Below are 113,985 nucleotides of genomic sequence, written 5' to 3' on the forward strand. Positions count from 1 at the left end.
CCCCGGGGGTCTGCGCGGGCGCTGTGGGGGGGGGGGTTGGGGGGGGTGTTCTATCCCCCCCCGCGGGGGGGGGTGGGGGCGGGGGGGCGGGGGGCGCCCCGTTTTCAGCTTCCGCGGTATCGGCCGATTTCGCTGCCGCTTCCCCCTCAGTCGCTTCGCGACAGCTCCCCCTCCAGGGGGAGCATCTGAAAATGTCCCCCGGTGTCATCTTGTAATGTTAGCGCTCCCATGAGTTGATGCCCGCAAAGCGCCGGACACAGGCGCGCGCCTTTGGGAAGGGACTACGCCCCATGCAGCTGAACCGACGCCATGCCCTGCTGGGCGGCTCCGCGACCGCGATCCTGGCCAGCGAGGCTCTCGCCGCACCCTTGCCGCCCGCTCCCGCCGGCGACCTGAAATTGTGGTACCGCCAGCCGGCCAAGGAATGGGTCGAGGCCCTGCCGGTCGGGTCCGGAGGCCTGGGCGGCATGGTGTTCGGCGGCGTGGCCAGGGAGCGCATCCAGCTCAACGAAAACACCCTGTGGGGCGGCGGGCCCTATGACCCGGTCAATCCGGAGGCGGCCGGCGCCCTGCCCGAAATCCGGCGCCTGATTGAGGCCGGCGACTACGCGGCCGCCACGGACCTGGCCAACGCCAAGTTCATGGCCACGCCCGTGCGCCAGCAGCCCTACAACACGCTCGGCGACCTCGTTTTGACATTCCCTGGCCTGCCGGAGACGGCCGAGGCCTATCTGCGCGACCTCGATCTCGACGCCGCCACCGCCCGCACCCGCTTCGCCCACGACGGCGTCGCCTACGGCCGCGAGGTGATCGCCAGCGCGCCCGACCGGGTGATCGCCATTCGCCTGACCGCCGACAGGCGCGGCGCGATCGGGCTGGACCTATCCTTCGACAGCCCGCTGAAGCCCGCCGTCACCGTCGAGGGCGGCGACACCCTGGTTCTCAGCGGCCGCAACGGCACGCACTTCGGCATCCAGGGCGCGCTGAAGGTCGATTGCCGGGTCAAGGTGATCGCCAGGGGCGGCAAGGTCTCGGCGGCCGACAAGGCCGTGTCGGTGCGCGGGGCCGACGAGGTTCTGCTGCTGGTCGCCGCGGCCACCAGCTATCGCCGCTTCGACGACGTCTCGGGCGATCCGGTCGCCACCAACAAGGCGGTGCTGGCCAAGGCCGCCCGCAAGCCGTGGGCGGCGCTGCTGGCCGACCATCGCGCCGACCACCGCCGGCTGTTCCGCGCCGTGTCGGTCGATTTCGGGACCACGGCCGCCGCCGCACGACCGACCGACGAGCGCATCCGCCTCTCGCCGACCACGGACGATCCGGCCCTGGCGGCGCTCTATTACCAGTACGGCCGCTACCTGCTGATCGCCTGCTCGCGCCCCGGCGGCCAGCCGGCCAACCTGCAGGGCATCTGGAACGACAAGATGAGCCCGCCCTGGGGCGGCAAATACACGATCAACATCAATACCGAGATGAACTACTGGCCGGCCGAGCCCACGGCGCTATCGGAATGCGTCGCGCCCCTGGTGGCCATGGTGCAGGAGATGGCGATCACCGGCGCCCGCACGGCCAAGGGCATGTACGGCGCGCGTGGCTGGGTGGCCCACCACAACACCGATCTCTGGCGGGCGACGGCCCCGATCGACGGCGCCAAGTTCGGCGTCTGGCCCACCGGCGGCGCCTGGCTGTGCAAGCACCTGTGGGACCACTACGACTACGGCCGCGACGCCGCCTATCTGGCCCGCGTCTATCCGACGATGAAGGGCGCGGCGCTGTTCTTCGTCGATGCCCTGGTGGTCGATCCCAAGTCCGGAAAGCTGGTGACCAGCCCGTCGATCTCGCCGGAGAACGACCACGGCCACGGCTCGTCGATCGTCGCCGGGCCGACCATGGACCAGGCCATCGTCCGCGACCTGTTCAACGCCTGCATCGACGCGGCCAAGGTCCTGGGCGTCGACGCCGAGCAGGCCGCCGAGTTCGCCGCCGCCCGTGATCGCCTGGCGCCCTACAGGATCGGCAAGGACGGCCAGCTGCAGGAGTGGCAGGAGGACTGGGACGCCGACGCCAAGGACATCCACCACCGGCACGTCTCGCACCTCTACGGCCTGTTCCCGTCGGACCAGATCGGCCTCGACACCACGCCGGACCTGGCGGCCGCCTGCCGCCAGACGCTGGAGACGCGCGGCGACCTGTCGACCGGCTGGGCCATCGCCTGGCGGCTGAACCTGTGGGCGCGGCTGGGCCAGGGCGACCACGCCCACGGCATCCTCAAGCTGCTGCTGGGGCCTGAGCGCACCTATCCCAACCTGTTCGACGCCCACCCGCCGTTCCAGATCGACGGCAATTTCGGTGGGACCTCGGGCATGACCGAGATGGTCCTGCAAAGCCGCAACGGCGCCCTCCACCTGCTGCCCGCCCTGCCCTCGGCCTGGCCGACGGGGCACATCACCGGGCTGAAGGCGCGCGGCGCTGTGGGCGTGGACGTGCGCTGGCGCGAGGGTCGGCTGGAGAGCGCGCGGCTCACGGCGGCGAAAGCCGGCCGGCACGTGGTCAAGCTGGGTGGAGAGAGCGTGACGCTGTCACTGCGGGCCGGAGAGACGGCGACACTGGGGCTGAAGGATGGGCGGCTGGCGCGCACCTGATCCTTCTCCCAGAGGGAGAAGGTGGCGCGAAGCGCCGGATGAGGGGTTAGGGACCGAAGACAGCGTGCCGGCACGACGGTTGGCGGCGTAACCCCTCACCCTCCCAGGCTATCGCCTGGCCCCCCTCTCCCTTTGGGAGAGGGTAGGCAAGCTTAAAGCCAAGCTCAAACGCCTGTTCAGAATTTTTGACTCTTTTGTCGAAAATGGAAACCAGGGCCCAGATACACCAAGACCCGCCGCGGGGGATAATCGCGACGGGTCCGGCTATTTCTTGATCATTCGATCTAGGCGGGCGTTTCCTCCCCGAAACGCCGAAGAGAGGGGGTTCTCTGTGGACCCGTTTCTCTCTTGCCCAGTCAGAAAACGGCAAAACCGAGATCGTGTCAACGGCAACGATCTGGATTCTGTAAGGGGTTGGACGTTTTTTTGACGTCAACCGGGTAGTTTGGACGTTCCAGTCAAACTAAGCACCGTTCGGTTGGCCTATTTTTGACAGAACGGTCAAATGTCGGTGCGCAAACGCTTCGCAAGAGCTTCCAGCACCGCCGATCGGGATTCGAAAACGTAGTCGGGACGCGACACGGTTACCGGCTCGACTCCCGCTTGCGCGAGGGCCGCGGCGGCGGCGAACAGGTCGCCGGTCGCCAGCAGGGCCCCGTTGGCGCGGCGCGAACCGCCGGCCTCGACGAACGGCGCGACGGCGGCTTGGCCGGCGACGTCCTGCTCGGCGGGCCAGACCAGGGTGGCGAGCGTGCGCGCCCGGCCCTTCGCCTCGACCACCGACAGCAGGCGCGACAGCGAGTCGAGCTGGCTGTCCGTCCACGGCGTGACCAGGGAGGCGGTCAGCTGGGCCTGGCTCTTGAGAATGACGCCGTCGGACAGCACCTTCAGGCCATTGGCCGCCAGGGTGGCGCCGGTGGTGGTGATGTCGACCACCAGCTCGGCCGCGCCGGCGGCGGGCGCCCCCTCGGTGGCGCCGCTGCTCTCGACGATGCGGTAGTCGGCGACGCCGTGGCGGGCGAAGAAGGCCCGGGTCTGGGTGACGTACTTGGTGGCCACCCGCAGGCGGCGGCCGGTCTTGGCCAGGTGCAGGTGCCCGACCTCGTCGATGTCGGCCATGGTGTCGACGTCGAGCCAGCTCTTGGGCGCGGTCACCACCAGGTCGGCGCGGCCAAAGCCCAGGGCGCGCAGCAGCATCACCCGGCTATCCATGTCGTCGCCGCGCTCGCGCAGCAGGTCCTCGCCGGTTACCCCTAAGTGCAGGTCGCCGCTGTCGAGGCCGGCGGCGATGTCGCCCGCCGACAGCAGCCGCACCGAGACGCCGGGCAGGCCCGACAACTCGGCCGAATAGCCGCGCGCGCCGCCGGTCATCTCGACGCGGAAGCCGCAGTCGGCCAGCCAGGCCTCGACCTGTTCCTTCAGGCGGCCCTTGGAGGGGATGGCGAAGATCATCGGGGTGTCCGCGGTCATTCGCCGCCTCCGGCATAGGCGCGGGCCGGGCGCACCATGCAGCCCACGGCCCCGGTCTTGGTCTCGGCGCCCAAGCGAGCGGGCAAGCTGTCGTAGCGGCCGCCGGCGGCGACCGGGCGTTCCTCGCCGAGGGCGGCGCTGCGCACCTCGAACAGGTAGCCGTCGTAATAGCCGAAGGCCCGGCCGAAGGCGGCGTTCAGGCGGATGCGCTCGGCGGGCACGCCGCCGGCGACCATGCCGGCCAGGCGCTTGCGCCAGCCCTCGATGGCGGCGTCCAGGGGAGCGCGGTTCGGGCCGGCCAGGGCCGCGATGGCGTCGAGCGCGGCGTCCGGCGCATCGCTGACGGCCAGGAAGGCGCGGACCTTGTCGGCTTCCTTCGGCGACAGGCGGCCGGCCTTCACCACCTCGGCCTTCTCGACCAGGCGATGGGCGATCTCGGCGGGGCGGCGACCACCGACCGGCTCGATGCCGGCCAGGGACCACAGCTCCTGCAACACGGCGGCGGCCTCGGCTTCCGGCAGGCCGGCCAGCAGGGCGGCGATGCGGCTGCGCTCGCTGGCGGGCGCGGGAGCGGCCTCGCCCTCGAGCTCGGCCTTCAGCTGGCGCGGACGCGAGAAGGTGCGCTTCAGGCGCGCGCCCAGCGGCGGGGTCAGGTCCAGGCTGTCGACGAAGGCGGCGAACAGGCCGACGTCGCCCAGCAGCAGGGTCAGGTCGTCGCGACCGCCGGCCGCGGCGCCGGCCCAGGCCAGGGCGGCGATCTCGGCGTCGGCGGCTACCGGATCGGCGGCCTCGAAGGCCTCGACGCCGATCTGCAGGAATTCCTCGGCCCGGTCGCTGCCGCGCGGGGCGACGCGGAAGGCCTTGCCTTCATAGAGGTAGCGGCCGGCTTCGACGCCGGACGCCAGATGCTGGCGAGCCACGGCGACGGTGAAGTCCGGGCGCAGGCAGGCCTCGTCGCCGCCGTCGCCGGAGACGACGAACAGCCGCGAGCGCATGGCCTCGCCGGCCAGGTCCAGCAGCAGGCCCAGGGGCTGCAGCACCGGGGCGTCGGTCGGGACGGCGCCGGCCGACAGGAACGGAGCGCGGATGGCGTCGAGCGCCTCCGCCGGGATGGAACGCTCTAGCCTCAACGGATCAGCCCCCGATGATCTTGCGGACGGCGGCGATCAGGTCGCCGCGCGGAATGGTCTGCTGGCCGGGCCGCTCGGCCTTCCAGGCGGCGTTGTCGGCGACGCCCGAGGCCAGCTCGCGGCCCAGGTCCAGGTCCTTGATCGTCACCGTGCCGGCGGCGATCTCGTCGCCGCCCAGCATGATGGCGGCCGGCGACAGGCGGCGGTCGGCATATTTCATCTGCGGACGCATGCCCGAGGTCCCGAGATAGACCTCGGCCGGAATGCCCGCCGCGCGCAGCTGGCCGGCGACGGCGAAATACTCGCCCATGTGGGCCTGGTCGAAATTGATGATCACGACGGGACCGCGCGCCGCCGAGGCCGGCTCGCGACCGGCCGCCCGCAGGGCCGCCGCCAGACGCGAGACGCCGAACGAGAAGCCGGTGGCCGGCACCGACTTGCCGGTGAAGCGAGCCACCAGGTCGTCGTAGCGACCGCCGCCGCCGATCGAGCCGAACGAGATCTTGTTACCCTTCTCGTCGGTGGTGCTGAGCAGCAGCTCGGCCTCGAACACCGCGCCGGTGTAGTATTCCAGGCCGCGCACGATCGACGGGTCGATGATCGCCTGGTCGTCGGCGACGCCCAGGCTGGTCAGGGCCGCGTCGATCTTGGCCAGTTCTTCCAGACCCTCGTCGCCTTCGGCCGAGCCGGCGACGACCTTGGCGATGTTGTTCAGCGTCGCCGAACGGCCGCCGACGCCCGCCTGGACGAAGTCCAGCACCGAGTCGATGGCCTTGCCGGCCAGGCCCGCGCCCTTGGTGAAGTCGCCGCTGTCGTCCAGGCGGCCTTCGCCGAGCAGCAGGCGCACGCCCTCGACGCCCAAGCGGTCGAGCTTGTCGACCGCGCGCAGCACGGCCAGCTTCTGGCCTTCGCTGGTCGCGCCGGCGCCGGTCAGCAGGCCGTTGAGGAGCTTGCGGTTGTTGATCTTCAGAACCGCCGCGCCGCGCGGCAGGCCGGCGGCCTCCAGGCCCTCGACGGCCATGGCGATGATCTCGGCGTCAGCCTCGGGGCGGGCCGAGCCCACGGTGTCGGCGTCGCACTGGATGAACTGGCGGAAGCGGCCGGGACCCGGCTTCTCGTTGCGCCACACCGGACCGAAGGCGTAGCGGCGGAAGGGCTTGGGCAGGGTTTCCCAGTTCTGGGCGGCGAACCGGGCCAGCGGCGCGGTCAGGTCGTAGCGCAGCGCCATCCACTGGTCGTCGTCGTCCTGCAGGGCGAAGACGCCTTCGTTGGGACGGTCGCTGTCGGGCAGGAACTTGCCCAGGGCGTCGGCATATTCGAAGGCCCCGGTGTCGAGCGCCTCGAAGCCGTAGCGCTCATAGACGGCCGAGACGGCCTCGAGGATCGCCTTCTCGGCGCGCAGGTCGCGGGCGCGCTTGTCGGCGAAGCCGCGCGGGGCGCGGGCCTCGGGGCGGAAGTCTTGGTTCTTGGCGTCGTCGGAAGCGTCGGTCATCGTCGGTCCTTAGAAATCTCTAGGCTTCGACGGATGGCGCTTGCACTTAAGCCCCATCCGCTAGGCGGGGCTCTGGCAGGGCGTTCGCTTCAGAGCGAGCAGACCCGGCCGATCCCGCGAGGCGAGGTCGGATGGTGGTGGTGGCCGTGGTGGTGCGGCGTGCGGGTCATCGCGGCGGCGTATAGCGCAGGCTCGCGGCGGTGACCAGCGCGCATCGACTCAGTTCAAAAATCTCGAAATGTGGGATGAGGTTCGGAATTGTGAGATCGACTTGACACGCGAACGGCGGTCAAGCCACATCTGCACCCAACGATAAATTGGCCTGACCAATACTGATCGACTTGGGAGAGGTTCATGCGGCGCCCACTGACTCATTCGCTGGTCCCTCTGGGCCTCGTTGGCTTGCTGAGCACCGCGCAAGCCCTGGCCCAGCGGCTGGACGCCCCGTTCAACGACGGCTGGCGGATGGCGACCGGCGACGTTCAGGGCGCGCAAGCCCCGGCCTTCGACGACGCCGCCTGGAAGCCGGTCACCCTGCCCCGCGCCTTCAACGAGGACGAGGCCTTCGCCGGCGACATCCACGATCAGTCGACCGGGATCACCTGGTATCGCAAGCGCTTCGTGCTGCCGACCCACAAAGGTCCGGCGGCGGGCGGCCGGGCGATCCTCGACTTCGAGGGCGTGCGCCAGGCCGGCGACGTCTACGTCAACGGCGTGCTGGCCGGCGGACATGAGAACGGGGTCACCGCCTTCGGGGTCGACGCCACCAAGTTGCTAAAGCCCGCGCCGTTCGTGAACGTCATCGCCGTACGGGTCGACAACGACTGGAAGTACAAGGAACGCGCCACCGGCAGCGGCTTCCAGTGGAACAACAACAACTTCAATGTGAACTACGGCGGCATCCACCGGGCGGTGCGGCTGCACCTGACCGGCGACCTGCACCAGACCCTGCCGCTCTATTCCAGCCTGGGCACGACCGGCGTCTATGTCTGGGCCGACGGCTTCGACATCAAGGGCCGCGCCGCCACCGTCCACGCCGAGAGCCAAGTGCGCAACGACGGCGCCCGCCCCCGCACCTTCGCCTATCGCGTTACGCTGAAGGACGTCGACGGCAAGCCGGCCGGCCAGTTCACCGCCCCGGCCGTGACCATCGCGCCGGGCGAAACGAAGATGGTCTCGGCCAGCAAGCGGCTGTCGGACCTGCACTTCTGGAGCTGGGGCTACGGCTATCTCTACGCGGTGACCACCGAGCTGGTGGAGAACGGCAAGGTGGTGGACAGCGCCCTGACCCGCACCGGCTTCCGCAAGACCGAGTTCAGGAACGGAACCGTCTTCCTCAACGACCGCGCCCTCCAGGTGCACGGCTACGCCCAGCGCACCAGCAACGAGTGGCCGGCGCTCGGCACCGACATCCCGCCGTGGATCAGCGACTTCTCCAACGGCCTGATGGTGGAAAGCGGCGGCAATCTGGTGCGCTGGATGCACATCGCCCCGGCCCGCCAGGACGTGGAGTCGTCCGACCGCGTGGGCCTGCTGCAGGCCATGCCGGCCGGCGACGCCGAGAGCGATGTTTCCGGCCGCCGCTGGGAACAGCGGGTGGAGGCCATGCGCGACGCCATCATCGCCTTCCGCAACAACCCCTCGATCGTGTTCTACGAGGGCGGCAACGAGAACATCAGCGAAGACCACATGGCGCAGCTTAAGGTGGTGCGCGATCAGTTCGACCCGCACGGCGGCCGGGCCATCGGCTCGCGCGAGATGCAGGGCAGCAAGGTCGCCGAGTACGGCGGCGAGATGCTCTACATCAACAAGAGCGCCAAAAAGCCGGTGTGGGCGATGGAATATTCCCGCGACGAGTCCGCCCGGAAGTTCCAGGACGCCTTCACCCCGCCGTTCCACAAGGACAGCCCCGACTACAACCGCAACCAGGACAGCATGGTCGCCGAGACCGTGCGCCGCTGGTTCGACTACTGGCGCGAACGTCCGGGCGGCGGCGACCGGGTCAGCTCGGGCGGGGTCAACATCATCTTCTCCGACAGCAACACCCACTTCCGCGGCGACAACAACTACCGCCGCAGCGGCGAGGTGGACGCCATGCGGATCCCCAAGGAGGGCTTCTTCACCCATCAGGTGATGTGGGACGGCTGGGTCGATGTCGAAAAGCCCCGCGCCCATCTGGTCGGTCATTGGAACTACGCGGCCGGCGTCGTGAAGGACGTCACCGTCGTGTCCAGCGCCGACAGCGTCGAGCTGGTGCTGAACGGCAAGTCGCTGGGCCAGGGCGTGAAGTCGGACGGCTTCCTCTTCACCTTCAAGGGCGTGGCCTATGCGCCGGGCGCGCTGGTCGCGATCGCCCGCGACGCCAAGGGCCAGGAGACGGCGCGCGACGAGCGGGTCACGACGGGACCGGCAGTGGCCCTGCGCCTGACGCCGCGCACCGGCCCGGGCGGCTGGAAGGCCGACGCGGCCGACGTGGCGCTGGTCGATGTCGAGGCCGTGGACGCCGAAGGCCGCCGCGTGCCGACGGCGCTGGATCTGGTTTCCTTCGACGTCGCCGGCCCGGCCGAATGGCGCGGCGGCATCGCTCAGGGCGATTCCAAGGGCGGCGCCAAGCCGACCGAGGCGCCCGTCTCGGCCTCGGGCGAGCCGGTGACCAAGGGTCCGGCCGGCGTGGACGCCGTCACCCAATATGCCGGCGCCAACCGCAAGGACGACAACTACATCCTGGCCAAGACCCTGCCGGTCGAGGGCGGCGTCAATCGCGTGGCGCTGCGGTCGACCCTGGCGGCCGGCAAGGTGACGGTGACCGCCACGGCCGAGGGCCTGAAGCCCGCGACGATCACGCTGGACGCCGTCGCGCCGACGGCGGACGCGCAGCTGCTCCCCGTAAGCCTAGAGCGCGGCCCGACGCCGACGACGCCGGCGTTCAAGGTCCGCCGCGACACGCTGGGGCCGGCGAAGATCCTGGCCGGCTCCAACGCCGACACGGCCGGCGCGACCGCCGACGACGACGAGACCACCCACTGGGCCAGCGATGGCCAGCTGGCCAACGCCTGGATCGAGTACGACCTCGGCAAGCCCCAGGTCGCCGACGAGATGGTGCTGAAGCTGATCGGCTGGCGCCTGCGGTCCTATCCGCTGCGCATCACGATGGACGGCCAAGTGGTCTACGAGGGCGAGGCGCCCAAGAGCCTGGGCTACGTCACCCTGCCGCTGAAGCCGGTGAAGGGCCAACGCCTGCGCATCGCCCTGACCGGGGCCACGGCCGACCGCGACGGCTTCGGCAAGATCGTCGAGATCACCGGCGCCAAGGCCGGCTTCGACACCGGCGCCGAGAAGGTCAAGGCCGGCGGGGCCCTGGGGATCATCGAGGCGGAGATCTATCGGAAGCGGTGAGGATGCTGACCCTTCCCCTGCATCCCGTCATTCCCGCCCTTGTGGCGGGAAACCCTGGTTCCGCCGCACGTGAGGCGCCAGCGGACTGCTTGGCAGTCCGCCTCTTCCGCCCTTGCCGCTGACAGAGGGGTTCCCGCCACAAGGGCGGGAATGACGGGAGTTAGGGAGATACCCAACCTGTACTTCCCGTAATGATTTCCTATATTTAATCCACATTTCAGCCGTTTAATTTGAGATCGACGCCTCCAAGCGGCAAGACCTTCCCCGGGATTGAGGGGAAGTTAGATGTCCAAGTCCGCGTTGTTCGCCACCGCCGCCGCCCTGCTGTTCGCCGCCGGCGCGGCCCAGGCCGCCGATACGGCGCAGGCCGCCCAGGCGCCGGTTCCGACCGGCCCGGTCAGCCAGGCGCCGCTGGACGACGCCGCCCAGAAGGGCGTGCTGGTGTTCGTGCCGGACTTCTTCTCGACCCTTCGCCCCAACACCGCCCTCGACATGGTCGAGCGCCTGCCCGGCTTCGTGGTCAATGACGGGGCCGGCACGCGCGGCTTCGAGGGCTCGGTCGGCAACATCCTGATCAACAACAACCGTCCGGCCTCGAAGAACGACACCGGCTCCAACGTGCTGTCGCGCACCCCGGCCAACCAGGTCGAGCGCATCGAGCTGATCCGCGGCGGCGCCCCGGGCATCGACATGCAGGGCTATGGCGTCGTGGCCAACGTGATCCTCAAGAAGGGCGTCAGCCGCCAGTCGATCCTGACCCACAACAGCGCCATCTTCGACGGCGGCAAGGACCTCTACGGCGGCTCCTACCAGTTCACCGCCCGCGACGGCGAGAAGAGCTGGGGCGTCACCCTGTCGGACGGCATCAGCTCCAGCGACTCCAACGGCGACGGCCGCCTGACCCGCCGCAGCGCCGCCGGCGCCCTGCTGCGCGACGAGAGCTTCCTGAACGACGGCTACGGCGGCAGCACCGGCATCCGCGGCAACTATTCGGGCCCGGTCGCCGGCGGCAAGCTGGAGGCCACCGCCAAGTACGGGATCAGCAACTGGGACGAATGGCAGGAAACCGCCTCGCCCACCGCCTTCCGCCGCAGTGCCTACGAAGAGGACAACAAGTCCGGCGAGTTGGGTCTGACCTACACCCGCCCGCTGGCCCCGCGCTGGTCGCTGGAGACCCGGGCGATCCACGAGTTCAGCAGCTATGACGAGGTGGCGACCTACGGCCAGACCGTCGGCGGCGTGGCGGGCGGCGAGGAGCGCTTCACCGCCGAGGGCAAGACCCAGGAATCGATCCTGCGCGCCCTGGTGCGCCACGAGCGTTCGGCGGGCCTGACCCTCGAGGCCGGCGGCGAGGTCGCCTACAACATGCTCGACGTCGACCAGGCCTATTCGGTGGGCGGCACGCCGATCGTGCTGCCCTCGGCCTCGGTCAAGGTCGAGGAACTGCGCGGCGAACTGTTCACCAAGGGCACCTGGCGGGTGAACCCCAAGCTGACCCTGGAGGGCGGCCTGCGGCTGGAGACCTCGACCATCAGCCAGTCGGGCGACGCCGACCAGGAGAAGAGCTTCTTCTACGCCAAGCCCCGCTTCCAGGCGACCTGGACGCCCAAGGCCGGCCACCAGGTCCGCTTCCGCTTCGAGCGCGAACTGGGCCAGCTGGACTTCGGCGACTTCGCCGCCTCGGCCGAGTTCAGCGAGGGCAACGTCTATGCCGGCAACGTCGACCTGGTGCCCGAGCAGCGCTGGATCTCGGAACTGAGCTACGAGCGGCGCTTCTGGGGCCAGGGCGTGGTGGCCCTGACCCTGCGCCACGACGAGATCATCGGTGTCATCGACCGCCTGCCGATCGGCGCGAACCAGTCGGCGACCGGCAACATCGGCGACGGCACGCTGGACAAGCTGGCGCTCAACATCGTGGTGCCGACCGACAAGCTGGGGATCAAGGGCGGCCGCTTCACCTTCAAGAACGACTGGAACCAGACCAAGGTCGTCGATCCGACCACGGGCAAGGAACGGCCGATCTCGCAGGTCCGCCCGACCCAGGCCAATCTCGGCTTCGAGCAGGACATCGTCAGCTGGAAGACCCAGTGGGGGATCAACTGGCTGCCGCTGCTGGGTCAGGGCACCTACGGCCCCGACCAGACCAGCAAGTGGCGCGGCACGAACTATTACGAGGCCTTCGTCGAGTACAAGCCGACCACGACCCTGGCCATCCGCGCCCAGCTGAACCTGTGGGACGACTTCGTCATCACCCGCACGGTCTACGCCAGCCGCAGCCCGCGCACGATCGACTATGTCGAGGTCCGCGACATCGACCCGCGGACGTTCGTGCAGCTGAGGGTGCGGAAAACGTTTTAACGCTCTGGGTCCCTCTCCCCTTGCGGGAGAGGGTGGCCCGCGAAGCGGGTCGGGTGAGGGGTCGCACCAACAGCAACGCCGCGACGGCCGATCAGCTGTCGCGGCGTCTTGCTTTTGAGAGACCCCTCATCCGTCGCCTACGGCGACACCTTCTCCCGCAAGGGGAGAAGGATCGGGACCTTATTTCTTCAACCGCCCGATCAGCGCCGAGGTCGACGGATCGTGCGCGCCCACGGCGCCGGCTTCCAGTTCCGGCAGGATGCGGCCGGCCATCACCTTGCCGAGCTCCACGCCCCACTGGTCGAAGCTGTTGATCCCCCAGATCACGCCCTCGACGAAGGTCTTGTGCTCATAGAGGGCGATAAGGGCGCCGAAGGTTTGCGGCGTCAGGCGGTCGAGCAGGACGAGCGTCGATGGACGGTTGCCGGCGAAGGTGCGCTGCGGGGCCAGGGTGGCGATTTCGGCTTCCGGGACGCCCTTGGCCTGCAGCTCGGCGACCACGTCTTCCGTCGTGCGGCCGACCATGAAGGCCTCGGCCTGGGCCAGCAGGTTCGACAGCAGCTTCTCGTGCATGCCGGCCGGACCTTCATCCGACTTGGCCAGGCCGATCAGCTCCATCGGCGTGATGTCGGTCCCCTGGTGCATGCACTGGAAATAAGCGTGCTGGACGTTGGTGCCCTCGTCGCCGAACACGACGGTGGCCGTGCCGCGCGCGGCCGGCTGGCCGTTGGGGCCGACCGACTTGCCGTTGCTCTCCATCTCCAGCTGCTGGAGGAACGAGGCCAGGCGCCGCAGGCGGTGCGAGTACGGCACGACCGAGCGGGCGCGGCGGTCCAGGCCGTTGCGGTTGAAGATCTGGGCCAGGGCCACCAGCACCGGGGCGTTCTTCTCCAGCGGGGCCGAAGCGAAGTGGGCGTCCATCTCGGCCGCCCCGTCGAGGAAGCCCTGGAACACGTCCCAGCCGGCGGCGACGGCCACCGACAGGCTGACCGCCGACCACAGCGAATAGCGGCCGCCGACCCAGTCCCAGAAACCGAACACCCGCTCGTCGGCGACGCCGAAGGCCGAGGTCTTGTCGAGCGCGGTGGAAACGGCGGCCAGGTGGGCGTTGGCGCCCTGCTCGCCCACGGCTTCGACCAGCCAGGCGCGGGCGGCGGCGGCGTTGGACATGGTCTCCTGGGTGGTGAAGGTCTTGGAGACCACCACCACCAGGGTCTCTTCCGGATCCAGGTCGGCCGTGGTCAGCAGGAACTCGGCGCCGTCCACGTTGGCCACGAAGCGCAGGTCGATCTCCGGCTTCACCGGACGCAGGGCGTCCCACAGCAGGCGGGGACCCAGGTCGCTGCCGCCGATGCCGATGTGCAGGATCGCCTTGAACGGCTTGCCGGTGGCGCCCTTGATCGCGCCCGAGCGGACGGCCTCGGCGAAGGCCTTCATCCGGCCACGGACGGCCTCGACATCGGCCATCACCGAGACGCCCTGGGCCTTGATGTCGGCGTCGGCCTTGGCGCGCAGGGCCACGTGCAGCACGGCGCGGCCTTCGGACGAATTGATCGCCTCACCGCCCAGCATGCGGGCGCGGGCGCCTTCGACGTCGGCGGCGTGGGCCAGGTCGAGCGCGGCTTCCAGGCCGGCCTCGTCCCAGGCCTGCTTGGAGAGGTCGAGATGCAGGCCGGCGACGTCGAGGGTCAGGTTTTCCAGGCGCTGCGGCTCGGCGTCGAAGAACTCGACGATGCGCTTCTCCCCGGCGGCCTTGGCGGCGGTTTCCAGGCGGGTCCAGGCGGCGTCGAGATCGGCCACAAGCGTCTCCTAATGTAGTAAAACGGTGTTTACGGAAGCGGGCTTACCAAAGGTCCGTCTCGACGTCATGAAGACCAATGACGTTTTTCGCCCGGAGCGTGCGATGTCCTGCGATGCGATCGCCTTTTCCGCCATGCTTTGGCTGGCCTCGACCGGTTCGGCGGCGCCTGTCGACCAGGCTCCGGCCGTGGTGCAGCAGGGTCAGGCCCCGGCTTCGGTGGCGAGCGAGCCCCTCTTTGCCGATATCGTGAAAAGGGCTGGGGCGCTGAAGCACCAGGTCGAGGGCTATCGTGAGGCCCTGCCGAAGGATCCGGCCGCCGCCGCCGTGCCGCTGGCCGGCTTCACCGCCTTCAAGGCCGAGATCGAGGCCCTGTCGGCGCTCGACATGAAGGGCCACGTCACGCTGAAGGAGCGCGGCGCGGTCGACGACCTGAAATGCATCCTGCGCGGCATCAGCCAGGACCTGCCCGAGAAGCTGACGGCGATGGCCGAGGCCAAGACCGTCAAGACCCAGGACCAGGCCCTGCGCGACATGGTCTACCTGCTGAACGACAACGTCGAGGTCATCACGGCGCCGCCGCAGCCGGCGGCCTAATTTTCCCTCTCCCAGGGGGAGAGGGTCGCTGCTTAAGCATCCTTGTACTTCACCGCGCAGCCATACGGCTGGCTGGCCGGCACAGCGACCTTGCGGCCGGCCTTGAGGTCCGACAGCGCGGCGGCGACGTAGTTCTTGGCGCCGGCGATGTCCTCGACCTTGTTGCTGGGCCTGTCGTCGATGGCGCCCTGGTAGACGACCTGCCCGGCCGGATCGATGACGAACATGTGCGGGGTGGTCTTGGCCTTGTAGGCGGTGGCGACCACGCCTTCGGAGTCGAGCAGCAGGGTGGTCGGCTTGGCGCCCTTGGCGTTGATCCAGGTCCGGGCCTGGCCGCCGTCGGCGAAATAGCCCTGCTTGCCGGGGGCCGAGGAGGCGACGCTGAGCCAGACGACGCCGTCGGCGGTGGCGGCCTGCTGCAGGCCCTGCATGTTCCCCGAATAGTGCTTCTTCACATAGGGGCAGCCCTCGTTGACCCATTCGAGCACGACGGTCTTGCCCTTGAACTCGGCCAGCGAGCGGGTCTTGCCGTCGATGTCCTTGGCGGTGAAGGCCGGAGCCGGCCCGGCGAGCGCGAGGCTGGGAGCGAGCACAACCAGCGGGGCGCTGGCGACGATCAGGCGACGGGTGATCATGGGAAAATCTCCGAGGGGCGACAGTCGGCTTTGCGAGACATTCTCACAGATCGTCCTGCGGTGGAACAGCGCACCGGGCGCGCAATTCTTTGTAATCGACGGCCAAGCTTCACCATGACCGCTTGATCCGCCGCATTTCGGCCGCCAGAAGACGGCATCGCTCGCCCGTTCCTCCCAATCCCGCCAGACCATGACCCTGCGCTCCAAGCTTTCGCTCGCCGCCTCTATCGCTATGGGCCTGGCTCTCGCCGCCTGCACGACGACCACGAACACCACGGTGTTCGTGCCCGTGGTCGCGCCGACGCCGCCGAGCTCGCTGACGCCGCAGCCGGTGATGCTGTTCAACCAGTCGAAGGAGGGCCGCAAGCTCTTCACCCTGGAGGCGGAGTTCCCCTATTGCGACGTCGAGACCGGCAAGGTCATCGTCGTGCCGCGCTGGTACGTCACCGACTTCGCCAGCGTGCCCTGGTACGGCCAGGGCTTCATCGACCCGCAGGGGCCGACGGCGCGGGCCGCCATCGTCCATGACTGGCTCTACGCCGTGGGCGAGCCGGGCAAGCGGGGCGAGGCCGACCTGATCTTCCTGCGGGCGATGCTGAAATACGGGGTGAAGCCCTTCCAGGCCAACCTCGCCTACCAGGCCGTCAAGACCGGCGGCGAGAAGGGCTACGCCCTGCCCGGCGACTGGACCTTCATCGATCCGCGCCGCCAGGAGGTGCGCCAGCCGCCGCCCTTCGCCCGCCCCAGGACCGGCGCGGTGCGGATCCTGCCGCGCTGCCAGGGCTTCGAGGCCCTGATCCAGACCGGATGGCGGGCCTATCCCCTGCCCAAGCCGGTGATCGCCGCGCCGCCGCCGGTGACCGTGACCAAGACGCCGATGGACGGGGTCAAGGCGCGCCTGCCCTGGGGCGGCGACAAGAAGAAGTAGGGGAAAAGGCGACGTCAGCCGTCTGAACGAGCCGCTCCCCTTAGGAAGTCATCGCCCGCTTTATGCGGGCGACCCAAGCTGGCTTGGCCATATCCTGACGCCTCGCTTGGGTCGCCCGGACGAGCCGGGCGATGACTTCTGTGGGTAATTCCGCGCCTAGCCCTTCGCCGCCTTCTCCACCGCCTCGATGACCAGGCCCTCGGTCAGCAGCTGGGGCAGGATCACCGGCGCGCTGGAGCCCTTCGGATAGACCAGATACAGCGGCACGCCGGCCCGGCCGTGCTCGGCCAGGGCCGCGGCGATGGCCGCGTCGCGCTTGGTCCAGTCAGCCTTGAGCAGGACGGCGTTCTGGGCCTTGAAGGCTTCGGCGAGGCGGGCGCCGCCCAGGGCGGTCTTCTCATTGACCTTGCAGGTCACGCACCAGTCGGCGGTGAAGTCGACCATCACCACCTTGCCCTCGGCCTGGAGGGCGGCGACGCGCTCGGGGCTCCAGGGCTCGGAGGCCAGGCCCGAGCCGGCCTCGGCGGTCTGAGAGCCGGAGGCGGCGGGGGTCGGAACCTTCAGCGCGCCGACGGTCAGGGCCACGCCGCTGACCAGGCCCGCCAGGGCGAAGCCGAAGGCGACCAGCGGGGTCTTGCCGGCGAACCGGCGGGTCTCGCCCAGGCCGTAGGCCCAGGCGGCGAAGGCGACCAGCACGGCCGCCGCCAGCAGCAGGGCCAGGGCGACGCCGCCCGCCTGCTGGCTGAACACCCAGACCAGCCAGGCGGCCGCGCCGTACATCGGGAAGGCCAGGGCGTGCTTGAGCACGTCCATCCACGGGCCCGGCCGGGGCAGCTTGCGCAGCAGGCCGGGCACGAAGGCCAGGATGACGAAGGGCGCGGCGAAGCCCAGGGCCAGGGCCAGGAACACCGCCAGGGCGAAGACCGGCGGCTGGGTCAGGGCGAAACCCAAGGCGCCGGCCATGAACGGCGCGGTGCAGGGGGCGGCGACGATCACCGCCAGGGCCCCGGTCAGGAAGGCCCCGGCCAGGCCCGAGCCGCCCGAGACGCGGCCGGCCGCGCCTTGGGCGGCGGCGCCGACCTCGAACACGCCCGACAGATTCAGGGCCACCAGCAGCATCAGCAGCGACAGCACCGCCACCACGGCCGGCGATTGCAGCTGGAAGCCCCAGCCCACGGCCGCCCCGCCGGCCCGGACGGCGATCAGCAGGCCGGCCAGGGCCAGGAAGGTCGCCACCACCCCGACCAGGAAAGCCAGGCCCTGGACGCGGGTCTTGCCGGCGTCGTGGGCGTGGGCGGCCAGGCTCGCGGCCTTCATCGACAGCACCGGGAAGACGCAGGGCATCAGGTTGAGGATCAGGCCGCCGAGAAAGGCGAACAGCAGGGCCACCGGCAGGCCGCCCGCGAGGCCGGAAGCGGCCGCGCCGCCGCTCGACGACGAGGCGCCGCCGGTCGAACCGGCGCCGGCCGCGGGCAGCGAGCCTAGCCCTACGGAGCCCGGAAGGGGCGCTCCCTCGACGGCGGTGATCTCGTAGTCGCCGCCCTTGGTGGCCACGACGCCGACCAGTTCCTTCACCGGTTCGGTCGCTTCCGGTCCGAAAGCGAAGCCAGAGGTGAGGGTCAGGGTCAGGCCGTCGGGGCCGCGCTCGATGGCCTGAGGCGCGGCGTGGTCGATGACCTGGCCCGAGTAAGGGAAGAAATAGGCGCCCGCGAAATCGCCGCCCTTCAGGGCCGCGCCGGTCACCGACAGCTTCACGGCCTGGCCGTCGCGCGTCCACACGGCCTTGAGGCCGGCGGGCTTGGGGGCCTTGGCCAGGACGGTGGCGACGGTCTCGCCCCACTTCGGATCGGGCTTGGCCGGGCCGGCGACGATCGGCAGGGTCAGGGTGACCACCGCGTCCTCGGGAACGCAGATCTCCTCGCAGACCAGGAAGGCCGCGGCGGCCTTCAGGGTAACGCTTTCGCCCGGCCTGGCGGTGGCCGGCACGGTGATCGGCACGGGCAGCAGCACCTCGCCGTTGTAGGCGTAGTCCTGCAGCGGCCCGACCCGGACCCGTTCGGGCGTCGGCCAGACGATGTCGCCGGCGGTCCAGCCGGGCGGCAGGGTCCAGACGATCTTGGTGGCGTCGCCGGCGTCGCCGGGATTGCGCCAGTAGGTGTGCCAATGGGTCTGGATTTTCTGGCGCAGGGCCACGAACACCGTCGAGCCGGGAACGGCGGCGGCCTCCTGGGCGACCAGCTCGACCTCGATGTGGCCGGTCTTGACCACCTCGGCGCGGGCGGGCGCGCCGACGGCGAGAAGAGCCAGCGGGGCCAGGACGGCGGCGAACAACCTGCGCAACAGCATCGGCGACCTTGCTAAGAAAACTCGCGAAGACACATGGCCCGCCCGCGCGCTCTCGACAACCGTCAAGGCGGCGTGGTCAGGTCGGGGCCTGCTTCGAACCAGGAAATCCAATGCCCGCATCCTTCGACGACATCGAGATCGGCCAGGTGGTGACGCTGGGAACCACGGTGGTGGACGAGCGAGGCCTGACGGCCTTCATCGCCGCCTTCCAGCCGGGCTGGGACCCGTCGCTGGGCGCGCCCGACGCCATGGTCTTCGCTATCTGGAGCCGGCTCGACAGCGAGGCCACGGCCGACTGGCCGCAGACCAAGCGGGTGGGTGTCGACGCCCTGCGCTGGCTGCGCAACCCGCCCGCCGGCGAGCTGCTGCGCGGCCGCATGACCGTGATGGGCAAGGACCCGGTCGGCGAGGGCAAGGGCATCATCATCGCCCAGCAGGACCTGCTCGACGAGGCCGGCCGACTGGTGTTCTCGTGCCTGACGCGGAGCATCTTCGCCCGCTAGGGCGGTCAGGCCGCCGTCGAGGTCGCTTCGCGGGCCAGCAGCACGTGCACGGCGTCGGCCGAGCGGGCCTGGCGCAGCTGTTCGCGCAGGTCGGGCTGGCGCAGCAGGCGCGACACGCGGGCCAGGGCGCGCAGGTGCTGGGTGTTGGCCTCGGGCGGGGCGAACAGGGCCAGGAACAGGTCGACGGGCTTGTCGTCGAGGGCGTCGAAGGCGACGGGGGTTTCCAGGCGCACGAAGACGGCGCGCACGCGGTCCAGGCCCGGCAGGCGGGCGTGCGGCAGGGCCACGCCCTGGCCGACGCCGGTCGAGCCGGAGGCTTCGCGCTCGATCAGCCCATCCAGGGCCAAATCGGAATCGACACCCAGCACGCGGCCAGCGACGTCGGCGATGACGCCGAGCACCTGGCGCTTGTCCTTGGCGCTGACCCGCAGGGTCACGGCCCCCGGGTCAAGAAGATCGCCGATCGTCATGGACTTAACTAGCTCGCTCTATGCCGGCCGCCGAAGCATGGCCGCCGCGGTCCCGGAAACGCGCCGGGACCGCTTAGGCTCCAGCTAGCTCAAGGTCGAGCCATTTCCATTCAGCGGCTTGGTGCGCTCGGGGTCGATCCAGCCGATATTTCCGTCCGTTCGGCGGTAGACCACCGACAATCCGCCATGGGCGGCGTTCCTAAACACGATTGCCTGGGACTCGGTCAAGTCCAGTTCCATGACAGCCATCGAAACGGTCATCGTCTTGAGGGCGGCCTGGGTTTCGGCGATGACCATGGCCGACGGAGCGCCGGCGGGGTGGTCGTCCTCGGCCGCCCAGTCGTCGGTCTCGCCGTCTTCGACTTCGGGCGCGCGCAGCACGTAGAAGGCCGCGTTTTCCGCCTGCTTGGCGGTGGCGGCGATCGAGTGGCTCTTAAGGCGCTGCTTGTACCGCCTTATGCGCGTCTCGATCTTGGCCAGGGCCTGGTCGAACGCCATGTGGGCGTCGCCGCCGGAGCCGTGGCTCATGAGCTGCTGGCCCGAAGCCAGCTTGACCGAACAATCGACACGGAAGGCGTAACCCTCCTTGCTGATCACGACGTCGGCGTCACCGCCGCGGTCGAAATACTTGCCGATGCTCAGGGCGATTTCGTCGGAGACTCGCGCTCGCAGAGCCTCACCAACGTCGACATGCTTGCCGGAGATTTGGACTTGCATGCCCTATCAACGCGCCCGTCCGGGGGCGGTGTCAAGCGGGAGCAAAACCGCCTCAGAAGAGTCCCGAAAAGACCCCGATCAGCGTCTTGACGGCGGCCGTCACGACCCCTGCGCTGACGAACAGCAGGGCCGCGCTGCCGGCCGCCATCAGATAGCCGAGCAGGGCCAGCAGGCCGTCGCGTTGCAGCAGGGCCAGCGCCAGAACCGCGACCGTGGCTCCCGGCGCCAGGTTGCCCAGCGGGATCGGCAGGATCAGCACCAGGGCCAGCAGGGTGCAGACGACGCCGATGAAACGCTCGCCGCCAGCCACGAACAGGAAACCGAAGCGGGGCCTGGTCACCACCTCCAGCCGCCGCAGGACGGGGGTGATCTTGCGGAACAGGCCGCGCAGGTCGTCGCGCTTCAAGGGTTTTTCGACCAGTCCCTCGGGCAGCCACGGCGCATTGGCGCCCAGGGCGATCTGCGGCGCCAGCAGCAGGATCGGCAGCGACAGGATCGTCGAGGAGCCCGGCGGCAGCGGCAGGCAGTTGAGCAGGCCGAACACCAGCAGCGTCGCGCCGAAGGCCCGGCTGTCGAACGCTTCCAGCATCTGGCCGACCGTCAGGACGGGGCGGGGATCGTCGCCGAAGCCCGCGATCACGTCGGACAGTTTCTCTTGGTTCATGCGCGATCCTGTTTCGCCCCTTCCCTATAACGCGGGAACAGGCTCGTGCGCTTGCGCGAAAGCGTCGCAGATCGTCACTCGTGCGTTCACGACGAAAAAGCTTTCACATGGCCTTGATCGGGCCACCTTATTAAATCTTATTGCAGTAAGATTTAATTGAAAGCTCGATCTATCCTGCCCGTTGAATCATGGACCGCACCGCTCTCAGCCACCGTATCCGCGAAACCCTGGTGCGGCTGCCGCCGCCCCACGAGCACGCCTATGCGGTCAGACCTCCGGCGCCGCCGCGCGGCCACGTGCCGCTGGTGACGATCAGCCAGCGCGTACGCCGCGCCGACCAGGCCCTGGCCGAGGTGGCGGCCTATGCGCTGACGCTGAAGGACCCGTTCGTGGTCAGCCGCATTCTCACCCGCCAGGAGGCCGTGAGCAGCTCGGCCATTGAAGGCACGCAGAGCACGCTCGACGAAATCCTGGCTTCGGAAGAAACGCAGGACGGCGAGACCCGCGCCGCGGTGAAATCGGTCCGCCGATACGCCCGGGCCCTGGACTACTACGTCAAGCGCGCGGGCAAGATCGGCCCCGCCGTGTTCGAGGCCAAGACCCTTCGCCACCTTCACATGCAGGTGATGCGCGAGGAGGAAAACTATCGCGACCCGCCGGGCGAGCCGCGCACGGTGACGGTCTGGATCGGCCAGGGCGACATCAACTACTCGGTCTTCAACCCGCCTCCGGCGGCCCTGGTCGCCGAGCATCTGGCCGACACCCTGGCCTATATGCGCGACAGCGAGGTGGTCGGCCTGGGACAGAGCCTGGTCGCGCGCATGGCCATCGCCCACGCCCACTTCGAGGCCGTTCATCCCTTTCGCGACGGCAACGGCCGGGTGGGCCGCCTGCTCCTGCCGATGATGATGGCGGCCGACGGGGCGACGCCGCTCTATCTCTCGTCCTATATCGAGGCCAACAAGGCCGACTACTACGAGGCCCTGAAGGCCGCCCAGCAGCGCGAAGACTGGCCTGCGATCATCGGCTTCATGGCCGACGCCGTGACCGGGTCGGCGGCCGAGGTGATGCGCACCCGCGACGCCCTGCTGGCGCTACGCGCCCTGTGGTCGGGCCGGCGGAAATTCCGGAAGGGCTCTTCGGCCCTGCGGGCGATAGAGATCTTGGCGACCCATCCGGTGGTCACCATCGGACGCCTGGCGGGCCTGCTCGACGTCAGCTTTCCCGCCGCTAGCAAGGCGGTGGGCCAGTTGGTCGACGCCGGCGTGCTGCATGAGCGCACCGGCTACGAGCGCAACCGCATCTTCGCGGCCAGCGAAGCCCTGGCGATCATGAACCGTCCATTCGGACGCGATCCGATCCTGCCCGAGGCCCAGGGCGCTCTAGGGTAGGCTTACGCGGCCGACCGGCTCGGGCGCTCCGGGCGTTCTGTTTCCAGGGCCTCAGCAGGCTTCCTTGATCAGCCGGCGGCGCTCGACCGACGACGGGATGCGCATGGCCTCGCGGTACTTGGCGACGGTGCGGCGGGCGATGTCGACGCCGGCGGCCTTGAGGATCTCGACGATGCGGTCGTCGGAGTGGACCTCGGCCTCGCTGCGTTCGGCCTCGACCAGGCCCTTGATCTTGTGGCGGACGCTGGCGGCGGAGTGGGCCTCGCCGCCTTCCGACGACTGGATGGCCGAGGTGAAGAAGAACTTCAGCTCGAACACCCCGCGCGGGGTGGCGACGTACTTGTTGGAGGTCACCCGGCTGACCGTGCTCTCGTGCATGCCGATGGCGTCGGCGACGGTCTTTAGGTTCAGCGGCCGCAGGTGCTCGACGCCATAGGCCAGGAAGCCGTCCTGCTGGCGCACGATCTCGCTGGCCACCTTGAGGATGGTCTTGGCCCGCTGGTCGAGGCTTTTGACCAGCCAGTTGGCGCTGGCGAAGCTGTCGGAGACGAAGGTCTTTTCCTGGTCGCTGCGCGCGCCCTTGGAGACGCGGGCGTGGTAGCGCTGGTCGACCAGCACGCGCGGCAGGGTGTCGGTGTTCAGCTCGACATGCCACATGCCGCCCAGGCCTTCGCGCACATGCACGTCGGGCACCAGGGTCTGGGGCGGATCGCTGTGGAAGGCCGCGCCGGGACGCGGAGTCAGGCCGCGGACCTCGGCGATCATCTCGCGCAGGTCCTCGTCGTCGACGCCGCAGATCTTGCGCAGCGCGACCAGGTCGCGGCGGGCCAGCAGGTCGAGATTGTCGAGCAGGGCGGCGATGGCCGGGTCGTAGCGGTTGGCGTCGCGCAGTTGCAATTCCAGGCATTCGCGCACGTCGCGGGCGGCCACGCCGCTGGGCTCGAAGCCCTGCACGACCTTCAGCACGCGCTCGATGCGCTCCAGCTCGCAGCCCAGGCGCTCGGCGATCTCCCACAGATCGGCGCGCAGGTAGCCGGCGGCGTCGACGCCGTCGATCAGGATGGCGGCGATGGCCTCGTCGGCCGGCGACAGGCCGGCCAGGACCAACTGGCCGTTCAGATATTCGGAAAGGGTCTCGGGGCGGTTCAGGGCGCCTTCGAAATTGTCGTCGCCCTCGAAGCTGCCGCCGCCGCCGGCGCGGGACCAGTCGATCTGGCCGCCGGCGTGCTCGGCGCCGAAGCTCTCGCCGTCGCCGGTGGCGCGCTCGCCGGGGGAGACGTCGTCGCCGGGCGTGTCCATCTCGCGGTTGGCCGCGGAGTCGGAGACGCTTTCCATGCCGAGGTTCTCGACGGCGCGCTCGGGCTCGCCGTCGCGTTCGACCTCGCGCTCGCTGTCGTCGCGTTGCAGCAGGGGATTACGCTCGAGCTCGGCCTCGACGAAGGCGTCGAGCTCGATGTTCGACAGTTGCAGAAGCTTGATGGCCTGCTGCAGCTGCGGCGTGATGACAAGGCCTTGGCCCTGCCGGATGTCGAGTCTTGGGCTGAGCGCCAACGCGCCCTCCTGGCAAATCGAACGGAACTTACGATCGCCATTGAAGGGCAGTCTGGTTAACGGGCCGCGAACACCAGCAAATATCGGGCCAGTGCGACCATCCGTCCGCAGAAAAGAAAAAAGGCCTTGCTGGGCAAGGCCTTTTTGAAGGTCGATGCGGCAGGTCGCCCCGCCTCAATCGCGTCCGAACCCTTAAGCCCGGTCGGCGAAGCTGTCGCCCAGGTAAACCCGACGCACTTCCGGATTGTCGACGATCTCCTTCGGAGAGCCCTCGAACAGCACCTCGCCGGCGGCGATGATCGAGGCCCGATCGACCATGTCCAGCGTCTCGCGGACGTTGTGGTCGGTGATCAGGATGCCGATGCCGCGGTTCTTGAGGTAGTTCACCACCTCGCGGATGTCGGAGATCGCTAGCGGGTCGATGCCGGCGAACGGCTCGTCGAGCAGCATGAACGACGGCTCGCTGGCCAGGGCCCGGGCGATTTCCACGCGGCGACGCTCGCCGCCCGACAGGGCCACGGCCGGCGACTTGCGGATATGGGTGATCCGCAGTTCCTCGAGGATGTTGGTCACAGTCTCGCGCGCCTTGCGGGCGTTCTTCTCGCGCATCTCGACCACGGCCATGACGTTCTGCTCGACCGTCATGCCGCGGAAGATCGAGGCTTCCTGCGGCAGGTAGCCGACGCCGAGGCGGGCGCGCTGGAACATCGGCTGGGCGGTGATGTCCTCGCCGTCGAGATAGATCGAGCCGTAGTCGGCGGCGATCAGGCCGGTGACCATGTAGAAGGTCGTGGTCTTGCCCGCGCCGTTGGGGCCCAGCAGGCCGACGACTTCGCCGCGCTTCAGGCGCAGCGAGACGTTCTTGACCACCGGCCGGTCGCCGAAGGTCTTGCCGACGCCGTCGACATAGAGACCGTCCTCGGTCGCGCCGCCGCCCAGGGTTTGAAACTGCATCAGGGCTCTCAGGGCTTGCTGGCGGCGGGCTTCTTGGAATCGTCCGACGTGCTCGGATAGACCACGGCGCGCACGCGGTTCTTCTTGCCCGCGCCCTTGACGCTGGATTCCATGCGCACGTCGTTGGTCTTGGTGTTGACCACCATGCGGTCGCCCCGGGCCACGTCCTGGCCCTGGATGGCGATGACGTTGCCGGTCACCACGATGGTGTCGCTGGCATAGTCGTAGGTCGCCCGGTCGCCGCGCACGGTCTGCTTGGGGGTGACGTAGAACACCTCGCCCTCGGCCTCGACGCGATCGACGTTGCCGCAGCCGTTGCCGCCGCCGCCCGGCTTCTTCTGATTGTAGAGGGTCATCTTGGCCGCGCGCAGACGCGAGGTCTCCTGCAGCACCTCGACGGCGCCGCGGAAGATGGTCTTGCACTGGCTGGAGATGGTCTCCTGCTCGTCGGCCGAGATGTCGACCGGCGCGCTGGAGCCGGTCTGCGCCAGGGCCGCGCCGGCCATCGGCCCGCCCAGCAGGCTCGCGGCGACGCCAGCGACCGCCATTGCTCGTTTCATCGACCTCGCCCTCATCTGTCGCATCGTCCTCATGGTCCCGTCAGTTTTCGTCGCCGCCGACGCGATCGAGACGCGTGCGGACTCCACCGCGGAAAACGATGCGGTCGCCCTTGTCATATACGGAATAGGCGTTGGATTTCACCTGTCCTGTGGGGCCTTCGCCCTGCAGCACGGATTCGCCGGTGATCACGCCGGTCTTGGTGTCGACGAAAGCCTCGTCCGACGCGAAGCGATAGCCGCCGCCGTCGTCCATGCGCACGTCGCCGCGCAGCACGAGCTTGAGGTTGTCCTCGCGATAGACGCCGCTCTTGGACGTCACCCGGCTGGGCTTGGGCTCGTCGATGCCCAGGGTCATGGTCGGGTCGTCCAGCAGCACGCGCTTGAGGTCGGCGTCGTCGCGCACTGCCGACCGCGCCGTGATCAGGAAGGCGCGCCCGTCGTTCGACTGGCCGTAGAAGCGCGGATTGAGCATGCGGATCTGGGACTGGGGCTTTTCGGGCCCGCGCTCGGCCGCCGTCATCGTGCGCCAGACCACCTGGCCGATGGCCGAGCCCAGCAGGGCGACCACGGCGACGGGCAGGGCCAGGCGCGCGGCGCGAACCAGGCGCGAGCGTCGACGCCAGCGCCGCAGATCGCGCTTGAAGCCCCCCCTCATCGCCACATCGGCCACGTCCGTCGTCCCTCTTAAGCGTGCGCGAAGATGTCGACGTCTTCCCAACCGGCCAGGTCGAGCGCGGCGCGGTGGGGCAGATAGTCGAAGGCCGCCTGAGCCAGGGCCATGCGGCCCTCGCGCACCAGCATGGTGTTCAAACGCTCGCGCAGGCCATGCAGGTGCAGCACGTCCGAGGCGGCGTAGGCCACCTGCTCGGGGGTCAGCGCCGCCGCGCCCCAATCCGAGCTCTGCTGGGCCTTGGACAGCTCCACGCCCATCAGTTCGCGCGTCACGTCCTTGAGGCCGTGGCGGTCGGTATAGGTGCGGGCCAGCTTGGAGGCGATCTTCGTGCAGTACACGGGAGCCGTCATGACGCCCAGATGCAGCAGGAACATGGCGATGTCGAAACGACCGAAGTGGAAAAGCTTCAGCACGCCGGGATCGGTCAGCAGCGCCTTCAGGTTCGGCGCGTGATAGGTCGAGCGGTCCAGGCGCACCACGTGGGCGTCGCCGTCGCCGGACGACAGCTGCACCACGCACAGCGGATCGCGCCCCAGGCGCAGGCCCATGGTTTCCGAATCGATGGCGATCGCCGTCGCCCCGGCGAACACGCCGTCGGGCAGGTCGCCTTCATGAACAAAGCTGGCCAAGTGTCTTTCGTCTCCACGCGTCGGCGTCGTCGCGACCGGCGCCGCTCCGACGCCTTATAGTGGAGCGTCGGCGATGCACGCCAGATGAACCGAATATCTATTGCATGGAAAGCTTGGAACCACCCCGCACCTCGCATCCGCGAGGGTTGGTAAGGGGTGGTGCCCAGGAGAGGACTCGAACCTCCACGACCTTTCGGTCACTGGCACCTGAAGCCAGCGCGTCTACCAATTCCGCCACCTGGGCCCGCGGCGCAACCCGTTGGGCCGCTGCGAGGGCCGGACGTTTATGCAAAGGTTCTGACGGCGTCAATCGCATTTCTCACTTTTCTTGCGAACATCCCCAGGCTCGTCTAATCCCCCATTCATCGCAGCGACGAGGAATGAAGATGCAGGGTCTGGTCACGGTGTTCGGCGGCTCCGGCTTCGTAGGAAGCCAGGTGGTGCGCGCCCTCGCCAAGGCGGGCTATCGCGTACGCGTAGCCGTGCGTCAGCCCAATCTCGCCTACCGCATGCGGATGCTGGGCGATGTCGGTCAGATCGAGGTCTTCCAGGCCAATGTGCGCAATGAGGCCTCGGTGGCCCGCGCGCTGGACGGCGCCGAGGCGGCCGTCAACCTGGTGGGCGTGCTGTGGGAAAGCGGCCGCCAGCAGTTCCAGTCGCTGCACGCCATGGGCGCCAAGATCGTGGCCGAACAGGCCGCCGCCGCCGGCCTCAAGCGCCTGGTGCAGGTCTCGGCCATCGGCGCGAACGCCGAGTCGGACAGCAAGTACGCGCGCACCAAGGCCGAGGGCGAAGCCGCCGTCCGCGCCGCCTTCCCGACCGCCACGATCGTGCGTCCCTCGATCGTGTTCGGCCAGGACGACAAGTTCTTCAACAAGTTCGGCCAGATGGCCGCGCTCGCCCCGGCCCTGCCGCTGGTCGGCGGCGGCCACACCAAGTTCCAGCCGGTGTTCGTCGGCGACGTCGCCGCGGCGATCGCCAAGATCGTCGTCGATCCGGCCACCGCGGGCGAGACCTTCGAGCTGGGCGGCCCGACCGTCTACAGCTTCAAGGAGCTGCTGCAGTTTGTGCTGACCGAAACCGGCCGCGCCCGCGTGCTGGCGCCCCTGCCCTGGCCGCTCGCCGGCCTGGTGGGCAAGCTGGGCGACCTGCAGGCCGCGGTCTTGCCGCTGGCCCCGCCGATCACCACCGACCAGGTGGCCCTGCTGAAGGCCGGCGACAATGTCGTCACGCCGGGCGCCAAGGGCCTGGCCGACCTCGGCGTGATCCCCACCGCCGTCGAGGCCGTGGTTCCGTCCTACCTCTACCGCTACCGCAAGGGCGGCCAGTACGCCCCGACCCCGGCCGGCGCGTTCTAACCCTTATCCCTCTCCCCTTGCGGGAGAGGGTGGCCTCCCGGAGGGAGGTCGGGTGAGGGGGCGCACCTACAGAAACGCCGCGACAGCTGATCGGCTGTCGCGGCGTTTTGCGTCTGAAAGACCCCTCATCCGTCGGCTATCGCCGACACCTTCTCCCGCAAGGGGAGAAGGACGATGAATCAGCGCGGGAAGTAGATCAGCGCCAGGCCGGCGACCCCGGCGACGATGCGCCACCAGGCGAACGGGGCGAAGCCGCGCTTGCCGATGAAGTCGATCATGTACTTCACCACCACCAGGCCCGACAGGAACGAGACCACGAAGCCGATGGCGATGATGCCGAACTGGCTGGCGTCGATGTCCTTGTAGCTCTTGATCAGGTCCAGGCCGAAGGCGCCGACCATGATCGGGATGGCCATGAAGAACGAGAACTCGGCGGCCGCCTTGCGCTCGACGCCCAGCAGCATCGAGCCGACGATGGTCGAGCCCGAGCGCGATACGCCCGGCAGCAGCGACAGGCACTGGAAGAGACCGATGAGGAAGGCGGTCTTGAGAGACAGCTTCATGCCGTCGTGCTCGCGGGCCGGCGGGGCCTTCTTGTCGACGATCAGCAGCAGGATCCCGCCGATGATCAGCGAGACGCAGATCACCTGCGGCAGGAACGGGTTCTCGAAGAAGTGCTTGATGACGCCGTGCAGGGCCAGGCCCGCGGCGAAGGCCGGGATGCAGCCGATGACGACGCTGAGCGCGAAGCGGCGCGCCTCGGGCTTGGTCGGCAGGCCGACGACGACGCCCCACAGGCGCTGGAAGTAGAGCGCGACCACGGCCAGCACGGCGCCCAGCTGGATCAGCACGACGAAGGTGTCCCACGGCGTCGCCGGAAGGCTCATGGCCTTGGCCGCCAGCAGCAGATGCCCGGTCGACGAGACGGGAATGAACTCCGTCAGCCCCTCGATCAGGCCCAGCACGATCGCGATCAGCCACTCCGGCATGTCATTCCCTTGTGAAACAAGCTCTTGCGAGCGGAAACGGGCGTGCGCCCGACACGGTAAAAAAAGGGTTTATCCACAAAGTGGACCATTTGACGGTATAGATGAGAGTCGCTCGCAATGACCCTGTCGTCATCACGGATATATTTGTCCAAATATTTGACCACCGCATTCTTATTGCCCGGGAGAGTCCGTATGAGGCCCTCGAAAGCAAATTTTTCCCCGGCTTCGGGGGCGAGGGAAGCGCATGGCCGAGCGCATGTTGAAATTCACGACCGTCGCGCGTCGCACGCCTGAAAAGCGGGCGGCCGAAGAGCGTAACGGCGACTTTCACGAGATCTACGCCGACTTCATCGACGCGAAAGCCAACGAGCAGGCCTCGCGCTGCTCGCAATGCGGCGTGCCCTACTGCCAGACCCACTGCCCGCTGCACAACAACATCCCCGACTGGCTGCGGATGACCGCCGAGGGCCGGCTGGAGGAAGCCTACGCCCTGTCGCAGGCCACCAATTCCATGCCCGAGGTCTGCGGACGGATCTGCCCGCAGGACCGCCTCTGCGAAGGCAACTGCGTCATAGAGCAGTCGGGTCACGGCACCGTGACGATCGGCTCGGTCGAACGCTACCTGACCGACAAGGCCTGGGAGATGGGCTGGGTCAAGCCGCTGGCCGCCAAGGCCGACCGCGGCCAGTCGGTCGGCATCGTCGGCGCCGGCCCCGCGGGCCTGGCCGCCGCCGAGAAGCTGCGCGAGGAAGGCTACGCCGTCACCGTCTACGATCGCCACGACCGGGCCGGCGGCCTGCTGATCTACGGCATCCCCGGCTTCAAGCTGGAGAAGGACGTCGTCGAGCGCCGCACGAAGCGCCTGGCCGACGGCGGCGTGACCTTCAAGCTCGGCTTCGAGGTCGGCAAGGACGCCAGCCTGGAAGACCTGCGCGCCGAGCATGACGCGGTGCTGATCGCGGTGGGCGTCTACGCCGCCCGCGACCTGACCGTGCCCGGCGGCGGCGACAAGGGCGTGGTGCCCGCGCTCGACTATCTGATCGCCTCCAACAAGAAGACCCTCGGCGACGAGGTTCCGGCCTATGACAGCGGCGAGCTGAACGCCGACGGCAAGGACGTGGTCGTGGTCGGCGGCGGCGACACCGCCATGGACTGCGTGCGCACGGCCATCCGCCAGGGCGCCACCTCGGTCACCTGCCTCTATCGCCGCGACAAGGCCAACATGCCCGGCTCGCTGCGCGAAGTGGCCAATGCCGAGGAGGAAGGCGTGACCTTCGAATGGCTGGCCGCCCCGCGCGCCCTGTCGGGCGACGCACAAGCCGTGACCGGCGTGCGCGCCATCCGCATGCGCCTGGGCGCGCCCGACGCCTCGGGCCGCCGCAGCCCCGAGGAGATCCCCGGCGGCGACTTCGACCGTCCGGCCCAGCTGGTGGTCAAGGCCCTGGGCTTCGAGCCCGAGAACCTGCCGGAACTGTGGGACGCCCCCGACCTGAAGACCACCCGCTGGGGCACGGTCAAGGCGGACGTGCGCCACCAGATGACCAATCTCGACGGCGTGTTCGCCGCCGGCGACATCGTTCGCGGCGCCTCGCTGGTGGTGTGGGCGATCAAGGACGGCCGCGACGCCGCCGCCGCCATGCACCGCTACCTGAAGGCCAAGGCGGCCGCGACTTTGATCGCGGCTGAGTAAGAGGAAAGAGATCAGACCATGAGCCAGATCGACCTCTATCTGAAGAACCGCCAGGCCCTCATCGACGGCCACGCCTATGACCCGACCACCGAGCGTGACGCCTGCGGCGTCGGCCTGGTCTGCGCCATCGACGGCAAGCCGCGCCGCGAAGTCGTCGAGCTGGCGATCAAGGCCCTCAAGGCCCTGTGGCACCGCGGGGCGGTGGACGCCGACGGCAAGACCGGCGACGGCGCCGGCGTGCTGGTCTCGGTCCCGCAGGACTTCTTCATCGACCAGGTGCGCCGCACCGGCCACGCCCTGCGTCCGGGCCCGATCGGCGTCGGCCAAGTGTTCCTGCCGCGCACGGATCTCGGCGCCCAGGAAGCCTGCCGCACGATCGTCGAGGCCGAAGCCCTGCGTTTCGGCTTCTACATCTACGGCTGGCGCCAGGTGCCGGTGAACACCGCCGTGATCGGCGAGAAGGCCAACGCCACCCGCCCGGAAATCGAGCAGATCATGCTGGCCCCGCCGGCCGGCCTCGAAGGCGAGGCGCTGGAGCGCGCCCTGTTCCTGTGCCGCAAGCGCATCGAAAAGCGCGTCCACGCCCAGAACATCACCGACTTCTACATCTGCTCGTTCTCGGCCCGCTCGCTGATCTACAAGGGCATGTTCCTGGCCGAGTCGATAGACGAGTTCTATCCGGACCTTAAGGACGAGCGCTTCGCCGCCGCCGTGGCGATCTTCCACCAGCGCTACTCGACCAACACCTTCCCGCAGTGGCGCCTGGCCCAGCCCTTCCGGATGCTCGCCCACAACGGCGAGATCAACACGATCAAGGGCAACATCAACTGGATGAAGTCCCACGAGATCAAGATGGCGGCCGACGCCTTCGGTGAGTTCGGGGACGACGTCAAACCGGTGATCCAGCCGGGCGGTTCGGACTCGGCCAGCCTGGACAACACCTTCGAGGTGCTGGTCCGCGCCGGCCGCGACGCGCCGATGGCCAAGGCCCTGCTGGTGCCGGAAGCCAGCAACCCCAACCAGAGCGACGAGCACAAGGCGCTCTATTCCTACTGCAACGCCGTGATGGAGCCCTGGGACGGCCCGGCCGCCCTGTGCGCCACCGACGGCCGCTGGGTCGTGGCCGGCAAGGACCGCTCGGGCCTGCGCCCGCTGCGCGTGGCCTATACCGACGACGGCCTGGTGATCATGGGCTCGGAAGCCGGCATGTGCGGCGTCGAGGAGTCGCGCATCACCCGCAAGCTGGCCATCTCGCCCGGCCGGATGATCGCCATCGACCTGGGCGAGGGCAAGCTCTACGGCGAGGACGAGATCGTCGACGAACTAGCCGGCCGCCACCCCTACACCGAGTGGCTGGGCAACATGGTCGATCTCGAAAAGGAGATCGCGCCCGGTCCCGAGCCGCGCAAGTTCGGCCGCGAGGAGCTGACCCGTCGCCAGGCCGCCGCCGGCTTCAGCCTGGAAGACCTGGAGATGATCCTCGCCCCCATGGTCGAGGACGGCAAGGAAGCCGTCGGCTCGATGGGCGACGACACCCCGCTCGCGGTGCTGTCGGAGAAGTACCGGCCGCTGAGCCACTACTTCCGCCAGAACTTCAGCCAGGTGACCAACCCGCCGATCGACCCCCTGCGGGAGACCGGCGTCATGAGCCTGAAGACCCGCTTCAAGAACCTCGGCAACATCCTGGCCCAGGACGCGGCCCAGGCGGACGTCTACGTGCTGGAGAGCCCCGTGCTCACCACCGGCATGTACATCCGCATCCACGAGCTGCTGGGTGAGAAGAACGTCGCGGTCATCGACTGCACCATGCCGCTGCCGGCGCAAGAAGCCCGCGCCGGCGACGCCCTGCGCGCCAACCTCGACCGCATCCGGGCCGAGGCCGAGGACGCCGTGCTGCGCGGCTGCGGCGCCATCGTCCTGACCGACGAGGCCAGCGACGCCGGCCGCGTCGGCCTGCCGATGATCCTGGCCACCGGCGGGGTGCACGCCCATCTCGTGGCCAAGGGCCTGCGCAGCTACGTCTCGCTGGTCGTCCGCTCGGCCGAGTGCCTCGACACCCACTATTTCGCGGTGCTGGTCGGCGTCGGCGCCACGGCGGTCAACGCTTACCTCGCCCAGGAAAGCTTCCAGGACCGCCTGGAGCGCGGCCTGCTCGGCGACAAGTCGCTGCGCGACGTCTGCATCAACTTCAAGACGTCCATCGAGGGCGGCCTGCTGAAGATCATCTCCAAGATGGGCATCAGCGTCATCAGCTCGTACCGCGGCGGCTACAACTTCGAAGCCGTCGGCCTGTCGCGCGCCCTGGCCGCCGAGTTCTTCCCCGGCATGCCCTCGCGGATCTCGGGCATCGGCCTGGGCGGCATCGAGACCAAGTCGGTCGAGCTGCACCGCAAGGCCTGGGAGACGGCGGCGATCACCCTGCCGGTCGGCGGCCTCTACAAGTCGCGCCGCTCTGGCGAGGCCCACGCTTTCGAAGCGCGCCTGATGCACACCCTGCAGACGGCCTGCGAGACCGGCGACTACGAGCTCTATCGCCGCTGGTCCTCGGGCCTGCGCACCCAGAAGCCGATCCAGCTGCGTGACCTGCTCGACTGGCGCTCGGACCGCAACCCGATCGCCACCGACGACGTCGAGAGCGTCAACGAGATCCGCAAGCGCTTCGTCACCCCGGGCATGAGCCTGGGCGCCCTGAGCCCCGAGGCCCACGGCGCGCTGAACATCGCCATGAACCGCATCGGGGCCAAGTCGGTCTCGGGCGAGGGCGGCGAGGATTCGGCCCGTTACAAGCCCCTGCCCAACGGCGACAACCCCAACAGCGCCATCAAGCAGGTCGCCTCGGGCCGGTTCGGCGTCACCGCCGAATATCTGAACCAGTGCGTCGAGCTGGAGATCAAGGTCGCCCAGGGCGCCAAGCCGGGTGAAGGCGGGCAGCTGCCCGGCTTCAAGGTGACCGAGATGATCGCACGCCTGCGTCACTCCACCCCTGGAGTCATGCTGATCAGCCCGCCGCCGCACCACGACATCTATTCGATCGAGGACCTGGCCCAGCTCATCTACGACCTGAAGCAGATCAACCCGATAGCCCGGGTGACGGTGAAGCTGGTCGCGGCCACCGGCATCGGCGCCATCGCCGCCGGCGTTGCGAAAGCGAAGGCGGACGTGATCCTGGTCGCCGGCGGCGTCGGCGGCACCGGCGCCTCGCCCCAGACCTCGGTGAAGTACGCCGGCGGTCCGTGGGAGATGGGCCTGTCGGAAGCCAATCAGGTGCTGACGCTGAACAACCTGCGCCACTCCGTCGTCCTGCGGGCCGACGGCGGCATGCGCACCGGCCGCGACGTCGTCATCGCCGCGATGATGGGCGCCGAGGAGTTCGGCATCGGCACCGCCTCGCTGGTGGCGATGGGCTGCATCATGGTGCGCCAGTGCCACTCCAACACCTGTCCCGTGGGCGTCTGCACCCAGGACGAGGCCCTGCGCGCCAAGTTCACCGGCACGCCGGACAAGGTCGTCAACCTCTTCACCTTCGTGGCGGAAGAAGTGCGCGAGATCCTGGCCGGCCTGGGCTTCAAGAGCCTGCGGGAAATCGTCGGCCGCACCGACCTGCTGGCCCAGGTCAGCCGCGGCGGCGAGCACCTCGACGACCTCGACCTGAACCCCCTGCTGGTTCGCGCCGATCCGGGGAACAACAAGCCCTATTGCACCGTCGAGGGCGGCCGCAACGCCGTGCCCGACACCCTGGACGCCCAGATCGTCCGCGACGCCGCCCCCCTGCTGGAGCGCGGCGAAAAGATGCAGCTGACCTATACGGTCCGCAGCACCGCGCGCACCATCGGCACCCGCACCTCGAGCCACATCGTCCGCAAGTTCGGCATGAAGGGCCTGCCCGCCGGCCACCTGACCGTCCAGCTCAAGGGCTCGGCCGGCCAGAGCCTGGGCGCCTTCGCGGTGCAGGGTCTGCGCATCGAGCTGACCGGCGAGGCCAACGACTATGTCGGCAAGGGCCTGTCGGGCGCGACGATCGTCATCAAGCCGCCGCGCGGCCTGGCGGCGCCGGAGACCAACACCCTGATCGGCAACACCGTGCTGTTCGGGGCCACCGCCGGCCGGCTGTTCGCGGCCGGCCAGGCCGGCGAGCGCTTCGCCGTCCGCAACTCGGGCGCCACCACCGTGGTCGAGGGCTGCGGCGCCAACGGCTGCGAATACATGACCGGCGGCCAGGTGGTGATCCTGGGTCCGACGGGCGGCAACTTCGGGGCCGGCATGACCGGCGGCATGGCCTTCGTGTTCGACCAGCACGACCGCTTCCAGGCCAACATCAACCCCGACAGCATCGTCGTGCAGCGTCTGGCCTCGCCCTATTGGGAAGGCGTGCTGCGCTCGCTGATCGCCGAGCACGCCCGCGAGACGGACTCGGCCTTCGCCGAGAGCCTGCTGCGCGACTGGGACCGTGTCCGCGACCTCTTCTGGCAGGTCTGCCCGAAGGAAATGATCAACCGCCTGCCCCAGCCGCTGGCGGCCGAGCAGGCGGTGCACGAGCGGGCCTAAGGCCCGCTCCCCAGCCCACGAGATCCGTCGCCTTCTTCCGAGGCGACGGCGGGCGGCGCGCCTCCCAGCCCGCCGCACGACGAGGGGAACGCTCCGGCCCGAGCGTTCCCCTTTGTTGTTTTTGCCAATGCTCCCTTCCCCCTTGATGGGGGAAGGGCCGGGGATGGGGGTGACAACAGCGCCGGCCGACGAACGCTGACGCCCGTCATCTTCCTCAGCAACCACCCCCACCCCTGCCCCTCCCCCATCAAGGGGGAGGGAAAGCGTCACCCACGTATCGCGCCCTCGGCCGGATCAGCCGGCCCGTCTTCGACTGCTCCAGGGCGTGGGCCAGCCACCCAGCGGTGCGGCCGACGGCGAACAGGGCGAAGGGGGCGTCGTCGGGCAGGGCGAGGGTCCGCGCCAGCGCGACCAGGGCAAAATCGATGTTGGGCGCCTGGCCGGTCGCGCTGACCACCGCCTCATAAAGCGCCGCCATGTCGGGCGCGGGAGCGAAGGCCGCCAGCAGCGCCGCCGCGCGGGGATCGCCGTCAGGATAGAGCGGATGGCCGAAGCCCGGCAGGGGCGCGCCCTGGTCGAGGCGGACGGCGACCGCCCGTTCCGCGCCGTCACGCTTGGCCTCGCGCGCCAGGGCCTCGACCCGGGCGGCCATGCCGCCGTGCAGCGGCCCCGACAGGGCCGAAAGTCCAGCAAGGGTCGACGCCGCCAGCGACGCGCCGGTCGAGGCCGCCACCCGGGCGGCGAAGGTCGAGGCGTTCAGTTCGTGGTCGGCCAGCAGCACCAGCGCGCGCCGCACCAGATCGCCGCCGGCCGCGTCGAGCCCCCAGGCGGCGGCCAGTCGCTGGTGGATCAGGCCGTCGCCGCGCTCACCGGCCACGGCGTCGGCGACGAGGTCGAGCAGGCCCGCCGCCTCCTGGGCCAGCATCAGCGGCGCGCGGCCCCGGGCCGGACGGTCCTCGCCGGCCCGGGCGGCCAGATCGGCGAACAGGCGGGCGCGGAGGGTGGGGGCCTGGCTTGGCGCATGGGTCGAGACGGCGGCCTCGGCCGCGTCGTCGCGCAACAGCCGGCCGACGGCCTCGAAGCTTTCGGTTTTGGCCAGTTCGGCGGCGTCGCGGCCGCGATACCACAGGCGCCCCGCCCGTACGGTGGTGATGGCCGAGGCCAGCACCGGCTCGCCCCAGGCGATGGCTTCGGCGGCGACGTCGGCGGCCTTCCGGCCTCGGGCCTTCCGCTTGGCCAGGGCCGCGACGTCGGAGGCGCGATAGAGGCTGCGGCGCGGGTCGCTCGGATGGGCGTGGGCCTCGATCCGTCCCCGGCTGACATAGGCGTAGAGCGTCTGGGCCCGCACGCCGAGCCGCGCCATCGCCTGGTCTGCATCGAGCCAATCGTCCGCCATATATATTGATTACATTGATCAAGATTGACGATCAAGCGACCTGGATGATCATCAGCGGCGAAAGGAGACCTCAGTCATGGTCCAAGTTTCCGCTGGCCTCGAAGGCGTCATCGCCGCCGCCACCGTGCTTTCCGACGTCGACGGCCAGGCCGGCCGCCTGACCCTGCGCGGCTGGGCCGTCGAGGACCTAGCCGGCCGCGCCCGATTCGAGGACGCCGCCCACCTGCTGTTCGACGGCTTCTTCGACGACCTGCCGACCGATCTGGCCCCGGCCCTGGGCGCGGCGCGCGTGCGGGCCTTCGCTGAGGTCGTCGCCCTCGATACGGCCCTGGCCGCCCGCGATCCCTACGACGCCATGCGCGCCCTGCTGGCCCGCCTGCCCGACGGCGAGACCCTGCACGACGCCCTGGTGCTGGCCGCCGCCCCGGCCGTGTTCACCGCCGCGACCTTGCGCTGCCGGGACGGGCAGGCGCCGGTCGCGCCCGATCCCGCCCTGCCCCACGCGGCGGACTTCCTGCGGATGATCCGAGGCGCGGCGCCGACCGAAGGCGAGGCCCGGGCGCTCGACGCCTATCTGGTCACGGTCTGCGACCACGGCCTCAACGCCTCGACCTTCGCCGCCCGGGTGGCGGCCTCGACCCGCGCGGGCCTGGGCTCGGCGGTGCTGGCCGGGCTCTCGACCCTGAAAGGCCCGCTGCACGGCGGCGCGCCGGGGCCGGTGATCGACATGCTCGACACCATCGGAACGGCCGACAACGCCGTCCCCTGGCTGGAAGCGGCGCTGGACGCCGGCGAGCGGTTGATGGGCTTTGGCCATCGGATCTACCGCGTCCGCGACCCGCGCGCCGACGCCCTGAAGGCGGCGCTGGCCCGCCTGTCGCGCACCGCCGGCGCCCTGCCCGGCCGCCTGGCTCTGGCCGAGGCGGTGGAACGGGCGGCGCTCGACATCCTGCGCCGGCGCAAGCCCGACCGGCCGCTGGAGACCAATGTCGAGTTCTATACCGCGCTGCTGCTCGAGGCGCTGGGCTTCCCGCCGCAGGCCTTCACCTGCGTGTTCGCCGCCGGTCGCACCGTGGGCTGGATCGCCCACGCCCGCGAGCAGCAGGCCGGCGGCAAGTTGATCCGCCCCCAATCTGTCTATGTCGGACCCCGCCCCAGGGCGGCGGCCTGACTGCACAGCCAAGGTGCGCATGATTGTTGCGAAAGACACACAGCACCGCGAAACGACATATCGCCGTTCAGCGAACTTGACACATTTTTGACCGCCGATTCACCTTCTGCGCGAGCGAACCCACGACTCAACCTTGACCGTGGGGATATCGCAGCTGGAAGGGCACGGCATGAACCGCATCGGCCAAGGACTTCTCTCGCTATTTCTGACGACCGTCGCGGCCGCCCCGATGGCGGCCGCGGCCCAGACGCCCGAGGACAACAGCGTTGAGGCCGTGGTCGTCACCGGCTCGCGCATCCGGGTCAGCCCGCTCGACAAGAGCCAGGCGGTCTTCCAGATCGGCCAGGACGACATCGCCAAGACCGGCCTGACCTCGATCGTCGACGTGCTGCAGCGCGTGCCCTCGGCCGGCGGCGGTCTCAATTCAAAGTTCAACAACTCCGGCAACTTCGGCAATCCGCCCGACGGCGGCGGGGTGGGGGCCGGCTCGGCCGAGCTCGACCTGCGCTATCTGGGCTCGCGGCGGACGCTGGTGCTGGTCGACGGCCAGCGCTGGGTCGGCGGGGCCGCGGCCTCGGGCGTGCCGGGGGTCGTGGACCTCAACACCATCCCCAGCGCCATGATCCGCAATGTCGAGATCCTGCAGGAAGGCGCCTCGCCGATCTACGGCTCGGACGCCATCGCCGGGGTGGTCAACATCATCACCCGCGACCGGCAGCAGGGGCTGGAGCTGTCGGCCCAGGTCGGCGGCTATGGCGAGGGCGACGGCTTCGCCCAGGACTACAACATCTCGTGGGGGGCCACCGAGGACAAGACCAGCATCGTGGTCGGCGGCGGCTACTTCAAGCAGAAGAGCGTCCTGTCGGCCGACCGCGACATCTCGCTGTTCCCCAGCCCCTTCTCGACCTCGTGCCTCGACGGCGGCTGTTCGTCCGGCACCCCGCTGGGCCGGTTCATCGTCAGCGATCCCAATACCGGCCGCGACCTCGACGTGACGCTGAAGGCCGCCCTCGCCGCCGGCGTGCGGCCGACCTACAACCCGCTGGACCCGACCGGCGCGTCGAGCAGCTTCAAGAACTTCACCACCGCCGACCGCTTCAACTTCCAGCCCTACAACTACATCGTCACCCCGTCCGAGCGGGTCAGCCTGTTCGGAACCGTGACCCACGACTTCACCGACAGCATCAAGCTGAAGGTCCGCGGCAGCTACGTGCAGCGCAAGTCGGCCAACCAGGCCGCGCCCCTGCCGCTGTTCGTCGGCCCCGACGCCGGCAACGGCAACCTGCTGGACACGGTCTCGGTCGACGCCACCAATCCCTACAACCCGTTCGGCTTCACCTTGACCACCGGCACCTACGCCTTCGTCGGCCGCCGGCTGATCGAGGCCGGGCCGCGCCACTACGCCCAGACGGTCGACACCTGGAACGTCAACGCCAGCCTGTCGGGCGATCTGAAGCTGGCCGACAAGACCTGGTACTGGGACGTCAACGCGACGGCCTCGCGCAACCACGCCGAACAGAGCTTCACCGGCAACGTCAACGCCGCCCGCGTGCAGCAGGCGCTGGGCCCGTTGTCGGGCTGCACCGGCTCGTGCGTGCCGCTGAACATCTTCGGCGGGGTCGGCTCGATCACCCCGGCGATGCTGGGCTTCATCGGCTTCACCCAGCAGGACGTCTCGCAGCAGGAACTGCACGACTTCACCGCCAACCTGACCGGCGACCTGTTCGCCCTGCCGGCCGGGCCGCTGGCCTTCGCCGCCGGCTACGAGCACCGCCAGACCAAGGGCTATTTCCAGCCCGACGCCGTGGTCGCCGCCGGCCTGTCGGCCGACATCCCTGCCCAACCCGCCAAGGGCGAGATCAAGGTCGACGAGGCCTATCTCGAACTGCGCGCCCCGCTGCTGGCCGACCTGCCGCTGGTCCACCGGCTGGAGGTCTCGGCCGCCGGCCGCTGGTTCGACTATTCCACCTCGGGCCGGGACTCGATCTACAAGGCCGGCGTCAACTGGCGGCCCGCCGAGGACCTGCTGGTCCGCGCCTCGTGGGGCCAGGGCTTCCGGGCCCCTTCGATCGGCGAGTTGTTCGGCGCCGCCTCGCGCTTCGACCAGGAGATCGTCGACCCCTGCTCGGACATGCTGGGCCTGTCGGGCGGGACCCCCGCCAGCGCCACCGTCCGCGCCAACTGTATCGCCGCCGGCGTGCCGGCCAGCGGCAGCTACGTGCAGCTCAATCCGCAGCTGTCGGTGATCACCAGCGGCAATGACACGCTCAAGCCCGAGACCAGCGAAAGCACCAATTTCAGCATCGTCTGGGAGCCCAAGGCGCTGAAGGACGCCAGCTGGGCCAGCAACGGCTCGATCGAGCTGGCCTATTCCGACATCGAGCTCGACTCGGCGATCCAGGCGCTTTCCGGCGAAAGCCTGCTGGCCCGCTGCGCCGAGCTGGCCGACAGCCTGGCCTGCTCGACCATCACCCGCACCGCGTCGGGCCAGGTGGCGGCCATCACCAACCCGCTGATCAACATCGGCGGCATCCAGACCCGGGCCATCGACCTGAACCTGCTGTGGTCCTCGCCGACCTACGACTTCGGGCGCCTGTCGCTGCGCTCCTATTCGACCTTCCTGCTCGAATATACCGAGATCGTACCCACCGCGACGGGCTTCACCGAGATCCCGCGCGAAGGCACCGAGCGCGGCAGCCCCGACCAGGCCTATCCCAAGACCAAGACCTCGCTCACCGTCGACTGGGACTGGAAGGCCTGGGGCGCCAGCGCCTCGGCCCGCTACCTGTCGTCGGTCAAGGAGACCGCCGCGGCCGACAACAAGCTGGCCTCGCGGACCTATATCGACGCCCAGCTGCGCTGGAAGCCCGACTTCCTGGGCGACACCACCGCCCTGGCCTTCGGGGTCAATAACCTGTTCGACAAGGACCCGCCGGGCTGCATCAGCTGCGGCCTCAACAACTACGACCCCAACGCCTATGACGCGCCGGGGCGCTACTTCTACTTCCGCCTGAGCTACAAGCAGTAGGGCTTCACGCGGGCGCGGTCGTGTTGCAGCTTGGGGCATGACCGCGCCCGCCGCCTCTCCCGCCGATCTCGCCGCCCTGACCCGTCGGGTGACCGCCCTGTCGGTGGGGACGGCGGCGATCCTGATCGTCATCAAGGGCGGCGCGTGGGCCGCCAGCGGCTCGCTGGCCATGCTGGCCTCGCTGGCGGACTCGGGCCTCGACCTGGTGGCCTCGCTGATCACCTTCTTCGCCGTGCGCTACGCCGCCGTCCCGCCGGACGCCGAGCACCGCTTCGGCCACGGCAAGGCCGAGGCCTTTTCCAGCCTGATCCAGGGCGGTCTGGTCTTCGCCTCGGCGGCCCTGATCGGGCGCGAGGCGATCGGCGGGCTGCTGCATCCCAAGCCGGTCGAGCACGGGCTTTGGGGAGTCGGCGTCATGGTCGTCTCGATCGGCCTGACCCTGGCCCTGATCCGCGCCCAGGCCGCGGTGATGGCCAAGACCCGCTCGGTGGCCGTGGCCGGCGACCACGCCCACTACGCCGCGGACCTGGCCTCCAACGCCGTGACGCTGATCGGCCTGGCCGCCGTTTCCCTGCTGGGCTGGACCTGGGTGGACGCCGTCGCCGGCCTGATCGTCGCCGCCTGGCTGCTGTGGGGCGCGGTCGGCGTGTTCCGCCAGTCGGCCGACCAGCTGATGGACCACGAACTGCCCGTAGAGGAGCGCGAGCAGATCCTCGCCCTGCTGACCGACGATCCGCACATCGGCGGCGTGCACCAGCTGCGCACCCGCGCCGCCGGCCCGCACATCCACGTCCAGGGCCACATGGACCTCGCCGCCGGCCAGAGCCTGGCCGAAGCCCACGCGGTGATGACCGCCGCCGAGGAGCGGGTGAAAGCCGCGTTCCCCAGCGCCGACGTGCTGCTGCATCCCGATCCGCGCCACTAGATCCTCCCCCTGTGGGGGGTGTCGGCGAAGCCGACGGAGGGGGAAGTCGCTGCGAAGACGACCAACGCTCCGAAAGCTGAAAACGTCCCCGCTCCGGCCCTTCGGGCCACCTCCCCCAGAGGGGGAGGATCTTGGCGCCCTCTTGCCCTCCCGCCGCGATGCGCCCAATTAGCGGCCTTCTCCCTACCGACGAGCCCGCTTCCATGGACGACACCCTGGCCCGCCTGCCCGACGCCTTCGCCGGCAAGACCGTGCTGGTGCTGGGCGACGTCATGCTCGACCGGTTCGTCTATGGCGCGGTGGACCGCATCTCGCCCGAGGCCCCGGTGGCGGTGATCGCCATCGAGCGCGAGACCACCATGCTGGGCGGGGCCGGCAACGTCGCCCGCAACGTCGCCGCCCTAGGCGGCAAGGCCGTGCTGGCCGGGCTGGTCGGCGACGACGACGCCGGCCGCGCCGTGGCCGCCCTGGTGGCGCGCGAGCCGGGCCTGGACAGCGCCCTGGCCGTCGATCCCAGCCGCCGCACCACCGAGAAGACCCGCTACGTCGCCGCCTCGCACCAGATGCTGCGCGCCGACCGCGAGGACCGTCATCCCGCCGATGCCGCCCTGGTCCTGGCCGCCTTCGAAAAGGCGCTGCCCTCCGCCGACGTCGTGGTGCTGTCGGACTACGCCAAGGGCGTGCTGACCCCCGAGGTTCTGAAGGCCGCCATCGCCGCCGCCCGCGCCGCCGGCAAGCCGGTGATCGTCGACCCCAAGAGCCGGGATCTGGCCCGCTATGACGGCGCGACGGTGATCAAGCCCAACCGCCGCGAGGCCGCCGAGGCCACGGGCGTGACCGGCGCCGACGACGAGGCCGCCGAGGCCGCCGGTGAGGCGATCCTGACCGCCGCTCCCAATCTCGCCGCCGCCCTGGTCACCCGGGGCTCGGCCGGCATGACCCTGTCGCAGCGCGGCGCCGCCCCCGTGCACCTGCCGGCCAGCGCCCTGGAAGTGTTCGACGTCTCGGGCGCCGGCGACACCGTGGCCGCCACCCTGGCCCTGTCGCTGGCCTCCGGCGCCGACCTGACCGCCGCCGCCCACCTGGCCAACGCCGCCGCCGGCCTGGTCGTGGCCAAGCTGGGCACCGACGTGGTCACGGCCGGCGAGCTGAAGGCCGTGCTGTCCGGCGCCCATGGCGATCCGGGCCAGGAGAAGATCGCCGCCCGCGACCGGATGCTCGAGATCGTCGCCGGCTGGCGGGCGCGGGGCCTGAAGGTGGGCTTCACCAATGGCTGCTTCGATCTGCTCCACCCCGGCCACGTCTCGCTTCTGGCGCAAGCCAAGGCCGCCTGCGACCGCCTGGTGCTGGGCCTCAACACCGACGCCTCGGTCCAGCGCCTGAAGGGTCCGACCCGTCCGGTGCAGAAGGAAGACGCCCGCGCCGCCGTCCTGGCCTCGCTGTCGGCCGTCGACCTGGTCACCCTGTTCGACGAGGAGACGCCGCTGGACCTGATCAAGGCCATCAAGCCCGACGTGCTGGTCAAGGGCGCCGACTACACGGTCGAGACCGTGGTCGGATCGGACGTGGTGCTGGCCAACGGCGGCCGCGTGGTGCTGGCCGACCTCAAGGCGGGCCAGAGCACGACGGCCCTGATCGCGCGGGCGAATACGCCTTGAGGAACCTCCCCCTGTGGGGGAGGTGATCGCGCAGCGATCGGAGGGGGGGAGCGCCTGCTAGCCCGGCCAGCACGGTGGAAGCTGAGAACAGCCCCCACCGGCCTTCGGCCGCCTCCCCCACAGGGGGAGGTTTCGGCGAACCGCCTCAAAAACGCTCATTCCGGGGAATAGTCCCGCCCTGGCAATATCTTGTTAAGCAAAACGGCGCATCGATCAGACGATGCAGCCTGAACGCATGTGGGCATGAGCGTCGAACGCACCCTTCACCACTTCCCCCTCGACCCGGCGTCGCGCCAGGTTCGCCTCGCGCTGGGCGAAAAGCGGCTGCCGTTCGCCGAGGTGCAGGTGCGCTACTGGGAGTCGCCGCCGGAGTTCAGCAAGCTGAACCCGTCGGGCCTGACGCCGGTGCTGGTGGAAACGCGTCACCAGCGCACCACCGTGGTCTGCGAGAGCCGCGCGATCCTGGAGCACATCGAGGAGCAGGAGCCCGAACCGGCGCTGCTGGGCCGCGAGGCCGGCGAACGCGCCGAGGCCCGCCGCCTGATGCAGTGGTTCGACCGCAAGTTCGACAACGAGGTCAACGGCTTCCTGCTGCACGAGAAGATGGAGAAGCGGCTCCTGCGGATGGGCGCGCCGGACCTGTCGTCGCTGCGCCGCGGCCGCGACGCCCTGCGCGAGCACCTGGGCTACATGGAAACCCTGCTGCAGCAGCGCGACTGGCTGGCCGGCCGCCGCATGAGTCTCGGCGATTTCGCCGGCGCCGCGCACCTGTCGGTCATCGACTATTTCGGCGACGTGCCCTGGAAGGACTTCCCGGCGGTGCGCACCTGGTACATGAAGCTGAAATCGAGGCCGTGCTTCAGGCCCATCCTGGCCGATCGCTGGCCCGGCCTCGCGCCGGCCGCGCATTATGACGACCTCGACTTCTGACCTGACCCCCGAGACGATCAAGGACGAGATCCGCCGCGAGGCCCTGGCTCTGGGCTTCGACGCCTGCGGCTTCGCCTCGGCCGCCGACGCCTGGCCCAATGGCGACTGGCTGCGCCAGTTCGTGGCCGAGGGCCTGCACGGGGCCATGGGCTGGATGGAGGACACCCTCGACCGGCGCAGCCACCCCACCGCCATGTGGACGGATGCGAAGAGCGCCGTCGTGCTGGGCGTCAACTACGGCCCCGACATCGACCCGCTGACCCAGCTGGAGCACCCCGATCGCGCCGCCATCAGCGTCTACGCCCAGGGCGACGACTATCACGAGGTGGTCAAGAAGCGGCTCAAGCTGCTGGCCGGCTGGATGCACCGGCGCTGGGGCAACGAGGTCAAGGTGTTCGTCGACACCGCCCCGCTGATGGAAAAGCCCCTGGCCCAGCGCGCCGGCCTGGGCTGGCAGGGCAAGCACACCAACCTCGTCTCGCGGCAGTTCGGCTCGTGGCTGTTCCTGGGCAGCGTGCTGACCACGCTGGACCTGCCGCCCGACGCCGCCGAGATCGACCGCTGCGGCTCGTGCCAGGCCTGCCTGGACATCTGCCCGACCGGCGCCTTCCCGGCCCCGCATCGGCTCGATGCGCGGCGTTGCATCTCCTACCTGACCATCGAGCTGGCGGGGCCGATCCCCGATGAATTCAGGCCGATGCTGGGCAACCGCATCTATGGCTGCGACGACTGCCTGGCCGCCTGCCCGTGGAACAAGTTCGCCAGCCTGTCGGCCGAGGCCAAGTTCCACGCTCGCGAGACGCTGAAGAGCCCGCCCCTGGCGGAACTGGCGGCGCTGGACGATCCGTCCTTCCGCGCTCTCTTTTCCAAGAGCCCGATCAAGCGCATCGGCCGCGATCGGTTCGTGCGCAACGTGCTCTACGCCATCGGCAACAGCGGCGAGGCGGGCCTGGCGGCCGTGGTCGAGCCGCTGCGCGCCGACCCCGACGAGGCGGTGCGCGACGCCGCCGACTGGGCGGCGTCGCGACTGGCTCAGCCGGCCAGCGAGATCAGATAGCGGCCGTACTCGGTCTTGCTCATCGCCTCGCCGAGCGCGCGCAGTTGCTCAGGGGAGATCCAGGCCTTGGTGAAGGCCACCTCCTCGGGGCAGCCGACCTTCTGGCCCTGGCGCTTTTCGATGGCGCGGATGAACTCGGTGGCTTCAACCAGGCTGTCGTGGGTTCCGGTGTCCAGCCACGCGTAGCCCCGGCCAAGCTTGGCCACCGACAACTCGCCCTTCTCCAGGTAGAGGCGGTTAATATCGGTGATCTCGATCTCGCCGCGCGGCGAGGGCGGCAGGTCGCGGGCCATCTCGACGACCTGGTTGTCGTAGAAGTAGAGGCCGGTGACCGCCCAGTTCGAACGCGGGTTCTCGGGCTTTTCCTCCAGCGAGATCGCGCGGCCGTCGGCGTCGAAATCGACCACGCCGTAGCGCTCGGGGTCATGGACGTGATAGGCGAACACGGTGGCGCCGGCGCCCGAGTTGGAGGCGTTGACCAGCTGCTCGGACAGGCCGTGACCGAAATAAAGGTTGTCGCCCAGGATCAGCGCGACGTGGTCGTCGCCGATGAAGTCCCGCCCCACGATGAAGGCGTCGGCCAGGCCGCGCGGGGTGTCCTGCACGGCGTATTCGAACCTGACGCCCCAGGCCGAGCCGTCGCCCAGCATGTCCTTGAACAACGGCGTGTCCTTGGGCGTGGAGATGATCAGGATTTCACGGATGCCGGCCAGCATCAGGGTGCTGATCGGATAGTAGATCATCGGCTTGTCGTAGATCGGAAGCAGCTGCTTGCAGACCGCACGGGTCAGGGGGTGCAGGCGCGTGCCTGACCCGCCGGCGAGAACGATGCCCTTCATAGAACGTCTACAGCTCCATCTCATTCAAGCAGACTGCCAGGCTGTCGCGCCAGGGACGGGTGCGCCAGTTCAGCGCCGCTTCGAATTTCCCACAGTCCAGCCGTGAATTGGCCGGTCGTCGCGCGGGCGTGGGATAGTCCGCGGTGGTGATGCGTCGGACCTCGGCGGCGGGGCCGCCCCGCCCGCGCGAAATCTCGAATACCGCCTCGGCGAGATCCGCCCAGCTGGCGTCTCCGGCGCCGGAAAGATGGTAGACGCCGGCCAGCGCGCGATCGCCCGCCAGGCCGTCGACGGTCGCCAGGGCCGCCTCGGCGCAGTCGCGCGCCCAGGTAGGGCGGCCGATCTGATCGGCGACGACGCCGACCTCGTCGCGGCCGGCCGCCAGGCGCAGCATCGTCTTGATGAAGTTGGCCCCGTGTCGGCTGTAGACCCATGAGGTGCGCAGGATCGCCGCCGCTCCGCCCGCCGCCGCGACCGCCTGCTCGCCGGCCAGCTTGCTGGCGCCGTAGACGCCGGTGGGTCCGGCGGGATCGGTCTCGACATACGGTCGCTCCAACGTCCCGTCGAACACGTAGTCGGTGGAGAAGTGCACGAACGGCAGGTCGCGCGCGACACAGGCGGCCGCCATCGCGGCGGGCGCGTCCCGGTTCAAGGCGTAGGCCGCCTCGACCTCGCTCTCGGCCTTGTCCACAGCGGTATGAGCCGCCGCGTTGATCACCGCCGAGGGACCGATCCTGTCGACCAGCCCCTCGATCGACGTGTGATCGGCCAGATCCAGGGTCTCACGACCGGCGAAAACCATGGCGCGGCCGGTCCGCTCCGATAGCAGGGCGAGCTCCTGCGCGACCTGGCCATTGCGACCGAAAACCAGGATGGGACCGGTCATGCGGCCTCAGCCGGCCTTGGCCAGAAGACCCAGGCGACGGCCGTCATAGGCCTCGCGCAGGGGCCCCCACCAATCGGCGCGGGCCAGATACCACTCGACCGTCTTGCGGATGCCGGTTTCGAAGGTCTCGCGAGCACGCCAGCCGAGCTCGGTTTCCAGCTTGGTGGCGTCGATGGCGTAGCGCCGGTCGTGGCCCGGACGGTCGGCGACGAAGGTGATCAGGTCGCGATGCGACCCCTCCGCGCTGGGCGCCAGCTCGTCCAGCAGATCGCAGATGGTATGGACCACCTGCAGGTTGCTGCGCTCGTTGCGGCCGCCCACGTTGTACTTCTCGCCCGGACGGCCGGACTCGAGAATGGTGCGCAGCGCCCGCGCGTGATCCTCGACGAACAACCAGTCACGGATGTTGGCGCCGTCGCCGTAGACCGGCAGCGCCTTACGATCCAGGCCGTTGAGGATCATCAGCGGGATCAGCTTCTCGGGGAAGTGATAGGGCCCGTAGTTGTTGGAGCAGTTTGAGACCAGCACCGGCAGGCCGTAGGTGTGGAACCAGGCCAGGGCCAGGTGGTCGGCCGCCGCCTTCGACGACGAATAGGGCGAGGTCGGCGCGTAGGGCGTGGTCTCGTGGAAGAGGCCTTCGGCGCCGAGGCTGCCATAGACTTCGTCGGTCGAAACGTGGACGAAGCGGAACGCGTCCTTGGCCTCGCCCGACAGGCCGCGCCAGTAGTCCAGCGCGCTGTCGAGCATCACGTAGGTGCCGACGATGTTGGTGTCGATGAAGGGGCCGGCGCCGACGATCGAGCGGTCGACGTGCGATTCCGCGGCGAGGTGCAGCACGGCGTCGGGCTTGTGGGTCTCGAAGATCGCCTGGATCGCGGCGCGATCGGTGATGTCGGCCTGCACGAAGACGTAGTCCGGGGAGTCCGAAACCTCGGCCACCGAAGTCAGGGTGCCGGCGTAGGTCAGCTTGTCCACATTGACGACCTGGTCGCCCGTTTCGCCGACCAGGAGACGGCAGACCGCCGAGCCAATGAAGCCGGCGCCGCCCGTCACAAGTATCTTCACAACCTACTCCTTCGGGCCGTCATCAGGCCGCCGGAACCACCAGCAGAAACAAGGAATATACCCCCGCGCGAGGTCATAGCATCGGTCGCGGCGGCTCGATAGTGCCGTCGGCGCGCGTCACGCGCCGAACTTGCGGACGCTCAGAACCGCTCGCCATAGACGAAACCGCTGTCCAGGTCGGCGAGCAGCGAAGCTGTGGCATCGCGCTCGTTTGTCGAGATTTCCTCGGGCGACAGACCCCAGTCGACGCCGACCGCCGGATCGTTCCAGCGCAACGCGCCCTCGGCCTGCGGCGCGTAATAGCCGGTCACCTTGTAGAGCACCTCGCACTCCTCGGTCAGGGTGCAGTAGGCGTGGGCGAAGCCGCGCGGCACCAACAGCTGCTGGGCGTTTTCGGCCGACAGTTCCGCGCCCACCCAGCGGCCGTAGGTCGGCGAGCCCACGCGGATGTCGACGGCGACGTCCATGATCGCGCCGCGCACGCAGCGCAGCAGCTTGTCCTGCGCATGCGGCGGCTTCTGGAAGTGGAGGCCGCGCAGGATGCCCTTGCGTGTCGAGCGGACGTGGTTGTCCTGCACGAAGGCGCCGCCCGCAAAACCCGCTTCCTCGAGCGCCGACTGGCGGAAGGTCTCGGAGAACCAGCCTCTCTCGTCGCCATGCCGCGCCGGCGTGATAAGCAGCACTTCGGGAATCGCCGTCGGCGTGATCTTCATGGACGCTACCTTTTGAACACGAGTGCGCCACGCATGGCCCGCCAGACCGACGATGGCAAGAGCGAGACGCCGCCGGTCGTGTCTGTCGTCGTGGTCGCCTACCAAAGCGGCCCGACCCTGGCGCGATGCCTGGCCGGCCTGGCCGCTCAGACCTTCCGCGACGTCGAGGTGCTGCTGGTCGACAACGCCTCGAGCGACGGCGCGCCGCAGGCGGCCGCGGCCGCCGATCCGGCGATCCAGCTGATCGAACCCGGCGCCAATCTCGGCTTCGCCGCCGGCAACAACCTGGCCGCCCGGCAGGCCCGCGGCCGCTGGCTGGTGCTGCTCAACCCCGACGCCTTCCCGCATCCGGACTGGCTGGAGCGTCTGGCGGCGGCAATCGACCGCCATCCGGACGTGCGCAGCTTCGCCTCGCTGCAGCTGGCCGCCGAGGAGCCCGGCCTGATGGACGGCGCCGGCGATGTCATGACCTCGGCCGGCATCCCCTTCCGCGGCGGCTATCACCGCAAGCTTTCGCCCAAGGTGTTCGAAGGCGAGGTGTTCTCGGCCTGCGGTGCGGCGATGATGGTCGAGCGCGATCTGTTCCTGGCGCTCGGCGGCTTCGACGAGCGGTACTTCTGCTATTGCGAGGACGTCGACCTGGGCTACCGGCTGCGGCTGGCCGGCGAGCCGACCCTGCTGATCCCCGACGCCCGGGTCGAGCATGTGGGTTCGGCCACCCTGGGTGTGCGCTCCGACTTCGCCCTGTTCCACGGCACCCGCAACCGGGTCTGGACCTTCCTGAAGAACACGCCGGGCCCGATGCTGTGGTGGAGCGCGCCGCTGCACTTCGCCGTCACCGCCGGCCTCTTCCTGCTGCACCTGCGCCGGCGCGACGCCGGGCCGGTGTGGAAGGGCTTCAAGGCGGCGTTCGTCAAAGCCGATCTCGACCCGATCCTGGCCTCGCGGCGCGAGATTCAGGCCGCTCGCAAGGCGCCGTGGACGCAGATCCTGCGGGTCATGGCCTGGGACCCGGCGGCCTTCTTCGGCCGCCGGATCATCATCAGGCGCTGGCGAGGTCGTCGATCAGCCGGCGCATGAACTGGGCTCCGCGCTCGATCTGGGCGATCTCGACATATTCATCGGGCTGGTGGGCCTGGTCGATCGAACCGGGACCGCAGATGACGGTCGAGAAGCCCGCTCCCTGGAACTGCCCCGCCTCGGCGGCATAGGGCGCGACCCGGGCCGGGCCGTTGTCGCCGGCCATGCGGCGGGCGAAGGCCTCGGCCGCGCCGTCCTTTTCCGGCGCGAAGGACGGCGTCAGCGACCGCGCCTCGACCTTGACCCCGCCTTCCGGCGCCCGCGCCTTGACCTCGGCGTCCAGCGACGCGGCCAGGGCGAAGAAGTCGGCCAGGATGGCTTCGGGATCCAGCCCCGGCGGCGTGCGCAGATCGAAGACGAAGACGCACTGGCGGGCCAGGATGTTGACCGCCGTGCCGCCGTTGACCTGGCCGATGGTCAGGGTCGCCCCCTTGGGCAGGAACGGCGAAGCCGGATCGGCCTCGCGCTCCAGCCGCTCGGAAAGCGCCACCAGATGGCTCATCAGCTTCACGGCCACCATGTTGGCCGAGACGCCCAGGTGGGTGAGGCTGGAATGGGCCTCGCGGCCGGTGACCGTCACCCAATAGCTGGCGATGCCCTTGTGGGCCTGGACGGCCACCATGTCGGTGGGCTCGCCGACCACGACGAGGCCGGGCCTCGGTAGATCGCGGGCGATAACCTCGATCATATCCGGCGCGCCCAGGCAGCCGATCTCCTCGTCATAGGAAAAAGCCAGGTGCACGGGACGCTTGAGGTCGCTGGCGACCAGGTCCGGCGCGGACGCCAAGGCCAGGGCCAGGAACCCCTTCATGTCGCAGGTTCCGCGGCCGTAGAGGCGGCCGTCGCGCTCGGTCAGGGTCCAGGGATCGCTCGACCAGGGCTGGCCGTCGACCGGCACCACGTCGGTATGGCCCGACAGCACGACCCCGCCCGGGGTCGCCGGGCCGATGCTGGCCATCAGGTTGGACTTGGTCCCGTCGGCGTTGGGCACACGCCGCGAGGCTACACCGAGATCGGACAGATAGGCCTCGACCCATTCGATCAGGGCCAGGTTGGAGCCGCGCGAGGTGGTGTCGAAGGCGACCAGCTTGGCCAGGATGTCGACGGCGCGGACGGAAAGCGCTTCAGCGGAGGAAACCATGCGTCGAGCCTAGGCCGCGCCGCGCCGGTGCGCCAATCCCAAGTCGACGATCGGGCAGGATCGTGCGGCCTTGTGGAAAAACCTCGCGCGCGACGCAAGAAACGTCCCCACCTGCGGCTTTCCTTCGTCCTGGCTAGGCTTTAGAGGAAGCGGACCATGATCCTAACCCTCTCCTGCCCCGACCAGCCCGGCATCGTCGCCAAGGTCTCGACCTTCCTGTTCGAGCGCGGCTGCAACATCCTCGACGCCCAGCAGTTCGACGACCAGGAGACGGGCGTCTTCTTCATGCGCGTGGTCTTCGATCCGAGCGACGCCGACCGTGACGTCCTGCGCGGCGAGTTCGAAGCCCTGGCCAAAGGCTTCTCGATGCGCTGGACCCTGCGCGATCCGGCCGAGCGCTATCGCGTCATGATCCTGGCCAGCAAGTTCGATCACTGCCTGGCCGACCTGGTCTATCGCTGGCGGATCGGCGAGCTGCCGATGGACGTCACCGCCATCGTCGCCAACCATGCGGCCGAGACCTACACCCACGTCGACCTGTCGGGCCTGCCCTTCCATCACCTGCCGGTGACCAAGGAGACCAAGTTCGAGCAGGAGGCCGCGCTCTGGAAGCTGATCCAGGAGACCAACACCGACATCGTCGTGCTCGCGCGCTACATGCAGGTGCTGTCGGACGGCCTGGCGACCAAGCTGGCCGGCCGCTGCATCAACATCCACCACTCGTTCCTGCCCGGTTTCAAGGGCGCCAAGCCCTACCACCAGGCCCACGCCCGCGGCGTGAAGGTGATCGGCGCCAGCGCCCACTACGTGACCGGCGACCTGGACGAGGGCCCGATCATCGAGCAGGACGTCGAGCGCATCAGCCACCGCGACACCCCCGAAGACCTGGTCCGCAAGGGCCGCGACATCGAACGCCGCGTCCTGGCCCGCGCCCTGCGCTGGCGCCTGGAGGACCGGGTGCTGCTGAACGGCCGCAAGACGGTGGTGTTCACCGACTGATCGACCGCGACGAAACCTCGTCCTTCGACAGGCTCAGGATGAGGTTTTCCAGCGCCGAGGGCGGTATCTGGTCCTCACCCTGAGCCCGTCGAAGGGCGAGGACCACGCACCGCTTTTAGAAGTCCACCTGCACCGAAACCCACAGCCGGCGGGGCTCCTGGTTGTTGGTGTATTCCGGGGCGTAGGCGACCGGCGTCCCGTAGGGCAGCTGGCGCACGAAGTCCTTGTTGAACAGGTTGTAGATCGTGGCGTTCAGCGTGACCTTGTCGGTCGCCTCGAACGATCCGCCCAGGTGGAACAGGCTGTAGGCCTTGTAGTCGCCCAGGGCGACGCGGGCCGGTCCTTCGCCGCGGTAGCGCTCGCCGCGATATTCGCCGCGCACCCAGGCGTTAAGGCGATCGCTGACCCGCCAGCGCAGATTGCCGTTGAGCATGTGCTCGGGGGTGTCGGTCAGCTTGCGACCGGCCTCGGCGCCGCTCTTCTGCTCGCTGTCGGTGAAGGTGTAGTTCAGGCCCAGGGTCCAGGCTTGCGCGAAGCGCAGCCGCATGGCCGCTTCCAGGCCCTGCGTCGTCGCCTCGTCGATATTGATGCTCTGGCCGAAGGTGGCGGCGTTGGGGAAGAAGCCGACGTCGGTGCAGCCCGCCGGACGACCCGTGCCGGCGTTGTATTGCGCCAGGGTCAAGCCGAAGGCGCAGTTGGTCACCGGCGGGCCGGCGGCGATCTTGTCCTCGAACTGGTTGTGGAAGACCGTGACGTTGGCGGTGAAGCCCGCGCCGTTGTCGTAATAGGCGCCGGCCTCGGTGCTGGTGCTGGTTTCGGGCTGCAGGCCCGGCGAGCCCAGCAGCGGCAGGCGGCCCTGCTGGCCGAAGCCGTTGATGCCGGGGGCCAACTGCTCCAGGCGCGGGGTCTTGAAGCCCTGGCTGACGCCGCCCTTGAAGGTCCAGGCCTGGCTGGCGTTCCAGACGAGGTAGGCGCGCGGGCTGAAGTGGCCGCCGAACACGCTGTGGTCGTCGTGACGGGCGCCGACCGTCAGGGCCAGGGCCTGCGCGAAGCGCCACTCGTCCTCGGCGAACACGGCCCACTGCTGGTGCTCGAAGGGCCGGGGCGCGACGCCATCGACCATCTCGGCGTCCCAGTACTGGCCGCCGACGGTGAAGGTGTGGGTCTTCCAGCGCAAATGCAGCTTGGTGTCGAAGATGGTGTTGGTCGACTGAAGGTCCCGCGCGCCGCCGGCTCCGGCCACGCCGTTGGGGATGATCCGGCCGATGGTCTCGGTCTTGGCCTGCGAGAGGTTGCTCTCCAGCTGGCCGAACGGCAGGCGCCAGTTGTGGGCCAGGGCGACCTGGCGGCGGTTGAACTCCAGGGCGTTGGCGTAGCCGCCGGCCGTGGTGTTGGTGCCCATCTGGCCCTGGGCGTTGTCGTACCACTGGGTGGACTCGTCGATGTCGAGCCACAGGTCGTGGTCGGCATGCGGCGTCAGGGTCAGGCGCGCGCCCAGGGTGCGTAGCTCGCTCTTGGTGGCGCTGCGGCCAAAGCCGGTGATCGGGGCATCGACCCCGCCGACGTTCTCGAAGGTCAGGGCCGAGGCCTCCCGGTTCAGGAAGCTGCCGCGCACGGCCAGGCCCAGCAGGTCGCGGACGATCGGACCGTTGGCGTAGAGGTTGCCGCCGTAGAGATTGCCGAACTCGTCGTCGCCCTGGAGCGTGGCGTCGAGGCTGGCCGTACCCGTCCACTTCGTGCCGACCTTGCGGGTGATGATGTTGACCACCCCGCCCATGGCGTCGGAGCCATAGAGGGTCGAGACCGGGCCGCGCACCACCTCGATGCGGTCGATGGCCGCCACCGGCGGCAGGAAGCTGGTCGAGGTTTCGCCAAAGCCGTTGGGCGTGACGCTGCCGGCGGTGTTCTGGCGGCGGCCGTCGATCAGGATCAGCGTGTAGTCGCTGCCCATGCCGCGGATGTTGATGTTGAGACCGCCGGTCTTGCCCACGGCCGAGCCGACATCGACGCCTTCGACATTGGTCAGCACCTCGGCCAGGCTGGCCGCGCGCATCTCCTCCAGCTCCTGGCGGGGCAGGACGGTGACGCTGGCCGGGGCGTTGACCAGCTTCTGCTCGAAGCCGGCGGCGGTGACGACCACCCCGTCCAGGTCCGCCGCATCGGGCGCCACGTCGGCGGCGTGGGCCGCGCCAACCATGGCCAGGGCGGCGGCCGACCCCATCAGAACGGAAGCAAACGTGAGGCGCGACATCCCAACTCCAGCCAAGCTTTTTGCGAGTGAGTGTCGCTATCAGCCACTGAAATCGGGAAGCCAAGCGCTTTGGCAAGCCGGCAATGATTTGAAATCTACTGGCAATGCGGGCGCAAGACAGCGCCCGCCGCCAGGCTCAGGATCAGGATCAGCCCTTCGGCTGCTGCAGCTTGCTCCGCAGCACGTCGATCAGCTCGATCTTGAACACCAGGGTGCTGCCCGCCGGGATATCGGCGCCGGCCTGCATGTCGCCATAGGCCAGGTCGGCCGGCACATAGAGCATCCACTCGTCGCCCGGGCGCATCAGCTGCATGGCCTCGACCCAGCCGGCGATCAGGCCGCGCAGCTGGAACGAGGCCGGCACGCCGCGCTCATAGGAGCTGTCGAACACGAAGCCGTCGAGGCGCTTGCCCTCGTAGTGCACCTTGACCTCGTCGATCGGGCGCGGATGGACGCCGGTCGCCGGCCCCGAGCGCACGATCTTGTACTGCAGGCCGCTGGGCAGGGTGACCACGCCCGGCGCCTTGGCGTTCTTGGCCAGGAAGTCGGCGCCGCTGGTCTTGTTGGCCGAGATCGCCGCCTGCTGGGCGGCCAGATCCTCCTTGGACGGTCCGCATCCGGCCAGGGACAGACCGGCCAGAGCGGCGAGAAGCAGGAACCGAGCACGCATGAGAGTGTTTCCGATGGCCAAATCCGTGCCCTGAGCTAGCAGGCTCGGCCAGAACATCAATCATTCCGTGTTTGGAACATCCTTCCGTCGCCTATGTCACGCAACGGTGGTGGCGCGACCCGCGCCCACGCTCTAGAACCCTGTCATCCGAGACACAGACCCGAGGTGCTCATGAAACCCGTCCGCAAGGCCGTCCTTCCCGTCGCCGGCCTGGGCACCCGCGTGCTGCCCGGCACCAAGTCGACGCCGAAGGAGCTTCTCAACGTCGTGGACCGGCCGATCCTGTCCTATATCGTCGAGGAAGGCCGCGCCGCCGGCATCGAGCACTTCGTCTTCATCACCGGCCGCGGCAAGGGCGCGATCGAGGACTATTTCGATCACCAGATCGAACTCGAGATGCAGCTCGAGGCCAAGGGCAAGCTCGACATCCTCAAGCAGCTGCGCGACGAGCTGCCCAGGCCGGGCGAGATGAGCTTCGTGCGCCAGATGGCCCCGCTGGGCCTGGGCCACGCGGTGTGGTGCGCCCGCGACATCATCGGCGACGAGCCGTTCGCCGTGCTGCTGCCCGACGTCATCGTCGACGCCCCGCAATCGGCGCTCAGCCAGCTGATCGAGGTCTATGACAAGGTCGGCGGCGGCAACATCGTCGGCGTGGAAGAGGTCCCCGAGACCGAGACCCACAAGTACGGCGTCGTCGCCCCCAGCAAGGTCGAGGGCCGCCTGGCCACGATGAGCGGCATGGTCGAGAAGCCGGCCAAGGGCACGGCCCCGTCGAACTGGGCCATCGCCGGCCGCTACATCCTGCAGCCGGAAATCTTCGACCTGCTGGCCAGCCAGGAAAAGGGCGCCGGCAACGAGATCCAGCTGACCGACTCGATGGCCAAGCTGATGCAGGACCAGGCCTTCCACGCCTATGTCTACGAAGGCGACACCCATGACTGCGGCGACAAGATCGGCCTGCTGAAGGCCAATGTCGCCCTGGCCCTGAAGCGCCCCGACCTGGGCGAAGCGGCCCGCAAGGCGATCACGGCGCTGCTGTAGGCGGCGCGCACCGCGAAAAACGAAAGGCCCCTCATCACGCGATGAGGGGCCTTTTCTTTTTGCATGTTCTAGGGGCCGTCATCCCGGCCGCAGCGAAGCGGAGAGCCGGGACCCAGGGGACTAGGCTCGGTGGCCGGATCCGAACACCCGGCGGCGGCCATCGCATCGCGGCGGCCCCTGCGTCCCGGGTCTGCGGTCCGCTGCGCGGCCCTTCGCCCGGGATGACGATCTAAGGGAAAGCCCTCAGACCGTGCGCGGCGGGTAGCCGTGCTCGCGCAGGGCGTTCATCACGTCCTGGGTGTGCTGGGCGTCGCGGGTCTCGATGGTGATGTCGAACTCCGCGCCCTTGGCCGGAACATCCAGCGCCAGGCGGTTGTGGTTCACCTCGATGATGTTGGCGCCCATGGTTCCGATCACGCTGGCCACGGTCGACAGCAGGCCCGGGCGATCGTCGCCGACGATGCGCAGGCTGACCAGGCGCTGGGCGCGCACCAGCTCGCGGGTCAGCACCGAGGCCAGCAGGCGGGTGTCGATATTGCCGCCGCACAGGATCAGGCCGCACTTCTTGCCGCGGAAGCGCTCGGGATAGGCCAGCAGCGCCGCCAGCGAGGCCGCGCCGGCGCCCTCGGCGATGGTCTTCTCGACATTGCAGTAGAGCGAGACGGCCTGCTCCAGGTGCGGCTCTTCCAGCAGCAGCACGTCGTCGATCAGCGGCCGGGCGACGGCGTAGGTCAGTTCGCCGACCTGCTTGACGGCCACGCCCTCGGCGATCGTCTGTCCGCCGCAGTGGGCCTGGACGCCTCGCATTTTGGCCGTGAACGACGGGTACATGGCCGGCTCGCAGCCGACGATGCGGATGTCGGGCTTCAGGGCCTTGGCGGCCGTGGCCACGCCGCTGATCAGGCCGCCGCCGCCGATCGGCACCGGCAGGACCTCGAGGTCGGGCACGTCTTCCAGCATCTCCAGGGCGATGGTGCCCTGGCCGGCCATGATGTCGTAGTCGTCGAACGGATGGACGAAGGTCAGGCCCTGTTCCTCGCGCAGCTTGCGCGCATGGGCGTTGGCGTCGTCATAGGTCTCGCCCTCGATGACCACGGTCGCGCCGAAGTCGCGGGTGTGCTGCACCTTCACGAACGGCGTGGTCTTGGGCATGACGATGGTGGCCGGCACGCCCAGGCGGGCGGCGTGATAGGCCAGCCCCTGGGCATGGTTGCCGGCGCTGGCGGCGATGACGCCCAGAGCCTTCTCGGCGTCCGACAGCAGCAATAGCTTGTTGAGCGCGCCGCGCTCCTTGTAGGCGGCCGTGAACTGCAGGTTCTCGAACTTCACCCACACCTCTGCGCCGGTGATCTTCGACAGCGTGCGCGAGTAGCGGCACGGCGTGCGCTCGATGTGGCCGGCCAGGCGGTCGGCAGCGGCGCGGATGGCGGTGATGTCGAGGGACATGAAAGGTCTACTGCTCTCTCTCTCAAACTTCCGTGCAGCGCGGCCGCCGTCAATCGACCGCATCGCGCCCGTTGCGAGCCCTTGCGTCCGAAGCCGCGAGCAGGTCCTCGACTCTTGCGAGCCAGCGATCCTGATCGAACACCTCTTTAGCCCGTCGCCGGCCCCGCGCTGCTAGAGAATCTCTTAGGTCGGCCCGTGAAATCAGCTCTTTCAACCTGACGGCGGCGACGGAGACGTCCGGCGCGGCCCATTCGGAACGGCGATACATGCCCTGCGCGTCGCTGACCGCTTCGAGCCGGTAGGGCACCAGAACCGAGGATTCCTCGTCCATGAAATCCATATTGCCCGACCAAGCCGTGGCGACGACGCATTTTCCCAGCCACATGGCCTCGGCCAGCACCAAGCCGAAGCCCTCGGCCCGATGCAGCGACAGGACGATATCGATGCTAGCCAGCAGGGCGCTCATGCCTTCGGCGTCGAGGGCCTCTTCTATCAGAACGACGTCCGGCCGCCCCTGAAGTTCGGCCCGCAGAGCCGCCGCGGCCTCACCGTCGGCGTCCAGGTTCGAGGCCTTGCAGACCAGGCACGCCTGGCCGGGCGCTTCGGAGGCCGCGGCAAAGAACGCGCGCGCGCCGTCCAGGGGGTTCTTGCGCGCGATCGTAGAACGCAGGTCCAGCGCCATGAAAATCAGCACTCGGTCTTCCGGCAGGCCGAAGCGCGCTCGATCCGGCGCCGCGCAGGGCATAACGAACACCGGATGTCCCACAACCCTGACCGGTACGTCGGCCGGAGCGATGGCCGCGATGGCGTCGGCGGTGAACCTGGACGGCGCCCAGACCTCGTCGACATAGGCGAAGGCCTCGCGCCACTGCGGCGGAGCGACCATCAGTTCCCAGGCCCAATAGCCGATGTGCCGCCGCCCCCGCAGCTGCGCTGCGCCGCCGGCCTGCAGCCATCGCAGCAGCTCCGGCGGATTGAGATGGGTCAGCACGGTGGCCGCTTCCGCTGGCGGCTGTTCCGGCGGGAGCCAGTCGAAATTGTCCTTCACGCCCAGCCGTCGGGTCACGTCGACGGGCCGACCGGCCAGCGGGCCCAGCGCGCCGAGGAAGAGGCGCGCCCCCTGGCCAATGCCTGATGTCGATCGCAGCAGCCCCACGACTGACACGGGCGCACCCCCGGCGGCGCCGCGCTTCCAATTCAGGGCGACCCGCAACGGGATCGACCGCCTTGAAAGCCAGTGCGCCGACAGATGAGCCTTACGGCGGACCGCCTGGGGCAATCGGCGCCAACAGCCGAGCAGGAAGAAACGAATGCCGGCCAAGCGCGAACTCCGGGCCTGAGGGACCGGGAGCTTTCGCTCCCTAGGCCGACTTGCTCGGCTTGCCCTTGACGAGTTCGGCCCAGGCATTGACCTCTTCGGCCGAGCCTTCGTTGGGCGAGCGCATCTCGTAGACGCCGCGCTCGACGAAGTGCTGCCGGGGATCGCGGATCGCCTGGGTGCGGAAAGCCGCGGCGACGTCGGGGTTGGACCGCAGATAGTACGAGCTGTCGAAGCGCGCATACGGAAACTGCCGGCCCTCGAAATATCCGATGTGGCTGAAGTGGCGCTTCAACTCGATGGGATCGGAATCGAACGCCTTTGCCAGGTCCGGATTGGTCTGGCCGTAGACGATCGGGTCGGTGGCCACGCTGTTGAGCGCCAGCTGGATCAGGTAGCGCAGCGCGTCGGAGTGCACCTCGACCTTCTTCTGGCCTTCCAGCTTGGCGAGCTCGACGCCCAGCGCGGTCTCAAGCAACGAAGGCGGCGGGAAAAACGGTGTCATGATGGCCCCCTGGCCGTCTGCGAAGTTCAAATGTCAGGCGTGATATCCGCCGCGTCCCCTAGCGATGCAGACCACGTTCCCGAAGGTATATAGCCGACTTTTCGCCTATACCGAAAGCTTGCCGCCGGCCGTCGCCTTCTTCTCCTGCTCTTGCAGCACCGCGGCGCGGTAGAAATACTCGTCCACCGAGCCGAGGAACTCTGGAACACCGTGGTTCAGGATCAGAACCTTGTTGCAGAGCGCTCGGACGAGGTCGGGAGAGTGCGTGGCGGTGACGACGACCCGCGTCGAGCCCAGGACGTCCGACATCCGGGCGGTCGCCTTCTTGACGAAGTTCTCGTCGCCGGCGCTCAGCCACTCCTCCAGCAGCAGGATGTCGTGGTCGAACGCTGTGGCCACGGAGAACAGCAGGCGCGCCAGCATGCCCGACGAATAGGTGCGGACGGGCATGTTGATGAAGGCGCCGAGGTCGGAGAAGTCGACGATCCGCTCGACATGGTCCTTCAGACGCCACGGCGAATAACCGCGCATGGCCGCGAGCAGGCGCACGTTCTGAAGACCCGTGGCCTCCATGTCCAGGCCATGGCCGATGTCGAGCATCGAGGAGACCCGGCCGTTGACTTCCATCCGCCCCTGGGTGGGCTCGTAGACGCCGGCGATCACCTTGAGCAGCGACGACTTGCCCGAGCCGTTGGAGCCGACGATGGCCAGGCGGTCGCCGTCCTCCAGCCGGAAGGAAAGATCGCGCAGGGCCTGCACGTAGACCGAGCTGCCGCCGTCCTTCATCAGGCGGCCGCCCACGGCGAGATTGGCAGCGGCGTAGCGAAGCGACCGGGCCCTCGCCGAGGGCACGTGATAGCTCAGGGAAACGCGAAACGCCTCGACCAGCGCTCGGGTCATAACGACAGCCTTTTCGAACCTGGGATCAGACCCAGTGAGGAATTTTCGAGCGGAACGGCACGAAGGCCGCAGCCGCCAACACCACGCCGACCGCGAAGATGCAGCCCAGCATCACCCAGTCCGCCGTCGAAGCGTACTGGTTCAGCAACGGCTTGCGGACGAAGTCGACCATGTAGGACAGAGGGTTGTAGACGACCAGCATGGACCGTCCGCCGCCGCCGCCGGCCGCCTGAGCCGGGTTCCAGAACACCGGGGTCAGGAAGAACAGCACGGGGCTGAAGTTCTGCAGCAGCATCTGAACGTCGCGGAACCGCGCGCAGAGCATGCCCACCAGCAGCATGTAGGGCAGGCAAGCCAGGATCAGCAGCGGGATGGCCAGAACGATCGTCCAGTGCAGGATCGGCATCTGCCCGAAAAGCGGAAAGATCACCACCAGGGCGACAAGGTTGTGCAGGAAGATCAGCAGGTTGCGCAGGGCGACCCGGAACAGCTGCATCAGATAGGGCAGGCTTTGGGTCTTGATCGTTCCCGCCACGCTGAGGAACAGGCCGGAGGAATCCAGGATGGCGGCGGGACCCAGGAACCACGCCAGCATGCCCGACAGGATGTAGGGCATGGTCTGGCTGATCGGCGCCTTGAACACCGCGCCGAACACCACCGACAGCGCCAGCGCCTGGCCGACGATGAACGAGGCGTTCCACAGCGGCCCCAGCAGGGTCTGCCGATAGCGTGACATGACGTCTTCCAGGCCCAGATACGCCCAGACCTCGGTCAGCTTCAGGGACGAAACCAGGTCGTCGACGGCCTTGCGCAGCTTGCCGGCCCCATCGCCGTAGACGCCGCGACCAGCGGACGCCGGCGGATGAGCGGAACGAGTCATCTAAACGACCTTCTTCATAGAAACTCGACCTAGGCCCGCGCTCGCAGCGCGGACTCGCCCTTCATCAGGTCGAGACCCTTCTCGACCAGAGCCGTGACGACCTGCGGATCGATCGTATAGTTCGAGTAGATGCCGCTGGGGTGATCGTCACCCTCAAGGTCGCGGATCGACTCGCGCGGCACCAGCAGCAGGGGCTGGTCACTGGGCCGCACACGGCGCCAGAACAGATCGATGTGTTCCCAGTGGTTGTAGTTGGCGTGACAGACCCCGGGCTTGTCCGAAAACGATGTCACCGGCACGAGGCCCCCGCCCACCGAGGCGACGTAGAAATCGGCCACGAACGACCAGATCACGGTCTCGGCGAACGAGACGTTCACCCCGGCCACGATGGTGGCCGCCTCGCCTCGGGCGGCGATGATCTGATCGACCACGCCCTGGCAGTCGGGCGTGCCGTCGAGATAGACGAGCAGGTTCTCGTAGCGCGACTTTAGCAGGTCGATGACCGCGACCACGCCCTCGACCTGTTCGACCCACACCTTGTTGTGCGCCCGGATGGGCACCAGCAGGCAGAAATCCTTCTCCGCCGCCAGGCGCTCGATCTCGGCGAACCGCGCCGGGTCGCTTGCGGCCAGCTGGTCACGCGAACGAGCCAGCAGGCGATCGGCCATCGGCGCATCGACGGCGCTGGCCGAGGCGCGCACCACGAACCGCCCTTCGCGCAGCACCCGGGTCAGGACGTCCGGCGAGGGCACGGTTTCCACGTCGGCGGCGATTTCGGGGTAGAGCACTTCGGGCGGCAGCCAAAGGCGAGCCTGGGCGAACACCGGCTTGCCCTGCAGACGACCGGCGCGGAATTCGCGCTCGAGGCCCGAGACGTCGTTCCAGAAGTAGTGGCCCATGTTCGGGATGTAGCCCGAAAGGATGGTCAGCACCTTGGACTTGGCGCGATAGGCCGCGACCTCGTCGCGGCGATTGAGACAGATGCTGAAATAATGCCGCATCAGATCGGCGAAGGCGAAGCCGATGCACCAGTTGCGGTTGTCGTGCAGAATGATGTTCTGGCGGATGAACCAGACGTAGGAGATGCCGCCGCCCCAGCCGGCGTTGCCGACCAGGATCATGGGGGCTTCGTCGTCGAACACCTCGTAGACCACCGGCATGAAGCCGCCCGCCGCGAGCGGGATGGACGCCTGCGCGGTGACCTTGCGACCGGTCACCGGCGAGATGAACGAGAGTTCGCCATCGCGGATGATCATGGTCTGGAACAGGTGCTGGGTCTTGGGATAACCCATCAGGCCGGTTTCGACGTGACGATCACGCTCGAAGGCGAAGTCGTATCCGGAATCCTCCAGCAGCGCGCGGGCCAGAACCGGGTCGACCCCGGCCCCGATCAGCTGGTCGCGCTGATAATAGATTTCGTCCTGGCTGACATAGATCGCGTGCTCCCGCACCGCCGCGGCCAGGTCGTCGCCCGGAACGACGGGAGACGGCAGCTCCGGACGCGAACCGTGAACCGGTCGCGCGCCGAGGATATGGCCGAAGACGAACTCGCCGAGATCCGCCCCGACATTGCGGCCGGCGTTCTGCGCGTAGGCCACGGTGTCAATGCGCCGGTAGCTGAGACCCGACACCACCACCGAGCCGGCCTTGCAATAGAGACGCACCTCCAGCGGGCTGTCGAAAGACAGCGCGACCGGCAGTTCGCCGGCCTCGGCCGACGGGTCGAGCTCGACCGAATTGAGGTGGTGCTGGACCAGCCCCGCCTCGAATTGCAGGACCGAGCCGGGGGAGGCCGAATAGGCGAGGTCGAAAACGTAGAACCCGGGCTCGAGGTCGAGCTTCTCGGTGTAGAACACCCAGCCTTCGCCTGAGTGCTCGATACCCGCCGCCCCGAGCTTGCCCCGCACGGTCGGCACGACCACCGCCTCAAGGGCTATGGCGGATCCATTTTTCACGACCAAAGTCTCCTTGCGCGAAGGGCGCGCCCCGTTCAGGAGCGCGCCGATCTTGCGCTGCAATCCGCTCAGCATCGACCGTTACTGATTGCGCTTAACCTGCGCTTCGATCCACTCGTAAGTCTTCTCGAGCCCCTCGCGCAGCGAATGGCTCGGAGCCCAGCCCAGGGCGCTTTGGATGAGTCGATTGTCCGAATTGCGACCACGAACGCCGACCGGACCCGGAATGTGGTTCTTGGTGATCGACTTGCCGGCGATGTCGGAAACCAGGTCGACCAACTGGTCGATCGTCACCATCTCCTCCGACCCGATGTTGACCGGGCTGGTGAAGTCCGAACGCGCCAGTCGCAGGGTGCCCTCGACGCATTCGTCGACGAACAGGAACGAGCGAGTCTGCTTGCCGTCGCCCCAGATGTCGATGGTGTCGCCCGACTTGGCCATCGCGATCTTGCGGCAGATCGCGGCCGGAGCCTTCTCGCGACCACCCGTCCAGGTGCCTTGCGGGCCGAAGATGTTGTGGTAGCGCGCGACGCGGGCCTGGATGCGGCGGTTGCGGTTGTACGTCAGGAAGAGACGCTCGCTGAACAACTTTTCCCAGCCGTATTCGCTGTCCGGCGCGGCCGGATAGGCCGAGTCCTCGGCGCAGTTGGGATTGTCCGGGTCTTCCTGGTTGTAGGCCGGGTACATGCAGGCCGACGACGAATAGAATATCCGCGGGCAGGCGCGCTTGTACGCCGCGTCGAGGACATTGAGGTTGATCGTCGCCGAATTGTGCATGATGTCGGCGTCGTTCTCACCCGTGAAGATGAACCCGGCGCCGCCCATGTCGGCCGCCAGCTGGTAAATCTCGTCGAACGGGCGGTCGATCACCGAGCGGGTCAGTTGCTGATCGCGCAGATCGCCGACGACAAAGTCATCAGCTTCATTGTCGAAGTACTCGTGAAACTTCAGATCGACGCCGCGAACCCAGAAGCCCTCAGACTTCAGACGTCGAACCAAATGTCCACCGATAAAACCGCCGGCTCCGCACACCAATGCCGTCTTCATAATGTTCCCAATCGACACTTAGTGGAAATTCACACGTTTGGTTGGCCTTGTAGAGCGCGTCCGATCGCATTGCAACAAGGTTGTCCCGCGCTCCGCACTCGCCTCGAAACCCCTCCGAGACGAGCGCCGATCACGTCATTTCAGGCGAAAAGATGGGCGTAGCGCAGCCGGTTTTCACGGTACCAGGCGACGATCTCGCCGATGGTGTCGCCGAGGCTGCGCGTCTGCCGCCAGCCCAGCGCCGACAGCTTGTCGGCGTTCACGGCGTAGCGGAAATCGTTGAACGGACGATCCTCGACGAACCGAGTCGCGCTGGCCGCGTCGATGCCCAGAGCCTTGGCGATCATGTCGAGCACCTGGAGGTTGGTGTACTCCTCCTCGGAGCCGACGTTGTAGATCTCGCCCAGCTCGCCCTTCTCCAGCACGGTCACGATGGCTTCGGCGAAATCCTGGGCCGCGAGATAGCGGCGGCGGTTCTGGCCGGTGCCGTGGATCGTGAACTCCTTGCCCAGGATGCCCAGCATGCTGAACTTGGGGATGATCTTCTCGGGAAACTGGCGGATCCCGAAGATGTTGTTCGCCCGCATGATGATGATGGGCATGTTGAACGAGTGGATGTAGCCGTTGGCGATCATGTCCGCGGCCGCCTTCGAGGCCGAGTACGGATTGGTCGGGTTCAGCGCATCGGTCTCGGTGTGGCGGCCTTCGCGCGTTTCGCCATACACCTCGTCGGTCGAGATGTGGATGAAGCGCTTGACCTTGTTCACGCGGCTGGCCTCGAGCAGCGAGTGGGTGCCCAGAGCGTTGGAGCGGGTGAACGGCAGGGAATTGCCGAACGAATTGTCGACGTGGCTTTCGGCCGCCAGGTGGATCACGCAGTCGACGCCGCGGGTCAGCTTGGTGCAGATGTCGAAGTCGCACAGATCCGCCACGTGCAGGGTCCGCAGGCCCGGCTCAAGGATCGGCGCGATATTGTTGAAGTCAGCCGCATAGGTCATCTTGTCGATGATATCGATGCGCGCCGTCGGATATTCACGCGCGATGCGCTCGGCAACGTGAGAGCCAATGAAGCCGGCCCCACCCGTCACGACTATGCTTTGCACTTCAAGTTCCTTCCAATTTCCAAGCAGCGCGAACGCACGTCCCCGACGTGCGCGCTGGTCCAGGCTTTCAACTTTTGGCTATCCAGGAGAAACGCGTCCCGTTCCTCCCAGCTGTCGCAAATCAATCGACCGGAACCAAACCCCTCGATCAACCACAGAGCCACTCTTCCCAGCTCGACGGACGATCCGCTGCCAAGATTCACAACGCCCGTGAACTTCTTTGCGGTCAGCTCGGCCAGAACGCACGCGAAATCGTCCACGTGGATGAAATCGCGCCGGGTGAACGGACTGATGTCCAGACGGACGAACCCCTCCTGCACGAGCGTGCGGCTGGCCGCGCCGAAGAACGATCCCCGTCCGACTTCGTCGCCGTAGACGTTGGCGATCCGGAGGACAGCCAGGCCGGCCAGCGGCAGCGCCGACAGCGCCGCCTCGGTCAGCGCCTTGTTGACGCCATAGACGTCGGTCGGCGCGATGGGGGCGGTCTCGGTCGCCGGGAAGGGCGCGTGCGCGCCATATACCTTCCGGCTGCTGAGCATGTAGTAGGTCGCCGGGGCTCCCGAGGCGGCCAGGGCGCGCGCCAGCCGCAGATCGACGTCGAGCGCCTCGTCATAGGCGCTGACCCGGTAGCGCGGATCGCAGGCGGCGTTGACCACCGCGTCGAAGCCCGAGAAGTCAACCGCGCCGAAGTCGGCGCCGTAGTGCAGGTCGACGACCCCGTCCCCGCGCCCGACCGCGGCCAGGCGGTAGGCTGCGCCGATGAAGCCACTGGTGCCGACCAGAAGAACCCGAACCATCCGTGACCTCAAGCGCTGGCCGCGGCGGCCAGCTTCTCCGACACGTAGGCGTCGAGGTCGAAGCCCTCGTCGCTGGGAACGTAGGTCATGAACCGCTCGGCCAGTTCGGTGACCAGGATGTGCGGCGCGACGTTCTCGACGTACTTCCAATCCACCTGGGACGACCAGACGAAATGCACCTCGGCGAAGGTCTCGGCCAGCAGGCCCGTCAGCATGTGCGGCCGGTATTCGGAAAAGGAGTCGCCGAACAGGATGACCCGCCGCGGATCGACGTCGGGCTTGTCGTTCCTGAACACCACGCTGGAGCCGATGTGCATGCCCACGTGATTTTCCTGGCCGGACGCCTCCTTGAAGGCGACCAGGTCGTTCACCGAATGGCGGACGCTGTCCTTCTGCACGTCGCGCATGGAGAACAGTTCGCTGATCGGCGGGTCGAACTTTCCGCCCAGGTCGAGAACGAGGCTGGCCTCACTGACCGGCCGCTGCAGGAGATCGAGCCGGGCCTCGGCGTTGAGGTGGTGGCAGAGCAGCTGGTAGGCCGCGAAGGCGCCCTCGAAGGTCCAGTGCGTATCGGTCTTGAAGTAGAGCTTGTGCGCGAACTGCTTCTGCAGCTCGAAATAAGGCAGCAGGTTGATGAACGACAGCCGCCACCAGTGATGGTGCGGTTCGTTGGCCAGGGCGGCCGCAAGCCGCGCCCCCGGCGCGCCGTCCGGAATGGACAGCGGCTTGGGGAAGAACTCCGGATAGACCGACAGCTTCTCGGGCGGCGCCAGGTGATGGTAGCGGATGCCCAGCCCCGCGGCGCGTTCGGCGCGCGAGCGGATCAGGTCCACCCACGCCCGAACCTTTTCGTGCGGGAAGTGCTCGGGATCCTCGAAATAGCGCATGACGCTGTTGGACCCGCCGGTCAGGAACAGCCAACCGTCTTCGCCCTGCGTGACGTCGTCGCTCATTGGCGCCCCTCCCCCGAACCGATGCTCGCGATCACGACATCAGCTCCTTGAACTTGGCGTCGTCGACGATGCGGGCCTGCGGACCTTCGCCGAGCCCGAACTGGGTGTACAGCTCCTGAGCATAGCCGCGGGCGCGCTCGGCGACCTCGGCCGGAACCTCGTGGCCGCGCAGCACCATGTTCTGCATGGACACGATCTCGCGCAGCTGCGCCTCGCCGAACGAGCCCAGCGTCACGCTGCCGGCGTGACGGCGATGCAGGTTGAGCGAACGCGAGGTGAAGGCCACCTTGCCGCGCTCGAGCAGCTTCACGTAGACGAACCAATCGCCGGCCACCTTGAACTGCTTGATCTCGTCGAAGTGCTTGTCGAGCACGTCCAGCAGGACGTCGCGGCGGAAGACCACGCCGCTGACGTTGGGAATGACGTTCTTGATGGCCATGCCGGCGCGAATCTCGTCCAGGCCTTCGGCGACGTAGGACTGAGTCCAGCGGCCCTGATCCAGGTCGGCGACATAGCCCAGATAATCGTCGGCGAGAATGGAGCCGTCCTGCGCCATTTGCTTGGACTGGGCGTAGCTCATCACGACGCCCGGGTCGCGGAACGCCTCGATAGTGGCCTCCAGGAATTCCGGATCGGACAGGTCGTCGGCCTCGGCGATCCAGACGAGATCACCCTTGGCCTGCGCCACGCCCTTGCGCCACTGGGCGAACACCGAGCCGGAGTTCTGCTCGTTCACCGACAGACGCGCGGCGCTGCGCAGACCCGGCAGGATGCGCCGGATCTCGGCGACGCTGCCGTCGGTCGACTTGTCGTCCAGAACGATGATCTCGTAGGGCGCAGCCGTCTGGCGATCCACGCTTTCCAGGCGCTCGACCATGAAGCGCTCGTAGTTGTAGTTCGGCACGACCACCGACACGCGCCCGCGCCCCGGCTGCATCATGTGCAGCAAGTCCTGCACGTAGGGACCGAAAGCGTAGTCCGACAGCGCCAGCTCCTCGCCGCGCAGACCGATCGCGCGGCGCTGCTCGTCGTCGGCCAGCAGGCTCGTCACCTTGCCGGCGAAATCGGCGGCCGAGAAGGCCTCGGCCAGCAGGCCGCCGCCCGAGCGCAGGAGATCGACGAAGCCGCCGGCCCCCTCGAAGCCCACGGCCGGCGTACCGGCCTCCAGCGACTCCAGCAGCACCATCGGGAAGGGATCCTCCCGCGAGGTCAGGGCGAAGACGTCGGCGCCGGCGTAGAAATCGTCGGTGTCCGACTGGAAGCCGACGAACATCACCTGACGTTCCAGGCCCGCTTCGGCGACCAGGGCCCGCGCCTCGGCTTCCATCTTCGCCTCGAGCAGCCCCAGCCAGGCGAAAACCGCCTTCGGCCGCGCCGCGATCACGTCGATGGCCGCCTTGACGAACAGGTCGACGCCCTTGCGGCGATCACCATAGCCCACGCCAATGACCACCTCGGCGTCGGCCGCCAGGCCGAGCCGCTTGCGCAGGCGGAGGGCCGCCTCGGCCCGCTCCGCGGGCGTGCGGGACGCATTGCGCTTGAAGTTGCCCTGCGGCCGGATCACGGCCTTTTTGGCGGGCAGTTCAGCAAAGCTTTCGAAGCTGGCCTTGACCGTCTCCGACGGGAAGACCACGACCTCGGCCTCGGCGGCGATCGTCGCGACATGGCGCTCGAGCTTGTAGTCGCTGATGATGCCGGCCAGTTCGTGGATCAGCGCAACGGTGCGCATGCCCGCCCGCGAGGCCACGCCCAGGAACAGGCCCGCGACGCTGGTGCTGGTCAGCGCGGCGTGCACGCCGTCGGCCTTCAGGCGCGCACACAGGGCCTGGGCCTCCATGCCTTCCGGATTCAGGCCCGAGAAGTCGTGCAGCACGCCGTAGCGGGCGAACTCCGTCTTCAAAGGCCCGTCGCCCAGGGTGACGATATCGAGGTGGCAGCCCAGTTCGGTGGCCAGGGTCTTGATGATGTTCAGCGTCAGGAACTGCGCGCCGTGCAGGTAGCAGTCGTGCGTGACGACCATCAGGCGCTGGCCCAGCAGTTCGCCCTGCACGGTTTCCATGGCCTCGCGGGTGGCCTGCAGCCAGGCGTAGCCATAGCGCTCGTCCGGCTCCAGGTGGGCGCCTTCGGCCCACTCGTTCCAGGCGTTGACGAACACCAGGCGCTGGCTCGGCTCGCTGAAGCGCTCGACGGTGTCGCGGACCGCGTTGGTCAGCCAGTCCTTGTAGAGCGCCGGCGTCGAGCCGGCGAAGACCGCGCCCTTGCCCTTGCGGCGCGCTTCATTGTCCCAGCTGGGGAACACGCCGCGATACAGCGGATAGCTGGGCTCGGCGTAGGTCTGGCTGCGCTCGGGATAGACCGTGTAGTCGTACACCACTCCGGAGAAGTCCGGATTGATGCGCTCGATGTGGTCGGTGATGTTCGGCGGGGCGGTGTTGTTGGGCGGGAACTCGATCGCCGCGTCGAAGTCGTAGACGCCCGGATCGACGGCCTCGAACGACTGCACGTAGGCCAGGTGAATCTCGCCGACGCCGTTCTTACGGCACCAGTCGCGCCAGCGCCCCGCCGTCGCCACGGGATCGGGCAGCAGGTTGGGCCGATAAACGATCAGCATCGGCTTGCCGTTCACCCGAATGTATTTCGGATTGCGCAGGTACTGGGCCGCATGGGCGATGAACGCCAGGTCGTCCTCGGGCGAATGGTCCTGGGCGATCAGAAGTTCCTGGTCCAGCCCGTCCCAGCGACGGCTCCAGTTCTCGTTCGCCCAACAGATGACGAACGGCTTGGAGATATCTTCGTTCTCCGCGTACTGGATCAGCGGCGTTTCGAGCAACGTCTTGCCGGCGAACCAGTAGAAATAGAAGCAGAAGCCGGAAACGCCGTAGAGATCGGCCAGCTCGGCCTGGCGCTTCTGAACCTGGGGATCACGCAGATCGTAATAGCCCAGCTCGCCGGGAACGTGCGGCTGGTAGTGGCCGACGAACTGCGACTTGGCGGGCGCCACGTTGGTCCATTCCGTGAAGCCTTCGCCCCACCAGGCGTTGTTTTCGGGAATGGGATGGAACTGCGGAAGGTAGAAAGCCAGCAGGCGAACCGGCGGCGCCTCGAGCGGAGCGGCCTGGGTCAGCGCCACGACTTGCGGCGCGACGGGCTCAAGGGCCGTGATCGGGCGACCGCCGTTTTCCGTCGTCGTGTCGCCGAAGCGGTTGTGCTTGGCGGGCGCGGGAGCCGGCGCGGCCGCGGGCTCCTCGGGGGCCGGCAGGACTGGCGCGGCCTCGCCCTTGACCAGACGCTTGATCGCGCGAACCGGGGCGCTGATGCGCCACGAGGTGCTGGAAAGCAGCGCCTGAACCTGGTTGTCCCGATGCAGCAGCTGGGTGCGCAGGCGCGCGATCTCCATGACCAGCTCGCCGTCGGAGGCGTTCGGCAGACCCATGGCGCGCCGGACGCGCTCGTCGACGCCGCGCAGACGGTCGAACTCGGCCCGCATGTCGTTCTGCGCCATCACGGCGCTGGTCAGCGCATCGAGGCGGCCCAGCAGGGCGTCCTGCGAAGCTCGAAGCGCCTGGGCCTCCGCGGCCGCCTCCGCGGCCTTGCGCGAGACGCTCTCGAGCCGGCGGGCTAGGTCCGAGGCGCGATATTCGGCGTCGCGCTGCAGGTCGACACCGATGGCGGCGATGTTGAGGCTGACCTCGTCGCGGACCTCGGCGATGCCGCCCTGAACGTCCTTGTGCGCGCGATCCACCGCGTCCCGCAGCGAGGCGATCTGTTCGTTCGGCGCGACGGCCTGTTCGGCCACCTGCTCGACGACCCTGTCGATCCCGCCCTCGATCCGCTGGGCGAGGCTGGTCTCGATCGCCTCGCCGAAGCGGCGCAGGGCCCGCTCCTGGCTGGCGCTCATGTAGGAGACCGCATCGATCGAACGGGTCGTGGCCGCGTCGAGCGCTTCCTGGTTCTCGCGGCGGAGCTTTTCCAGGTCCACAGGCGGCGCCGGCGGCGGCGCGGCCGCCTGCTCGGCGATGCTGGAGGCGATGCCGGAAACGACCTTGGCGAGATCCGCCTGCCCTTCGGCGATCTCGGCGACCTGGCCTTCGATCGAGTCGCTGCCCGAGCCGGCCCGCGTGACCGCGAAGGTGACGACGACGGCCGAAGGCTTGTCTCCCCCCGTCTCAAGCGGGATCGGCAGTTGCGGATCCTCGCCGCAGGCCACCTCGATCTCGCCGCGCGCGTTGACCGACGCCTCCATGCGCAGGCCGCCGTTGATGAAGTCAGGTGAGCCGTCCCACTGGAACAGCAGCTCGCCGTTCAGGCGGCGCGCCTCCAGGCGGTGCAGGATGAAGCGCCGGGCGTCCTCGGAGATATCGAGGCGGACCTCCTCGATGCCGCGCTCGTAGAGCGGCGTGCGCAGCTCGCACACCGACTCGACCAGCCCCAGCAGCACCGGCTTATGGTCGGCGGTCTCCTCGCGATAAACATCGACGTCGGAGCGGCTGTAGAGACAGGCGCTGAGGAACCGCGGATCGGGCTTGATGGCCTGGAAGGCCCAGGTCGCCCATTCCTGCGCGCGCTCGTTGGACGTCTGCACGTGGCGGAGGAAGTCGGCCTCGTCGAGCATGCTCCACTGGATGGGCGGCAACTCGCTGTCCGAAGCGACGGCGACGACGTAGGGCGCCAGCTTGAGGGCGGGCGCCGAGACGATCGCGTCGCCCCGCTCGCGGTGGAAAATCTGCGCCGCCGCCGGCGCGGCGTTGTGCGGCACGATGACGGAACCGGCCGTGGCCTTCTGGTCGGCGAATACGGCCTTGGCGAAGCGGGCCTGGATGAAGTCGACGAACTCTTCCCGGGTCAGCTCGAGGAGGTGGTAGTGGTTCTCCTCGTCGTGCATGTAGACGGTCTTGTTGGGCGTCGACATCACCAGCACGCCGCCCGGCTTCAGCACGCGGCGGGCTTCGTCCAGGAACTCCTTGTGCTCGACGACGTGTTCGAGCGTCTCGAAGCTGACCACCACGTCAAAGGTGGCGTTCTCCGCGGGGATCTTGGCGACGCTGCCGACCCTGTAGGACAGGTTGTCGCTCGCATAGGTCTTCGAGGCGTGGGCCACGGCCTGCGGATCGATATCGACGCCGATCACCAGAGCGGCGACCTGCGACAACATGTAGGTGCCGTAGCCCTCGCCCGAAGCGATGTCGAGAACCGTCATCCCCTCGCAGAATTGCGAAGCAAACAGGTAGCGGTGCAGATGTTCGAACTCGATCTCGCCGCCCAGACCAGGAATAAAGCGCTCTCCCGTCCAGTCCAGGTCACGCGAGCCACGAGGAAGAGTAAAATCGACCATCTATAAAAGTCCCCGTTACCTTCCGCGGCGAAAACTATGCTTTCGCAAAGCGGAGCGTAAACACCACTTTGGAATGGCCTTCGCATGCGTAGCGCGAAGCAGCCTAGCCCCCTGGGTCACCGCAATATCCTCGACGCTAGCGATCATCAATCCCGCGCACACAATTTGCGGTCACTCCGGGAAAGTAGCAGCTTTCTTGCGCCCCGATACGACGCGGGGGCGCGCGTTCGAGCCCGCCCCCGAGCGATATGATCGAAAGCGAGCCGCTTCGCGGACGCGCTGCCGACGCGGGAAGAATGCGCTCGCACCGACCGTGGGACGCTCCTAAAGAGAGCGCGAAGCAAACAGCAGTGCGATAGATGAGCCGTCCCCTCGTATCCGTTCACTTTCCCAAGGCCGCCGGCAGTTCGCTGGCCAAGCAGCTGCGTGACTTCTACCAGGACGCGCTGTCCCTCGACTACGATCACGACCCCCTGGGCCCAAACGCGGCGGAGCAGGCCGACACCCTCTATCCGGGCGCCCGGGCCGTCCACGGCCACTTCGCCGCGCGCCGCTACGAGGCGCTGCCGGACGCCATGTTCATCACCGTCCTGCGCGAGCCCCTGGACAACCTGATGTCCATCTACTTCTTCTGGAAGGGCTATCCGGCGCACGGCAACCCCATCCACGACCGCTTCGTCGCCGAGGCCCCGTCCTTCGAAGACTTCTCGCGCTATCCCGAAATGTCGCGGCTGATGTCGGAGCGCTATTTCGGCGGCTTCGACATGGACCGCTTCGACATGGTCGGCTTCCACGAGACCCGCGACCAGGACATTCCGCGCCTGGGCGCTCTGCTCGGCGCGCCCCTCAAGGCCGAGATCTACGAGAACCGCACCAGCGGCGAACACGAGCAGGCCCGCCAGGAGATCCTCGCCGATCTCGCCCAATGCGCGCGGGTTCGCGGCAATCTGCGCCACGACATCGCCTTCTACGAGGCCCAGCGCGCCAAGCGCGCGTGAGGCTGACGGGGAGCGCTGTCGACGCTCCCCGTCCGATCCGTCAGGCCGCGCGCACGAAGACGCGGCTACGGGTCAGATGGGCCTGGTAGAACTCCTCGGGCACCACGAACAGGGTGCCGCGGCGCGCCCCACTCTCGTTTTCCACGCCCAGGGCGGGAAACAGGTAGGCCAGCTTGCGCTTGGTGGTCAGGCGCGGCAGCACCCAATCCAGGGTCAGCTGGTTGCCGTTGGAATAGACGTCATAGCCATAGCCCGCGTCGAAGGGCGACTTGAAGTCATCGACGATGACGACAAAGTCCTCCTGGCTCTCGGCGATGATATCGATCTCCTCGGGCAAGGGCAGGTCGTCCTGCCAGTGCGCGTCGAGATAGAACATCGGCCGATGATAGGCTGCGGCGTAGTTCTGGAAATAGCGCCGCAGGAAGGCCCGCGAGTCCTCCAGAAACAGGTTGACGCCGCTGGAGCCGATCAGGCGCGAAGCGGCGAAATAGAAGTTCTCGTCGATCACCTCGCACGAGAACACCGGCAGGTCGAAGCCCGCGAAATACTCGGTGGTGGTGCCGCGGAACGCTCCGGTCTCGATCAGCGCGTCGAAGCCGAGCATGTCGTGCAGGTACAGGAAGGCCGACTGCCGCACCGATTGGCCGTTTAGAGGGCCGCTGAAGCCGATCCGCAGCTGTGGATTGCGCTGGTCCTTTCGGGTCGCCTCGGCCAGGCCGTGCGCCATCGCCTGAATCTCTGCCGGCGAGAAACCGGCGTTGAGAGCGCTTCGGACAATCGGCGCCAGCGCCTGGGCCACGCCGAAAATCTTGCCGGGGACATCACGGCCGGCGCGGGGCGTCAGGCTGCTCTGCGCCGCCTCGTCGATCGAGGCCATGGGCTGGGGCTTGTCGCCGGCGGCGCACAGGAACACCGACCGGACGTGCGGGATGGCCCCGGGGGCCTGTAGGGCGATGGTGCTCTGGCGCCCGCTCAGCAGGACGCGCCCCTGATACCTCGGCGTCTGGTGCTGACTCCACCAGCCGCCGGTGGATTCGATGGCGGCGTTGGCGATCACCGCGGCCCCGTCGACCAGCACCGTCAGCGGGCGTGCTTCGAGGGCGGCGTATTCCAGCCACAGGTCGTACTCGCCGGGCGGCGCTTCGACCACCCACTCCATGCGCGTGCCGCTGTTGTCGCCGGAGTCGCAATAATACATCGCGCCTTCGCCGTAGGCGCCGGTGGTCACGCGGTTCGTATTACTGAGGTTACTGTGGTTCAGAGAAAAATCGGGCTCGAGAACATCACGGTCATTAAGCTTTACGACGGCCATCCAATCCCCTCTGAAGCCTGCAAAAGCGCTCCTAGAAAGCGCGCTGGAGAAACGCCTAGCGACGCCGGTAAGCCTCACTAGACGGTCACCTCTGAGACAATGCAAGGCCAGCGTGCGCGCAAACGCGACTTTCGCGCGATCTTCACAAATCGGTGGTGATCACGGCAGAAGGGATCGCGGGCGGGCGTCGGATCGCCCCGCATCGCCAACCGCCGCCCTTCGAGAGTCGAGTTCCCGGTCCATGCATACCGTCTTCACGATCGTCTCCCGCAACTACGCCGCCATGGCCCGGGCCCTGATGGAAAGCGTCGCGGCCGCCGATCCGGCGGTGCGCCGTGTCGTGGTCGTCACCGATGCGCCCCCCGGAGGCGAGGCGGTGAAGGTCGAGGCGGACGCCGAGTTGATCGACGTCTGGTCCGTTCCCGGCGTCACGCCCGACATGGCGCTCTACTACGACGCCCTGGAATTCAACACGTCGGTCAAGCCGTTCGTCTTCAAGGCGCTGCTGAGCCGGCCCGGCGCGAAGAGCGTGGTCTATCTCGATCCGGACATCCTGCTGCTGGCGCCGCTCACCGAGGTGCGCGAAGCCCTGGCGCACACCTCCCTGGCCTTGACCCCGCACCTGACGCGACCGCTCGACGAGGGGTTCTCCCCCGATGACCAGGCGATACTCCAGTCCGGATCGTTCAATCTGGGCTTCCTAGGCGCCCGTCCCAGCGCCGACACGTTGGCGCTGATGGACTGGTGGGCCGCGCGCTGCCGCTTCGACTGCCGCGTCGATTTCGCCGCTGGCCTGTTCACCGATCAGCGCTGGATGGACCTCGCGCCCGGCATGGTCGATTCCTTCACGATCCTGCGGCAGCCGGACCTCAATCTCGCCTACTGGAACCTGCCCTCTCGCCAGCTCGCGCAGACGCCGGACGGCTGGACGGTCGACGGACGCCCGCTGACCTTCTTCCATTTCTCCGGGTTCGATCCCGCACGCCCCACGCGCCTGAGCCGCTATCAGGACCGCATCGACGCCGAGAGCCATCCGGCCCTGCGCGCGCTCTTGGAGCACTATGCGGCCATCCTGGTCCGGCACGGCCACCTCGACAGCCGGCGGATCGCCTACGGCCACGGCTTTTGGGCGAACGGCGCGGCGGCGACCACGCGGCAGAGGCGGACCGCGCTCGATGCGGCGCGGCGAGGCGAGCCGCTCGGCCTGCCCGCGCGACACGACGCCCGGTGGTTCGAGGGCCTCGACCCCCATACGCGGTCGGTTCAGGTGTCGCGCCTGGCGGGAACCTGGCTGCGCGAAAGCGGCGCGGGTTCGGATCCGGCGCGTATCCAGGCGCGGCTGGCCTCGGCGCCGGAGGACATTCGCGCCAGCCAGGATCGCCTGGCCCTGCGCGCGGTCTCGGGCCAAGCGCGGGCCGAGCCGCCCCAGGAGACGCTGATGCTGGCGGATCCCGCCGGCCTCGCCGGCTCCGCGCGTCTCGACGCCGTCCTGACCTCCTCGGCGTCCGACCCGTCGGGCGCTGGCGCAGCGCTACGCGCCTTCTGGCTAGGCCGACCGGATCTGCGCGCCCGCTTCGAAAGCCCCGACGCGCGCTTCATGGCCTGGTGCCTGGGCCCCGAGTCGGCCGGCCGCCGCTTCCCGCCGCGCCTGCTTCCCGCGCCCCTGGCCGAAACTCTGGATCCGACGCGCGAAGGCCTCGCCCGCGAGGCGGCGATCCTGGTCTATGGCCTGCCCGCCCAGGAGCGGCGCTTTGACGTCAAGGCGCTGTTCGACCTGTCATGGCGCGCCGGCTGGCCGGTCGGTCCGGCGCTCGCGGCGCAACGCCAGGCCTGGGGGCTGATCGACGAAGCGACCCGGCTGCCCGCCCTGCCGACCGCCCTGTGGAAGCAGCGCGACGACCTGCAGGCCGCCTTCCCCCTGCGGACGCTGCGCGGCCGCCTGCGCTTCATGCGCTGGTTCGCCCGGGTCGGCGTGATCGAGACGGCGCTCAGCCTCGACGCCATGCCGGCGACCATCAAGTATCACCCCGTCGTCCTGCTCGAACGCCTGCGCGGGCGCCTGCACACCCCACCCGCGCCGCAAGCGCCCGAGATCTGGGTGCGCGAAACCCTATCGTCCGCCTCGGCGGCGCCGGATCACGCGGTGATCTACGTGGCGGCGAGCGGCGTGTTCGTGCGCGACGACGTCGAGATCGCACCGCCGGGCCACGCCGCGCGGGTGATCGTGGAGACCGCGCCGGGGTTCGCCCTGGCCGATCTGATGGCCCTGCGCGCCCGCGCGATCGGCTTCGACCGCACGACCGCCCGTTGGTCGCAGGCCGAGCGCGACGGCCTCCTGGGCCAGAGCGTGGCCATCGCCTTCGACGCGGTGGAGATCGTCGACTGACCGCCGCCGAACCGCTCCCGGCGAGACCTCAGTCCGGCCAGTCCCGGGTTTCCTCGTCGAGCCAGGCGACCTGAGGTCCTACGAGCCCCGCGACCACGGCGGCGTCGCCCAGCATCGCCACGAGGGCGCAGGCGGCCGCGACGTCGAGATGCGGCGCTGGAGACCCGCCCAGCAGGGTGTAGTCCTCCACATCCTGCCCCCGCACGATCAGGCCGGGAACGCCAAGGCGGATGCCTTCGATCAGCGCGCTGGAGCCATGGTCGACCGAGACGAACAGGGTGTTCGGAGCCGCCAGGGCCATCGCGTTCAGATCCAGGATCTCGGCGCCGTCGCCGGCTACGCCCCGGAACCACTCCGCCGAGCACCAGAAGCCCTTGGGCTTGAAGATCACCCTGGGCGGCGGCTCGATGGCCAGCAGTCCCTGCACGAGCGTCCGCAAGGTTTCCTCGTGCCGCCGTATCCGAAAGACCGGATAGGCCACATGGAACCGCGCCCCGCCGAACAGCACGATCGTCAGGCGATCGGGGGCCGGGGCAGGCGGGCCGCCTGGCCCGGGGGGCAACATGACGTCCGACCGGACATGGATCGCTGCTTCGGGGAACCTGGTCCGCCATTGCTCGCCGCCGGCCCGCAGCACCGTGCTGATGGCGCGGACGCCTTCGGGATTGCGCGCCTTGACGCCGACCGGGTTGGCGGAGTGGGGCCAGAGGTGGATGACGCCGCCCCGCGCCCGCGCCTCCGCGGCCAGCAGGCAGGAAACCGGCGTCAGAACATCAGAGACGTGAAGCTCGCGCACGTCGCGCGCGGCGAAGATCTCCCGGATCCTCGCCGCGATTGCGCGAAGCGAGACGCCCAGCATCTCGTCCAGGCATCGGCGCGAAAGATCGCGGCCCAGGTCCACGGTCCGCGCGCCGTCGACACCCTCCACTTGCGCGATGTTGATCGAGCAGGGCTCGGCCTCGATCTCGGCGCGACCGGAGTCGGCGGGCCAGAACCTGGGGTCGTAAAGCAGCAGGCCGGCCCGATTGCGCAGATCGTCGGGGATCTGGCGGACGGTTTCGGGGCCCAGCACGGCGTCCGACGGGCCGGGACCGTCGAGGGCCCACAGCGCTGGCGGCGCGCAAGTCAGCCGCAGCGCCCGCGCCGTATCGCCGATCAGTATGACGGACACGCCGCGCCGCCGCAGTTCCTGGGCGAATACGAGCGGCAGGGCCTGATTTTCACGCCAGTAGTCGAACAGCGCAACGTCGCCGGACGGCGCCGCGATCAGAACGACGTCGCCGCCCGCGAACCGGCGCGCCAGTCGTCGCAGCGGGACGATGGCGCACAGCTGCGTCCAGACGGGAAAATAGAGGGCGTCGGCGATCGTCTCGTGCGCCAAGCCCCACTCGGCCTCGAACGCGCGGCCCAGGCGGTGGGAGGCGCGCCGCGCCAACCGCTGCATGCGGTCGTGGTTGTTTCGACGGTGGAAGTAGGGATCGCTTTCCGAAAGGTCGGCGAGCAGATCGGCGAGGCCGGAGGCCGTCAGCGGCTCTTCATCCTCCGGTCTCGGCCGGCGGAACGCTATGTCCGTCGGCAAAGGCGGGACCGGGCTCCCGGCGGGCGCGGCGTCCATCGCGCCGACGCTCGCCGAGTTCCTCTTCCTCAGGAAGCCCAACCACGCTTTCCATCGCATCGGAACTTCAACCCTATAGCCTTTTCAACGGTTCGCGGCGGCGCCCGCCCCGCGCTACGCGCGTGTAGCGAGGGGCGGGCGTGCGATCAGGCGGGATACGCGCAACAGACGCGTGATCCCCTGGCGATCAGCCCGCGGCCTGGGCCACGGCTTCGGCGGTGATGCCGAACTCCTTGTAGAGGCGCTCGAACGGAGCCGAGGCGCCGAAGCCCGTCATGCCGACGAACTTGCCGTCCTCGCCGATGAAGCGCTCCCAGCCCTGGCGGATGCCGGCCTCGACGGCCACGCGCACCGGAGCCGAACCGATGGTCGCCTTGCGGTACGCGGCCGGCTGCTGGTCGAACAGCTCCCAGCACGGAACCGAGACCACGCGGGTCGGCTTGCCTTGCGACTGCAGGATCTCGCGGGCGGCGACGGCCAGGCCGACCTCGGTGCCGGTGGCGAAGATCGTCACAGCGGCCTCGCCGTCGGCGGCGATCAGCTCATAGGCGCCCTTGGCGACCTGGTTCTCGCCGGCGCTGGTGCGCACGTGCGGGGTCTTCTGGCGCGACAGGCACATCACCGACGGGGTGGTGTTCTGCTGCAGGGCCACCTGCCAGGCCTCGGCGGCTTCCACCGCGTCGGCCGGGCGGAAGACCAGGAGGTTGGGGATGGCGCGCAGGGAGGCCACGTGCTCGACCGGCTGGTGGGTCGGGCCGTCCTCGCCCAGGCCGATGGAGTCGTGGGTCATGACGTGCACGACCTTGGCGCCCATCAGCGCGCCCAGGCGGATCGCCGCGCGGCTGTAGTCGGCGAAGGCCAGGAAGGTGCCCGAATAGGGGATCACGCCGCCGTGCAGGGCCATGCCGTTCATGGCCGCGGCCATGCCGAACTCGCGCACGCCGTAGTGGACGTAGCGGCCGGCGTAGTCGGGCGCGTCATAGGCGCCCATGCCCTTGACCAGGGTGTTGTTCGAGCCCGTCAGGTCGGCCGAGCCGCCGATCATTTCCGGGATCGACGGGATCAGGTTGTCCAGGGCCGAGCCCGAGTGGACGCGGGTGGCGTTGACCGGCTTGTTCTCGACGGCCGAGGCGATGTGGGCCTCAAGCTTCTCGAAGGCGCCGGCGGGCAGCTGGCCCTTCATGGCGCGGGTCAGTTCGGCGCCCTTGTCCGACGCGGCGACGGCGGCTTCCCAGGCCTTGCGGACGCGGGCGCCGCGGCGGCCGACGCTCTTCCAGGCCTTGGCGATGTCGTCCGGCACGGTGAACGGCGCGGCGTCCCAGCCCATGGCGGCGCGCGAGGCGACGATCTCGCTGTCGAACAGGGTGTAGCCGTGGCTGTGGGGGTCGCCTTCCTTCGGGCCGGCGCCCTTCGAGATCAGCGTCTTGCACGCGATCATGGTCGGGCGGTCCTGCTTGGTCGCCCAGCGCAGGGCGGCGGCGATCTTGCCGTGGTCGTGGCCATCGACGACCTTCACGGCCCAGCCGGCGGCCTTGAAGCGGGCGACCTGATCGCCGGTCTCGGCGATGGTGGCCACACCGTCAATGGTGGTGTTGTTGTCGTCGAACAGCACGGTCAGCTTCGACAGCTTCAGGCGACCGGCCAGGCTGATGGCCTCATGGCTGACGCCTTCCATCAGGCAGCCGTCGCCGGCGATCACCCAGGTGCGGTGATCGACGAGGTCGGCGCCGAAGCGCGAGGCCAAGTGGGCTTCGGCCATCGCCATGCCGACCGAGGTGGCCAGGCCCTGGCCGAGCGGGCCGGTGGTGGTCTCCACGCCCGGGGTGTGGTGCACCTCGGGGTGGCCCGGGGTCAGCGAGCCCCACTGACGGAAGTTCTCGATCTCCTTCATCGTCACGGCCTTGTAGCCGGTCAGGTGAAGCAGGCTGTAGAGCAGCATCGAGCCGTGGCCGGCCGACAGCACGAAGCGGTCGCGGTCGGCCCAGTCGGGCTTGCTGGCGTCGAACTTCAGGAACTTGCTGAACAGCACCGTGGCGACGTCGGCCATGCCCATCGGCATGCCTTGGTGACCCGACTTGGCCTTGTGCACGGCTTCCATGGAAAGGACGCGGATGGCGTCGGCCATCTTGATCGGCGAGACGGGCATGGGGCTCTGGCTCTTCGGCTTTATATGTCTGTGGACGGCGGGGGCGCCTGCGCGGCCCGCACGTGACATGTGGGGACCTCAGGGTCAAGCAACCGGGGCGTAACGCTTCACGGTGCGGCCGCTATGCAACGGCCGACGGACCGGTTATAGCAAGGCAAAGACTTATGCTCATTTTTAGCATAACCCGGAAAGGTCGGTCTCTTGGGTAGCCCGTCGTTTTTCTCGCCCTATCGCCACGGTTTCGTCCGCGTGGCCGCCGCCGTTCCGAAGGTCAAGCTGGCCGATCCGGCCGTGAATGCGCAGAGCGTGCTCGACCTCGTTCGCCAGGCCCACGACCAGGGCGTGGCCACGCTGGTGTTCCCCGAGCTGGGCCTGACCGGCTATTCGATCGACGACCTGCTGCAGCAGGATGTGCTGCTGGACGCCGCAGAGGCGGCGATCGCGACCCTGGCCGAGGAGAGCGAGAAACTCTCGCCGCTGTTCGTGGTCGGGGCGCCGCTGCGCGATGCGGGCCGACTCTACAACACCGCCGTGGCGATCCAGGGCGGGCGCGTGCTGGGGGTCGTGCCCAAGAGCTTCCTGCCCAACTACCGCGAATTCTACGAGCGCCGCTGGTTCACGCCCGGGACCGGCGTGACGGGCAAGACCCTGCGTCTCGCCGGCCAGGACGCGCCGTTCGGGACCGACATTCTGTTCAGGGCTGGCGGCGAAGCGCCTTTCACGATCGGCGTCGAGATCTGCGAAGACGTCTGGACGCCTACCCCGCCCAGCACCGCCCAGGCCCTGGCCGGGGCCGAGATCCTGCTGAACCTGTCGGCCAGCAACATCACCATCGGCAAGTCCGAGACCCGCCGCCTGCTGTGCGCCAGCCAGTCGGCCCGGGCGATCGCGGCCTATGTCTATTCCGCCGCCGGGGCGGGCGAGAGCTCGACCGACGTCGCCTGGGACGGCCACCTCGACATCCACGAGATGGGGGCCCTGCTGGCCGAGACCGAGCGGTTTTCGACCGGCCCGACCTGGACCTTCGCCGACGTGGACGTCGCGCGTATCCGCCAGGAGCGCATGCGCGTGGGCAGCTTCGGCGACGCCATGATGCTGGCCCCGCCGGTGGTTCCGTTCCGCATCGTCCCGTTCGACTTCTCGCCCCCGCCCGGCGACCTGGCCCTGGCTCGGGCGGTCGAGCGCTTTCCGTTCACGCCGTCGGACCCGGCCAAACTGCGCGAGAACTGCTACGAGGCCCACAACATCCAGGTCCAGGGCCTGGCCCGGCGCCTCGAGGCCTCGGGCCTCAGGAAGCTGGTCATCGGCATCTCGGGCGGCCTCGACTCCACCCAGGCCCTCCTGGTGGCGGCCAAGGCCATGGATCAGCTCGGCCTGCCGCGCGCCAACATCCTGGCCTACACCCTGCCCGGCTTCGCCACCTCGGATCGCACCAAGGACAACGCCTGGAGCCTGATGCGCGCCATCGGAACCACCGCGGCCGAGCTCGACATCCGTCCCGCCGCGACCCAGATGCTCAAGGACCTGGGCCACCCGTTCGGGCGCGGCGAACCGGTCTACGACGTCACCTTCGAGAACGTGCAGGCGGGGCTGCGCACCGACTATCTGTTCCGCCTGGCCAACCACAACGGCGCGCTGGTCGTGGGCACGGGCGACCTTTCGGAGCTGGCCCTGGGCTGGTGCACCTACGGCGTCGGCGACCACATGAGCCACTACAACCCCAATTGCGGGGCGCCCAAGACGCTGATCCAGCACCTGATCCGCTTCGTGGCCCATTCGGGCGACGTCGACGCGGCCACCACCGCCCTCCTCGACGACATCCTGGCCACCGAGATCTCGCCCGAACTGGTGCCGGGTGAGCAGACCCAGGCCACCGAAAGCTTCGTGGGTCCCTACGCCCTGCAGGACTTCAACCTCTACTATTTCAGCCGCTACGGCATGCCCCCTTCCAAGATCGCCTTCCTGGCCTGGAGCGCCTGGCGCGACGCGGCCGAAGGGGCCTGGCCCGCCGGCCTGCCCGACAGCGGCCGGCGCGCCTACGACCTGGCCGAGATCCGCAAGTGGCTGGAACTGTTTCTCAAGCGCTTCTTCGCTAACCAGTTCAAGCGTTCGGCCGTGCCCAATGGGCCCAAGATCTCGTCGGGCGGGGCGCTGTCCCCGCGCGGCGACTGGCGCATGCCTTCGGACGCGTCCGCCGGGGTCTGGCTGGCCGAGCTCACCGCCAACACGCCGACCTGATCTTGACCCGCGAGATCAACTCGTCGCCATTGTTTATTGAAGTGGCGGTGCGCGGTTGACTGCAACCTCGAAATGCGCCCAAAGACGCTCATAGGATAGTTGGGGATAGTTGACCTATCGATCGACTTTCCGACGTCTGATGGGGGATCGAGTGAAAGTATGAGCGGCTTGGCCTGAGAAGCGCACCCTGAACTTTGTGTATCTAAAGCCTGTGAACCGAACCCGGACGATTGCTGCGGGCGGGGCGAACAGGCGCGTGACGCAGACGAGAGAACCAAGTGGCGAAGCTTTTTCCGGTTATTCTTTGCGGCGGCTCGGGCACCCGCCTCTGGCCCGCCTCGCGCCTCGACCGTCCCAAGCAGTTTCTGAAGCTTCTCGGACGCTATTCGAGCTTTCAGGAAACCCTGCTGCGGGTCGCCGACCTCGCCACCGAGCAGCAGATCATCATCGTCACCGGCGCATCGATGATCGAGTTCGTCCGCGAGCAGGCGCGTGAGATCGACGTCCCGATCGTCATACTGGTGGAACCCGAAGCCCGGGACTCGGCCCCGGCCGTCGCCGCCGCCGCCGCCTATATCGAAGCCGTCGATCCCGATGCGGTCGCGCTGATGCTCGCCGCCGACCACCATATTGGCGAGGTGGAGCTGTTCAGGGACGCCGCGCGCCTCGCCGCCCAGGCCGCCGCCAAGGGCTTCATCGTGACTTTCGGGGTTCGCCCCTCCGGCCCGGCGACTGGCTTCGGCTACATCCGGCCCGGCGCCGCCATCGACGCCGAAGGCGTGTTCAAGGTCGCCGCCTTCGTCGAGAAGCCGGACCTGGAGCTGGCCAAGACCTACGTGGCCGACGGTTATCTCTGGAACAGCGGCAATTTCGCCTTCAAGGCCTCGACCATGCTGTCGGAACTGGAAGCCTTCGAGCCCAGCATCGCCGACGCCGCGCGCGCGACGGTCGCCAAGGCGCAGGACGCCGGCGCCTATCTGCAGCTGGACGCGGAGAGCTTCGCCCAGGCCGCCAAGAAGTCGCTCGACTACGCCGTCATGGAACGCACCCAGCTAGCGGCCGTGGTGCCGGCGATCTTCAGCTGGTCCGACCTGGGCGCCTGGGACGCCATCTGGGGCGCCTCGCCGCAAGATGGTCACGGCAACGCCGCTCAGGGCGACGTGACCCTCATCAACTGCCGCGGCGTGCTGGCGCGCTCGACCGCGCCGTTCATCGGCGCCATCGGCGTGTCGGACCTGATGATCGTGGCCGAGCCCGACGCCGTGCTGGTTTGCCGACGCGACGACGCCCAGGCGGTCAAGACCCTGGTCGATCACCTGAAGGCCAACGGCCGCGATCTGGCCCAGCGCCACCCGGTTTCGGAAGCCGGCGGCGTGGAGCGGCGCACGCTGTCGCGGTCGGCGGAAAATAAAGTCGAGCTCTGGCGCTTCACGGCGGGCGCCAGCATCGAGGTCAGCCGCGGACAGATTCAGGTGCTGAGCGGCCGCCTGACGTCGGAAGGCGGCGAGCTAGGTCAGGGCGACTTCATCGCCCTGACGGCCTCGAAGACACTGTCGGCGCAGGAGCCCTCGACGCTTCTCGTCACCACCTTTTCGTAACGGCGCGATCCAGCTCCAGGATCGCGCAGACGATGTGGTAGAACGAGCTGGCGGGCGCGGGCTCGTCCACAAAGGTTCCGTCGGCCGCCAGCTTGTCCCGCCACAGGCCCGGCGGATCGACGTCGAGATACTTCAGAAGCGCTTCTGCGCCGTCGGCGGCCGTTTCGAAGTAGGCGTCGTCGCCCGTCACCTGCGCCGCGAGCGCGCCGGCCTTGATCCATTCGGTCTGCGCCCACAGCCTGGCGACGTCGTCGTGGACGCTCATGTCGTCCAGCAAGGAGAAGATCGCCACGCCCCGCGCGGGATCAACGCCCGGCCCCTTGCCGATCTCGATCATCCGAATGGCGGCCGCGCGCGCGTCCTCACGGCCGGCCAGCGCGCCCCAGCGCAGCAGCAGCCAAGCCCATTCGAACTGGTGGCCCGGCTCGATGATGCGGCCGGCCACACCCGCGGCCGGATTCCAGTCGCCGTCATAATATTCGCGCAGGCCCCCGCTCTTGGGATCGATGAACTTGGCCAGGGCCAGTTCGGCGATCTCGTCCGCCATGGCCCGCCAGCCCGCATCGCCGCCGGCCTCGACCCAGGCCAGGCTGGCCTCGAACATGTGCATGTGGGGGTTGGACAGCAGCGGCAGGGTGCGCGGAACGCTTTCCTCGAAGCCCGCGACCGGATGCTTCAGCGTCGCCCGCAGGGCCTCGCGCAGTTCGACGGCGATGCGCGGCAGGTCCTCGCGCTCGGGCAGGGCCTGGCTGGCCATGGCCAGGCCGAACAGGCCGAAAGCCTGGTCGTAGAGGTCGACCTTGTCGTCGAGCGGCGAACCGTCCGAGGCCACCAGGGTGCGGAAGAAGCCGTCCGGCCGGCGATAGCGCTGCAGGTAGAATTCCAGGCCGTGGGCCAGGGCCTCGCGCCAGGGGCCGTCCCAGCCGAGCACGCCGGCGGCGGCGAATGAATAGATCTGACGCGGCTGCACCCGGGCGCGGCGCGGCGCCTCGACCGGCGCGCCGTCCAGCGCGATCTTCTCGAAGAAGCCGCCGTTCTTCTGGTCGGCCCCGACCGTCCACCACAGGGGGAAGGCGTCGCTCAGCGCCCAGGCCTTGAGCTGGTCGCGAAGGCGGACAATGCGGGCCGGAGCGGTCATGCGGTTCTCCAATGGGATGGAGCGTTTCTAGCGGCCGCCCCGCCCGGCGCAACCCTCGGCTTGTGACAGGCCGGGCCGTCGCGTAATGGCGTGATCCGATGCTTGATCCGAGACCACTGAAGGCCGTCTTTTTCGATCGCGACGGCGTGCTCAACGTCGATCACGGCTATGTCCACGACGCCGCCGGCCTGGAATGGGTCACCGGCGCCCGGGAGCTCATCTCGGCCCTGACCACCGCGGGCGTGCGCTGCATCGTGGTGACCAACCAGTCGGGCGTGGCGCGCGGCTATTACGGCGAGGACGCGGTCCACGCCCTGCACGCCCACATGCAGGCGCAGCTGGCGACGACGGGCGGCACGATCGCCGCCTTCTATCACTGCCCGTTCCACCACGACGCCGTGGTCGAGGCCTATCGCTGCGACGACCATCCCGACCGCAAGCCCAATCCCGGCATGATCCTGCGCGGCCTGACCGAGGCCGGCCTGGACCCGGCCGACTGCGTGCTGGTGGGCGACAACGACAGCGACGTCGAGGCCGCGCGGCGGGCCGGCATGGAGGGCTTCCTGTTCCCCGGCGGCGACCTGCTGGACTTCATGAAGGCCAAGCTGGGTCCGCGCTTCCCGACATGACCCGAATCCTGCAGTTCGGCGTCACCGGCCAAGTGGCCCAGGCGATGGTTGCGGCCGCCGCCAGTTCTGCCCCGGGCCGCGTCGCCCTGACGGCCCTGTCGCGCCAGGACGTCGATCTGCAAGACCTGGCCGCCGTCGAGGCGGCGATCGCCGCCGCCGACTGCGACCTCGTGCTGAACTGCGCCGGCTTCACCCTGGTGGACAAGGCCGAGGCCGAGCCGGAAGCCGCCCGGGCCGCCAACGCCCTGGCGCCGGCGGCGATGGCGCGGGCGTGCGCCGCGCGCGGCCTGCCGCTAGTGCACCTGAGCACCGACTGCGTTTTCGACGGAGCGCTCGACCGCCCCTATCGCGAAGACGACGCGCCTCATCCCCTGTCGGTCTATGGCGCCACGAAGCTGGACGGCGAGACGGCGGTCCTGGCCTGGGAGATGGGCGTGGTTCTGCGGATCTCCTGGGTGTTCTCGCCCTACGGCCGCAACTTCCTGCGCGCCATGCTGAACCTGGGACGCACGCGCGAGACGCTGCATGTGGTGGCAGACCAGTACGGCTGTCCGACAGACGCCGAGGCCCTGGCCGCCTTCGTCCTGGCCGCCGCGCCGCGCTGGACCGCCGCCGAGGCCGGCGACCCGGCCTGCGGCCTCTTCCACTTCAACAACGGCGCGGCGACCTCGCGCCACGACATGGCCGCCGCCGCCCTGGCGCGCGACCCGCAAACCCGGGCGCGGCTGCTGCCGATCGCCAAGAAGGACTTCCCCGAACCCGCCGGCCGGCCGCTGAACGGCGCCCTCGACAACGGCAAGCTCGCGGCGGTGTTCGGCTGGCGATCAGAACCGTGGGCGCCGGCCGTGGCGCGCGCGACCGACGCGATTTTGGCTCAGGGCCTTGACCTCTGAACCGTGCGAAATCCTGGCGCCGTCGCGTCCGAGGGGCTAAACCGACCGCCAACCTTTTCACGAAAAGACCCGCGCAGAGCCATGCAGATCTTCCTCGACAGCACCGACACCAAGGTCATCGCCGAACTCGCCGCGACCGGCTTGGTGGACGGCGTCACCACCAACCCCACCCTGATCGCCAAGGCCGGCCGCCCGATGCTCGAGGTGATCGCCGAGATCTGCGACCTCGTGCCGGGTCCCGTCAGCGCCGAGGTCGCCGCCACGACCGCCGACGCCATGATCGCCGAGGGCGGCAAGCTCGCCCAGATCGCGCCCAACGTGGTCATCAAGCTGCCGCTGACCCGCGATGGCCTGATCGCCTGCAGCCACTTCGCCAACGAAGGCGTCAAGACCAACGTCACCCTGTGCTTCTCGCCGACCCAGGCCCTGCTGGCCGCCAAGGCCGGCGCGACCTACGTCTCGCCGTTCATCGGCCGCCTGGACGACTACGGCTTCGACGGCATGGACCTCATCCGCGACATCCGCACGATCTACGACAACTACGGCTACGAGACCGAAATCCTGGCCGCGTCGGTGCGCAACACCGTCCACGTCAAGGAAGCCGCGATCGTCGGCGCCGACGTCGTCACCATCCCGCCGGCCGTGCTGGCCGACATGTTCAAGCATCCGCTGACCGACAAGGGTCTCGAACAATTCCTGAAGGACTGGGCCGGCACGGGCCAATCGATCCTCTGATCCCCTATTCCAAAAGCCGAAAGAGAGTTCTGCCGCGATGACGAGAAGCCTTTCCCTGGTGCTGGCCCTCTCGGCGCTCACCCTTTCGGCATGCGGAGACGGCGGCGGCGAGGGCGGCGTCGCGCGGATCGCCACGGCGCGCCCCCCGCTGCCGGCGTGGTCGGAGCCCCTGGTGGGAAAACGCCTCTCGGCGGTCACCCGCCAGCGGATCGACTGCCAGGGCGTAACGGACGTCGTCACCAAGCGCTTCACCGTCCAGCCCGTCGGGGCGATCATCGAGGGCTGGGGCTGGGACAAGGGAACCGGGACACCGCTTCCGCGCGTCCTGCTGGTCGAGGGCGGGCTGATCGTCGGAGCGGGCGATGGCGGCCGCGAGCGTGTCGATGTTCCCAAGGCCCTGCCGCAGATCACCTCGTCGATGGTGGGGTGGCAGGCCGTGTCGACCACCGGATCGGGACATGTGACGGCCTACGGCTTCACCGATCAGGGCGTCTGCTCCATCGGCGAAATCGCGTTCTGAGACCGGGCGCGCCTTTCAGCGCCCGAAACCAGAGTCTTCCGGGTTCATGCATTTTTGCAACTGCGAAGGTGGTTCGCAAACGCGAACTCGTGCGTTAGGGTCGGGAAACCTCCTTTGTGGAGTGGCCCATGAAAGCCGCCGCCGACATCGCCGTCGACATCTGCCTGGCCTCCGCCGAGGAGGCCGTGCGGTTCTCGCGTTTCGTGCAGAGCTTCCTGGCCAGCAACGGCTTTCCGTTCGTGATGATCCACGACGCGCCCCAGCTCGAGGGCGAGCGCCGCCAGGTGGTGTTCGAGGACGCAGGCGTGGGCCGCAAGTTCGCGCAGGAATGGCGGACGGATCGATCGGCCGCCGCCGGGGCCTGACCCCAAGGTCAAGCTTGAAGAACGGCGTTCCCGTTTCTGATTTCGAGCGTTAGACAGGAGAACCTTTCTTCCTGTCGCGGAGTCGCGCCATGAACGACCCCAAATCCGCCCTTCCTCCGGTCGCCGGTTCCGCGCTCGACCTGATCGGCCGCACGCCGATGCTGGAGGTGCGCAATCTCGACACCGGCCCCTGCCGCCTGTTTCTCAAGCTGGAGAACCAGAACCCCGGCGGCTCGATCAAGGACCGCGTCGCCCGCTCGATGATCGAGGCGGCCGAGGCAGACGGCAGCCTCAAGCCCGGCGGCACGATCATCGAGGCCACGGCCGGCAATACCGGCCTGGGCCTGGCCCAGGTCGCGGCGCTGAAGGGCTATAAGCTGATCCTGATCGTCCCCGACAAGATGGCGCGCGAGAAGATCCTGCACCTGCGGGCCATGGGCGTGGACGTGCGCCTGACCCGCAGCGACGTCGGCAAGGGCCATCCCGAATACTACCAGGACATGGCCCAGGCCCTGGCCCAGTCGATCCCCGGCGCGATCTACGCCAACCAGTTCGAGAACCCGGCCAACCCGCGCGCCCACTACACCGGCACCGGTCCGGAGATCCTCGCGCAGATGGACGGCGACCTCGACGCCGTGGTCGTCGGCGTCGGCTCGGGCGGCACGCTGACGGGCGTGGGCCGCTACATGGCCGAACACTCGCCCAAGACGAAGATGGTGCTGGCCGACCCGGTCGGCTCGATCCTCTGCGACTACGTGGCGACGGGAACCCATGGCGAGGCCGGCTCGTGGATCGTCGAGGGCATCGGCGAGGACTTCATCCCCGACAACGCCCAGATGGACCTGGTCTCCAAGGCCTATTCGATCAGCGACCGCGAGAGCGTCGACACCGCGCGCCTCCTGTTGCGCAAAGAGGGGATCCTGGCCGGATCGTCCTCGGGCACCCTGCTGGCTGCGGCCCTGCGCTATTGCCGCGAGCAGACCGAGCCCAAGCGGGTGGTCACCCTCGTCTGCGACACCGGCGCCAAGTACCTGACCAAGATGTTCAACGACCTGTGGCTGGCCGCGCACGGCTTCGACCAGCGCGAACTGCATGGCGACCTGCGCGACCTGATCGCCAAGCGCTACGCCGAGGGCGGCGTGATCGCCATCGGGCCGGAGGACACCCTGCTGACCGCCTACAACCGCATGCGCTCCAGCGACATCAGCCAGTTGCCTGTGGTCGATCACGGCAGGCTGGTCGGCATTCTCGACGAGAGCGACATCCTGGCCGCCGTCGAAGGCGGCGACGACCATCGCGGGGCTCGCTTCAAGACCTCTGTCAGCGACGCCATGACCCGCGAGATCCGGACGCTTCAGGCCCACCAGGGCGTCGAGGCCCTGCCCGACGTCTTCGACCGCGACGAGGTGGCCTTGGTGGTCGATGGCGACGAGTTTCTTGGCGTTATCACCCGCGTCGACCTCCTCAACCACCTGCGCCTCGAGGCGTGAGGGCGTTGCGGAAATGTTCCGGCAGAGTCATGTTGGCGTCCAAGCGTAGGGTCTCGTCATGGAAGTCACTCTGAAGCCCGATCTTGAGCAGTTCGCCCGCGATTGCGTCGCCGACGGCCGCTACGAGGATGTCGGAGCCGTGATCAAGGCGGCGCTTGTTCTCCTGCAAGAGCAGGAAGAACGGCGGAAGCAGCTGAGCGACTCGCTGGACGAGGCGATGGCGGAGGCTGATCGCGACGGCTGTTTCACCGCAGCCGAAGTCGCGGCGGAAATGAGGGCCGCGATAGAAACGGCCGCCAGGGAAGCTGTGAAATAGATGCCGCCGGCGACGATCGCGCCTCAGGCCAGACGTGAACTTCTCGCCGCTTCGAAATGGATTTCCGCCGATAGTCCACGCGCGGCGCTAAGGCTGACCGAGACCATGCTGGCCGCCGCCGACGCACTGGGCCGCAATCCTTATCTCGGCCAAGAGCAGCCGGACCTTGTTCGACCACCCTTTCGTCTGTTCAGGCTGAAAGGATTTCCCTACGTCCTGGCCTACAATCCGTCTCGAAAGCCGCCGGGTGATCGCACGCTTGCTGCACGAGGCCCGCGACTTGGCCGACGCCCTTAAATCCCTCTGACGTCGAGATCCCATGACCGACATCCCCGGCAAGAACCGCCTGGCCTTCGCCACCCGCACGATCCACGGCGGCCAGTTTCCCGATCCCAGCACCGGCGCGGTGATGGTGCCGATCTACGCCACCTCGACCTACGTCCAGTCGAGCCCCGGCGAGCACAAGGGTTTCGAGTACAGCCGCAGCCAGAATCCCACCCGCTTCGCCTTCGAGCGCTCGATCGCCGACCTGGAAAGCGGAACTACCGGCTTCGCCTTCGCCTCGGGCCTGGCGGCGGCCTCGACGATCCTGGAGATCCTCGACAGCGGCGCCCACGTGATCGCCAGCGACGACCTCTACGGCGGCTCGTTCCGGCTGTTCGACAAGGTGCGCAAGCGCTCGGCCGGCCTGGCCTTCAGCTTCGTCGACATGGGCGACGTCTCGGCCATCGAGGCGGCGATCCGGCCCGAGACCAAGATGATCTGGGTGGAGACCCCGACCAATCCGATGCTGCGCCTGGCCGACCTGGAGGCCATCGCAGCCCTGGCCAAGCGCCGCGGCCTGATCACCGTGGCCGACAACACCTTCGCCAGCCCCTACGTCCAGCGGCCGCTGGAGCTGGGCTTCGACATCGTCATGCACTCGGCCACCAAGTATCTGAACGGCCACTCCGACGTGGTCGCGGGCGTGGCCGTGGTCGGCGACAACGCCGAGATCGCCGACAAGCTGAAGTTCCTGCAGAACGCCGTCGGCGCCGTGCTCGGCCCGTTCGACAGTTTCCTGGCCCTGCGCGGCGTCAAGACCCTGGCCCTGCGCATGCAGCGGGCCTGCGACAGCGCCCAGGAGATCGCCCAGTGGCTCTCCACCCGCAAGGACGTCGAGCGGGTGATCTATCCGGGTCTGGCCAGCCATTCCCAGCACGCCCTGGCCCGCCGGCAGATGCACGGCGGCTTCGGCGGCATCATCTCGGTGGAGCTGAAGGGCGACGAGAGCACGGCACGCCGGATGCTGGAGCGCACGCGCCTGTTCACGCTGGCCGAAAGCCTGGGCGGGGTCGAGAGCCTGATCGAGCATCCGGCGATCATGACCCACGCCTCAATCCCGGCCGATCAGCGCAAGGCGCTGGGCATCAGCGACACCCTCATCCGGCTTTCGGTGGGGAGCGAGGACTGCTCGGATCTGATTTCCGACCTCTCCTCGGCGCTTTCAGCCTGAACAGGTGATGGTCCTTGTCGCCGGGCATGGCCGGCGACGGGTCCGGGGCCTTGGACTTGCGCGGCGGCGGCAGCTCCCGCGTCGGGTCCTCGGCCCACAGGTGGGCGGCCAGCATCAGGTCGGTCTTGACCGGGCCGAAGTCCTCCTTGGCCGTCCACACCCGGATCGCGGCCTGGGCGTAGGCTTCCGACAGGTCGGTGACCTCGATCATCGGGGCAGGATCCTTGCGCACCCGCGGATCGCTCTCGGCCCGCTCGCGCATCTTCTGCAAGACGGCCACCAGGTCGGTCTTCAGCGGCACCTTGAACAGCACGTCGGCCCGGCGGTTGCGATGGGTCGAGTAGTTGAGGATGACGTCGCCGAACACCTTGCTGTTGGGGATCATCACCTTGACGTTGTCGGGGGTGGCGATCTCGGTGAACAGCAGGTCCAGCGACTTGACGGTGCCCTGGCGGGTGGCGGTCTCGATGACGTCGCCGACGCGATACGGGCGGAACAGCAGGATCATCACCCCGGCCGCCACGTTCGACAGCGCGCCCTGCAAGGCCAGGCCGATGGCCAGCGAGGCCGCGCCGAGCACGGCGATGATCGAGGTGGCCTGCACGCCCAGCTGCTGAAGCACCGCCACCAGGCCGACGGCGACGACGGCGTAGCGCACCAGCGACGAGCCGAAGCTGGCCAGGGTGGGGTCGGGATTGGTGCGATGCACGCGGGTCAGGGCCCGGCGAACCGCGCCGGCCACCCATCCGGCCACCCAGAAGGTGACCACCAGGATGATGCCGGCCACCACCAGGTTGACGGCGATCTTGCCCAGCCAGTCGAGGAAGTGGCCGAACATGGTCTCGTCGGCCTTGAGGTTGGCGATCGAGGGAAGGGACAGGTCTGCCGGTACGGTACTGGGCTTGGTCATGGCTCTCTCGATGGCGCCCCCGCGCCGGCCGGTCAACGAAACGCGGTGAAGGTTCGTTCCAAACACCCCTCTGCCCTTGCGGGAGAGGGTGGCCTCGCGCAGCGAGGCCGGGTGAGGGGTCGAAGGCGCTCTGAGCTGCGCAAGGCCGCTCGACCGGGCGCCGAGTTGACGGTTTTGAGAGACCCCTCATCCGCCGGCCTTCGGCCGCCACCTTCTCCCGCAAGGGGAGAAGGATCCTGGGACAGACAGCCGAGAAACAGTCGGTTACATCAATTGGCTCGAAACCGAGCCGCCCCGCCTCTAAGAGCCCGCTCATGAGCATGCCCTTCATCGACCTCGCCGCGCAGCAGCGCCGGATCCGCGACAAGATCGACGCGGCGATCGCCGCCGTGCTGGACAGCGGCGCCTATGTCATGGGCCCGCAGGTCCGCGAGTTCGAGGCCAAGCTGGCCGCCTTCGGCCAGGCCAAGCTGGCGCTATCCTGCGCCAACGGCACCGACGCCATCGCCCTGCCGCTGATGGCCTGGGGCGTGGGTCCGGGCGATGCGGTGTTCTGCCCATCCTTCACCTTCGCCGCGACGCCCGAAGTCGTGCCGTGGGTCGGCGCCACGCCGGTGTTCGTCGATGTTCTGGCCGACACCTTCAACCTCGATCCGGCCAAGCTGGAAGCCGCCATCGCCGGGGTGAAGGCCAAGGGCGAGCTGACGCCGAAGGTGGTCATCGCCGTCGACCTGTTCGGCCAGCCGGCCGACTATCCGGCCATCAAGGCCATATGCGACCGCGAAGGCCTGAAGCTGATCTCCGATAGCGCCCAGGGCTTCGGCTGCACCCTGGACGGCAAGCACCCGCTGCACTGGGCGGACGTGGCCACCACCAGCTTCTTTCCGGCCAAACCCCTGGGCTGCTACGGCGACGGCGGGGCGGTGCTGACAAACGATCCGGTTCTGTGGGACCTGATGGACAGCTACCGCGTCCACGGCAAGGCCGTCGGCCCGGACCTGGCCGGCAAGACCTTCGACCACGATCCCAAGTACCTCAACACCCGCATCGGCATGAACTCGCGGCTGGACACCATCCAGGCGGCGATCCTGATCGAGAAGCTGGCCCTGTTCCAGGAAGAGATCGACCTGCGCCAGGTCGTGGCCAACCGCTACGCCGAGGGCCTGAAGGGCGCGGTGCTGGCGACGCCGGCGGTGATCGAAGGCGGCGTCTCGGTCTGGGCCCAGTACGTCATCGAGCACGAGAACCGCGACGGCCTGGCCGCCCACCTGAAGACCAAGGGCGTGCCGACCGCCGTCTACTATCCCGTCCCGATGCACGTGCAGGCTCCCTATGCGAGCTTCCCGCGCGGCGAAGGCGGCCTGCCGGTGACCGAAGCCAAGGCCGAGACCGTGCTGGCCCTGCCGATGCACCCCTATCTGGCCGAGGCAGACCAGGCGGTGGTCATCGAGGCGATCCGCGGCTTCAACGGCTGAGCCGCGCCTCATTTAGGCCTCAACTTCTGGCATTGCTCGCGCCGCGCGTAACTGCCAGAAGGCCCGTATGCACGATCCGGTCACAAGCTTCGTCGTCTCGGTCTTCAGCGCGCCCAGCGCGGCCTTGATCATGGCCGGCGCCATCCTGGCGCTGGCTATCGGCCTGATCTTCCAGTCCGGCCATTTCGAGTACGCGCCATTGCGCCACGACCTGCGGCGACGCGCCGACGTGCTATCGGAGCTGCGCGGCCCCGACCTTCAAAAGGCCTTCGCCGAGGCCTTCCCGCAGCTCGACAAACGACTGGGCGGCGAGGCCTATCCGACCCTTGAACTGGGTTGGGCCGCCTATCGCGGCCAGCTTGCCGAGACCAGCGACGGGCGACTGGCCTCGTCGATCCACGCCGTCGACGCCTTCGAGCACGCCGACGGCCCGGCCCGCACCCTGGAATGGTGGGCCAACCTGATGGTCGCCATCGGCCTGGTCATCACCTTCATGGGTATCGTCGCGGCCCTGACCGAAGCGGTCGACGCCATGCAGCGCCAGGGCGGCGCCGCCATGCAGACCGCCCTGATGGGCCTGCTGGCCGTGGCCGCCACCAAGTTCTGGACCTCGATCGCCGGCGTGCTCGGCTCGATCGTGCTGCGTCTGGTGGCCCGCCGCCGGCGCCAGGCGATCGAAAGCCTCGAAGCTCACTTCTTCGCTCTGCTCGACGGCTGCGTCCGCTTCGCCCCGCCGGAGAAGGTGATGCTGGAGCAACTGGCCGTGCTGACGCGGATCGAGACCGCCCTGGCCGGCGCCGCCGCGCGCACCCCGGCCCAGAGCCCGGCCTGATGGCGGTCCTGGCCCGCGGCCGTCGCCGCCGCACGCCCGACCTTGAGGAAGGCGAAAGCTACTACGTGTCGATGACCGATATGATGGTGGGGGTGATCTTCATCTTCATCATCATGCTCAGCTACTTCGCGCTGCAGTTCCGGCAGACGACCAAGGCCCTGACCGAGGCCAAGCATCCCGAGACGGCGGCGCTGCTGCAGACCGCCACCGCCCTGACGCCGCGCGACGTCACCGTCGAGATCGACGAAAAGGCCCGGGTGCTGTGCGTGCCCGAGACCGTCGTCGGCGGCGAGGGAAGCGATCGCCGCTGCTTCTCCTACGCCCCGCCCAGCAAGACGCAGGCCGCCACGGCGAGCGCCATCGACGCCCAGCGCAACCTGATGGGCTTCCTCGACGCTGACCTGCGCGACGCCGGTGCGCCCCTGACCGGCGACACCTCCGGCGGGACGCTGTCGTTCAAGGCCGAGCAGTTGTTCGAGCCAGGCTCGGCCACCCTGTCGACCGGCGGCCGCAAGATCGCCGGCGACGTCGCAACGTCCCTGGCCAAGCGCCTGCCGTGCCTGGCCTATGGCGGACCCTCTTCGGCCGCCTGCCCCCAGGGCGAGGCCAAGCTGGGCCTGGTCAATGTGGTCAGCGTGACCAATCTCGACGCCTTCACGCCGGAAGGCCAGCGGGCCGCGGCCCTGGCCCTGGCGCGCTCTGCGGCTTTCCACCAGGCCCTGACCGGCGCCCAGCCGGTGCTCGGCGCATTGCGCAACGCCCCGGCCGGCCAGGCCGGCTCGCAGCCGCTGCTGCGGGTGGCCAGCGTCGGCCAATCGCAGGAAGGCGCGTCGCAGGTGGGGGCGGACCAGACGGTCAGCATCCAGTTCCAGATGGCGCAATAACCGCCTACGCGGTTGGCGCGCATCGCCGCGCCGCCTATATCCCGCCCGTTGCGTTTCGCGCCGGCCGGCGCCTCGCGCGTCCACGGCCGAAAGAAAGCACCCGCCATGCCCCGGGACACCACCGCTCCGACGGCGCCCGCCGTCTCACCCCACAAGGGAATGGGCTTCGCGCAGTTCGTGGCCCTGATCGCGGCCCTGATGGCGACCAACGCCCTGGCCATCGACTCCATGCTGCCGGCCCTGCCGCAGATCAGCGCCAGCCTGGGCCTGACCGCCGACAACGAGCGCCAGTGGGTGATCACCGCCTATCTGCTCGGTTTCGGCGTCGCCCAGATCGCCTATGGCTCGCTAGCCGACCGCTATGGCCGCAAGCCCGTGCTGCTGGCCGGCCTGTCGCTCTACGTGCTGTTCAGCCTGGCCTGCGCCCTGACCACCTCGTTCGAGATGCTGCTGGTCGCCCGCGCTCTGACCGGGGTCGGGGCGGCCGCCACGCGGGTGCTGACCATCTCCATCGTCCGCGACTGCTATTCGGGCCGCCGCATGGCCCAGGTGATGTCGCTGTCGTTCATCGTCTTCCTGGCCGTGCCGATCATCGCCCCTTCGGTCGGCCAGGCCATCGTGCTGGTCGCGCCCTGGCGCTGGATCTTCGGGGTCATGGCCGTGTTCGGGGCGGCGGTGATCGCCTGGACCGCCATCAAGCTGCCCGAGACCCTGCATCCGGAAGACCGCACGCCGATCTCGGCCAAGGCCATCATGGGCGCCTTCCGCACGGCCCTGACCAACCGCGTCGCCATCGGCTACACCATCGCCGCCACCCTGGTGCTGGCCGGATTGTTCGGCTTCATAAACTCCGCCCAGCAGGTGTTCGTCGACGCCCTGGGCGCGGGCGAGTGGTTCACCCTGATCTTCGCCGGGATCGCGGGAGGCATCGCCATCGCCTCGCTGGTCAACGCCCGCATCGTCGAGCGGCTGGGCATGCGCAAGGTCTCGCACGGCGCGCTGCTGGGCTTCATCGCCTTCGCCGGGATCCACGCCATCGTCGCCCACACCGGCCACGAGACGGTCTGGACCTTCGCCCTGCTGCAAGGGTCGATGATGTTCTGCTTTGGCCTCGTCATGTCGAACTTCGGCGCCGTGGCCATGGAGCCCCTGGGCCACATCGCCGGCGCGGCGGCCTCGATCCAGGGCTTCATCACCACCATCGGCGGGGCCCTGGGCGGCTTCCTGATCGGCCAGCTGTTCGACGGCACGGTCGGGCCGCTGACCCTGGGCTTCTTCGGCTTTGGCCTGGCCGGGCTGATCGTCGTGCTGGTCACCGAGAAGGGCCGGCTGTTCCAGAGCGGCCAGGGCGGGACGCCGGAGCTGGCGCACTGAGGCTCCAAGCTCCTCCCCCGTGAAGCGGGGGAGGAGTTTCAGTCCAGCATCCGCTCCAAGGTCGAAAGCTCGTCGGCCTCGCGGGCCGGCTTGTCCCAGCGGATACGGTTGATGCGGGGAAAGCGCATGGCTACGCCCGACTTGTGGCGGGTCGAGCGCTGCAGACCCTCAAACGCCACCTCGAAGACCAAGCCAAACTCCAGGTCGGCGCGCACCGAGCGCACCGGCCCGAAACGCTCGACCGTGTGGTCGCGGACGAACTTGTCGATCAGCTTCAGTTCCTCGTCGGTGAAGCCGAAATAGGCCTTGCCCACGGGGGTCAGCTTGCGATCGCCGGTCTCGTCCTCGCGCCAGACTCCGAAGGTGTAGTCGGAATAGAAGCTCGACCGCTTGCCGTGGCCGCGCTGGGCGTACATCAGCACCGCATCGACCAGGTGGGGATCGCGCTTCCACTTGAACCACGGCCCCTTGGGGCGGCCCGGCTCGTAGACGCTGTCCCAGCGCTTGAGCATCAGCCCCTCGGCGATGGCGGGATCCCCGGCCGGCGGCTCGGCGCGCAAGGCGGCCAGGCCCTCCCAGGTCTCGAACGGCTGAAGCGGCGACAGGTCGATCCGCGTCGTCTTCAGCCGGCCGATGAAGGCCTCCAGTCGCTTTCGGCGCTCGGCGAACGGCAAGCTGCGCAGATCCGCCTCGCCGTCGAGCAGCAGGTCGTAGGCGCGGATGCCGGCCGGATGCGCGGCCAGCATCTTGGCGTCCACGGTCTTGCGGTTCAGCCGCTGCTGGAGGTCGCCGAAGCTGGCGACCCCGCCGTCGCGCATGACCAGCAGCTCGCCGTCCAGCGCCCCTTCGAAGTCCAGGGCCTCCAGCACGTCGGGGAAGGTCGCCGAGATGTCGTCGCCGGTGCGGGTGTAGAGCCGCCGCTCGCCGCGCTCGCTGACCGCCTGAACGCGGATGCCGTCCCACTTCCATTCGGCGGCGTAGTCGGCGGGGTCGAGCTTGGCGAAGTCCACGGCCTCGTCGATCGCCTGGGCCAGCATCACCGGGCGGAAGCGGCCGGGCGCGTCGGGCGAAGGCCGTTCCGATCGCCCCTCCAGCCAGGCGAAGAGGTCGCCATAGGGCGGTTCGATCGCGTGCCAGACCTCCTCGATCTCGCCGATCGGCACGCCGCCCAGATTGGCGCAGGCCTGCTTGGCCAGACGCGAGGACACGCCTACCCGCAGGCCGCCGGTCATCAGCTTGAGCAGCGCCCAGCGGCCGTCGGCGTCGAGCGCATCGAGCCAGCCCTCGATCAGCTGCCGGGCCTGGGCGCGCGAGGTCGTCCTCAGCGCCTCGACCACTTCGGACAGCTCCGGTTCTCGGTTGGCGCCCGGCCGCGCGGGCCAGACCAGGGCGACGGTCTCGGCCAAGTCCCCGACATAGTCGTAGGACCAGGCGAACAGCTGGGCGTCCATCCGCGCTTCGACCGCCTTGCGGATGAAGGCCGGCTTGGCGGCGTCGAACGACAGGGCGCCGGTCAGGGCCGCCAGGGCATAGCCGCGGTCGGGATCGGCCGTGCCCCGCAGGAAGTCCTCGATCAAGGTCAGCTTGGCGTTGCGCGAGGCCGTCAGCGACAGGCGGTCGAGAAGATGGGCGAAGGCGCGCATGGAAGGAGAATGTCGCGCCCGGGCGCAGGTTCAAGCCATGGTCCACCTTGCACGCAATTCAAACATGCGTTTAACTTCAATGGAGAGCCTGGCCCCGGAGACGACCATGACGTTCCAGCCGCCCGATCCCTTCGTCCCCCATACCCGCACCAGTCCCCTGACCGCGCCGTGGGAGCCGATCTATGCCGACATCCGCGATGATCGCTGGGTGCTGGGGCTGGAGGCGCGCGAGGCGCACGCCAATTCGCGCGGCGGACCGCACGGCGGCCTGATCGCCGCCCTGGCCGACAACGCCATGGGCCTGTCGTGCGGCGTGCGGATGCGCCGCGAGGGCCTGGCCTTCAACGGCTTCGTCACCGTCTCGCTGGGGGTCGACTATCTGGCCGCGCCGAGCCTGGGCCAATGGCTGGACTTCGACACCGACTTCATCAAGCCCGGCAAGAGCCTCTGCTACGCCGAGGCCACGGTCCGCGCCGACGGCAAGCCGGTGGCCCGGGCGCGCGGTACCTTCAAGGTCGTCTGAACGTCAGCCCCCTCGTCCAGCTGGCCCAGGATCATGATCTTCTGCCAGATCTTGCGGCCGAGGTCGGAGGTCAGGGTCTCGATGTCATTGACGGCGGCGACGATCGCCGGGTCGTCGTTCTCGCCGGCATAGAGAGCGGCGAGCTTGGCGGTCAGGGCCAGCATCTCGGCGCAGTAGTCGAGATAGCGGGCCAGTTCGAAGCGGCTCATCTCGCGGGCCGGCGAGGAAGCCGTGCGCGGCCCCAGCACCAGGGTCGGGTCCTTGGTCAGCTGGTGCATGTCGACCACGTGGGCGAAGGAGCGCAGCTCGTGCAGGGCCTTGTGCACCCGGGCGCGCTTCCAGCGGGCCTCCAGCGACAGCAGGAACCACACCGCGCCGGCCGACAGCAGGGTGAGATTGACCGCCGGCTCCAGACCGTCGGCGATGCGCAGCAGGTCGCGGTCGCGCACCACGGCCAGCCAGTCCATATGGATCGCCAGCCAGACCGGCAGGGCCACGGCCCCGGCGACGATCAGCGCCACCGCCAGGTTGGGTCGCGACAGCCGCCGGGCGCGGCGGGCCGTTTCCCGCGCCGTCGCCGTCAGCTGGGCGCAGACCCTGGCGAGGCCCGAGTCCGGAAACCGTTCGGCGATCCGCGCCTGCAGATGATCGAGCGTCTCGACCACCTTGCCGGCCTCGAGCTTCAGGGCCACGCCCCGTCCCGCACGCTTGCCCATCCGTCGAACCGCCCCCGCGTTCCCAGCGGCGGGACGCTAGCACGGCGTTCCGGCGCGCCCTACTCCCCGTCGTCCTCGTCATAGCCGACCAGCCGCAGGGCGCGGGCGGGGATGCCTTCCAGGGCGCACCAGCGCTCCAGCGCCTCCTCGCGGCCGTGGGTGATCCACACCTCGCCGGGGCGCAGCTCCGACAGGGTGTCGGTCAGCTCGTCCCAGTCGGCATGGTCGGAGATGATCAGCGGCAGCTCCACCCCGCGCTGGCGAGCGCGGGCACGCACCCGCATCCAGCCGCTGGCGAAGCAGTCTACGGGATCGGGAAAGCGACGACTCCAGCGGTCGGCCAGGGCCGAGGGCGGGGCGACGATGATGCTTCCCGCGAAGTCGCCGGTCTTGCCGCGCTCGACGGTGGCCGGGGCCAGCGGCCCCAGATCGACGCCGTGCGCCTGATAGAGCCGGTTCAGCCGCTCCATGGCGCCGTGTACGTGGATCGTCCTGTCCCAGCCGGCCTCGCGCAGCAGGCTGATGACCCGCTGGGCCTTGCCCAGGGCGTAGGCGCCGACGATGTGGGCGCGCTCGGGAAACTGCTCGACCGATTTGAGCAAGGCGGCGATCTCGCCCTTGTCGTCGGGATGGCGGAAGACCGGCAGGCCGAAAGTCGCCTCGGTGACGAAGACGTCGCAGGGAACGGGCTCGAACCGCGCGCAGGTCGGATCGCGGCGGCGCTTGTAGTCGCCCGAGACGACCATGGTCAGCCCCTTCCAGCGCACCACCGCCTGGGCCGAGCCCAGCACGTGTCCGGCCGGCACGAGGGTCACCTCGACGCCGTTGTGGGTGATGGTTTCGCCATAGGGGACGGGCTGGCGGCTGACAGTGGCGAAGTCCTCGCCGTAGCGCTCGGCCATGATCGCCAGGGTTTCGGGCGTCGCCGCCACGCTGCCGTGGCCGGCGCGGGCGTGATCGGAATGGCCATGAGTGATCACAGCCCGGTCCACGGGACGGACCGGGTCGATGTAGAAATCGCCGGCCGGGCAATAGAGCCCGTCGGGTTTCGGACAGAGAAGATCCTGGGGCTTGATCACGGCTGGATAAGACAACGCGCGATCCTGTAAGCCTATCCCCCAGAAAACGAGAGCGGCATGAGCGATACGGATCTGAACGAGCAGCACCGCCTGATCGCCAAGGCGATGAACGAAGGCAGCCCCCAGGCCAAGGCCCTGGGCTTCACCACCCTGGACATCGGCGACGGCGTCGCGGTGCTGAAGGTTCCCTATCGCACCGAACTGGTGGGCGATCCCGAGACCGGGGTGATCGCGGGCGGGGTGGTCACCACCCTGCTCGACCACGCTTCGGGGCAAGCGGTGCACGCGGCCATGAGCACCTGGACCTCGATCGCCACCCTGGACCTGCGCATCGACTACATGCGCCCGGCCGAGCCGGGGAAAGACATCCTGGCCCGCGCCCATTGCTACAAGCTGACCCGCTCGGTCGCCTTCGTGCGGGCTGTGGCCTATGAGACCGATCCGGAAGACCCCGTGGCCGCCGCCCAGGCCGCCTTCATGCTCGACTCCAGCGCCGGCAAGAAGGCGGGCGCCAATCTCAAGCCGCCCGGCTCCAGTAAAAAGGAGGGCGGCCAATGAGCGAAGCCCACGTCAGCGAGGCCCAGAGCCGCCTGGTCGCCGTGATCAGCGCCATTCCGTATGCGAAGTTCATCGGCATGACCGCCGAGCTGGCCGGCGACGAGATGACCGCCATCCTGCCGTTCTCGCCCGAGATCGTCGGCAACCCGATGCTGCCGGCCATCCACGGCGGGGTGCTGGGCGCGTTCATGGAGATGACCGCCCTGGCCCAGCTATCGATCGCCGAGACCCTCAAGCGCCAGCCGCGCACGATCGACGTTTCCATCGAGTACCTGCGCTCGGGCCGTCCGCTGACGACCTATGCCCGAGCCCAGATCAAGAAGGTCGGGCGGCGCATCGCCAACGTCCATGTCGAGGCCTGGCAGGAGCAGCGCGCGGCCCCGATCGCGGCCCTGCGCGGCCACTTCCTGCTGACCGGCGCCGAGGACTGATCTTTCTCGCTCCCGGCGGCCCGGCGCACGACGTCGCCGGGCTGTCAGCGGCTCAGAAAGGAATATTTTGCCGATATTGAGCGATAAGCACTTACATTAACCCCGTGTAATGCACATTACGCGCCAGATAGTTTCTTAAAACAGCGTCATGACGCAAAGGTAACGGGTGTTCATCCCTCGCCCGGCCTATACCCCTTTTCACCGGACGCGGACGTCGCGCCGGGGAACAGAAACTCAGGGATCAGATCAATGACCTTCTCCAACAACGCCATCGCTTCGCTGGCCAGCCTGGTGCTCGCCGTCCTGCCGCTCGTCATCGTCGCCGGCTCGCTGTCGCCGAGCTTCTAAGTGACCGCCGCGTAGCTCCGCCGGCCGATCCCGGCGGAGCATGGCGTTGCGATTTAATTCAATACAGAATTTCTTCCCAAGAAGTCGAAACTTACTTGTTTCTGTAAATATCAGAACGTTGCTCTTGCAGCATTCTTGCAGCGATATCGTCGATTTTTGACCCCATAATCGCTCCATTACCGTCATCAAACATTGAATTACAGCCTCTAAAAACCCTGCTTCCGCATGGATTTACTTCGCACCTCGCCGAAGTTGTTGCGGACAAGGGGATAATCTTAGAGATGAACAGAACCAAGCTGGCCTGCCTGGCCACCACGGCGCTGTTCGGCGGTCTGCGCTCGGCCGCCGGCGCCTACGCCCAATCCACGGCGACGACCGAACTCGACGCCGTCGTCGTCACCGCCGCGACCGGCCCCAAGACCATCGACGGCGCCATGGTCGCCGAGACGGCGCCGAAGTCGAAGTACACGATCACCAACGAGTACCTGTCGCGTCAGGCCGACGGCCAGACGATCCTGCAGTCACTGAACCTGGTGCCCGGCGTCGTGTTCTCGAACAGCGACCCGTACGGCTCGTCGGGCGGCACGATCCGCCTGCACGGCCAGGACGGCGCCCACATCGGCTTCCTGCTGGACGGCGTACCGCTGAACGACGGCGGCAACTACGCCATCTACTCGAACCAGCAGATGGATCCCGAGGTCATCTCGCAGGCCAACGTCAACACCGGCTCGACCGACGCCGACTCCGTGACGGCCTCGTCGACCGCCGGCGTCATCAACTACACCACCCTGAAGGCGACCAAGGACGCCGGCGTGGTTATGAAGGCCGGCCTGGGCACCGACAACTACCGCCGCGTGTTCGCCCTGGTGCAGACCGGCGAGTTCGGTCCGCTGGGCACCCGCGCCTGGGTGTCGGGCAGCTACCAGAAGTACGACAAGTTCAAGGGTCCGGGCGACCTCGAGAAGAAGCAGTTCAACGCCCGCATCGAGCAGGACCTGGTCAAGCCGGGCGACTTCGTGGCCCTGTCGCTGAACTACAACGAGAACCGCAACGCCAGCTACTACGGCGCCTACCTGCCGTCGACCCTGGGCTCGACCTCGACGGCCAGCTACGCCGGCGACGTCGACACCTATGGCGCGGACTACGACTATCCGACCACCTACGTGGCCGGCACGGCGACCGCCGGCTCGACCGACACCGCCAACAGCGGCAACACCAACTACTACGGCATCAAGATCAACCCATCGAACACGGGCACGATCCGCGGCCAGTCGCGCTACACCATCCTGCCGAACCTGAAGCTGACGGTCGATCCGTCGTTCAACTACACCCTGGCCAACGGTGGCGGCGCGACCAACCTGTCGGAGACCAACATCGTCCTGAAGAGCGACGCCTCGGCCGGCGTCGACCTGAACGGCGACGGCGACACCAAGGACACGGTCACCGTCTATTCGCCCAGCAACACCAACACCCGCCGCTACGACCTGAACACCTCGCTGGTGTGGGACATCAACGACCACCACCGCGTGCGCATCTCATACGCCTATGACGAAGCCCACACCCGCCAGACCGGCGAGTACAGCCTGCTCAACAGCGACGGCTCTCCCGGCGACGTGTTCGGCGGCAAGGACGGCTACGGCAACGCGATCCTGAACGGCGACGGCGAAGTGGTCCAGAAGCGCAACCGCGCCTCGGTCGCCACCTTCAAGCAGCTCAGCGTCGAATACCGCGGCGAATTCCTGGACGAGCGCCTGATCGCCAACATCGGCGTACGGGCCCCGACCCTCGACCGCGAGCTGAACCAGTACTGCTACTCGTTCGCCGGCTCGTCTTCGACCGCCTACTGCACCTCGCTGAACCCGACCTCGACCGCGGCCAAGGCCGACGGCGCGGTGGCCTCGAAGGTGGTGGTCAACGGCACGACCTACTTCTCGCCGTTCTCGGCGACGAAGAGCTATGACGCGGTGCTGCCGAACGTCGGCCTGTCGTACAAGCTGGCCAATGCCCACACCGTCTACGCCAGCTACTCCGAGCAGATGTCGGCGCCGAAGGTCGACAACCTCTACGCCCTGACCGCCACCGGCGCCCTGGGCGATGCGGATCCGGAAACCGGACAGACCTTCGAACTGGGCTACCGCTTCCGCATCCCGGCGGTGATGGCCAGCGCCAGCATCTACCACACGGCGATCCAGAACCGCATCGTCTCGACCGTGAACCCGGACGACACCTCGACCTACATCGACCGCAACGTCGGCGACGTCGAGATCCAGGGCTTCGACGGCCAGGTGCAGTGGAAGGTCGACGACAAGATGACGGCCTACGCCTCGGTGGCCTACACCGACGCGCAGCTGCAGGATAACCTCTACACCTGCAGCACCATCGTCACCGGCACGACCAGCGCCAAGACCTGCGCCAACATCGCGACCGCCGGCAAGCAGGTGGTCGAGACCCCGAAGTGGACCTTCGGCGGCCGTCTGACCTACGACTTCGGCAAGTTCCAGGTCGGCCTGCAAGGCAAGTTCGTCGGCGACCGTTACATGACGGACGTCAACGACCAGAAGGTCGACAGCTACACCGTGTTCGACGCCGACATCCGCTACGATCTCGGCGGCGACGGCTGGAAGAAGTCGTACATCCAGCTCAACGTGAACAACATCTTCGACGAGTTCTACTACGGCAACCTGGCCGGCACCCAGACCAGCGCCATGCAGAACACCATCGGCTACGCCCGGACCTACGCCTATATCGGCGCCCCGCGCTCGGCCATCCTCAGCCTCAAGACGGCTTTCTAAGCCGTCTGCAGGTCAGTACGCGTAAGGAAGGGGCGGCTCGGCGACGAGCCGCCCTTTTTCTTTTGAGGTCAGGGCCGCGGCCGTGCGGTGCAGGATGGCGTGGCGGTCGGCCAGACGGTCGATGTCGGGGTCGTAGCCGCCGCCGATCACGCCGACGACCGGGATCTCTCGGCCCAAGCACGCGCCCAGCACCCGCGCCTCGCGGGCGGCGATGCCGGCGTTGGTCAGGGCCAGCCGGCCCAGCTTGTCGTCCGCATGCGGATCGACGCCGGCGTTGAAGAAGACGATGTCGGGCGCGACCCGCGCCAGCAGGTCGGGCAGCACCGCGTCGAGGCGGGCAAGATAGGCCTCATCGCCCGTCCCGTCGGGCAGCTCGATGTCGAGATCGCTGGCCGCCTTGCGGTGCGGAAAGTTCTTCTCGGCGTGCATCGAGACGGTGAAGACGCTGGTATCGCCTTCGAAGATCCGCGCCGTGCCGTCGCCCTGGTGGACGTCCAGATCGACGACCAGCACCTGGCTCACCCGGCCCTCGGCCTGCAGCAGGCGGGCCGCTACGGCCACATCGTTGAACACGCAGAAGCCCGCGCCGGAGCCGGCCTCGGCATGGTGGCTGCCGCCGGCGGTATTGCAGGCGACCCCATGCTCCAGCGCCAGCCGCGCGGCCAGGATGGTGCCGCCGGTGGCGGCGCGAGCGCGGATCGCCACGCTGTCGCTGTTGGGCATGCCGATACGGCGCACGACGTCAGGCGGGAGGGAAAGCTCGACCACCCCGCGCACGTAGTCTTCGGTGTGCGCCAGGGCCAGCACCTCCAGCGGTGCGAACTCCGGCCGATGGAAACCGCCCGGCCCCGCTAGGCCCTCCGCCTCCAGCAGGCTGGCCAGCTTCGAGAACTTGTCCATCGGGAAGCGGTGCCCGGGCGGCATTTCTGCCCGGAAGGCGGGGTGATGGACGATCGGCGGCATGCCGCAAGGATGGGCGCCGCGACCATGGGGCGCAAGCTTGACCCTAGCGTTAGCCTTGCCCTGACGCTTCGTGGGGCCTATCGCAGCGCACCATGCAGACGCCCGAGAACCTCGCCGACATCCTCAGCCTCGAAGCCATCGAGGTGAACCTGTTCCGCGGGATCAGCCCCAACGACGGCTTTCCGCGCATCTTCGGCGGCCTGGTCATCGCCCAGGCCCTGACCGCGGCCTACAAGACCGTGCCCGACCGGGTCTGCCACTCGCTGCACGCCTATTTCATCCGCCCGGGCGACGTGAACGCCCCCGTGCTCTACGAGGTCGAGCGGGCTCGTGACGGCGGCACCTTCACCACCCGCCGGGTGGCCGCCATCCAGCACGGCGAGCAGATCTTCAACCTGGCCGCCTCGTTCCAGACGCCGGAAGTCGGGCTGGAGCACCAGTTCGAGGCGCCGAACGTCCCCGCGCCGGAGACCCTGCCGACCGAGGCCGAGTATCTGCGCAGCCTGGGCGACCAGATCCATCCCAAGATGCTGGCCTTCATGGAGCGCCCGCGCCCCGTGGACCTGCGCTGGATCGATCCGCAGAACCCGGTGAAGCCCGAGAAGAAGTCCGGCGAAAAGCAGGTGTGGATGCGCGCCGTCGCCCCGCTGGGCGAGGACATCCGCATGCAGCAGGCCGCCCTCGCCTACGCCTCCGACATGGCTTTCATGGAAAGCGCCCTGCGCCCCCACGGCCTGGTCTGGACGACGCCGGGCCTGCAGGCCGCCAGCCTCGACCACGCCATGTGGTTCCACCATCCCTTCGACTTCAACGACTGGACCCTGTTCTCGCAGGACAGCCCCAGCGCCTCGCAGGGCCGGGGCCTGGTGCGCGGCCAGATGTTCGGCCGCGACGGCCGGCTGGTGGCGTCCGTGGCGCAGGAATGCCTGATGCGGATCCGGAAGTAGGCGCTTCGCGCCTCACCCCCGCCCGGTCACCGACGCCAAAGCCCGGGCGATCTGGTGGACATTGTAGGGCTTGCGGACGATCGGGGCGTCGAAGCCCATGGGCGCGGCCTTGTCGGCATAGCCGGTGGCGAACACGAACGGCCGGCCTTCCTTGCGCAGCACCTCGGCCACCGGGGCGACCGACTGGCCATTGAGGTCGGCGTCGAGCACGGCCGCGTCGAAATCCTGCTCCAGCATCGCCAGGGCCTCGCTGAGCTCGGCCGCGCAGCCGACCACTTGGACGCCGCTGTCCTCCAGGCCCGCCTCCAGCTCCATGGCCAGCAACAGCGAATCCTCGACGATCAGCACCTTGAGGCCTGCGATGGCCCCGGCGCGGAAGTTCTCGTCGCCGCCGCCGATGGTCTCGACGATGCGCTCGGGCTCGACCTCGGCCGGCTCGGGCTCGGGGCCGTCGGCCAGGGCGGCCGGCGCGGCGTGGATCATCGCCGAGACGCCGCTGCGGCGGTAGTCGATCTTGGCCTCGCCGCCCAGCTCGCGCCCGACCACGTCCTCGACCAGGGTCGTTCCGAAGCCGCGGTTGGTCGGCGGGCTGGTGGTGGGGCCGCCGGTCTCCAGCCATTCCAGGCTGAAACCGCCATCGGGCGAGCGACGCCAGACGATCTCGACCCGCCCGGCCTCGGTCGACAGCGAGCCGTATTTGACAGCGTTGACCGCCAGCTCGTGCAGCGCCAGCGACAGGGCGGCCGCCGCGCGCGGGGTCAGGAACAGCTCGGGTCCGTCCCACCGGGTCTGGTTCGGCGCCAGGCCGCCCAGCTCGGCGGCGGCTATGCGGCCCAGGGTGGCCCCGCGCCAGCGGGCGGCGCTGATCAGGTCGTGGGCCGAGCTCATCGACTTCAGCCGCGCGGCGAAGGTCTTGAGGAAGGCGTCGAGGGAAGAGCTCTTGCGGGCCGACTGGGCGGCGACCGACTGCACCACCGCCAGCAGGTTCTTGATCCGGTGGTCCAGCTCGGCCACCAGGTTGTCGCGCCGCTCGTCGGCCTCGCGCTGGTCGGTGATGTCCTGCACAACGCCGATCAGCAGGTCGGGCTGGCTCTCGCCGTCCAGCACCATGACGCCGCAGCCGCGGCTCCACTGCTCGCGACCGCCGGGGCTGAGCGCGCGACGATATTCCACCTCGTAGCGGCCGCTCTCGCGCAGCTGGGCGCGCAGGTCCTCGCGGGTGATCTCCCGGTCCTCGGGATGGACGTAGGGCCAGATCGCCTTGCCCTCTTCGGCGGGGATGTCGCCGGCGGGGATGCCGCTGATCCGCGCCATGCGCTCGCTGATGCGGATGCGGTCGGTCTTGATGTTCCACTCGAATTCGCCGAGCCGCGCCGCGCCCAAGGCCAGGGCCAAGCGCTCGCCGTCGAGCAGGCGCTCGGCCTCGGCCCGCGCCTGATCGGCGCCGCGGATCAGCTCCTCAATGGCCAGGTCGGCCAGTTCGGCCAGCGAATCGAGCCGGCCGGGATCATCGGCGCGCGGGGCGTCGTCCTCGACCGCCAACACCCCGACCACCAGGCCGCGCGGATCGCGTAGCGGGGCGCAGGCCAGGAAGGCGGTTCCGGCAACCGCGGCGTGCTGGGACGACCGGCTGCAGCGCAGGACGATGTCGGCCAGCGGCGTTTCGCGGGAAATGCTGTTGGCGGCGTGGCCGACCCGGCCAGCCAGGCGGATATGGTCGGCTTCGATCAGCAACAGAGCGGCGCGCGGGGCCTCGAACAGGCGCGCGGCCAGTCGGGTCAGGCGCGAAAGACGAGGATCGTCGGCGTCCTTCCACGCGTCGGCCAGAGCCGTCGCCGCCCGTAATCTACGGGCCTCCTGATCCGATGCTCGTTCTGCATCCGCGTCCGCCATGATTCGAACATAGACCGGCTTCCCGCCACGCGCGAGCGGCGATCACCCCAGATCGGGGCGTTCGCACGCGATCTTCTGTGGTGAAGCTTTCGCGGTGACGCTAAGATGGGAACTGGCCGCACGGGCTCCGCGTTGTCGGGGCGCAGCTTGACGCTGCATTCCCGTAAAGCCTGCCGCGAACCGGAGACCAGATCATGCCCGCGAACGCCTTGAATCCTGCTCTCAAAGAAGCCGACAAGGCGCAGGCCGCCGCCGGCGTGGCCGCAGAGCACGCCGAACGCAGCTTCGCCGAGGCCGCCACGGCCGCCAAGGCCAGCTTCGCCGACGCCGCCAAGCGCCTGGAAAAGAACCTGCTCGAAGGCTTCGACACCCTGCGCGCCCAGAGCCGCACCTACACCGACACCGCCGGCGCCCAGCTGGAAGACGCCCAGAAGTACGTCTCCGAGCGCGTGCGCGAACGTCCGATCACCGCCACCCTGGCCGGTCTCGGCGTCGGCGTTCTCCTGGGCCTCCTGCTTGCGGGCGGCCGCAGCCACAACAAGTGATCTTCGAAAAAACCCTGATGACGCTGGCAGCGGCCGCGGCGATCGCCGCGGCCGCTGCCGTGAGCGTATTCGCCGCCGCCTTCGCGCTGTTCGCGGTGCTGGCCCCGTTCCTGACCCCCGCCGGCGCGGCCGCCGTGGTCGCCGCGGTGACCGCCTTGATCGTTGCCGTGGCCGGCCTGATCGCCGCCAACCGGGCCGAGTCCAAGCGAACGCGCCATGCGCCGCCGCCGGAAATCAATGGCTTTGCCGAGCGTATCGTGGACATCGTCAAGGACCGCCCGATCCTGTCGATCGGCGCGGCCCTGGCCGCCGGTGTCTTCGCGCTCAGGAACCCGACCTTCACGGCGGCCGTCGCCCAGGCCTTCATGGCTTCGAGACAACCACCGCCCAGACGCTGAAGTTTTTGGCGCTGATTTTCTGGCGCTGAGTTTTTTCCGCGTCAGTGTCTAGCTTTCAACCGCCCCCGGCCCATTTCCCGGGGGCGTTTCGCCATGGAGCAACCATGTTCAAGCTGCCCGACCTGCCCTACGCCTACGAGGCGCTTCAGCCGACGATCTCGGCGGAGACCCTGCACTTCCACCACGACAAGCACCACGCCGCCTATGTGAACGTGCTGAACACCCTGCTGCCGGAAGGCGACACCCGCTCGCTGGAAGCCGTCATCGCCGACGCCGGCCCGGGCAAGGTGTTCAACAACGCCGCCCAGGCCTGGAACCACGCGTTCTTCTGGGATTGCATGAGCGCCGAGACGGCCGGTCCGGGCGAAGCCCTGGCCAAGGCCATCGACGAGACCTTCGGCGGCCTGGCCGGCCTGAAGGAAAAGTTCGTCGCCGAGGGCGTCGGCCACTTCGGTTCGGGCTGGGCCTGGCTGGTCGCCGAAGGCGCCAAGCTGTCGCTGATCTCGACCCACGACGCCGACGGCGCCATGACCAAGCCGGGCGTCACCCCGCTGCTGGTCTGCGACGTGTGGGAGCACGCCTACTATCTCGACCACCAGAACAACCGTAAGGGCTTCCTGGAAGCCTGGTTCGACGCCCTGCCCAACTGGGCGTTCGCCGACGCCCAGTACGCCGCGGCCCAAGGCCAGGGCGAAGCCTGGAAGTACCCCGAGCAAGTCTAAGACGACCGCTTGAAGGGCCGACCTTCGGAAGGGCGCGATCGCAAGGTCGCGCCCTTCCTGCGTTCTGGATCCTTTCAGGCGGCCGGCGCGCAGTTGGGCCGGCGGTTCACCGCCCAGCTGCGCCAGACCACGAAGCCGGTCCGCTCGAAGGCCATGGCGGTGATCCGCATCTCCTTCGCGTCGGTCTCGATGATGTTGAAGCTGGGCGGCACGCCGCGCTCGCGCACCGACAGGGTGCCCGAGCCCACCGCCTGGGTGCAGCCGCCGGCATAGGGGTAGGCGTGGACGAACGGGGCGTGGATGTGCCCGGTGAGCACCAGGTCGGCCCCGGCGCTGGCGAAGGCCTGGGCCGCGGCCTCGCCGCCGCGCACCTTGGCGGTCATCGGCCCGCCCAGCATCTCGACCAGGGGGTGGTGGCAGACCACCACCTTCAGCCGGTCGGCCGGCTCGGCCGCCAACCGCTTGGCCACGGCCCTGGTCTGGGCGTGAGAGACCGCCCCCTTCGACCAGTTCCAGCGGATCTGGGCGCCGCGCGCCGAGTTCAGCGTGAACACCGCCGCCCGCTCGTCGCGGAAGGCCAAGCCGTCGGGCGCGCCGAACCGCGCCTCATAACGTCGCCAGGGCACGGTCAGCCGCTCGGCGATCTCCAGTGGCCCCTTGAACGGCGTGTCGTGATTGCCCGGCGCCAGCAGCTGCGGCGTCGGCAGGCGCGCGAACCAGGCGCGGGCGGCGTCGAACTCGACCTGGGCGCCGTCCTTGGTCAGGTCGCCCGCCCCGATCACCAGGTCGGGCCGGGCGGCATGGATGCATTCGACCGCCGCCTCGACGGCCTCGACATGCTCGCCGCCGAAATGGACGTCGGAAACCTGGACGATCTTGAAGGTCGTCCCCTTGGACTCCGGCCCACTCACGGGGCGTCGTCCTTCAGGGCCAGGGCGCGGAAGGCCTTGGGCCGAAAGCGGATCGAGACGTGGTCGTCCAGCCGCGTCGGCTCGCCGTCGAGAATGGCGGGTATACGGCCGCCGGCCCAGGCTCGGCCAATGCGGCAGCGCTGGACGCTGACCGACGGATCGTCTCGCCAGTCGCCAGTGACCGTCTTGACGCCCAGGCGGAAGATGTCGAGGGCGTTGGTCGGGTCGAGGGCCGCCGCTTCCAGAGCCCGCTCGTCGGCCGCCAGGCCGGTGGAGACCAGGGGGCACATCAGCGTCAGGGCCTCGGCCTTCTCCTTGGGCCGGCCGTCCAGCACGTAGCGCAAACGGCTGGAGAAGGCCCGGCGCAGGGCGCGTTGGGCGCGCATGATCGCCAGGTCCGCCCTCCCCTGCCGCGCGGCCTCGCGGGCCTCGGCCCAGAGGGCGGGACTGCCGAGGATGGCGGCGACGAAGAACAGCTTGCCGGCCACCTCGCCGCCGGAGATCATCCTTTCCTCGCCGTGGGTCAGGCAGGCGGCCAGGGCCTGAGGCCAGGCGCGCTCGCCATAGAGGGCGCGGGGCAGCATGTTCATGGTGCCGCCCGGCAGCGGGGCGATCATCGGGCCGTCGGGACCGGCCATCTCGGCCGCCGCGCGGGCGGTGCCGTCGCCGGCCAGGACGAACAGCACGTCGGGCTTTCGGGCCAGGGCCTCGGTCAGGCAGGTCTCCAGCTCGCCGGAGGCCGGAGCGCAGACCGTGCCATCGACGCCATGCTCGGCCAGGATCGCCTTGGCGCGTTCGGGCGCGTCGCGGCCCACCGATCCCGAAGCGACGTTGGCGATCAGTTCGGCGCGCATGAAGGCTCCCCTCGGCGCGGCCCATGACGGCCGCCGTCCGGAGCTAACGGCGGCGCTTGGCGCGAGTTCCCGGCCAGTTCCCCTGACGACCGCCAGGCCGGTCGCCGGAACTTCCAGCGGTCGTGCTCCGTTTGACTGGCCGGGACACGCTCGAACGGAGAGCCACGATGAAAACCACAATGATCGCCTTGGTCGGCGTCGGCCTGCTCGCCAGCGCCTGCACCGCCACCGGCAACACCGAACGCAACGCCGCCGGCGGCGCCGCCCTGGGCGCCCTCGCCGGCGCCGTGATCGGCAACAATGTCGGCGCGGGCGACGCCGGAACGGGCGCGGCCATCGGCGCGGCCATCGGCGGCACCGCCGGCGCCGTGAAGGGCTGCCGCGAGGACGGCGGCTGCGGCGCCACCAACGTCAATCGCCGTCAGTACTATGACGAGCGCGCTGGACGGTATTACTACTACGACTCGCGCAGCGGTCGTTACTTCTGGGAAGACGGCAGCCCCCGCTAAGGCGGCCACGTCGAAACAGAATTTCGAAGGCGGTCGACGCGCGTCGGCCGCCTTTCGCGTGCCCGCGCTCCTGGAACATGGGGCGGGACGCGGGGGCGGTGTGGTTTTGTGCAGCGAGAGGGCTACGAATGAGCAAGGCGGGCGTTTGGATCGCTGCGGCGGCGATCGGGGTGGCGATGACCGGCTGCGCGACCGGGCCATGGCCCAAGTCGCGAGCGCAGATCGAGGCCCTGCC

Annotated in this window: 94 protein-coding genes, 1 tRNA gene and 1 pseudogene (1 of these 96 only partly in view); 48 read left to right on the forward strand and 48 right to left on the reverse strand. The window is 68.6% G+C overall.

The window, feature by feature from the left end; translation table 11 throughout:
* The first annotated feature begins 290 nt into the window (after positions 1–290).
* Complete coding sequence (locus I4Q42_RS06135) at positions 291–2,639, forward strand: glycoside hydrolase family 95 protein (protein WP_198575185.1); 2,349 nt, start codon at positions 291–293, stop codon at positions 2,637–2,639.
* A 501-nt stretch (positions 2,640–3,140) separates the two neighbouring features.
* Here I4Q42_RS06135 and hisG read toward each other — a convergent pair.
* The 4 genes from hisG to I4Q42_RS26345 form a co-directional block, all read right to left on the reverse strand.
* Positions 3,141–4,109 (reverse strand): ATP phosphoribosyltransferase, encoded by a 969-nt coding sequence (hisG, locus tag I4Q42_RS06140; protein ID WP_198575186.1) that lies wholly within the window; start codon positions 4,107–4,109, stop codon positions 3,141–3,143.
* Entirely contained in the window at positions 4,106–5,239 is a 1,134-nt protein-coding gene (locus tag I4Q42_RS06145) for an ATP phosphoribosyltransferase regulatory subunit (RefSeq protein ID WP_198575187.1), read from the reverse strand. The genes hisG and I4Q42_RS06145 overlap by 4 nt, the downstream gene beginning before the upstream one ends.
* A gap of 4 nt (positions 5,240–5,243) precedes the next feature.
* Positions 5,244–6,731 carry a histidine--tRNA ligase gene (hisS, locus tag I4Q42_RS06150; protein ID WP_198575188.1) on the reverse strand — a complete coding sequence of 496 codons (1,488 nt, stop codon included), beginning with the start codon at positions 6,729–6,731 and terminating at the stop codon, positions 5,244–5,246.
* 89 nt (positions 6,732–6,820) lie between these two features.
* Positions 6,821–6,946 (reverse strand): hypothetical protein, encoded by a 126-nt coding sequence (locus I4Q42_RS26345; RefSeq protein WP_269816471.1) that lies wholly within the window; start codon positions 6,944–6,946, stop codon positions 6,821–6,823.
* A gap of 139 nt (positions 6,947–7,085) precedes the next feature.
* Between I4Q42_RS26345 and I4Q42_RS06155 the strand changes: the two genes are divergently transcribed.
* Positions 7,086–10,127, forward strand: coding sequence for a DUF4982 domain-containing protein (locus tag I4Q42_RS06155; RefSeq protein ID WP_198575189.1), 3,042 nt, complete (start codon positions 7,086–7,088; stop codon positions 10,125–10,127).
* A gap of 285 nt (positions 10,128–10,412) precedes the next feature.
* Positions 10,413–12,485 carry a TonB-dependent receptor plug domain-containing protein gene (locus I4Q42_RS06160; RefSeq protein WP_198575190.1) on the forward strand — a complete coding sequence of 691 codons (2,073 nt, stop codon included), beginning with the start codon at positions 10,413–10,415 and terminating at the stop codon, positions 12,483–12,485.
* Positions 12,486–12,665: 180 nt separating this feature from the next.
* Here I4Q42_RS06160 and pgi read toward each other — a convergent pair whose 3' ends face one another.
* Positions 12,666–14,285 (reverse strand): glucose-6-phosphate isomerase, encoded by a 1,620-nt coding sequence (pgi, locus tag I4Q42_RS06165; RefSeq protein WP_198575191.1) that lies wholly within the window; start codon positions 14,283–14,285, stop codon positions 12,666–12,668.
* Positions 14,286–14,388: 103 nt separating this feature from the next.
* Here pgi and I4Q42_RS06170 point away from each other — a divergent pair, with 103 nt between their 5' ends.
* The gene (locus I4Q42_RS06170) at positions 14,389–14,880 is read left to right on the forward strand and encodes a hypothetical protein (protein WP_198575192.1); all 492 of its coding nucleotides are present in this window, start codon (positions 14,389–14,391) and stop codon (positions 14,878–14,880) included.
* A 32-nt stretch (positions 14,881–14,912) separates the two neighbouring features.
* Here I4Q42_RS06170 and I4Q42_RS06175 read toward each other — a convergent pair whose 3' ends face one another.
* Complete coding sequence (locus tag I4Q42_RS06175) at positions 14,913–15,515, reverse strand: thioredoxin family protein (protein WP_198575193.1); 603 nt, start codon at positions 15,513–15,515, stop codon at positions 14,913–14,915.
* Between the two features lie 190 nt (positions 15,516–15,705).
* Between I4Q42_RS06175 and I4Q42_RS06180 the strand changes: the two genes are divergently transcribed.
* Complete coding sequence (locus I4Q42_RS06180) at positions 15,706–16,443, forward strand: DUF1353 domain-containing protein (protein WP_198575194.1); 738 nt, start codon at positions 15,706–15,708, stop codon at positions 16,441–16,443.
* A gap of 156 nt (positions 16,444–16,599) precedes the next feature.
* Here the strand turns inward: I4Q42_RS06180 and I4Q42_RS06185 are convergent, their stop codons facing one another.
* Complete coding sequence (locus I4Q42_RS06185; RefSeq protein ID WP_198575195.1) at positions 16,600–18,789, reverse strand: protein-disulfide reductase DsbD family protein; 2,190 nt, start codon at positions 18,787–18,789, stop codon at positions 16,600–16,602.
* A 110-nt stretch (positions 18,790–18,899) separates the two neighbouring features.
* On the opposite strand from I4Q42_RS06185, the gene I4Q42_RS06190 reads away from it, so the two are divergent.
* Positions 18,900–19,292, forward strand: coding sequence for an acyl dehydratase (locus I4Q42_RS06190; protein ID WP_198575196.1), 393 nt, complete (start codon positions 18,900–18,902; stop codon positions 19,290–19,292).
* Positions 19,293–19,297: 5 nt separating this feature from the next.
* On the opposite strand, the gene ptsN is transcribed toward I4Q42_RS06190, so the two are convergent.
* The 3 genes from ptsN to I4Q42_RS06205 all read right to left on the reverse strand — a co-directional run bounded on the left by ptsN (position 19,298) and on the right by I4Q42_RS06205 (position 21,143).
* Positions 19,298–19,762: a PTS IIA-like nitrogen regulatory protein PtsN gene (ptsN, locus tag I4Q42_RS06195; RefSeq protein WP_198575197.1), complete on the reverse strand. Its 465-nt coding sequence runs from the start codon at positions 19,760–19,762 to the stop codon at positions 19,298–19,300.
* Positions 19,763–19,846: 84 nt separating this feature from the next.
* A complete protein-coding gene (gene hpf / locus I4Q42_RS06200; RefSeq protein WP_198575198.1) occupies positions 19,847–20,479 on the reverse strand; it encodes a ribosome hibernation-promoting factor, HPF/YfiA family in 633 nt (210 codons plus the stop codon).
* 52 nt (positions 20,480–20,531) lie between these two features.
* On the reverse strand, positions 20,532–21,143 hold the full coding sequence (locus I4Q42_RS06205) for an exopolysaccharide biosynthesis protein (protein WP_198575199.1): 612 nt from the start codon (positions 21,141–21,143) through the stop codon (positions 20,532–20,534).
* 188 nt (positions 21,144–21,331) lie between these two features.
* Here I4Q42_RS06205 and I4Q42_RS06210 point away from each other — a divergent pair, with 188 nt between their 5' ends.
* Complete coding sequence (locus tag I4Q42_RS06210; RefSeq protein ID WP_198575200.1) at positions 21,332–22,534, forward strand: Fic family protein; 1,203 nt, start codon at positions 21,332–21,334, stop codon at positions 22,532–22,534.
* Positions 22,535–22,585: 51 nt separating this feature from the next.
* On the opposite strand, the gene rpoN is transcribed toward I4Q42_RS06210, so the two are convergent.
* The 6 genes from rpoN to I4Q42_RS06240 form a co-directional block, all read right to left on the reverse strand.
* Positions 22,586–24,085 (reverse strand): RNA polymerase factor sigma-54, encoded by a 1,500-nt coding sequence (gene rpoN / locus I4Q42_RS06215; protein WP_198575201.1) that lies wholly within the window; start codon positions 24,083–24,085, stop codon positions 22,586–22,588.
* Between the two features lie 192 nt (positions 24,086–24,277).
* The gene (lptB, locus tag I4Q42_RS06220; protein ID WP_198575202.1) at positions 24,278–25,039 is read right to left on the reverse strand and encodes an LPS export ABC transporter ATP-binding protein; all 762 of its coding nucleotides are present in this window, start codon (positions 25,037–25,039) and stop codon (positions 24,278–24,280) included.
* Between the two features lie 8 nt (positions 25,040–25,047).
* Positions 25,048–25,587: an LptA/OstA family protein gene (locus tag I4Q42_RS06225; RefSeq protein WP_332873031.1), complete on the reverse strand. Its 540-nt coding sequence runs from the start codon at positions 25,585–25,587 to the stop codon at positions 25,048–25,050.
* 52 nt (positions 25,588–25,639) lie between these two features.
* Positions 25,640–26,269: an LPS export ABC transporter periplasmic protein LptC gene (gene lptC / locus I4Q42_RS06230; RefSeq protein WP_332873032.1), complete on the reverse strand. Its 630-nt coding sequence runs from the start codon at positions 26,267–26,269 to the stop codon at positions 25,640–25,642.
* A 14-nt stretch (positions 26,270–26,283) separates the two neighbouring features.
* Complete coding sequence (locus tag I4Q42_RS06235; protein ID WP_198575204.1) at positions 26,284–26,901, reverse strand: ribonuclease D; 618 nt, start codon at positions 26,899–26,901, stop codon at positions 26,284–26,286.
* A gap of 157 nt (positions 26,902–27,058) precedes the next feature.
* Positions 27,059–27,145: transfer RNA gene (locus I4Q42_RS06240), tRNA-Leu, on the reverse strand.
* Between the two features lie 142 nt (positions 27,146–27,287).
* On the opposite strand from I4Q42_RS06240, the gene I4Q42_RS06245 reads away from it, so the two are divergent.
* Complete coding sequence (locus tag I4Q42_RS06245) at positions 27,288–28,259, forward strand: complex I NDUFA9 subunit family protein (RefSeq protein ID WP_198575205.1); 972 nt, start codon at positions 27,288–27,290, stop codon at positions 28,257–28,259.
* A gap of 179 nt (positions 28,260–28,438) precedes the next feature.
* Here the strand turns inward: I4Q42_RS06245 and I4Q42_RS06250 are convergent, their stop codons facing one another.
* Entirely contained in the window at positions 28,439–29,248 is an 810-nt protein-coding gene (locus I4Q42_RS06250) for an undecaprenyl-diphosphate phosphatase (RefSeq protein ID WP_198575206.1), read from the reverse strand.
* Positions 29,249–29,492: 244 nt separating this feature from the next.
* Between I4Q42_RS06250 and I4Q42_RS06255 the strand changes: the two genes are divergently transcribed.
* Together I4Q42_RS06255 and gltB are read left to right on the forward strand one after the other, a co-directional pair.
* Positions 29,493–30,938, forward strand: coding sequence for an NAD(P)-dependent oxidoreductase (locus I4Q42_RS06255; protein WP_198575207.1), 1,446 nt, complete (start codon positions 29,493–29,495; stop codon positions 30,936–30,938).
* An 18-nt stretch (positions 30,939–30,956) separates the two neighbouring features.
* Positions 30,957–35,483, forward strand: coding sequence for a glutamate synthase large subunit (gene gltB / locus I4Q42_RS06260; protein ID WP_198575208.1), 4,527 nt, complete (start codon positions 30,957–30,959; stop codon positions 35,481–35,483).
* 247 nt (positions 35,484–35,730) lie between these two features.
* On the opposite strand, the gene I4Q42_RS06265 is transcribed toward gltB, so the two are convergent.
* Positions 35,731–36,879: a citrate/2-methylcitrate synthase gene (locus tag I4Q42_RS06265; RefSeq protein ID WP_198575209.1), complete on the reverse strand. Its 1,149-nt coding sequence runs from the start codon at positions 36,877–36,879 to the stop codon at positions 35,731–35,733.
* 76 nt (positions 36,880–36,955) lie between these two features.
* Here I4Q42_RS06265 and I4Q42_RS06270 point away from each other — a divergent pair, with 76 nt between their 5' ends.
* From I4Q42_RS06270 to queG, 6 genes are all read left to right on the forward strand, one after another.
* Positions 36,956–38,050 (forward strand): citrate synthase/methylcitrate synthase, encoded by a 1,095-nt coding sequence (locus I4Q42_RS06270; protein ID WP_198575210.1) that lies wholly within the window; start codon positions 36,956–36,958, stop codon positions 38,048–38,050.
* Positions 38,051–38,219: 169 nt separating this feature from the next.
* On the forward strand, positions 38,220–41,078 hold the full coding sequence (locus tag I4Q42_RS06275) for a TonB-dependent receptor domain-containing protein (protein ID WP_232792923.1): 2,859 nt from the start codon (positions 38,220–38,222) through the stop codon (positions 41,076–41,078).
* A gap of 37 nt (positions 41,079–41,115) precedes the next feature.
* Complete coding sequence (locus I4Q42_RS06280; protein ID WP_198575211.1) at positions 41,116–42,003, forward strand: cation diffusion facilitator family transporter; 888 nt, start codon at positions 41,116–41,118, stop codon at positions 42,001–42,003.
* Positions 42,004–42,206: 203 nt separating this feature from the next.
* Positions 42,207–43,661 (forward strand): D-glycero-beta-D-manno-heptose-7-phosphate kinase, encoded by a 1,455-nt coding sequence (rfaE1, locus tag I4Q42_RS06285; protein WP_198575212.1) that lies wholly within the window; start codon positions 42,207–42,209, stop codon positions 43,659–43,661.
* 243 nt (positions 43,662–43,904) lie between these two features.
* Positions 43,905–44,591, forward strand: coding sequence for an FtsZ-binding protein FzlA (gene fzlA / locus I4Q42_RS06290; protein ID WP_198575213.1), 687 nt, complete (start codon positions 43,905–43,907; stop codon positions 44,589–44,591).
* Positions 44,572–45,648 carry a tRNA epoxyqueuosine(34) reductase QueG gene (queG, locus tag I4Q42_RS06295; protein ID WP_198575214.1) on the forward strand — a complete coding sequence of 359 codons (1,077 nt, stop codon included), beginning with the start codon at positions 44,572–44,574 and terminating at the stop codon, positions 45,646–45,648. The genes fzlA and queG overlap by 20 nt, the downstream gene beginning before the upstream one ends.
* Here queG and rfbA read toward each other — a convergent pair.
* The 4 genes from rfbA to rfbC form a co-directional block, all read right to left on the reverse strand.
* A complete protein-coding gene (gene rfbA / locus I4Q42_RS06300) occupies positions 45,624–46,487 on the reverse strand; it encodes a glucose-1-phosphate thymidylyltransferase RfbA (RefSeq protein WP_198575215.1) in 864 nt (287 codons plus the stop codon). The genes queG and rfbA overlap by 25 nt on opposite strands.
* Positions 46,488–46,494: 7 nt before the next feature.
* Positions 46,495–47,373: a dTDP-4-dehydrorhamnose reductase gene (gene rfbD / locus I4Q42_RS06305; RefSeq protein ID WP_198575216.1), complete on the reverse strand. Its 879-nt coding sequence runs from the start codon at positions 47,371–47,373 to the stop codon at positions 46,495–46,497.
* A gap of 6 nt (positions 47,374–47,379) precedes the next feature.
* Positions 47,380–48,438: a dTDP-glucose 4,6-dehydratase gene (gene rfbB, locus I4Q42_RS06310; protein WP_198575217.1), complete on the reverse strand. Its 1,059-nt coding sequence runs from the start codon at positions 48,436–48,438 to the stop codon at positions 47,380–47,382.
* 140 nt (positions 48,439–48,578) lie between these two features.
* Positions 48,579–49,151, reverse strand: a complete 573-nt coding sequence (rfbC, locus tag I4Q42_RS06315) for a dTDP-4-dehydrorhamnose 3,5-epimerase (protein WP_198575218.1) — start codon at positions 49,149–49,151, stop codon at positions 48,579–48,581.
* A 33-nt stretch (positions 49,152–49,184) separates the two neighbouring features.
* Between rfbC and I4Q42_RS06320 the strand changes: the two genes are divergently transcribed.
* On the forward strand, positions 49,185–50,231 hold the full coding sequence (locus I4Q42_RS06320) for a glycosyltransferase family 2 protein (protein WP_198575219.1): 1,047 nt from the start codon (positions 49,185–49,187) through the stop codon (positions 50,229–50,231).
* Here I4Q42_RS06320 and argE read toward each other — a convergent pair.
* A complete protein-coding gene (gene argE / locus I4Q42_RS06325) occupies positions 50,194–51,372 on the reverse strand; it encodes an acetylornithine deacetylase (protein WP_198575220.1) in 1,179 nt (392 codons plus the stop codon). The genes I4Q42_RS06320 and argE overlap by 38 nt on opposite strands.
* Positions 51,373–51,528: 156 nt before the next feature.
* Between argE and purU the strand changes: the two genes are divergently transcribed.
* On the forward strand, positions 51,529–52,371 hold the full coding sequence (gene purU, locus I4Q42_RS06330) for a formyltetrahydrofolate deformylase (RefSeq protein WP_198575221.1): 843 nt from the start codon (positions 51,529–51,531) through the stop codon (positions 52,369–52,371).
* Positions 52,372–52,387: 16 nt separating this feature from the next.
* Positions 52,388–52,473: pseudogene (locus I4Q42_RS26570) on the forward strand (hypothetical protein); the annotation flags it as partial.
* Between the two features lie 13 nt (positions 52,474–52,486).
* Here I4Q42_RS26570 and I4Q42_RS06335 read toward each other — a convergent pair.
* Complete coding sequence (locus I4Q42_RS06335) at positions 52,487–54,622, reverse strand: TonB-dependent receptor domain-containing protein (RefSeq protein WP_198575222.1); 2,136 nt, start codon at positions 54,620–54,622, stop codon at positions 52,487–52,489.
* A gap of 148 nt (positions 54,623–54,770) precedes the next feature.
* Complete coding sequence (locus I4Q42_RS06340; RefSeq protein WP_198575223.1) at positions 54,771–55,292, reverse strand: FKBP-type peptidyl-prolyl cis-trans isomerase; 522 nt, start codon at positions 55,290–55,292, stop codon at positions 54,771–54,773.
* 171 nt (positions 55,293–55,463) lie between these two features.
* Between I4Q42_RS06340 and galU the strand changes: the two genes are divergently transcribed.
* Entirely contained in the window at positions 55,464–56,333 is an 870-nt protein-coding gene (gene galU, locus I4Q42_RS06345) for a UTP--glucose-1-phosphate uridylyltransferase GalU (RefSeq protein ID WP_198575224.1), read from the forward strand.
* Positions 56,334–56,576: 243 nt separating this feature from the next.
* Here galU and I4Q42_RS06350 read toward each other — a convergent pair whose 3' ends face one another.
* From I4Q42_RS06350 to I4Q42_RS06400, 11 genes are all read right to left on the reverse strand, one after another.
* Complete coding sequence (locus I4Q42_RS06350) at positions 56,577–57,779, reverse strand: threonine ammonia-lyase (protein WP_198575225.1); 1,203 nt, start codon at positions 57,777–57,779, stop codon at positions 56,577–56,579.
* A 49-nt stretch (positions 57,780–57,828) separates the two neighbouring features.
* Positions 57,829–59,100 (reverse strand): glycosyltransferase family 4 protein, encoded by a 1,272-nt coding sequence (locus I4Q42_RS06355; RefSeq protein ID WP_198575226.1) that lies wholly within the window; start codon positions 59,098–59,100, stop codon positions 57,829–57,831.
* Positions 59,101–59,140: 40 nt separating this feature from the next.
* Positions 59,141–59,602: a hypothetical protein gene (locus tag I4Q42_RS06360; RefSeq protein ID WP_198575227.1), complete on the reverse strand. Its 462-nt coding sequence runs from the start codon at positions 59,600–59,602 to the stop codon at positions 59,141–59,143.
* A gap of 105 nt (positions 59,603–59,707) precedes the next feature.
* Positions 59,708–60,502, reverse strand: coding sequence for an ABC transporter ATP-binding protein (locus I4Q42_RS06365; RefSeq protein ID WP_198575228.1), 795 nt, complete (start codon positions 60,500–60,502; stop codon positions 59,708–59,710).
* 25 nt (positions 60,503–60,527) lie between these two features.
* Positions 60,528–61,382 (reverse strand): ABC transporter permease, encoded by an 855-nt coding sequence (locus tag I4Q42_RS06370; RefSeq protein WP_198575229.1) that lies wholly within the window; start codon positions 61,380–61,382, stop codon positions 60,528–60,530.
* Between the two features lie 29 nt (positions 61,383–61,411).
* Positions 61,412–63,337 carry a hypothetical protein gene (locus tag I4Q42_RS06375; RefSeq protein WP_198575230.1) on the reverse strand — a complete coding sequence of 642 codons (1,926 nt, stop codon included), beginning with the start codon at positions 63,335–63,337 and terminating at the stop codon, positions 61,412–61,414.
* Between the two features lie 81 nt (positions 63,338–63,418).
* On the reverse strand, positions 63,419–64,384 hold the full coding sequence (locus tag I4Q42_RS06380; protein WP_198575231.1) for an NAD-dependent epimerase/dehydratase family protein: 966 nt from the start codon (positions 64,382–64,384) through the stop codon (positions 63,419–63,421).
* Positions 64,385–64,524: 140 nt separating this feature from the next.
* Positions 64,525–65,487 (reverse strand): GDP-mannose 4,6-dehydratase, encoded by a 963-nt coding sequence (locus tag I4Q42_RS06385; protein ID WP_198575232.1) that lies wholly within the window; start codon positions 65,485–65,487, stop codon positions 64,525–64,527.
* Positions 65,475–66,284 (reverse strand): NAD-dependent epimerase/dehydratase family protein, encoded by an 810-nt coding sequence (locus I4Q42_RS06390; protein ID WP_198575233.1) that lies wholly within the window; start codon positions 66,282–66,284, stop codon positions 65,475–65,477. The genes I4Q42_RS06385 and I4Q42_RS06390 overlap by 13 nt, the downstream gene beginning before the upstream one ends.
* An 8-nt stretch (positions 66,285–66,292) precedes the next feature.
* Positions 66,293–67,237, reverse strand: coding sequence for an alginate O-acetyltransferase AlgX-related protein (locus I4Q42_RS06395; RefSeq protein WP_198575234.1), 945 nt, complete (start codon positions 67,235–67,237; stop codon positions 66,293–66,295).
* A 31-nt stretch (positions 67,238–67,268) separates the two neighbouring features.
* Positions 67,269–72,569 carry a glycoside hydrolase family 99-like domain-containing protein gene (locus tag I4Q42_RS06400; protein ID WP_198575235.1) on the reverse strand — a complete coding sequence of 1,767 codons (5,301 nt, stop codon included), beginning with the start codon at positions 72,567–72,569 and terminating at the stop codon, positions 67,269–67,271.
* A 359-nt stretch (positions 72,570–72,928) separates the two neighbouring features.
* Here I4Q42_RS06400 and I4Q42_RS06405 point away from each other — a divergent pair, with 359 nt between their 5' ends.
* On the forward strand, positions 72,929–73,567 hold the full coding sequence (locus I4Q42_RS06405) for a hypothetical protein (RefSeq protein ID WP_198575236.1): 639 nt from the start codon (positions 72,929–72,931) through the stop codon (positions 73,565–73,567).
* 40 nt (positions 73,568–73,607) lie between these two features.
* Here I4Q42_RS06405 and I4Q42_RS06410 read toward each other — a convergent pair whose 3' ends face one another.
* A complete protein-coding gene (locus I4Q42_RS06410) occupies positions 73,608–74,795 on the reverse strand; it encodes a carbohydrate-binding protein (RefSeq protein ID WP_198575237.1) in 1,188 nt (395 codons plus the stop codon).
* A gap of 325 nt (positions 74,796–75,120) precedes the next feature.
* On the opposite strand from I4Q42_RS06410, the gene I4Q42_RS06415 reads away from it, so the two are divergent.
* Complete coding sequence (locus tag I4Q42_RS06415) at positions 75,121–77,265, forward strand: hypothetical protein (RefSeq protein WP_198575238.1); 2,145 nt, start codon at positions 75,121–75,123, stop codon at positions 77,263–77,265.
* 28 nt (positions 77,266–77,293) lie between these two features.
* On the opposite strand, the gene I4Q42_RS06420 is transcribed toward I4Q42_RS06415, so the two are convergent.
* The gene (locus I4Q42_RS06420; protein WP_198575239.1) at positions 77,294–78,880 is read right to left on the reverse strand and encodes a hypothetical protein; all 1,587 of its coding nucleotides are present in this window, start codon (positions 78,878–78,880) and stop codon (positions 77,294–77,296) included.
* A 187-nt stretch (positions 78,881–79,067) separates the two neighbouring features.
* Entirely contained in the window at positions 79,068–81,026 is a 1,959-nt protein-coding gene (tkt, locus tag I4Q42_RS06425; protein WP_198575240.1) for a transketolase, read from the reverse strand.
* 201 nt (positions 81,027–81,227) lie between these two features.
* On the opposite strand from tkt, the gene I4Q42_RS06430 reads away from it, so the two are divergent.
* Complete coding sequence (locus I4Q42_RS06430) at positions 81,228–83,264, forward strand: NAD(+) synthase (RefSeq protein ID WP_198575241.1); 2,037 nt, start codon at positions 81,228–81,230, stop codon at positions 83,262–83,264.
* Between the two features lie 278 nt (positions 83,265–83,542).
* Positions 83,543–84,862 carry a mannose-1-phosphate guanylyltransferase/mannose-6-phosphate isomerase gene (locus tag I4Q42_RS06435; protein ID WP_198575242.1) on the forward strand — a complete coding sequence of 440 codons (1,320 nt, stop codon included), beginning with the start codon at positions 83,543–83,545 and terminating at the stop codon, positions 84,860–84,862.
* Here I4Q42_RS06435 and I4Q42_RS06440 read toward each other — a convergent pair.
* A complete protein-coding gene (locus tag I4Q42_RS06440) occupies positions 84,846–86,000 on the reverse strand; it encodes an AGE family epimerase/isomerase (RefSeq protein WP_198575243.1) in 1,155 nt (384 codons plus the stop codon). The genes I4Q42_RS06435 and I4Q42_RS06440 overlap by 17 nt on opposite strands.
* 98 nt (positions 86,001–86,098) lie before the next feature.
* On the opposite strand from I4Q42_RS06440, the gene I4Q42_RS06445 reads away from it, so the two are divergent.
* From I4Q42_RS06445 to I4Q42_RS06485, 9 genes are all read left to right on the forward strand, one after another.
* Positions 86,099–86,629 (forward strand): D-glycero-alpha-D-manno-heptose-1,7-bisphosphate 7-phosphatase, encoded by a 531-nt coding sequence (locus I4Q42_RS06445; protein WP_198575244.1) that lies wholly within the window; start codon positions 86,099–86,101, stop codon positions 86,627–86,629.
* Positions 86,626–87,522, forward strand: coding sequence for a dTDP-4-dehydrorhamnose reductase (rfbD, locus tag I4Q42_RS06450; protein WP_198575245.1), 897 nt, complete (start codon positions 86,626–86,628; stop codon positions 87,520–87,522). The genes I4Q42_RS06445 and rfbD (I4Q42_RS06450) overlap by 4 nt, the downstream gene beginning before the upstream one ends.
* Positions 87,523–87,603: 81 nt before the next feature.
* Positions 87,604–88,257, forward strand: coding sequence for a fructose-6-phosphate aldolase (fsa, locus tag I4Q42_RS06455; RefSeq protein WP_198575246.1), 654 nt, complete (start codon positions 87,604–87,606; stop codon positions 88,255–88,257).
* A gap of 37 nt (positions 88,258–88,294) precedes the next feature.
* Positions 88,295–88,777, forward strand: coding sequence for a hypothetical protein (locus tag I4Q42_RS06460; protein ID WP_198575247.1), 483 nt, complete (start codon positions 88,295–88,297; stop codon positions 88,775–88,777).
* A 128-nt stretch (positions 88,778–88,905) separates the two neighbouring features.
* The gene (locus I4Q42_RS06465; RefSeq protein ID WP_198575248.1) at positions 88,906–89,142 is read left to right on the forward strand and encodes a hypothetical protein; all 237 of its coding nucleotides are present in this window, start codon (positions 88,906–88,908) and stop codon (positions 89,140–89,142) included.
* 89 nt (positions 89,143–89,231) lie between these two features.
* On the forward strand, positions 89,232–90,632 hold the full coding sequence (locus I4Q42_RS06470; RefSeq protein WP_198575249.1) for a pyridoxal-phosphate dependent enzyme: 1,401 nt from the start codon (positions 89,232–89,234) through the stop codon (positions 90,630–90,632).
* A gap of 58 nt (positions 90,633–90,690) precedes the next feature.
* Positions 90,691–90,948 carry a type II toxin-antitoxin system ParD family antitoxin gene (locus I4Q42_RS06475; RefSeq protein WP_198575250.1) on the forward strand — a complete coding sequence of 86 codons (258 nt, stop codon included), beginning with the start codon at positions 90,691–90,693 and terminating at the stop codon, positions 90,946–90,948.
* Positions 90,949–91,245: a type II toxin-antitoxin system RelE/ParE family toxin gene (locus I4Q42_RS26575; protein ID WP_198575251.1), complete on the forward strand. Its 297-nt coding sequence runs from the start codon at positions 90,949–90,951 to the stop codon at positions 91,243–91,245.
* Between the two features lie 22 nt (positions 91,246–91,267).
* Positions 91,268–92,443, forward strand: coding sequence for a trans-sulfuration enzyme family protein (locus I4Q42_RS06485; RefSeq protein ID WP_198575252.1), 1,176 nt, complete (start codon positions 91,268–91,270; stop codon positions 92,441–92,443).
* Here the strand turns inward: I4Q42_RS06485 and I4Q42_RS06490 are convergent.
* The gene (locus tag I4Q42_RS06490; RefSeq protein WP_198575253.1) at positions 92,370–93,353 is read right to left on the reverse strand and encodes a mechanosensitive ion channel family protein; all 984 of its coding nucleotides are present in this window, start codon (positions 93,351–93,353) and stop codon (positions 92,370–92,372) included. The two genes, I4Q42_RS06485 and I4Q42_RS06490, sit on opposite strands and share 74 nt — an antisense overlap.
* A gap of 314 nt (positions 93,354–93,667) precedes the next feature.
* On the opposite strand from I4Q42_RS06490, the gene I4Q42_RS06495 reads away from it, so the two are divergent.
* The 4 genes from I4Q42_RS06495 (at position 93,668) to I4Q42_RS06510 (ending at position 97,918) form a co-directional block, all read left to right on the forward strand.
* The gene (locus I4Q42_RS06495; protein ID WP_198575254.1) at positions 93,668–94,828 is read left to right on the forward strand and encodes a DegT/DnrJ/EryC1/StrS family aminotransferase; all 1,161 of its coding nucleotides are present in this window, start codon (positions 93,668–93,670) and stop codon (positions 94,826–94,828) included.
* Positions 94,829–94,895: 67 nt separating this feature from the next.
* On the forward strand, positions 94,896–95,660 hold the full coding sequence (locus I4Q42_RS06500) for a hypothetical protein (RefSeq protein WP_198575255.1): 765 nt from the start codon (positions 94,896–94,898) through the stop codon (positions 95,658–95,660).
* Positions 95,660–96,544: a hypothetical protein gene (locus I4Q42_RS06505; RefSeq protein ID WP_198575256.1), complete on the forward strand. Its 885-nt coding sequence runs from the start codon at positions 95,660–95,662 to the stop codon at positions 96,542–96,544. The genes I4Q42_RS06500 and I4Q42_RS06505 overlap by 1 nt, the downstream gene beginning before the upstream one ends.
* Positions 96,545–96,703: 159 nt before the next feature.
* Positions 96,704–97,918: a multidrug effflux MFS transporter gene (locus I4Q42_RS06510; RefSeq protein ID WP_198575479.1), complete on the forward strand. Its 1,215-nt coding sequence runs from the start codon at positions 96,704–96,706 to the stop codon at positions 97,916–97,918.
* Between the two features lie 38 nt (positions 97,919–97,956).
* Here the strand turns inward: I4Q42_RS06510 and I4Q42_RS06515 are convergent, their stop codons facing one another.
* Positions 97,957–99,561: a cisplatin damage response ATP-dependent DNA ligase gene (locus tag I4Q42_RS06515; RefSeq protein WP_198575257.1), complete on the reverse strand. Its 1,605-nt coding sequence runs from the start codon at positions 99,559–99,561 to the stop codon at positions 97,957–97,959.
* A gap of 106 nt (positions 99,562–99,667) precedes the next feature.
* On the opposite strand from I4Q42_RS06515, the gene I4Q42_RS06520 reads away from it, so the two are divergent.
* Positions 99,668–100,084: a PaaI family thioesterase gene (locus I4Q42_RS06520; RefSeq protein WP_198575258.1), complete on the forward strand. Its 417-nt coding sequence runs from the start codon at positions 99,668–99,670 to the stop codon at positions 100,082–100,084.
* Here the strand turns inward: I4Q42_RS06520 and I4Q42_RS06525 are convergent.
* Positions 100,012–100,800: a hypothetical protein gene (locus tag I4Q42_RS06525; RefSeq protein ID WP_232792924.1), complete on the reverse strand. Its 789-nt coding sequence runs from the start codon at positions 100,798–100,800 to the stop codon at positions 100,012–100,014. The two genes, I4Q42_RS06520 and I4Q42_RS06525, sit on opposite strands and share 73 nt — an antisense overlap.
* Positions 100,801–100,859: 59 nt before the next feature.
* Positions 100,860–101,894 (reverse strand): ligase-associated DNA damage response exonuclease, encoded by a 1,035-nt coding sequence (locus I4Q42_RS06530; RefSeq protein ID WP_198575259.1) that lies wholly within the window; start codon positions 101,892–101,894, stop codon positions 100,860–100,862.
* A gap of 42 nt (positions 101,895–101,936) precedes the next feature.
* Here I4Q42_RS06530 and I4Q42_RS06535 point away from each other — a divergent pair, with 42 nt between their 5' ends.
* The 4 genes from I4Q42_RS06535 (at position 101,937) to I4Q42_RS06545 (ending at position 106,008) form a co-directional block, all read left to right on the forward strand.
* The gene (locus tag I4Q42_RS06535) at positions 101,937–102,437 is read left to right on the forward strand and encodes a PaaI family thioesterase (protein WP_198575260.1); all 501 of its coding nucleotides are present in this window, start codon (positions 101,937–101,939) and stop codon (positions 102,435–102,437) included.
* Positions 102,434–102,868 carry a PaaI family thioesterase gene (locus tag I4Q42_RS06540; RefSeq protein WP_198575261.1) on the forward strand — a complete coding sequence of 145 codons (435 nt, stop codon included), beginning with the start codon at positions 102,434–102,436 and terminating at the stop codon, positions 102,866–102,868. Before I4Q42_RS06535 ends, I4Q42_RS06540 begins: the two co-directional genes overlap by 4 nt.
* A gap of 249 nt (positions 102,869–103,117) precedes the next feature.
* A complete protein-coding gene (locus tag I4Q42_RS25910) occupies positions 103,118–103,216 on the forward strand; it encodes a hypothetical protein (protein ID WP_232792925.1) in 99 nt (32 codons plus the stop codon).
* 281 nt (positions 103,217–103,497) lie between these two features.
* Positions 103,498–106,008 carry a TonB-dependent receptor gene (locus I4Q42_RS06545; RefSeq protein ID WP_198575262.1) on the forward strand — a complete coding sequence of 837 codons (2,511 nt, stop codon included), beginning with the start codon at positions 103,498–103,500 and terminating at the stop codon, positions 106,006–106,008.
* A 12-nt stretch (positions 106,009–106,020) separates the two neighbouring features.
* Here the strand turns inward: I4Q42_RS06545 and I4Q42_RS06550 are convergent, their stop codons facing one another.
* Positions 106,021–106,971 (reverse strand): histone deacetylase family protein, encoded by a 951-nt coding sequence (locus I4Q42_RS06550; protein ID WP_198575263.1) that lies wholly within the window; start codon positions 106,969–106,971, stop codon positions 106,021–106,023.
* Positions 106,972–107,063: 92 nt separating this feature from the next.
* On the opposite strand from I4Q42_RS06550, the gene I4Q42_RS06555 reads away from it, so the two are divergent.
* A complete protein-coding gene (locus tag I4Q42_RS06555) occupies positions 107,064–107,918 on the forward strand; it encodes an acyl-CoA thioesterase (RefSeq protein WP_198575264.1) in 855 nt (284 codons plus the stop codon).
* Between the two features lie 12 nt (positions 107,919–107,930).
* Here I4Q42_RS06555 and I4Q42_RS06560 read toward each other — a convergent pair whose 3' ends face one another.
* Complete coding sequence (locus I4Q42_RS06560) at positions 107,931–109,811, reverse strand: HWE histidine kinase domain-containing protein (protein ID WP_198575265.1); 1,881 nt, start codon at positions 109,809–109,811, stop codon at positions 107,931–107,933.
* A 194-nt stretch (positions 109,812–110,005) separates the two neighbouring features.
* Here I4Q42_RS06560 and I4Q42_RS06565 point away from each other — a divergent pair, with 194 nt between their 5' ends.
* The 3 genes from I4Q42_RS06565 (at position 110,006) to I4Q42_RS06575 (ending at position 111,476) form a co-directional block, all read left to right on the forward strand.
* Positions 110,006–110,356 (forward strand): hypothetical protein, encoded by a 351-nt coding sequence (locus I4Q42_RS06565; protein ID WP_198575266.1) that lies wholly within the window; start codon positions 110,006–110,008, stop codon positions 110,354–110,356.
* Positions 110,357–110,373: 17 nt separating this feature from the next.
* Positions 110,374–110,754: a hypothetical protein gene (locus I4Q42_RS06570; protein WP_232792926.1), complete on the forward strand. Its 381-nt coding sequence runs from the start codon at positions 110,374–110,376 to the stop codon at positions 110,752–110,754.
* A 104-nt stretch (positions 110,755–110,858) separates the two neighbouring features.
* On the forward strand, positions 110,859–111,476 hold the full coding sequence (locus I4Q42_RS06575; protein WP_198575268.1) for a superoxide dismutase: 618 nt from the start codon (positions 110,859–110,861) through the stop codon (positions 111,474–111,476).
* Positions 111,477–111,550: 74 nt separating this feature from the next.
* On the opposite strand, the gene I4Q42_RS06580 is transcribed toward I4Q42_RS06575, so the two are convergent.
* Positions 111,551–112,387, reverse strand: a complete 837-nt coding sequence (locus tag I4Q42_RS06580; RefSeq protein ID WP_198575269.1) for a metallophosphoesterase family protein — start codon at positions 112,385–112,387, stop codon at positions 111,551–111,553.
* Complete coding sequence (locus I4Q42_RS06585) at positions 112,384–113,241, reverse strand: diacylglycerol/lipid kinase family protein (protein ID WP_198575270.1); 858 nt, start codon at positions 113,239–113,241, stop codon at positions 112,384–112,386. The genes I4Q42_RS06580 and I4Q42_RS06585 overlap by 4 nt, the downstream gene beginning before the upstream one ends.
* 167 nt (positions 113,242–113,408) lie before the next feature.
* Between I4Q42_RS06585 and I4Q42_RS06590 the strand changes: the two genes are divergently transcribed.
* Both I4Q42_RS06590 and I4Q42_RS06595 read left to right on the forward strand, forming a co-directional pair.
* Positions 113,409–113,750 carry a YMGG-like glycine zipper-containing protein gene (locus tag I4Q42_RS06590; RefSeq protein WP_110133347.1) on the forward strand — a complete coding sequence of 114 codons (342 nt, stop codon included), beginning with the start codon at positions 113,409–113,411 and terminating at the stop codon, positions 113,748–113,750.
* 128 nt (positions 113,751–113,878) lie between these two features.
* Positions 113,879–113,985, forward strand: partial view of an OmpA family protein gene (locus tag I4Q42_RS06595; protein ID WP_198575271.1) — the beginning only. The gene runs 358 nt beyond the window's last position; 107 of the gene's 465 nt are visible here — the first part of the coding sequence; it begins with the start codon at positions 113,879–113,881; the stop codon falls past the right edge of the window.

The organism is Caulobacter hibisci, assembly GCF_016135805.1.
Classification (GTDB): Bacteria; Pseudomonadota; Alphaproteobacteria; order Caulobacterales; family Caulobacteraceae; genus Caulobacter; species Caulobacter hibisci.

Excerpts from the sequence above, each read along its gene's own strand:
- I4Q42_RS06135 (WP_198575185.1), top strand. The coding sequence starts at position 291 with ATGCAGCTGAACCGACGCCATGCCCTGCTGGGCGGCTCCGCGACCGCG.
- hisG (WP_198575186.1), bottom strand. The coding sequence starts at position 4,109 with ATGACCGCGGACACCCCGATGATCTTCGCCATCCCCTCCAAGGGCCGC.
- hisS (WP_198575188.1), bottom strand. The coding sequence starts at position 6,731 with ATGACCGACGCTTCCGACGACGCCAAGAACCAAGACTTCCGCCCCGAG.
- I4Q42_RS26345 (WP_269816471.1), bottom strand. The coding sequence starts at position 6,946 with ATGCGCGCTGGTCACCGCCGCGAGCCTGCGCTATACGCCGCCGCGATG.
- I4Q42_RS06155 (WP_198575189.1), top strand. The coding sequence starts at position 7,086 with ATGCGGCGCCCACTGACTCATTCGCTGGTCCCTCTGGGCCTCGTTGGC.
- I4Q42_RS06160 (WP_198575190.1), top strand. The coding sequence starts at position 10,413 with ATGTCCAAGTCCGCGTTGTTCGCCACCGCCGCCGCCCTGCTGTTCGCC.
- I4Q42_RS06170 (WP_198575192.1), top strand. The coding sequence starts at position 14,389 with ATGTCCTGCGATGCGATCGCCTTTTCCGCCATGCTTTGGCTGGCCTCG.
- I4Q42_RS06175 (WP_198575193.1), bottom strand. The coding sequence starts at position 15,515 with ATGATCACCCGTCGCCTGATCGTCGCCAGCGCCCCGCTGGTTGTGCTC.
- I4Q42_RS06180 (WP_198575194.1), top strand. The coding sequence starts at position 15,706 with ATGACCCTGCGCTCCAAGCTTTCGCTCGCCGCCTCTATCGCTATGGGC.
- I4Q42_RS06185 (WP_198575195.1), bottom strand. The coding sequence starts at position 18,789 with ATGCTGTTGCGCAGGTTGTTCGCCGCCGTCCTGGCCCCGCTGGCTCTT.
- I4Q42_RS06190 (WP_198575196.1), top strand. The coding sequence starts at position 18,900 with ATGCCCGCATCCTTCGACGACATCGAGATCGGCCAGGTGGTGACGCTG.
- ptsN (WP_198575197.1), bottom strand. The coding sequence starts at position 19,762 with ATGACGATCGGCGATCTTCTTGACCCGGGGGCCGTGACCCTGCGGGTC.
- hpf (WP_198575198.1), bottom strand. The coding sequence starts at position 20,479 with ATGCAAGTCCAAATCTCCGGCAAGCATGTCGACGTTGGTGAGGCTCTG.
- I4Q42_RS06205 (WP_198575199.1), bottom strand. The coding sequence starts at position 21,143 with ATGAACCAAGAGAAACTGTCCGACGTGATCGCGGGCTTCGGCGACGAT.
- I4Q42_RS06210 (WP_198575200.1), top strand. The coding sequence starts at position 21,332 with ATGGACCGCACCGCTCTCAGCCACCGTATCCGCGAAACCCTGGTGCGG.
- lptB (WP_198575202.1), bottom strand. The coding sequence starts at position 25,039 with ATGCAGTTTCAAACCCTGGGCGGCGGCGCGACCGAGGACGGTCTCTAT.
- I4Q42_RS06225 (WP_332873031.1), bottom strand. The coding sequence starts at position 25,587 with ATGGCGGTCGCTGGCGTCGCCGCGAGCCTGCTGGGCGGGCCGATGGCC.
- I4Q42_RS06245 (WP_198575205.1), top strand. The coding sequence starts at position 27,288 with ATGCAGGGTCTGGTCACGGTGTTCGGCGGCTCCGGCTTCGTAGGAAGC.
- I4Q42_RS06250 (WP_198575206.1), bottom strand. The coding sequence starts at position 29,248 with ATGCCGGAGTGGCTGATCGCGATCGTGCTGGGCCTGATCGAGGGGCTG.
- I4Q42_RS06255 (WP_198575207.1), top strand. The coding sequence starts at position 29,493 with ATGGCCGAGCGCATGTTGAAATTCACGACCGTCGCGCGTCGCACGCCT.
- gltB (WP_198575208.1), top strand. The coding sequence starts at position 30,957 with ATGAGCCAGATCGACCTCTATCTGAAGAACCGCCAGGCCCTCATCGAC.
- I4Q42_RS06265 (WP_198575209.1), bottom strand. The coding sequence starts at position 36,879 with ATGGCGGACGATTGGCTCGATGCAGACCAGGCGATGGCGCGGCTCGGC.
- I4Q42_RS06270 (WP_198575210.1), top strand. The coding sequence starts at position 36,956 with ATGGTCCAAGTTTCCGCTGGCCTCGAAGGCGTCATCGCCGCCGCCACC.
- I4Q42_RS06275 (WP_232792923.1), top strand. The coding sequence starts at position 38,220 with ATGAACCGCATCGGCCAAGGACTTCTCTCGCTATTTCTGACGACCGTC.
- I4Q42_RS06280 (WP_198575211.1), top strand. The coding sequence starts at position 41,116 with ATGACCGCGCCCGCCGCCTCTCCCGCCGATCTCGCCGCCCTGACCCGT.
- rfaE1 (WP_198575212.1), top strand. The coding sequence starts at position 42,207 with ATGGACGACACCCTGGCCCGCCTGCCCGACGCCTTCGCCGGCAAGACC.
- fzlA (WP_198575213.1), top strand. The coding sequence starts at position 43,905 with ATGAGCGTCGAACGCACCCTTCACCACTTCCCCCTCGACCCGGCGTCG.
- queG (WP_198575214.1), top strand. The coding sequence starts at position 44,572 with ATGACGACCTCGACTTCTGACCTGACCCCCGAGACGATCAAGGACGAG.
- rfbA (WP_198575215.1), bottom strand. The coding sequence starts at position 46,487 with ATGAAGGGCATCGTTCTCGCCGGCGGGTCAGGCACGCGCCTGCACCCC.
- rfbD (WP_198575216.1), bottom strand. The coding sequence starts at position 47,373 with ATGACCGGTCCCATCCTGGTTTTCGGTCGCAATGGCCAGGTCGCGCAG.
- rfbC (WP_198575218.1), bottom strand. The coding sequence starts at position 49,151 with ATGAAGATCACGCCGACGGCGATTCCCGAAGTGCTGCTTATCACGCCG.
- I4Q42_RS06320 (WP_198575219.1), top strand. The coding sequence starts at position 49,185 with ATGGCCCGCCAGACCGACGATGGCAAGAGCGAGACGCCGCCGGTCGTG.
- argE (WP_198575220.1), bottom strand. The coding sequence starts at position 51,372 with ATGGTTTCCTCCGCTGAAGCGCTTTCCGTCCGCGCCGTCGACATCCTG.
- purU (WP_198575221.1), top strand. The coding sequence starts at position 51,529 with ATGATCCTAACCCTCTCCTGCCCCGACCAGCCCGGCATCGTCGCCAAG.
- I4Q42_RS06335 (WP_198575222.1), bottom strand. The coding sequence starts at position 54,622 with ATGTCGCGCCTCACGTTTGCTTCCGTTCTGATGGGGTCGGCCGCCGCC.
- I4Q42_RS06340 (WP_198575223.1), bottom strand. The coding sequence starts at position 55,292 with ATGCGTGCTCGGTTCCTGCTTCTCGCCGCTCTGGCCGGTCTGTCCCTG.
- galU (WP_198575224.1), top strand. The coding sequence starts at position 55,464 with ATGAAACCCGTCCGCAAGGCCGTCCTTCCCGTCGCCGGCCTGGGCACC.
- I4Q42_RS06350 (WP_198575225.1), bottom strand. The coding sequence starts at position 57,779 with ATGTCCCTCGACATCACCGCCATCCGCGCCGCTGCCGACCGCCTGGCC.
- I4Q42_RS06360 (WP_198575227.1), bottom strand. The coding sequence starts at position 59,602 with ATGACACCGTTTTTCCCGCCGCCTTCGTTGCTTGAGACCGCGCTGGGC.
- I4Q42_RS06365 (WP_198575228.1), bottom strand. The coding sequence starts at position 60,502 with ATGACCCGAGCGCTGGTCGAGGCGTTTCGCGTTTCCCTGAGCTATCAC.
- I4Q42_RS06370 (WP_198575229.1), bottom strand. The coding sequence starts at position 61,382 with ATGACTCGTTCCGCTCATCCGCCGGCGTCCGCTGGTCGCGGCGTCTAC.
- I4Q42_RS06380 (WP_198575231.1), bottom strand. The coding sequence starts at position 64,384 with ATGAAGACGGCATTGGTGTGCGGAGCCGGCGGTTTTATCGGTGGACAT.
- I4Q42_RS06390 (WP_198575233.1), bottom strand. The coding sequence starts at position 66,284 with ATGGTTCGGGTTCTTCTGGTCGGCACCAGTGGCTTCATCGGCGCAGCC.
- I4Q42_RS06395 (WP_198575234.1), bottom strand. The coding sequence starts at position 67,237 with ATGAGCGACGACGTCACGCAGGGCGAAGACGGTTGGCTGTTCCTGACC.
- I4Q42_RS06400 (WP_198575235.1), bottom strand. The coding sequence starts at position 72,569 with ATGGTCGATTTTACTCTTCCTCGTGGCTCGCGTGACCTGGACTGGACG.
- I4Q42_RS06405 (WP_198575236.1), top strand. The coding sequence starts at position 72,929 with ATGAGCCGTCCCCTCGTATCCGTTCACTTTCCCAAGGCCGCCGGCAGT.
- I4Q42_RS06415 (WP_198575238.1), top strand. The coding sequence starts at position 75,121 with ATGCATACCGTCTTCACGATCGTCTCCCGCAACTACGCCGCCATGGCC.
- I4Q42_RS06420 (WP_198575239.1), bottom strand. The coding sequence starts at position 78,880 with ATGGACGCCGCGCCCGCCGGGAGCCCGGTCCCGCCTTTGCCGACGGAC.
- tkt (WP_198575240.1), bottom strand. The coding sequence starts at position 81,026 with ATGCCCGTCTCGCCGATCAAGATGGCCGACGCCATCCGCGTCCTTTCC.
- I4Q42_RS06440 (WP_198575243.1), bottom strand. The coding sequence starts at position 86,000 with ATGACCGCTCCGGCCCGCATTGTCCGCCTTCGCGACCAGCTCAAGGCC.
- I4Q42_RS06445 (WP_198575244.1), top strand. The coding sequence starts at position 86,099 with ATGCTTGATCCGAGACCACTGAAGGCCGTCTTTTTCGATCGCGACGGC.
- rfbD (WP_198575245.1), top strand. The coding sequence starts at position 86,626 with ATGACCCGAATCCTGCAGTTCGGCGTCACCGGCCAAGTGGCCCAGGCG.
- fsa (WP_198575246.1), top strand. The coding sequence starts at position 87,604 with ATGCAGATCTTCCTCGACAGCACCGACACCAAGGTCATCGCCGAACTC.
- I4Q42_RS06460 (WP_198575247.1), top strand. The coding sequence starts at position 88,295 with ATGACGAGAAGCCTTTCCCTGGTGCTGGCCCTCTCGGCGCTCACCCTT.
- I4Q42_RS06465 (WP_198575248.1), top strand. The coding sequence starts at position 88,906 with ATGAAAGCCGCCGCCGACATCGCCGTCGACATCTGCCTGGCCTCCGCC.
- I4Q42_RS06470 (WP_198575249.1), top strand. The coding sequence starts at position 89,232 with ATGAACGACCCCAAATCCGCCCTTCCTCCGGTCGCCGGTTCCGCGCTC.
- I4Q42_RS06475 (WP_198575250.1), top strand. The coding sequence starts at position 90,691 with ATGGAAGTCACTCTGAAGCCCGATCTTGAGCAGTTCGCCCGCGATTGC.
- I4Q42_RS26575 (WP_198575251.1), top strand. The coding sequence starts at position 90,949 with ATGCCGCCGGCGACGATCGCGCCTCAGGCCAGACGTGAACTTCTCGCC.
- I4Q42_RS06485 (WP_198575252.1), top strand. The coding sequence starts at position 91,268 with ATGACCGACATCCCCGGCAAGAACCGCCTGGCCTTCGCCACCCGCACG.
- I4Q42_RS06490 (WP_198575253.1), bottom strand. The coding sequence starts at position 93,353 with ATGACCAAGCCCAGTACCGTACCGGCAGACCTGTCCCTTCCCTCGATC.
- I4Q42_RS06495 (WP_198575254.1), top strand. The coding sequence starts at position 93,668 with ATGAGCATGCCCTTCATCGACCTCGCCGCGCAGCAGCGCCGGATCCGC.
- I4Q42_RS06500 (WP_198575255.1), top strand. The coding sequence starts at position 94,896 with ATGCACGATCCGGTCACAAGCTTCGTCGTCTCGGTCTTCAGCGCGCCC.
- I4Q42_RS06505 (WP_198575256.1), top strand. The coding sequence starts at position 95,660 with ATGGCGGTCCTGGCCCGCGGCCGTCGCCGCCGCACGCCCGACCTTGAG.
- I4Q42_RS06510 (WP_198575479.1), top strand. The coding sequence starts at position 96,704 with ATGGGCTTCGCGCAGTTCGTGGCCCTGATCGCGGCCCTGATGGCGACC.
- I4Q42_RS06515 (WP_198575257.1), bottom strand. The coding sequence starts at position 99,561 with ATGCGCGCCTTCGCCCATCTTCTCGACCGCCTGTCGCTGACGGCCTCG.
- I4Q42_RS06520 (WP_198575258.1), top strand. The coding sequence starts at position 99,668 with ATGACGTTCCAGCCGCCCGATCCCTTCGTCCCCCATACCCGCACCAGT.
- I4Q42_RS06525 (WP_232792924.1), bottom strand. The coding sequence starts at position 100,800 with ATGGGCAAGCGTGCGGGACGGGGCGTGGCCCTGAAGCTCGAGGCCGGC.
- I4Q42_RS06535 (WP_198575260.1), top strand. The coding sequence starts at position 101,937 with ATGAGCGATACGGATCTGAACGAGCAGCACCGCCTGATCGCCAAGGCG.
- I4Q42_RS06540 (WP_198575261.1), top strand. The coding sequence starts at position 102,434 with ATGAGCGAAGCCCACGTCAGCGAGGCCCAGAGCCGCCTGGTCGCCGTG.
- I4Q42_RS25910 (WP_232792925.1), top strand. The coding sequence starts at position 103,118 with ATGACCTTCTCCAACAACGCCATCGCTTCGCTGGCCAGCCTGGTGCTC.
- I4Q42_RS06545 (WP_198575262.1), top strand. The coding sequence starts at position 103,498 with ATGAACAGAACCAAGCTGGCCTGCCTGGCCACCACGGCGCTGTTCGGC.
- I4Q42_RS06550 (WP_198575263.1), bottom strand. The coding sequence starts at position 106,971 with ATGCCGCCGATCGTCCATCACCCCGCCTTCCGGGCAGAAATGCCGCCC.
- I4Q42_RS06555 (WP_198575264.1), top strand. The coding sequence starts at position 107,064 with ATGCAGACGCCCGAGAACCTCGCCGACATCCTCAGCCTCGAAGCCATC.
- I4Q42_RS06560 (WP_198575265.1), bottom strand. The coding sequence starts at position 109,811 with ATGGCGGACGCGGATGCAGAACGAGCATCGGATCAGGAGGCCCGTAGA.
- I4Q42_RS06565 (WP_198575266.1), top strand. The coding sequence starts at position 110,006 with ATGCCCGCGAACGCCTTGAATCCTGCTCTCAAAGAAGCCGACAAGGCG.
- I4Q42_RS06570 (WP_232792926.1), top strand. The coding sequence starts at position 110,374 with ATGACGCTGGCAGCGGCCGCGGCGATCGCCGCGGCCGCTGCCGTGAGC.
- I4Q42_RS06575 (WP_198575268.1), top strand. The coding sequence starts at position 110,859 with ATGTTCAAGCTGCCCGACCTGCCCTACGCCTACGAGGCGCTTCAGCCG.
- I4Q42_RS06585 (WP_198575270.1), bottom strand. The coding sequence starts at position 113,241 with ATGCGCGCCGAACTGATCGCCAACGTCGCTTCGGGATCGGTGGGCCGC.
- I4Q42_RS06590 (WP_110133347.1), top strand. The coding sequence starts at position 113,409 with ATGAAAACCACAATGATCGCCTTGGTCGGCGTCGGCCTGCTCGCCAGC.